This is a genomic window from Micromonospora sp. GCM10011542, assembly GCF_042650685.1.
Taxonomy (GTDB): Bacteria; Actinomycetota; Actinomycetes; order Mycobacteriales; family Micromonosporaceae; genus Micromonospora.
In genome coordinates, this window is the sequence record NZ_JBHSBO010000047.1 from 1 (window position 1) to 105,186 (window position 105,186).

The following is a 105,186-nucleotide window of genomic DNA, read 5'->3' on the forward strand; positions in this document are numbered from 1 at the left end:
GAACCTCGAACACAACAACCCCTGATCAAGTCAGGCATTGCAACGATCCCTAGAACCGAAGGCGTTAACAAGGGGCCCTTCCTTCGTTCTCAGGAGGACGAGGTCTGCCCGGTGATCAGGTAGACCACGTGTTCGCCGGCGTTGACCGCGTGGTCGGCGAAGCGCTCGTAGAAGCGGCCCAGCAGGGTGGCGTCGATGGCGGTCTCCACCCCGTACGGCCAGTCGTCGCCGAGCAGCACGCCGAACAGGTTCTTGTGCAGCTCGTCCATGGCGTCGTCGTCGCTGTCCAACTCCGCGGCGAGGTCGGCGTCGGGCTTGGCGAGCACCGAGCCGATCTTCTCGGCCATCCGGTCGGCGATCGCGGCCATGTCGGTGAAGATCGTCCGCAGCTCGGCGGGCACCGCCGGGGAGGGGTGCCGGCGCAGCGCCGTCTTGGCTACGTGGTCGGCCAGGTCACCCATCCGCTCCAGGTCCGCGGCGACGTGCAGCGCGGTGATCATGGCACGCAGGTCGGAGGCGACCGGCGCCTGCCGGGCGAGCAGGTCGCAGACCCGCTCCTCGACGTGCCGGTAGAGGTCGTCGATCTCGGCGTCCCGCTCGATGACCGTCTCGGCGGCCTGCCGGTCGGCGGTGAGCAGGGCCCGGGTGGCCTGGCGCATGGCGGCGCGGATCCCCTCCGCCATGTCCACCAGCAGTTGGCTGACGATCTGGAGGTCGGCCCGGAACTCGTCGCGCATCATCACGTCCTGTGGTCGGCCGCTGCCGACGGGACCGCCGGCGCAGGGGGTTGAGCAGGTGCGACGCCAACGGTAGGGCGCACCGGCGGCACCTGGATGAACCCCGGTGAACGACGCCGGACGTGGGAGTGAACATTCGCGGAAGTGAGAGTGGTTCGTCCCGGTCTGGGCGGTAGCCAGGTTAACAATGACCCTACGATCGCCGGGTGGAGTGGGCGGTGACGGTCGCGGTGGCCGTGGCACTGGTGGTCGGGCTGACCGCCGGCCTCCTGCTACCCCGGTTCCGGCCGGTGCGGGACGGTCGCTCCACGTCGACGGGGGGCAGCGGCTCCCGCTGGAGCAGGGGGAGGCTCGCGATCGCCGACGAGCAGCAGGTCGGGCTCGGCCGCCGGACGATCGACTCGCTCCGGGCCGGCGTCGTGGTGCTGGACGCCGACGACGTACCCGTGCTCATCAACCCGGCCGCCCGCGCGATGGGCCTGCTGCGGACGGGCAGCACGCCGGGGTCGATCGCCGCACACCCGTTGATCCGTACCCTCGCCGGGCAGGTCCGGCGCACCGGGGTGCGGCGCGAGATCGAGCTGGACCTGCCCCGGGGGCGTGACAGCGCGGGGGAGAATCCGCTCGGCGTGCACCTGCGGGCGATGGGCATCGGCGGCGGCTTCATCGCCGTGGAGGCGGTCGACGTCACCGAGTCGCACCGGCTGGCCCGGGTGCGGCGCGACTTCGTGGCCAACGTGAGTCACGAGCTCAAGACCCCGATCGGGGCGCTCCAACTGCTCGCCGAGGCCCTGCTGGACGCCACCGAACCGGCCGACGCCGAGACGCCGGACCTCTCCGAGGACCTGGTCGCGGCCCGCCGGTTCGCCGAGCGGATCCAGCACGAGTCGACCCGGCTGGGACGGCTGGTGCAGGAGTTGCTGGAGCTGACCCGGCTGCAGGGCGCCGAGCCGCAGCCGCCGCCGGAGCCCGTGGCGGTGGACTGGGTGATCGCCGAGGTGGTCGACCGCACCCGCACCACGGCCTCGGCCCGGCGGGTGGAGGTGAGCGTCGAGGGCGAGCGCGGCCTCACCGTGCACGGCAGCGACACCCAGCTCGCCACCGCTGTGGCGAACCTGGTCGAGAACGCCATCAACTACTCGGCGGAGGACACCACGGTACGCATCACCACCCGCAGCGACGACGAGCACGTCCAGATCGCCGTCGCCGACCAGGGCATCGGCATCGCCCCGACGGACGTGGACCGGATCTTCGAGCGGTTCTACCGGGCCGACCAGGCCCGCTCGCGTTCGACCGGCGGCACCGGCCTCGGCCTGGCCATCGTCAAACACATAGCGAGCAACCATGGCGGACGGGTCGAAGTGTCGAGCACTCTTGGTGGTGGGTCGACGTTCACCCTCCGGCTGCCCGCCGGCCCACCGGACGACCTCCTGGCGACACTGCCGCCGGCTGGGATCGAGGCCGGTCCGGCCGGGCTACGGCAGGTCTGACAGCAATGGAAAGGAAGTCCCCGTTGAGCCGCGTTCTGGTGGTCGAGGACGAGGAGTCGTTCTCCGACGCCTTGTCGTACATGCTCCGTAAGGAGGGTTTCGAGGTCTCGGTCGCCGCGACCGGCACCTCCGCTCTCACCGAGTTCGACCGGACCGGCGCCGACATCGTGCTGCTCGACCTGATGCTGCCCGAGATGTCGGGGACCGAGGTGTGCCGGCAGCTCCGGCAGCGCTCGCACGTGCCGATCATCATGGTCACCGCACGGGACAGCGAGATCGACAAGGTGGTCGGCCTGGAGATCGGCGCCGACGACTACGTCACGAAGCCGTACTCGCCGCGTGAGCTGGTCGCCCGGATCCGGGCGGTGCTGCGCCGGCAGAGCCCGGAGGCGGCCGACTCGGGTGCGCCGACGCTGGCCGCCGGCCCGGTCCGGATGGACATCGAGCGGCACGTGGTGACCGTCGACGGCGGCGCGGTGCAGTTGCCGCTCAAGGAGTTCGAGCTGCTGGAGCTGCTGCTGCGCAACGCCGGCCGGGTGCTGACCCGCGGTCAGCTCATCGACCGGGTCTGGGGTGCCGACTACGTCGGCGACACCAAGACGCTGGACGTGCACGTCAAGCGGCTGCGTTCCAAGATCGAGCCGGAGCCGTCGGCGCCGCGGTTCATCGTCACCGTGCGGGGCCTGGGCTACAAGTTCGAGCCGTGACCGGCGTACCGAAGGGGCTCGCGCGCGGCGCGGGCCCCTTCGGTGTCAGCTCGACAGGCGCCGGAGGGACAAGCCACCGCGACTCCATCCGCGTGCCCCGCTGACTCGTCCCAAGCCGTGCCGGGTCACCGGCTCGCCCCGCCGGTCATCCGAAGCGGGTGCGCACCGGGCGGCGGCTCAGGTCGGGTCGGCGGGGTGCGGCGCGACCATGCCCTGCTTCGTGCGGGCGGCGCAGAGCTCGGCCAGCCGCTGGTACGCGGGCGCGCCGATCAGCGCGATCAGCTCCGGCCCGTAGGAGAGGTACATCGGCTCCGCGCCCACGTGCGCGTCCGTCGACGAGGTGCACCACCAGTCCAGGTCGTGCCCGCCGGCGCCCCAGCCCCGCCGGTCGAACTCCGACAGCGTGGAGACCAGCACCTTGGTGTTGTCCGGCCGCTTGGTCCACTCCTGGTCACGCCGGATCGGCAACTGCCAGCAGACGTCGGGCTTGTACTCCAGCGGGTGCACGCCGTCGCGCAGCGCCTGGGCGTGCAACGCGCAGCCGCCCCCGCCAGCGAAGTCGGCGTCGTTGAGGAACACGCAGGGACCGTCGGCGCCCTGGGTGGCGGTCCGTCGCGCCGGGTTCTTGCCGTCGATGGTGTCGTCGTCGGTCCAGTTCTTGAACCCGCGCCGGAAGTGCTGCCAGGTCGACGGGCCGAGCCGTTTGACGGCCGCCCGGACCCGCTTCTCGTCGTCCGAGTCCGTGAAGAACGCACCGTGCGAGCAGCAGCCGTCGCTGGCCCGGCCGGCGATGATGCCGTGGCAGCCCTTGCCGAAGATGCAGGTCCAGCGGGAGAGCAGCCAGGTCAGGTCGGCCCGGATCAGGTGGCTCTCGTCGGCCGGATCGGCGAACTCGATCCACTCCCGCGGGAAGTCCAGCGGCACCTCGCGACTGCGCGGGTCGCCGGGATCGTCCACCAGTGCGCGGAGCTCCATCGTCACCCGGCCCAGCGTACGCCCGGTCACCTTCGCTGGCCGGCGAGCCGCGCAAACGTGTTGGCCCTAGGGTCTTCACCATGCGACTGGGTGTCCTCGACGTCGGTTCCAACACCGTGCACCTGTTGGTGGTGGACGCGCACCACGGCGCCCATCCGTGGCCGGCGCACTCGGAGAAGGTCGTGCTCCGCCTGGCCGAGCAGATCGGCCCGGACGGCGCGCTCACCGACGCGGGAGCGGACAGCCTGGTCAAGGCGGTCGGCATGGCCAAGGCGGCGGCCGCCGGGCTGGACGCCGACGACCTGATCGCGTTCGCCACGTCGGCCGTACGCGACGCCACCAACGCGGCCGAGGTGCTGACCCGGGTCCGCGACGAGACCGGCGTGCGGCTGGAGGTGCTCTCCGGCGCGGACGAGGCGCGGATGACGTTCCTCGCCGTACGCCGCTGGTTCGGCTGGTCGGCGGGTCGGCTGCTGGTGCTGGACATCGGCGGCGGCTCGTTGGAGATCGCCGCCGGGATCGACGAGGACCCGGACGTCGCCGTCTCGCTGCCGCTGGGCGCCGGCCGGCTGTCTCGGGAGCGGCTGCGGGTCGACCCGGCCACCTCGGCGCCGCCGTCCGCCGAGGCGGTCGAGAAATTGCGCGAGTACGTCGACGGCCGGCTCGACCGGGTCGTCGACCAGATGACACAGGTGGGCTGGGAGCGGCCGGTGGCCACCTCGAAGACGTTCCGCATGCTGGCCCGGCTGGCCGGGGCCGCGCCCTCCGGAGCCGGGCTGTGGGCCCGGCGCAGTCTCTCCCGGGCCGGGCTGCGGCAGGTCATCGGCTTCATCCGGCACATCCCGCCGGCCCAGTTGATGGAGCTGGAGGGGGTCAGCCCGGGCCGGGCGCACCAGTTGCTGGCCGGCGCGGTGGTGGCCGAGGCGGTGATGCGCCGGCTCGACGTCGAGTCGTTGGACATCTGCCCGTGGGCGCTGCGGGAGGGCGTCATCCTCCGTCGCCTCGATCAACTCGAACCGATGTGACCCGTGCCGGGCGGTTAGGGCCGATTTGCCGGCGCTCGTCACGATGGTCGTGCCCGACCGGGCTACCCTGGCTGATGTGACTTCCCGCGTTCCGGTGCTCCTGTCCAGCTCCTCGGTCTTCCCCGAGCCGACCGCGGCGGCCTTCCAACTGGCCGCGGCGCTCGGCTACGACGGCGTCGAGGTGATGGTCTGGACGGACGTGGTCAGCCAGGACGCCGGTGCCCTGCGTGGTCTCTCCGAGCACTACGGCGTTCCGGTGCTCTCGGTGCACGCGCCCTGCCTGCTGGTCACCCAGCGGGTGTGGAGCCCGGACCCGTGGCAGCGGCTGCGCAAGTCCGCCGAGCTGGCCGAGACCCTGGGTGCGCCGACCGTGGTGGTGCACCCGCCGTTCACCTGGCAGCGCGACTACGCGCGCAACTTCGCCGAAGGGCTGGCGACGGTCGCCGACCAGTTCAGCGGCATCAGCTTCCCCGTGGAGAACATGTACCCGGTGCGGATGGCCGGCCGGCAGTTCGTCCCGTACGTGCCGGGTTGGGACCCGACCGACACCGGGTACCCCTCGTACACCCTGGATCTGTCGCACTGCGCGGCGTCGCACAGCGACCCGCTGGAGATGGCCGACCGGATGGGCGCCGGGTTGGCGCACGTGCACCTCGGTGACGGCACCGGCGAGGGCCGCGACGAGCACCTGGTGCCCGGTCGCGGCACCCAGCCCTGCGGTGAGCTGCTCTCCTCGCTGGCCGGGCGGGGCTTCACCGGAGCGGTCGCCGTCGAGGTGGCGACCCGGGGCGCGAAGAGCCGCGCGGTGCGCGAGGCGGACCTGCGGGAGGCGCTGGACTTCGCCCGCCAGCACCTGACCGCACCGTCCCCGGTGGACGCCCGACCCTGACCCGCCCTTGGGCGTGGCACCGGTCGGGCGTCGACCGGTGCGGCGTCAGCTGACCGGGGTCAGTGTCTCGGCGCCGACGGTCGCCTGCGCGGCCACCGTCACCTGCTCGCCGATCGCGGCCCGCTTGCGCGCCCGGTGCGCCGCCACGTGCGAGCGGGTGGCGCAGCGCTCCGAGCAGAACCGCCGGCAACAGTTGGACGAGGTGTCCAGGTAGACGTTGCCGCACCGCTCGTCAGCGCAGACGCCGAAGCGGGCGCTGCCATATTCGCAGAGCCAGACCGACAGCCCCCAGACCGCTCCGGCCAGGTACTCCGCGCTGACGGAGGCGCCCCGGCTGGTCACGTGCATGTGCCAGTCGCTGGAGTCGTGCCCGGAGATGCGCGGCTGCACCGGAAACGCCTCGAGCAGCGCGTTCAGCTCGGTCACCGCGTGGCCGTCGCGGCCGGAGGTGCCGTACTCGAAGACGTCGCGCAGGCGCTTCTGCGCCCGCCGGAAGATTACGAGATCGCGTTCAGCGACCTCGTCGCGCATCCAGGCGTTCTCGTCGGGGAAGAGGGCTCGCAGGTCGTCGAGGTCGTCCAGGCGGGCGTTGACCAGGTCAACGCCGGTCCGGGCGTACGCGTCGAAGTTCACGCCCCCAACGGTAGACGACTCACGGGTTGCGCGGCGCGTCGATGTAGTGCGGCAGGAACCGCGCGTAGCCGTCGGTGATCAGACTTTCGCTCTCCCGTACCCCGACGCCGGCCGACTCTCCGTCCACGATCCAGCTGCCCAGCACCATCCGGTTGCCCGCGAACTGCGGCAACGCCCGGAACTCCTGGTAGCACCAGCCCTCGTCGCCGTAGATCCCCGGGTTGGTGATTTCCTGGCCGGCGGTGACGATGCGCACCGAGCCGCCCTCCCGGCCGAGCAGCGGCTTGGCCACGTATTCCGACATTCCGCGCGGCGAGTCGAGGTACGCCGGGAGCAGGTACTCGTGGCCGGGGTAGAGCTCCCAGAGGACGGCGAGCAGCGCCTTGTTGGACAGCAGCAGCTTCCAGGCCGGCTCGATCCAGGTGGTCGGGGTGCCCGGGGCCAGCGCCGGCGGCCCGTACGGCTCGGCCAGCATCCACTCCCACGGGTAGAGCTTGAAGCAGGTGGTCACCGGGCGGTCGGCGGCGTCGACGAAGCGCCGCCCGTCCCAACCGATCTGCTGGATCGGCAGCAGCTCGACGGTCAGGCCGGCCTGCCGGGCGGTCTCGGCCAGGTAGCCGGCCGTCATGTGGTCCTCGCCGGACTCCTCCTCGTCGGAGAAGACCACGTGCACCCGGGGATCGTGCAGGCCGGCGCCGATCTTCGCCCAGGCCCCGACCAGCCGCTCGTGCAGGCTGTTCCACTGGTCCAGGTGCGGGCGGGTCTGCTCCAGCCAGTACCACTGGATGATGCTCGCCTCGACCAGCGCGGTCGGGGTGTCGGCGTTGTACTCCAGCATCTTCGGCGGCCAACTGCCGTCGTAGGCCAGGTCGAAGCGCCCGTAGAGCGTCGGCGGCCCCTCGCGCAGCGACCGGGCGACGGCCTCGGCCGCCCACGCCGGGATGCCGAACTCGGCGTACCGGCCGGTGGCCACCACGTGCTCGGCGGCGGCCACCGACATCCGGTGCAGCTCCTCGGTGGCCTCCTCCAGCCGCAGCACCTCGTCCAGCTCGAAGGCGTACGCGGCGGTCTCGTCCCAGTACGACATGATCCCGCCGTCGGGCAGCTCGGTGTCGACGTAGACCAGGCCCTGGGCGCGGATGGTGGCGTCCCAGTCGGGGCGCGGGGCGACCCGCTCGCGGCGCACCTCAGCCGCCGCAGGAGGCGAGGTGGGTGCCGAACCCGCCGCGCTCGGGCAGGGCCGCGGCCACCGGCTCCGGGCCGGCGGCGCGTTCGGCGGCCGGTGCGGGCACCCGCATCGCCAGCGCGACCGTGTCGCCTCCGCCCACCGGCCCGAGGGCGCAGTCGTCGTCATCGTCGTCGTCCGAGGTCATGTTGCAGCCGGAGAGGGCGAGCGCGAGAGCGGTGAGCGCGCCGAGCTGCACGGAGGCCGACCGGAGCCGGCGGCGGGGGCGTGGGTCCACGGCATCGTTGTAGCCGATCGCCGCCACCGCCGCCGCCCCGAGGTAAGGAAGGGACCCTTGTTAACGGATTTTGTTGTACAAGGGGCCCCTCCCAACGCGCGGGAAGTTGTGCGCCTCGCACCCCCCCGCCGCCCCCGGGCAGAGGCCCACGCAGGGGCGTTACGCTCGGCTCATGCTCCGTTCCGTCATCCTCGCCGCCTCCCGGTCATCCCAGGTTGAGCGGCTCGTCGCGACCGCCCCCTTCACCCGGGACGTCGTCCGCCGGTTCGTCGCCGGCGCCGCCACCGACGACGCGTTGCGCGCGACCCGCGAACTCGTCGACGACGGTCTGGCGGTCACCCTCGACAACCTCGGTGAGGACACCGTCACCCCCGAGCAGGCGAACGCCACCCGGGACGAATACCTCAAGCTGCTGAAGATGCTCTCCGGTGCCGGGTTGACCCCACCGGCCGAGGTGAGCGTGAAGCTGTCCGCCCTGGGCCAGATGTTCGACGAGCAGCTGGCGTACGACAACGCGCGGGCGATCTGCGCGGCGGCCGACACGGCGGGCACCACGGTCACCCTGGACATGGAGGACCACACCACCACCGACTCCACGCTGGAGGTGCTGGCCAAGCTCCGCAAGGACTTCCCGTCGACCGGCGCGGTGCTCCAGGCGTACCTGCGCCGGACCGAGTCGGACTGCCGCGAGCTGGCCTCGGCCGGGTCCCGGGTGCGGCTGTGCAAGGGCGCGTACAAGGAGCCGGAGTCGGTGGCGTACCAGTCCGCCCGTGAGGTGGACAAGTCCTACGTCCGGTGCATGAACATCCTGATGTCCGGCGACGGTTACCCGATGCTGGCCACCCACGACCCGCGGCTGATCGCCATCGGCGAGGACCGGGCCCGCTGGTTCGACCGGGGGCCGGAGCGCTTCGAGTTCCAGATGCTCTACGGCATCCGCCCCGAGGAGCAGAAGCGCCTGGTCGGCGAGGGCTACACCGTGCGCACCTACGTCCCCTACGGCGACGAGTGGTACGGCTACCTGATGCGCCGGCTCGCCGAGCGCCCGGCCAACCTGGTCTTCTTCGGCCGGGCCCTGATTTCCAAGAAGTAGACGCGACGGGTACGGCCGAACGGGCCGGCGGTGGCCTCGGTGGTCCCGCCGGCCCGTTCGCGTATCCGGGTTGACGACACTGGCTAATGGCGTTAGCTTTATGGCTATGACAACTAGCCAGGTGCGGCGGGGCGACGGGCAGATCGCGTACGAGGTGCGGGGGGAGGGGCCGCTGGTCGTCCTCTCCCACGGCATGGGGGAGAACCGGGGCAGCTTCCGGCACCTGGTGCCGCTGCTGGTCGCCGCCGGTCACCGGGTGGCCTCGGTCGACGTGCGGGGGCACGGGGAGTCCAGCGTCGGCTGGTCGACGTACGCCCCGGCCGAGGTCGGCGCCGACCTGCTGGCCGTGGTCCGTGACATCGACGCCGGCCCGGCCGTGCTCGTCGGCAGCTCCTCCAGCGCGGCAGCGGTGGTCTTCGCCGCCGCCGATGCCCCCGAGCTGGTCGCCGGCATCGTGCAGATCGGCGCGTTCGTCGGCCAGCAGCGGCTCAACGTGGTGATGCGACTGGTGCTGGCCGCCGTGCTGCGCAGCCCCCGACTGTTCGGGATGTTCCACCGGACCCTCTTTCCGGTGCACCGGCCGGCCGACGACGCCGCGTACCGCCGGTCGATGGTGGCCAACCTGCGCGAACCCGGCCGGATGGCCGCGGTCCGTGGCGTGATCGTTCCGGTCCAGCCGCACTGGACCGACCGGGCCCGCGAGGTCCGGCAGCCGGTGCTGGTGCTGATGGGCGCCAAGGACCCCGACTTCCCGGACCCGGGCGCCGAGGCGCGAGCCGCCCGCCGCCTGTTCGCCACCGCCGAGGCCCGCATGATCGAGGAGTCCGGGCACTACCCGCACGCCGACCGGCCGCAGCGGACCGCCGACGAGCTGGCCGGCTTCCTGGCGGTGTGCGCCGGTGCCTAGGGCCGGGCTCAACCAGCAGACCGTGGTACGCGAGGCGGCCCGGCTCGCCGACGAGGTCGGCTACCGGGAGTTCACCCTGGCGGCGCTCGCCAGCCGGCTGGGTGTGGCGCTGCCCAGCCTCTACAAGCACGTCCGGGGTGCCGACGCGCTGACCCAGAAGCTCGCCGCGCTGGCCACCGGCGAACTGGCCACCGAGCTGACCACCGCCGCAGCCGGCCGCTCGGGTGGGGACGCGCTGCGCGCGATCGCCGACGCGTACCGCGACTACGCCCGCCGGCACCCCGGCCGCTACCCGGCCACACAGCAGGTGCCCGACCCGACCGACCCGGAGCACGTGGCGGCCGGCGAGCGGGCCGTCGCCGCGATCTACGCGGTGCTGCGCGGCTACGGGCTCACCGGCGACGACGCGGTGGACGCCACCCGCGCGCTGCGCAGCGCCCTGCACGGGTTCATCTCGCTGGAGGCGGCCGGCGGGTTCGGCCTGCCCCGTGAGCTCGACCGCTCGTACGATCAGCTGGTGGCCGGCATGGACGTAGCCTTCCGCTCCTGGCCGACGGCCCGTCGCGCCGCCGACCAGCCGGATCGGCAGTCATGATCCGGGGGCTCGGCCTGCTGGTGATCTTCCTGCTGGAGCTCGCCGTGCTGGCCACCGGGGCCCGCTGGGGCTGGTCCCTGGACGTGCCCACCGCCGGCCGCCTGCTCGCCGCTCTCGCGGTGCCACTGCTGCTCGCCGGGCTGTGGGGTGCGCTCGGCTCGCCCCGGGCCCGGGTGCCACTGCGCCCGCCGGTCAGGTACGGCTTCCAGGCGAGCTGGTTCGTGGTGGGCGGGGCGATGCTCGCCCTGCTCGACCACCCGTGGATCGGCCTCGCCCTGGTCGTCGTCTGGGCGATCCTCATCATCCTGATCAATCGCACCAAGAACCCGAACCGATCCGCGTGAGGCGGTCCGCAGCGTGGGTCGGGTTCGTCCGATCGGCCGATTGGTCGTACCCTTCGCCGGGTGACTGACGGGTTGCATCAGCCATCGCTGCGGCGGCTCTGGCCACTGTGGACCGTGCTCGTGGTGGTCGTCCTGCTCCTGGGCTGTGGCCTGCCGACGCTGCTGCTGTTCGGGGTGGTCCGCGAGGCCGACGGTCGACCCACGATCGACCGGATCGAGGCGTCGGCGACCGACGACCCGGCCACCGCGGTCGCCCGGAGGCTGGGCGACCGGATGGCCGCCCAACTCCAGCGTCAGTCCGCCGCGCTGCTCGGCGGAGACCGGGCCGGCTTCCTCACCGTCGCCGACCCGGCCGCGCACGCCGACCTGCGCCGCCGCTTCGGCGCGCTGCGTGCGCTGCAGGTCACCGTCTGGCGGGCCGAGCCCAGCGGGCTGCCCACACCGGTCCTCGGCAAGCCGGGCGAGTGGCGACTGCCGGTCCGCTTCCAGTACTGCTTCGCGGTACGGGACTGCCGGCCCAGCCCCGTGCTGATCGGCACCCGTTGGCGGGAGAACGGCGACCAACCCCGGTTGCTCGCCCTGGAGGAATCGAAGTCGGCGGAGACCGGCACCCGGCCGTGGGAGATCAGTGAGCTGGTCGTGGCGACCGGCCGCCGCACCATCGTCGCCACCACCCCGGCGCTGCGTGGCAAGCTGCCCGGCCTGCTCGCACAGGCCGAGGCTGCGGCCAAGGTCGCCGACGGGTACGTGGCGGCCGGCTCACCCCCGGACCGCTACCGGATCTTCTACGCCGGGCGGGCCGAGTGGCGGAGCTGGTACGGCGGCGGACGACCGCAGTGGACCGGCGGCTACGCGGTCACCGTGGGCGGCGGCCACCACGAGGTGGTGCTCAACGCCGACGGCCTGGCCAGCGGTGCCGCCGACGACCTGCTCCGGCACGAGCTGACCCACGCGGCCTCGCTGCCCGAGCGCGGCTATCCGGGCAAGAGCACCTGGTGGCTGGTGGAAGGGCTGGCCGAGTACGCGGGCGCCGACGGCCAGCCGGTCGACCGGTACGAGGGGATGGCCGAGGTGCGGCGGCTGGTACGGGGCGGCTGGGACGGTCGACTGGACGGGGTGACCCCCGCCGACAACGCCCCCGCCGAGCGGGTCGGCGCCAGCTACGGCGTCGGCTACCTCGCCGTCCGGCACCTCGTCGACCGGTACGGGCCGCAGCGGGTGCTCACCTTCTTCAAGGGCGTGGTGCACGAGCGCAGGACGCTGGACGTGGCCGCCGAGCAGGCTTTCGGCGAGCAGTGGTCCACGTTGCACGACGAGTGCGTGGCGTACGTCCGGGCCGCCGCCGGCTGACGGGAGACCGGACCGAGCCTGTCGACGTACACCGACGACGAGGTGAACGAGCACGGTGACTGGCCCTCCGTCACCGTCTTCTACACCACGAGTAGCCGCTCCACGACGCACGGCAGTTCCGGACCGGGTGTGGAGCACTCGTACGATCGATGGGTGCGCCGCACCCACTCGCCGCGTCCTCCCAGGGCTACGCGGCCCCGCCTGCTCACCGCCCTGACCGCCGTCGTCGTCCTCACCGGCACCACCGCCGCCTCCTGCGGTGACAACCAGCCCCCGGTCTCGCTCGCTGCGGCCGCCCGGAACGCGGTCACCGAGGTGATCGACGCCCCGGCGACGGTGACCGCCCGGGCCGCGGCCACCCTGACCGCCCCCGCCGACGGCACCCTGGCCAGCCTCCGCGTCCAGCCTGGACAACGGGTGAAGCGCGGCCAGGTGCTCGCCGTGGTCGACTCGCCGACCGCGCAGCAGCGGCTCCGCCAGGCGAAGGACGCCCTCACCGCCGCTAAGCGCGCCGGTCGGGGCGTCTCCACCGGCAGCCTCACCAGCAACCGGCGCGACACCGACAAGGCCGCCGACGAGGCGTTCGACGCCGCGCGGAAGGCCGCGGGGAAGATCGCCGACCCGCAGCTGCGGGACGCGCTGCTCGCCCAGGTGACGTCCGCGCAGCAGCAGTACGCGGCCGCCGCCCGCAGCGCCGACCAGGCCGTCCGCGCCGTGCAGCGGGGGATCAGCGGGTTGAACTCCGCAGTCGGCGCGCTCTCCGCCGCGCAGCGGCTCCAGGCCCAGCAGGCGTACGACCTGGCGAAGGCGACCGTCGACGCGCTGACCCTGCGCGCCCCGATCGCCGGGGTGGTGCAGCCCGGCGGCACCCGGTCGTCCGGCGGGTCGACCGGTGACCTCGCCGGGCTGCTGGAGCAGGCCGGTGGCGCGCAGGCGGCCGGGATCGACCCGTCGGTGCTGGCTCCCGCGCAGGGCGGGCCACCGCCGGGGGTGGACGACGCGGTGGCGGTCGGCGGCCGGGTCACCGCCGGAACGCCGGTGCTCACGGTGGTCGACACCGGTCAGCTCGGCCTGCTCGCCGAGGTGGACGAGACGGACGTGCTGCTGGTGAAGGCCGGCGTGACCGCGACCGTCGAGTTGGACGCCGTCACCGGCGCCACCTACGACGCGACCGTCCGCTCGGTCGACGTGCTCCCCACCAGCTCCAACCAGGGAGGGGTCACCTACCGGGTACGCCTGGCGCTCGGCGCCGGGAAGCTGGGCGAGGGCGAGGGCGAGGCGGCGCCGGCGCCCCGGCCCGGCATGAACGCCATCGTCCACCTGCGGGTACGCGAGGCCGCCGACGCGGTGACCGTACCCGCTTCGGCGGTCTTCTCGGCCGACGGCCGGGACGCCGTGTGGGTGGTCCGGGACGGCAGGGCGGACCAGGCGCCGGTGACCGTGGGCGTGCAGGGATCGGACCTGGTGCAGATCCTCACCGGGCTCCAGGCCGGCGACCGGGTGGTGGTGCGCGGCACCGACCAGGTCCGCGATGGCCAGGAAGTCCGGTGACCGCGACCCGTGGCACGCCTGTCGACCAGCCGGCGATCGAGGCGGTGGACGTGTCCCGGACGTACCAGCTCGACGGGGTGTCGGTCGAGGCGCTGCGCGGGGTGTCGCTGACCGTGGCGCCCGGCGACTACGTGGCGCTGGTCGGCCCGTCCGGCTCGGGCAAGTCCACGCTCATGCACCTGCTCGGCGGTCTGGACCGGCCGACCGGGGGCCGGCTGGTGATCGGTGGGCGGGACGTCGGCACCCTGGCCCCGCCCGAGATGGCCACCCTGCGCAACGAGACGATCGGCTTCGTCTTCCAGGCGTTCCACCTGCTGCCGCGTACCTCGGCGGTGGAGAACGTGGCCCTGCCGCTGGTCTACCGCGGGGTGCCCGCCCGGCAGCGGCGGGAGCGGGCCGCGGCGATGCTGGGCCGGGTCGGTCTCGGGCACCGGCTGGACCACCGGCCCAACCAGATGTCCGGCGGTGAGCAGCAGCGGGTGGCCATCGCCCGGGCCCTGGTCACCGAGCCGACGGTCCTGCTCGCCGACGAGCCGACCGGCAACCTGGACAGCGTCACCGGCGCGGCCGTGCTGGAGCTGCTGGAACGGTTGAACGCCGAGGAAGGGGTGGCGCTGGTGATGGTCACCCACGATCAGGAGGTGGCCGCCCGGGCCCGGCGTCGGATCACCATGCGCGACGGCGTGATGGTGGCCGACAGCGCAGCTCATGATCGACCGCTGTCTGATGATCACGGTCGACCTGCGACACTGGTCTCCGCTCCCAGCGCGGAGCCCCGGTCCGCGTCCGGAAGCGGCCCGGGGCAACCGCCCGGTGGCTCCGGTGGCGCCACCGGAGCCACCGGGCGCCTTCCGCGCCCGACCACGAGCGAGGCCACCACCGACGCGCCGGGCCGTGACGCCGCCGGGGGTGTGTCGTGAGGCTCGCGGAGGCGTGGCGGGTGGCACTGGACGCGCTGCGGGCGAACCGCCTGCGCAGCGCGCTCACCATGCTCGGCGTGATCATCGGGGTGGCCTCGGTGGTGCTGCTGGTGGCCATCGGCACCGGTACCAAGCAGAAGGTGGAACAGCAGGTCGAGGGGCTTGGCTCCAATCTGCTGCTGGTGGTCCCGGGCAAGATCGAGGTGGGCACCGCGCCGGTGGTCTCTCCGTTGACGCTCAAGGACGTGGACGCGGTGTCGCGAGTGGTCGGCGACCCGGACCGGGTGGCGGTCACCGTCGCCTCCGGCGCGACCGCCCGGGCCGGCGCCCGCTCCGACTTCACCACCGTGCAGGGCGTGCTGGAGACCACCCCGACCGTGTTCACCCGGTCGTTGGCCCGGGGTCGCTACCTCACCGGTACGGACGTGGACACCAGCCGACGCGTGGCGGTGCTGGGCGCCTCGGTGGCCCGCGCGCTCTTCCCGGACCGGGATCCGCTCGGCCAGCAGGTCGCCCTGGCCGGCGTGCGGTTCCGGGTGATCGGTGTCTTCGCGCCACTCGGGCAGAGCCTCGGCGTGGACCGGGACGACGAGGTGCACGTACCGGTGACCGCCGCGCAGCGGCTCTGGGGTACCCAGCGGGTGGACGGCATCGCGGTGAAGGCGCCGGACCGGGAGCGGATCGACGAGTTGGGCGAACGGATCGTCGCCGAGTTGAGCCGCCGGCACCCGGACACCGAGTTCAGCGCGGTCACCCAGCAGCAGATCCTGGGTGTGCTCGGCGACATCCTCGGCGTACTCACCGGGGTGCTGGCCGCCATCGCCGGCATCTCGCTGCTGGTCGGCGGGGTCGGCGTCTCCAACATCATGCTGGTCAGCGTCCGGGAGCGGACCCGCGAGATCGGGCTGCGCAAGGCGGTCGGCGCCCGTCCCCGGGACATCGGGGTGCAGTTCCTGCTGGAGGCGGTGCTGCTCACCACGATCGGCGGCCTGACCGGCATGGCGCTCGGCGTGGGTACCGCCCTGCTGGTGGACGCGCTGTCGCCGATCCCGGCCGCGATCACCTGGTGGTCGCTGGCCCTCGCGTTCGGCGTCTCGGCGGCGGTGGGGATCGTCTTCGGGGTCGTGCCCGCGCAGCGGGCGGGCCGGCTCGACCCGGTGGTGGCGCTGCGCGCCGAGTGAGTCGCCGCCGGCAACCGGACGGGCGGCGCAGCCAGGGAGATAACGGCAGCTCACGGCGGGTGAACCGGGCCGGAAACATGATCAGTTGTACGAAGGGATCGCGCCGGTCACAGCCGCCCCGCTACCGTACTGGTAACACGCGCGTCGCCGGCCCGGCCGGGACCATCCTCGGGTTGGCGCGCGCCGGGCATGGGATGGGTCGGTGAGCCATGGCCGGGTCGCAGTCCGACGCACGGCTGTCGGATGTCAAGTTCCTCACCGTCGCCGAGGTGGCGACGGTGATGCGGGTGTCGAAGATGACCGTCTATCGCCTGGTGCACAGCGGTGAGCTCACCGCGGTGCGGGTCGGCCGGTCGTTCCGGGTGCCCGAGCACGCGGTCCACGAGTACCTGCGGGGCGCGTTTCAGGAAACCGCCTGAGCCACCGGCTGACCCGCCGAGCACGACGTGACGGTCATCGTGAGCGCCAGGACGCGGCTTGTGAGCCCCGGCGGTCGCCGACGGAGAGCGGGTTGGATGGGGCCGCGTTGGTCCTGCTGACGCTCTCCGGCTACCCTGGACCCCGACCGAGGCCCCACCGGTGCGCCCCGCCGCCCAGACTGGTCCGGTCCGTTGTCCGCAAGCGGTCGCCGTCGCCACTCGTGGTGTCATCCGGTCCGCCCCGCACGTTGCATCGAAAGGCTGTCGTCGTATGGGCTCGGTGGTCAAGAAGCGCCGCAAGCGCATGGCTAAGAAGAAGCACCGCAAGCTGCTGCGCAAGACCCGCGTCCAGCGTCGCCGTCTCGGCAAGTGACCGATGCCGGGCCCCTGGCCCGGCGTCCGGCGTCACTTGCCAAACTGTCGACCCCCGGAGGCTCAGGTGATCAGGCCGTGGTCGTCCCGGCTCGATCCCGCCTGCCAGGGTAGGTGCGTCAGATGACCCCCGGTGGCACCTCAGGTGCTCCGGGGGTCGTCGTCGTCACCGGAGTGAGCCGTTACCTCGGCGCGCACGTGGCGGCCCGGCTCGCCGCCGACCCGCGGATCGAGCGGGTCATCGGGGTGGACTCCCCGGACCCCGACGCCGAGTTCACCGACTTGCTCGACCGGGTGGAGCGCATCCGGGTCGACCCCGGCTCGCTCGGCGGTCTCCTCGCCGACCTGGACGTCGACGCGGTGGTGCACCTGGCGCTGGTCAGTGCCCCCGACCCGCAGCACGGCGGCCGGTCGGCGATGAAGGACCAGAACGTCATCGGCACCATGCAGCTACTCGCCGCCTGCCAGCGGGCACCCCGGCTGCGCAAGCTCGTGGTCCGCTCGTCGACGGCCGCGTACGGTGCGTCGTTCCGCGACCCGGCCGTCTTCACCGAGGAGACCGAGCCGCGCGAGGTGCCACGCGGCGGGTTCGCCCGGGACATCCTCGACATCGAGGGGTACGTCCGCGGCTTCCGCCGCCGCCGTGCCGACGTGACCGCGACCGTGCTGCGCTTCGCTCCGTTCATCGGCTCGACGGCGGACACCACGCTCACCCGCTACTTCTCCCAGCCGCTGGTGCCGACCGTCTTCGGCCGTGATCCCCGGTTGCAGTTCCTGCACTTCGACGACGCGCTCGAGGTGCTGTACCGGTCGATCGTCGAGGACCACCCCGGCACCTACAACGTCGCCGGCCCGGGAGTGCTGTCGCTGTCCCAGGCCATCCGGCGGGCCGGCCGGGTGGCCGTGCCGGTGCTGGAGCCGGGCCTCTCCGGTGCCGCCGCGCTGGCCCGCAGCATGGGCTTCGGCCGCTACGGCCTCGACCAGGTCGACCTCTTCGTGCACGGCCGGGTGGTCGACACGATCCGGCTGGAGCAGGAGTACGGCTTCACGCCGCGCTCCACCGCCGCCGCCTTCGACGACTTCATCCGTGCCCACCACGGCGGAGTGGTGGTCACCCGCAGTCAGTTGGCCCTCGCGGAACAGTTGGTCCTGGACGGCATCCGACAGGTCCGGTCCGCAATGCGGGAGCCATCGTGAGCGCTGAGGTGGTGTCGTGAGCGCGAGGAGTGAGCCGGTCTTGCGAGCCCCGCAGTCGCGAGCTGAGGTGGTGTCATGACCGGGCCGGGGGAGGGGCGCGAGGGCGTCGGGCGCTTCGGCGTACCGCCGGGGCCGACCGTGCCGGACGCCGAGCCGGCGCGGCGCAACGGACACCGCCCGGCGGCGGGCGTCGCGCCGACCGCCGCACCGGCGGACGAGGTCGACACCGCCGCCACCGACGAGCCGGTCCCGCCGAGGGCCCGGGCCCGGGCGGACGAGGTCGACACCGCCACCGACGAGCCGGTCGCGTCGGCCAACGGCGGCGGCCCGGTCCCGGCCGACGGCCCGGCGAACGCCGCGCCCGCGGAACGCGGTTCCGCCACGGCCGGCGACGAGCCCGCGCCAAAGCTGCCGACGCCGACCGCCCGGTCCGCCGGCCGTCCGGCGGTACCGGACCGGCCGGGGGACCACTGGGACCGCAAGGTCGCGGGCGGTCTGGCGTTCCTGCGTCGGCGGCTCTCGGGCGACTACGAGGTCGACGAGTTCGGCTTCGATCCGGACCTGACCGACGCGGTCTTCCATCCGCTGGTGCGGCTGCTCTACCGGGACTGGTTCCGCACCGAGGTCAGCGGCGTGCAGCACGTGCCCGCCGACGGGCCGGCCCTCGTGGTCGGCAACCACTCCGGCACCGTGGCGTTGGACGCGCTGATCCTCTCCACCGCGCTGCACGACCGGCACCCGGCGCACCGCTACCTGCGGCTGCTCGGCGCCGACCTGGTCTTCCGGATGCCGGTGGTCTCGGAGATCGCCCGCAAGACGGGCGGCACGGTGGCCTGCAATCCGGACGCCGAGCGCCTGCTCGGCAACGGCGAGCTGGTCGGCGTCTTCCCCGAGGGTTTCAAGGGGATCGGCAAGCTCTACTCCGACCGGTACAAGCTGCAGCGTTTCGGCCGGGGTGGGTTCGTCTCGGCGGCGCTGCGTACCGGCACCCCGATCGTGCCGGTCGCGATCGTGGGCGGCGAGGAGATCTACCCGATGCTCGCCGACATCAAGCCGCTGGCCCGGCTGCTGAAGTTGCCGTACTTCCCGGTCACGCCGACCTTCCCCTGGCTGGGGCCGCTGGGCATGGTGCCCCTGCCGAGCAAGTGGCTGATCGAGTTCTGCCCGCCGATCCCCACCGCGCACCTGACCGACTCGGCGGACGACCCGCTGGTGGTGTTCAACCTCGCCGACCAGGTGCGGGAGACCATCCAGCAGACGGTGCACAAGCTGCTGGAGCGGCGTCCGGACCCGTTCGGCCCCTGAGCCGGCCGGCCCCCGATCTCTGCTGCCTCCGGCGCGGCGCGCGCGGGCGGTCAGGCCGAGCGGCGGCGGCGGTGCAGCGCCAGGCCGGCGGTGACCGCGCCGGCGACCAGCCCGGCCGCCGCGGTCGACGGTACGGCGATCTTGACCGCTCGCCGGCCGGTGCGGAAGTCCCGCACCTCCCAGCCGCGCTCCCGCGCCTGCCGGAGCAGGGTGCCGTCGGGGTTGATCGCCACCGCCCGCCCGACGGCGGAGAGCAGCGGCAGGTCGTTGGCGGAGTCGCTGTAGGCGGCGCACCGGGTGAGGTCCAGCCCCTCGACCGTGGCGAGCTGGCCGACCGCCTCCGCCTTGGCCGGCCCGTGCATCAGGTCACCGACCAACCGCCCGGTGTACGCGCCGTCGCGTATCTCGGCGACGGTGCCGATCGCGCCGGTCAGGCCGAGGCGGGCGGCGATCACCCGGCCGATCTCCACCGGGGCGGCGCTGACCAGCCAGACCCGCTGACCCGCGTCGAGGTGGCGCTGGGCGAGCTGGCGGGTGCCGGCCCAGATCCGCGGCGCCATCAGCTCGTCGAAGATCTCCTCCGCGAGGCGCTCCACGTCGTCCACGCGCCAACCCTCGACGAAGGCGAGCGCGGCTTCCTTGGCCTGGGACATGTCGCCGGCGTGCTCCTTGGCGAGCAGCCGGAACCGCAGCTGCTGCCAGGCGAACCGGGCCAGGTCGGCGGTGGTGAAGTAGTTGCGGGCGGCGAGCCCGCGGGCGAACCAGTAGATCGAGGCGCCCTGCATCATCGTGTTGTCCACGTCGAAGAAGGCCGCCGCGGTCGGGTCCGGCGTGGGCGGGGTCGCCGCTGCCAGCTCGGTCTCCGCCCAACCGGCGGTGTGACCGTGTGCGTCGGTGCTGACCGTCACCTTGCGGCTGCGCGCCACGCGATCGTCCCTCCTCGCCGGGTGCGACGGATGCCTCCAGCGAGGGTAGCCGGCGCGGTTGGTCGCCCGGCTGTCCGCGGGGTGAACTGTGGCACGGTCGGCGGGATCGGACTCTCCCGGCGGAGTTGGGTCAGCGGTCGCCGGGGCAGGCGGTCGGTGTAGGCCCGAGGCTGTCACTGCCGGTCGGCGCCGGCAGGCGGCAGCCGATGGCGGCGCGCAGCGCGTCCGAGCGCTCCCGGATGGTGTCCAGCAGCGCGAGTGACCGCCGCGTCCGGTCCCGGTCGGCGCGGGAGGCCCCGTCGAGCAGGTCGCCCACCGTACGCCGCTGGCCGGTGACGAAGGCGTTGACCGTGTCCAGACTGGCGGGGTCGGCGCGCTGCACGGCTGCGGTGGTGAGCAGCCGTACGCCCTGCCGGGTGTCGGAGTCCATGTCGTCGAGGACGGCGTTGAACCCGATCCGGTCGCCGCGCAGCTCGTCGGCTTCGCCCAGTCGGGTGCGGGCGAAGTCCAGGAAGAGCTGGCCGCGGCTGATGTCCGAGCTGGCCAGGGCGAGCTGCGCCCGCTCGGTCGAGCGTTTCATGCCGTAGAGCGCGTCTCCGGGAACCGCGTTCTCGCTGGCGGCCGAGATGCCGGAGACGGCTATGGCCCCGGCGGCCACGCCGATCAGGATCGCGCCTCGGGCGCGGGCCCGGCGGGCGGTGACCGCCGGCAGCAGCGGAGCACGGGCGCCGGTGGCGGCGCGCGTGGTGGCCGGGCCGGCCGCCGCCGGGGCGGTGCCCAGTCCCTCCCGCTCGACCGTGGCGAGCAGCATCGCGCGCAGGCCGGTACGGAAGTCGGCGTCCACCTCGACGGCCGGCGGATCTTCGCTGATCCGCTGGCTCACCGCGACGAGCGGCGCGAGCTGAGCGTCGACCCGGGACCGGACATGATGCCGCCGGCCGCCGTTGGCCTCGTCGAGAAGCTGCGCGAAGCGCTCGGCGCGCCGGCGGGAGAAGAGGATGTTGTCCACCGCTGGCACCTCCCCTCGCTGGTCACGGCCGGTCGGCCGCCGTCGTTGCCAGCGACCGGGCGGCAGTGTGACACCACGGAGGTGAGATCCACGCCGGCGTGCCGGCCGGACCTCGGTGACCCGGAGGAAGCCGGGGCAACTACCGGTCGCACCCGGAGAAACGCGGCGGACCGGGCACGGGTTACGGGCCCGGCGGGGCGGAAATCACGGATAGTGATCGGCATCACCGAACGCAACGGACCAGCGACTACCGGACGTCGATCGACGCCCGCCTGTCCGATCCGGGTGGACTACGGCTGGAAACCGTCGGGCAGCAGCCGGGCCAGCGCGCGGACCGCCCGGTACTGGAGGGCCTTGATGGCACCCTCGTTCTTGCCCATGGCACGGGCCGTCTCGGCCACCGAGAAGCCCTGCAGGAACCGGAGCACGATGCACTCCTGCTGCTCCGGGTTGAGCTGCTTGACGGCGGTCAGCAGCGCGACGTTGGTGATGTGCTCCACCACCGCCGCCTCCGGGCTGCCCTCGGGGCCCCGGTCCTCCCGGTCGGCGTCGAGCACGTCGCCGGTGGTGACCTCCAGCCGGTAGCGGCCGGACTTGAAGTGGTCCGCCACCAGGTTGCGGGCGATGGTCACCAGCCAGGCGCCGAGGTCGCGGCCCTGCCAGGTGAAGCTGCCGATCCGCTTCAGGGCACGCAGGAAGGTGTCCGAGGTCAGGTCCTCGGCGAGTTGCCGGTTGCCGACGCGGAAGTAGACGAACCGGAAGACGGTGTCCACGTACCGGTCGTAGATCAGGCCGAACGCCTCGGCCTCGCCGGCCTGGGCCCGCTCGACCAGCGTCCAGACCTCGGTGGCCGGGTCGGACGGGTCCGGGCGGCTCGGAAAGCCGGTCGGCGTCGCAGCGGCGGGCACCGCGGGGATCACCGCCGTCTCGCCCGCCGACGGGTCGGTCGCCGCCGGCGTGTCGCCGACCCGCCGGCCCTGGGCCGGCATGGTCGGCCGGGCCGGTACGGCGACCCGGCCGCCGGCCGACTTCGCGTTGCCTCCGGGTACGGCCGGCCGTGGTGGCGGCTCGTTGTGGTGCGGCCGGTTGCGGATGCGCTTCGCCGCGCCCTCACCCCGGACAACGGTGCCACGCGGCTCATCGAGCGGAGCGCGGGCGGCGGGCCGCTCGTTGACCTGGGCACGGACGGTCGGACCGGTCAGGCCGACCGGGCGTTCCGCGTAACCGAAGGTGGTCACCGTGTCGCCCCCGTTCCGTCGGTCTCCGGACGGGCCGGTCGGCGGGTCGCCGGGGTGGACCGACCGGGTACCCGGTCGGGCGGAACGGTTCCGGGGTGTGCCGACGGGCGGCAATTCCCCTTGAGGTGCTGGTCCAATGCGCTCACAGGCACGGGGGCCTCCTCGGGCTGAGGGGTGTCGACTCACGGCAAATGGGGTGAGCCGACCCGAGTGATGATAGGGCCAACGTCACCCGCGCGTGGCAAGTCCGTTACACAGGGCGGAAGTATTTCCTCCACCGCCGCACCGGTGGCGGACCGGTTGTCCGTCGTGTGCGGTTGACTTTCGACCGTGCCGATGGTCTTGAGTGGAAGTGCAGGTCGGCGCCGTCTTGGCCGTTCGGTCGAGCCGTTTCGACGGGCGGTCGGCCGGCACTGTCCGAACCGGCGGACGCGCGCCTCGTCCATCCCATCGACGGGACCCGATCGGTTCATCGGCGACACACCGCGAGTCCCGTCGCCGGGACGTCCGTCGGCTCGACGGGCACCGTCCGGGGCGTCGCGAGGCGTGCCCCGTCGCCTCGGCAGGCGTAGCCCATCGCGTCGTGCTGTGCCAGACTCAGCGACCGTGCAGGACGCAGCTGGCAGCTCCGCGCCGAACATCGCCGACCAGGTCCGCCGATCGGCCGCCGAGCACGGCGGTCGGGCCGCGCTGCACTGGCGGGACCGGACGCTCACCTGGTCCGAACTGGACGCGGCGGTCGACGCCGCCGCCCGGGGGCTGACCGCCGCGGTGCCGGCCGACGACCCGGGTGGATCGCCGCCGCGCGTCGCCGTCGCGCTGCCCAACACCGTCGACTTCGTGGTCAGTTGGCTCGGCGCCCTGCGCGCCGGCCTGGTCGCGGTGCCGGTCAACCCCGGCTTCACCGCACCGGAGCTGCGGCACGTGCTGTCGGATTCCGGCGCGTCGGTGCTGATCGGCACCGAGCGCGTGTGCGACCTGGTCGCCGGGGCGGAGCTGCCCGCACTGACCGCCGTGCACACCGCGCCGCCGACCGCCGGGCTGACCAGCGCGCCACCCCGCCCCGCCCGCGGTGGCGACGACCTGGCGATACTGCTCTACACGTCGGGCACCGCGGGCACGCCCAAGGGCGCGATGCTGTCGCACCGCGCACTGCTGGCCAACCACCACCAGGTCGACCGGATCGAGCCGCCGGTGGTCGGGCCGGAGGACACCGTGCTGCTGGCCCTGCCGCTGTTCCACGCGTACGGACTCAACTCGGGGCTCGGTGCCGTCGTCCACCATGGCGCGACCGGCGTGCTCATCGACGACCCCGGTCCGGCGGCACTGGCCGAGATCGCCCGGCACCGGGTCAGCGTGCTGGTCGGCGTACCGTCGATGTTCCTGGCCTGGGTCGGCGCGGACCGCGACGCCCTCGCCGCGGCGACGGCGTCGGTGCGGGTCGCGGTCTGCGGCGCGGCGCCGCTGGAGCCGGCGGTCGCGGCGCGCTTCGCGGAGATCACCGGTCACCCGGTGCACGTCGGGTACGGGCTCACCGAGACCGCGCCGGTGCTCACCTCGACCCTGGTCGCCGGGCGGGCCAGGACCGGGTCGATCGGCCGGCCGCTGCCCGGCGTCGAGCTGCGCCTGGTCGACCCGGACGGGGTGGACCTGTGGCGCGACGGCACGGCCACGCCCGACGAGGACCCCGACGAGCTGGACCTCTCCGACGTGGCGCCGGGCACCGACCCGGGCCAGATCGTGGTGCGCGGCCCGAACCTCTTCGCCGGCTACTGGCCCGACGGCCGGGACGGCCCGGACACCGACGGCTGGTGGGCCACGGGGGACATCGCCTACGCCGACGACGACGGCGACCTCTTCCTGGTCGACCGGCTCGGCGAGCTGATCCTGGTCAACGGGTTCAACGTCTATCCGCACGAGGTCGAGCTGGTGCTCGGCGCGCACCCGGGGGTGGTCGAGTCGGCGGTACTCGGTGTGCCGCACCCGAGGACCGGCGAGACTGTCCGGGCGTACGTGGTGCCGGCGCCGGGGCGACCGGTGACCGGCGAGGAACTGCTCGCCCACTGCGCGCGGAACCTGGCCCGGTTCAAGTGCCCGACCGCCGTCGAGTTCGTCGACACCCTGCCGCACTCGGCGATCGGCAAGGTACGCAAGACCCAGCTCCGGCCGGCGCCGACCCAGGCGGCCCCGGCCGACCCGCAGGCGTTCGCCGACACCCGCACGGAGGTAACCGATGTCCACTGACGCCCGGCTCGCCCTGATCACCCGGCCCGGCTGTCACCTCTGCGACGACGCCAAAGCGGCGCTCGACCGGGTGGTGGCGGTCACCGGGGACAAGTGGATCGAGCGGGACGTCACCGGCGACGTGGAGCTGGAGCGGGAGTACGGCGACCGTCTGCCGGTGGTGCTGCTCGACGGCAAGGAGCACGGCTACTGGCGGGTGGAGGAGGAGCGGCTGCTGCGGGACCTGACCACACCGCAGCTCTGAGCGCTGCCTAAGGTGCTCGGATGACCGCTGCGCGCCCCCACCTCGTCTGGGACTGGAACGGCACCCTGCTCAACGACCTCAGCCTCGTGGTGGCCGCCACCAACGTCGCGTTCGCCAGCGTCGGCGGCCCGGTGGTGACCGCCGACGAGCACCGGATGCGTTTTCGCCGACCGGTCGCCGAGTACTACGCCGACGTGCTGGGCCAGGCCGTCGACGCCGACGAGTTCGGCCGGCTGGACAAGATCTTCCACGACGCGTACCGCAACGGGCTGACCACCTGTGAGCTGGCCGCCGACGCGCGGGACGCGATGGCCGCCTGGCCGCACAGCCAGAGCCTGCTCTCCATGTGGTTCCACCACGAGCTGGTGCCCACCGTGCACACCTTCGGGCTGACCGGGCACTTCACGCGGGTGGACGGGTTGCGGGTCGAGGTCGGCGGCGACCGCAAGGCCGAGTCGCTGGGCCGGCACCTCGCCGAGCTGGGCGTGGACGGCGACACGGTGGTGCTGATCGGCGACTCCGTCGACGACGCGGACGCGGCCATCGCGGTGGGAGGCCGGGCGGTGCTCTACACCGGCGGCTTCACCGACCCGGCCCGGCTGCGCGCCTCCGGTCACCCGGTGGCCGACACCCTCACCGACGCGGTGGCCCTGGCCCGGGAGGTCAGTTCCGCAGGTAGGTGAGGACGGCCAGCACCCGGCGGTGCTGCTCGGTGTCGGGCGGCAGGGTGAGCTTGGTGAAGATGTTGCGCACGTGCTTCTCCACCGCGCCGTCGCTGACCACGAGCGCCCGGGCGATGGCGGTGTTCGAGCGACCCTCGGCCATCAGGGCGAGCACCTCCCGTTCGCGCGGGGTCAGCTCGCGCAGCGGGTCGTCGCGGCGGCGCCGGGCGAAGAGCTGACCGACCACCTCCGGGTCGAGCACGGTGCCGCCGGCGGCCACCCGGCGCAGCGCGTCCAGGAACTCGTCGATCGCCGCGACCCGGTCCTTGAGCAGGTAGCCGATCCCGCCGCCGGCGCCGCCGGTGGTCGCCAGCAGGTCGTCGGCGTACGAGACCTCGACGTACTGGGAGAGCACCAGGATCGGGGTACGCGGCACCAGCCGGCGCGCCTCCACCGCCGCCCGCAGCCCCTCGTCGGTGTGCGACGGCGGCATCCGGACGTCGACGATCGACACGTCCGGCCGGTGCTCCACCACCGCCTCGACCAGCGCGTCGCCGTCCCCGACGGCGGCCACCACCTCGTGCCCGCTCTCGGTCAGCAGCCGGACCAGCCCCTCCCGGAGCAGGACGGCGTCATCGGCGATCACGATCCGCATGGCTGTGTTGTCTACCACGTCCGGCTCACAGCGGAAGCTCGGCGCGGATCTCGGTGGGGCCGCCGGGCGGGCTGAGCACGGCGAGGTCGCCGCCGACCGCCCGGACCCGGTCGGCGATGCCGACCAGCCCGTGCCCCTTGGCCAGGTGCGCGCCGCCCTGACCGTCGTCGTCCACCCGCACGGTCAGCCGGCGGTCGTGCCGGGCCACGCAGACCTGGCACTCGGTGGCCCGGCTGTGCTTGGCCACGTTGGTGAGGGCCTCGGCCACCACGAAGTACGCGGTGCTCTCCACCGCCGGGTCGAGCCGGCCGCCGGGCGTGCCCAGCTCGGGGTCCACCTGGATCTCGATTGGGATCAGCCCCCGCCCGGCGAGCGCGGCCAGGGCGCTGGGCAGGCCACGGTCGACCAGGATCGGCGGGGCGATGCCCCGGGACAGCGCCCGCAGCTCGGCCAGCGTGTCCCGGGTCTGGGTGACCGCCTCGTCGATGGTCCGTCCGGCGGCCTCCGGATCGGAGGCGAGCTGCAGCCGGGCCCGGCTGAGATCCATCGCGAGCCGGACCAGGCGCTGCTGGGGGCCGTCGTGGATGTCGCGTTCGAGCCGGCGCAGCGCGGACGCCTCGGCGGAGACGGCGGCGCGCTTCTGCTCCTCCAGCACGGTGATCCGGTCGCGCATCTCGGCCACCCCGGTGAGCATCGCCCGGGCGAAGCTGGCCTGCAGCAGCGCGCAGCCCCGGACCACGATCGGCAGGGTGATCAGGAAGAACACCCCGATCGCGGTGTTCAGCCCGATCCGGGCGGTGGTCGAGTCGCCCAGGCCGAGCAGCTGGGCCAGGTCGGTGTCGTCCTCACCGCGGGGCAGCGCGAAGTCGTACGCCCAGTAGAGCGAGCCGGCGATGGTGCCGGCCCACCACACCAGGGTCACCACGAAGGTGGCGACCGCCACGATCAACCGGAGTACGCCGTGTGCCAGGTCGAGCCACGACTGGGCGTCCCGCATCGGCACGAAGATCCGCCGCCAGGCGTTGGCCCCGGGCTCGGCCGCCTTGTAGTGCGGCCGTATCCGGGGCTGGCGCAGCACGGCGGGCAGTCGCAGCCGCTCGATGTCGGCCAGCCCCCGCGCGGCGTAAAGGGTGCCGCTGAGGATCGGCAGGCCGATCACGGTCACCACCAGCCCCACGCCGACGGCGGAGCCGACCACGAGGACGACGAAGCTGGCCACGGCCAGGGGCAGCCCGAGCAGCACGTACCCGGAGTCGAGGAAGAGCTGGCGCGGGATGCTCGGCGCCAGCGTCGGCTGGTCGGCGGGGACGGGAACGGCGGTCATGTCCATGAGGCTAGGCAGCGGCGCCCGTGCTCCCCATCCCGTCGTCCCGCCTCTCGCCCGTAGTGCTGCCCCTACCCCTGCAACGCCCACCCGGCGGCTGCGGCGCGGGATTGGTCAGAGAAGTCGGGATTGAGCAATAATCGCCGGGCGGCGCCGGCGGAGGCCGCCGGATCGATCTTGTGGAATGGAGGCCCTGGTGGAGCCGCGTCGCGAACCGACAAGATCGCGATTTGTGCACGTCTTCACAAGCGCCTACTCTGTAGTTCCGACGCGCCCTGCTAGCACAGCCGGCAACCTCGGTCGCCAGCGGGAGTCCCACAGCGGCCCACCAGCGGAGTTGGCCGAGGATCGCACCGCACGGAGTCTCATGAGTCAGCACCGTCACCCAGGCGTGCCCGGCCGCGCCGGTGCCGTACCGGCGCTCCCGGACCTTCCCGAGGCGACCGTCGCGCGTCTCCCGGAATACCTGCGCGCGCTGCACAACCTCGCCGACGCCGGGCACGAGACGGTCTCCAGCGAGGGCCTGTCCGCCGCCGCCGGGGTCAACTCCGCCAAGCTCCGCAAGGATCTCTCCCACCTCGGCTCGTACGGCACCCGGGGGGTCGGCTACGACGTCGCGCTGCTGATCGAGCAGATCGAGAACGTGCTCGGCCTCACCCAGCGCCGGGCGGTCGCCCTGGTCGGCGTGGGTAATCTCGGTCACGCCCTGGCCGGCTACGACGGCTTCGCCGGCCGGGGGTTCCGCATCGCCGCACTCCTCGACGCCGATGCGTCCCGGGTCGGCGAGGAGATCAACGGCCTGGTGGTCCGGCATGTCGACGAGCTGCCGGCGGTCGCCGTCGAGGAGTCGATCGCGATCGGCGTGATCGCCACCCCGGCCGCCGCCGCCCAGCAGGTGGCCGACCATCTGGTCGCGGTCGGCGTGACGAGCATCCTCAACTTCGCGCCGTGCGTACTCTCGGTTCCGGAGGGAGTCGACGTGCGCAAGGTCGACCTCGCCATCGAGTTGCAGATCCTGTCCTTCCACGAGCACCGCAAGGCGTCGCTGACCGCGCTCCCCGCCACCGGCGGGTCCGCCCTCACCGCTCTGCCCGGTGGGCTCGCGGCCACCGACACCCAGGAGGCGATCGGCACGTGAAACTGCTCGTCGTCGGCGCGTCCTACCGGACCGCCCCGGTCGCCACGCTGGAGCAGCTGGCGGTTCCCCCCGCCGACCTGACCCGCACCCTGGACCGCCTGCTCGCCCAGCCGTACGTCAGCGAGGCGGTGCTGGTCTCCACCTGCAACCGGGTGGAGGTCTACGCCGCCGTGTCCGGTTTCCACGGTGGGCTCGGCGACATCTGCGCCGTGCTGGCCGAGCACGCCGGCACCGCGCCGCCCGCGCTCGCCCCCCACCTGTACGTGCACTACGACGCGGCCGCCGTGGACCACGTCTTCCGGGTCGCCACCGGGCTGGACTCGATGGTGGTCGGCGAGGCGCAGATCCTCGGCCAGCTGCGTGACGCGTACCACTGGGCCACCGGCGCCGACTCCGCCGGCCGGCTGCTGCACGAGCTGATGCAGCAGGCGCTGCGGGTGGGCAAGCGGGCGCACGCCGAGACCGGCATCGACCGGGCCGGCCAGAGCGTGGTCACGGCCGCGCTGGAGCTGGCCGCCAGGCACCTCGACGGCGACCTCGCCGGCCGCCCGGCCCTGGTCGTCGGGGCCGGCGCGATGGGCTCGCTCGGCGTGGCCACCCTCTCCCGGCTGGGCGCCGGCCCGCTCACCGTCACCAACCGGGGCGCCGACCGGGCCGTCCGGCTCGCCGAGTCGTACGGCGCCACCGCCGCGCCGATGGCCGAGCTGACCGCGACGCTCTCCACAGTGGACATCGTAGTGGCCGCCACCGCGGCCACCGAACCGGTCCTCAGCCACGCGGTGGTCACCGGGGCGCTGGCCCGCCGCGACCCGGCCCGCGGGCCGCTGGTCCTGCTCGACCTCGCCGTGCCGCGCGACGTCGAGGAGGGCGTCGCCGAGCTGCCCGGCGTCGAGGTGATCGACATCGACCGGATGGCGGCGCTGCTGGCCGACGGTCCGGTCGCCGCGGACGCCGCCGCCGTCGAGCAGATCGTGGTCGGTGAGGTGGAGAGCTTCCTCACCTGGCTGCGCGGCGCCGACGTGGCGCCCACCGTGGCCGCACTGCGCGGTCGGGCCGACGACGTGGTCACCGCCGAGCTGCGCCGGCTGACCCAGCGCCGCCCGGATCTCAGCGACGACCAGCGCGCCGAGGTCGCCCGCACGGTGCACCGGGTGGTGCAGCGGCTGCTGCACCAGCCCACCGTGAAGGTCCGTCAACTCGCCGCGGAGCCCGGCGGCGATCAGTACGCGGCTCTGCTGCGCGAGCTGTTCGACCTCCAGGTGCCGCAGACCTCCCCGGTGGACACCGTCCCCGACGTGGTGACACCGGACACGGCCGCCCTGCTCGGCGTCGCGGACCCCACCGGGGCGCCCGACGCCGCCGACCCGACCGGGGCGTTCGGCGCCGCCGGTTTGACCCCGCCCACCGGAGGTGCGCGATGACCGCCCCGCTGCGTCTCGGTACCCGGGGCAGCGCCCTGGCGATGGCCCAGTCCGGCCAGATCGCCGAGGCGCTGACCGCGGCCACCGGCCGCCCGGTCGAGCTGGTCGAGGTGGTCACCGCCGGCGACCGCTCCAGCGCGCCGGTGCACCGGCTGGGTGTCGGCGTGTTCGTCTCGGCGCTGCGCGACGCGCTCGCCGCCCGGACCATCGACTTCGCGGTGCACTCCTACAAGGACCTGCCCACGGCGGAAGCCGGTGGGCTGCACATCGCGGCGGTGCCGACCCGGCAGGACCCGCGTGACGCGCTGGTCGCCCGGGACGGTCGCACGCTCACCGAGCTGGCCCCCGGCGCCACCGTGGGCACCGGCGCGCTGCGCCGCATCGCCCAGCTGCACGCGCTCGGCATGCAGCTGGAGGTCACGCCGATCCGCGGCAACGTGGACACCCGCCTGGCGCGGGTGCTCGGCCCGGAGGCCGACCTCGACGCGGTCGTGCTGGCCCGGGCCGGGCTGGCCCGGTTGGGCCGCGTCGACGTGATCACCGAGACGCTCGACCCGATGCTGATGCTGCCCGCGCCCGCCCAGGGCGCGCTGGCCGTGGAGTGCCGGGTCGACGATCAGGACCTGGTCGAGCTGCTCGCGGTGCTCGACCACGCGCCGTCGCGTTCCGCGGTCATCGCGGAGCGCGCGTTCCTGGCCACCCTGGAGGCCGGGTGCAGCGCACCCGTCGCCGCCTATGCGGAACTCGCCGAGGGCGACACCGGCGAGGAGATCTACCTGCGCGGGGCGGTGATCAGTCCGGACGGTACCCGTGACCTCCGGCTGTCCCGCACCGGAACGCCCGCCGACGCGGCGGAGATCGGTAAGGCACTCGCCGCCGAACTCCTCGAACTCGGCGCCGACTCGATCCTCGGCCAAGAAGGACACACCGGCCCGGGGACCCAGCAATTTGGGAGCACAGAATGACCCGCACCCGTAAGCCCGTCGGCCGTATCGCGTTCGTCGGGGCCGGCCCCGGCGACCCGGGCCTGCTGACCCGTCGGGCGCACGACGCCCTGGTTGACGCCGACCAGGTGATCTACGACCGGGGAGTCCCCGAGTCGCTGCTCAGCGTCGTGCGCGCGGAGGCCAGGGAGGACGCCGAGTTCACGCCCGCCGAGGGCGCGCCGGGGGACGTGGCGAAGGTGCTGATCTCGGCGGCCCGCTCCGGGCTGAACGCGGTGCACCTCGTCGCCGGCGACCCGTTCGGCCACGACTCGGTGGTCAAGGAGGTGCAGGCGGTGGCCCGCACCGCCGCCCACTTCGAGGTGGTGCCCGGGGTCGGTCAGGCCGAGGGCGTGGCCACCTACGCCGGGGTTCCGCTGCCCGGCGTCCGCACCGCCGCCGACGTCGAGGACGTCACCGCGCTGGACTTCGAGGCGCTGGCCGCGGCCGTCGGTCGGGGCTCGCTCGCGCTCGCCGTGGACGCCGGTGACCTCGCCGCCGTCCGCGACGGGCTGCTCGCCGCCGGGGTCGACGGCACCACCGGAGTCGGGGTGACCGGCGACGGCACCGGCGAAACCCAGTACACGACCACGTCGACCGTGGACAGCTTCGTGGCCGCGGCGCTCGGCTTCACCGGCCGCGTGGTGCTCACCATCGGTGTCGGCGTGGGCCAGCGCGACAAGCTGAGCTGGTGGGAGAACCGCCCGCTGTACGGCTGGAAGGTCCTCGTACCGCGGACCAAGGAGCAGGCCGGCGTGATGAGCGCACGGCTGCGCGCGTACGGCGCCATCCCGTGCGAGGTGCCGACCATCGCGGTCGAGCCGCCGCGCACGCCCGCGCAGATGGAGCGGGCCGTCAAGGGCCTGGTCGACGGCCGGTACGCCTGGGTCATCTTCACCTCCGTGAACGCGGTCCGCGCGGTCTGGGAGAAGTTCGCCGAGCACGGCCTGGACGCCCGGCACTTCGGCGGCGTCAAGATCGCCTGCATCGGCGAGGCGACCGCCGACGCGGTCCGCGCGTTCGGCATCCAGCCGGAGCTGATCCCCGCCGGGGAGCAGTCCTCCGAGGGGCTGCTGGCCGAGTTCTCGCCGCACGACGAGATCCTCGACCCGGTCGGCCGGGTGCTGCTGCCCCGCGCCGACATCGCCACCGAGACGCTCGCCGCCGGGCTCACCGAGCGCGGCTGGGAGGTCGACGACGTGACCGCGTACCGGACGGTGCGGGCCGCGCCGCCGCCCGCCGAGATCCGGGACGCGATCAAGTCGGGCGGCTTCGACGCGGTGCTCTTCACCTCGTCCTCCACCGTCCGGAACCTGGTTGGCATCGCCGGGAAGCCGCACGCGCGTACCGTTGTTGCCGTCATTGGGCCCAAGACGGCGGAGACCGCGACGGAGTTCGGCCTGCGCGTCGACGTCCAGCCGCCGCACGCCTCGGTGCCCGACCTGGTGGAGGCGCTGGCCGCCTACGCCGTTGAACTGCGCGAGAAGCTCGCCGCCATGCCGGCGAAGCAGCGCCGCGGTTCGAAGGTGCAGGGGCCGACCGCCCTCCGCTTCCGGTAGTCCGCACCGAGGAGGCCCCTCATGCCGTACCCCGAGATCCGGCCCCGCCGGCTGCGTCGCAACGCCGCCGTGCGGCGGCTGGTCTCCGAGACCCGCGTCGACCCGGCCGAGCTGGTCGTGCCGATGTTCGTCAAGGAGGGGCTGACCGAGCCGCGCGCCATCGGGTCACTGCCGGGGGTGCTCCAGCACTCCCGGGACTCGCTGCGCAAGGCCGCCGTCGAGGCGGTCCAGGCCGGGGTCGGCGGGATCATGCTCTTCGGGGTCCCGGAACGGCGGGACCCGACCGGCTCCGGCGGCATCGACCCGAACGGCATCCTCAACGTCGCGATCCGGGACGTGGTGGCCGAGGTCGGTGACGCCACCGTGGTGATGAGCGACCTGTGCCTGGACGAGTTCACCTCGCACGGGCACTGCGGGCTGCTCACCCCCGACGGCGGCGTCGACAACGACGCCACCCTGGCCGCGTACGCCGAGATGGCGGTGGCCCAGGCCGCCGCCGGGGTCGGCGTGGTCGGGCCGTCCGGGATGATGGACGGCCAGGTCGGGGTGGTCCGCCGGGCCCTCGACGCCGCCGGCCACCAGGACGTGGCCGTGCTGGCGTACGCCGTGAAGTACGCCTCGGCGTTCTACGGCCCCTTCCGTGACGCGGTGGAGTCGGCGCTGGAGGGCGACCGGCGCACCTACCAGCAGGATCCGGCCAACCTGCGCGAGTCGCTGCGCGAGGTCGAGCTGGACATCGCCGAGGGCGCCGACATGGTGATGGTCAAGCCGGCGCTGCCCTACCTCGACGTGGTGTCGGCGGTCCGGGCCGCGGTGGACGTACCGGTCGCCGCCTACCAGGTCTCCGGCGAGTACGCGATGGTCGAGGCGGCCGCCGCGAACGGCTGGATCGACCGGGAACGGGTGATGCTGGAGACGCTCACCTCGATCAAGCGGGCCGGCGCCCAGATCATCCTCACCTACTGGGCGGTCGAGGCCGCTCAGCTCCTGCGCGAGCGCTACTGACCCCAGGCGCGGTCAGACGAACCCGGCCAGCGGAGCCGTAACGCTCCAGCCGCCCCGACCAACCACCCTGCTCCGCCTTTGCTCTGCACCCACGACGGCGACGGTTACGGTCCGCTACCGGCGCATATCGAACTGCAGAGCAAAGGGGGGCGGACGTGGGGTAGGTGCGGCTTCGGCTCGTTATCCACAGGGGAACTGGTTGTCCACAGGCGCGGCAAGCGGGATTGCGACGTGCTGCGTCAGTCGGGACGGTAGCGGCATGAGCGATTCGTCACCCCCAGCCGAGCCCATCCTGCCCACCGAGCCCTCCGACACGCCTTGGCCGGCGGCCGGCATCGTGCGCGCGGTCCGTCGTCGCGCCGACCTGAGCCAGCGCGAGCTCGCCCGGTGGGCGGGTGTGCACCACGCCACCATCGGCCGGATCGAGGCCGGTCGGATGGTGCCGAGCATCGTCCTGCTCCGGCGCATCATCGGTGTCGTGGGCTGTCGGCTGGCTGTGGTGGACGAGTTCGGCCGGGTGCTGAAGCCGATGCGGGACTGGCAGGACACCCGCAACGGCGCGGAACGCCGTTACCCGTCGCACCTGGACACCATCCTCGACCCGGAGCCGGGGGAGTGGTGGGCGGACGTCTACGGGTTGGCCCGTCCACCCGAGACGTTCTACCGCGACCGGGCGGTTCGGGACGCGATGCGGCGGCGCAGTCAGTGGGAGGTGCGTGTGGCCCGACACCGGCACCTGCCCCCGCCGCCGTGGCCCTCCCGGGGGATTCTGACCTAGCAACGAGCGAGACCCGCCGATCCGGTACGAATCGGCGGGCCTCGTCGGCATCGCGTGACGTCAGTCGTCGTTGCCGATGGTGCCCGTCGCTAGCGGATCGGCCAGGCGCAGGCCCGGCACACCCGCCACCACCAGCGTCAGCGTCTCGTCGGCCTCTCGCCGCCGGTCACCGCGTACGGTCACCGGGAAGGTGACCGACGTCTGCCCGGCGGCCAGCGTCTTGCAGCCCACGTACGGCTCGAAGTCCGAGCCGGCCTGCGCCGTGCCGCCGTAGGTCGCGGCGCAGAGCAGCACCGGCTGGGACAGCGGCCGGGACACGGTGGCGGTGAAGGCGAGCTGCCGGGTGCCCTGGTCGCCCTCGACCACCGTGGCGTCGGCGACGGTCAGCGACGCCCGGGAGCGGAACCGGGCCACCTGCGGGTCGTGGTCGCTGGAGCCGCGCGAGCCGTCGCCGGTGAACTCCGCCGGCCAGTCGGCGTTGATGTGCGCCGCCCGCACCTGCACCAGGTCCGCGTAGAGGGCGTCGTTGACGAACAGGTGGTCCAGCGTCTGCGCCTGCCCCTCGAAGCTGTACGAGTACGCGGAGGCCGGCACGTCGGCGACCACGTTCTCCCACAGGTTGTGCAGGCCCGCCTCGTAGAGCGGGGCGAGCTGATCCGACGGGGTGGGCCGATCCGCCGTGGCGATCGGGTCGTCTGGGCGGGGGAACACGTTCAGGTCCCCGCCGTAGACCACCCGGGCGTGCGCGTCGGCCGCCTCGATCGCGCTGACGATCGCCGCGCCGTACGCCGCCTGCTCCCGACGCTGCCCGATCCGGCCGTCCGGGCCGGAGGAGTAGTGGTTGCTCAGGGCGTACAGGGTGAACCGCTCGGTCGAGCCGGGCGCTGCCGCCACGGTGAACTTGCCGAGCTGCGGAGCCCGGGTGAAGACGTTGTTCCCGTCCTTGCCGGTGGAGGTGTCCACGTCGGCCGGCAGCACCGCGTTGAGCGCCTTCGGGTTCTGCACGTCGGCGTTGCCCGGCAGCCCCGGTGCCCGGTACTGGACCGTCGGCGCCGAGCCGAGCAGCGGGTCGGACGCGGTCGCCTCCGCCAGCGACAGCCGGTCGGTGCGGTAGAGGAACGCCGCGGTGATGCCGCGGGCGTCCGCACCGGTCCGGTCGTACGCGGCGGCGTACGCCGGGCCACCGGCTGCCGCCACCGCGAGCGCCAGCTCCTGGATGGTGTCCGGCGCGCCGTCGGCGTTGTTGGTGTCGCCGCAGGCCAGCGCCGTTCCCGAGACGGCGCAGATGTCCTGGTCCTCGGCCTCCTGCACCAGGATCAGGTCCGGGGCGTGCAGGTCGGTGGCGATCTGGTCGGCGAGCGAGTTCAGGTGCTCGCGGTAGTCCGCCTCGCTGGCCGGCACGTAGTCGAACGGCGGGCTGACCCCCGTGCAGCCGGCGTTGCCGGCGAAGTCGCAGCCGTCGAACGGGTCGTCCCGGTAGTCGTAGAGGTTCTCCACGTTGTAGGTGGCCACGGCCACCTCCTGGGACCGGTCGGCCGGCTTCGGCGGGTTGTTCTTCGACGGGTCGGCCCCGGCGTCGAACTCGGCCCGCTCCACCTGCACGCCGTACTTCTCGAAGGAGTAGTAGACGCCGCCGACGGCGTCGTCGCGCAGCGTGTCGAAGGTGTGCGCCGGCGGCAGCAGCGTGGTGCTGTCCCCGCTGGTGCCCTTCACGCCCATGCTGCCCAGCAGCACCCGCTGGCCGTTGCCGTCGTCGAAGCGGCGGGTCGGGTCGTTGTCCAGCGGGTGCGCGTCCCGGAACACCCGCCGGGCGTACGGGTCGGCCCGGTTCAGCAGCGGGTCGTCCCGGTCGATCACCCACAGCTCGGCGTCGGCGGTGGAGGAGAAGACGTCCCGGCCGCTGACCGCGCCGCTGCCCGCCCGCACCCGCAGCCGGGCGCCCTCGTGCCGCTCCCACCAGCGCCGCGCCTCGGTCAGCTCGACCGGTGGCACCGCGTCGGTGACCTGGACGGCGGTGTTCACGTCGACGCCCGAGGCGACCTTGCGGACCAGCGAGGCGCCGGAGAGCTGGGTGAGGTTGAAGTACTCCGACACCCGGGCCCGGAGCAACACCTCGTCGCCGACCGTCGGCACGTAGCCGCCGATCAGCGAGGTGAACGAACCCATGAACACGAAGATGCCGTCTGAGCTGGTCGGGTCGCCGTCGGTGTCGCCGGTGCGGCTCTGCAGGAAGAACCCGCGCTGCTCCGCGCCCGCCGAGGTGCGGGCCAGGGTGAGCTGGGTGATCACGCCCCGCACGTCGTACAGCGCGCTGCTGGTGCCGTTGCCGCTCGCGGGCGCGAGCGGGGACCGGTCGGCCGGGCCGGACTCGGCGTCGGTGGTCGGGCCCTGCACCTCGCCCACGGTCAGCTCCCGGGTCACCTGCACGGCGAGCGCGCAGGTGGCGGTGCCACCGCCGGCGTCGGTCGCCGTCACCGTGACGGTGTACGCCCCGGCGGCCAGGTCGGCGCTCGCGCCGATCGTGGCGCGGGCCGTGCCCCCCACCCCGTCGGCCGGGGTGAGCGCGGTGCGGCTGATCGAGCCGGTGGCCGGGGTCGGGCTGACCGCGCTGACCGCCAGGTCGACGACCGTGTCGTCCGGGTCGGTCGCGGTGACCTCCCGGGTCGCCGCGGTGCCCGCCGCGGTGACCAGGGCCGGACCGCAGGTCAGCGTGGCCGGCTGGTCCACCGGGCCGCCCCCGTCCACGGTGTGCGCGCCCAGCCCGTCGAACGTGTCGACCGGAAGGCCGGACCACTGGGCGGCCGGGTCGAAGGCGTCGGACGGATCGGTGTCGCCGGCGGTCACGGTCGGCAGCCGGCGCAGGGTGTTGTCCGCCGTGCTTGTGGCGCCCGCGCCCCACTCCGTGCCCGGGTCGACGCCGACCTGGCCGATCGAGTCGAGCACGGTGGTGCCCCGACGCAGGACGATCGCGTCGTCGCCGTTGAACAGGCTCGCGCCGGTGGTCTGGTCCGCCTGGGCGAGGACGGCGGGAGCGGCCGAGGCGCTGGCGAACACGAACGCGTCGCCCGCGGCGACCGTGCCGGTCAGCGCGATCGTGGTGGCCGTGGTGGAGCCGTTGAAGTACAGCTGGAGCTGGTAGCCGGCGGCGGCCAGGTCGACCGTGGCGCCGGTGCCGTTGAACAGCTCGATCGCCTTGTTGTTCGACGAGCCTTCGACGTACTCCGAGATGAACAGGTCGGTGGGCGCGGCGCTGGCCGCGGTTGGTGCGACGCCGAGGGCCGTGACGGTCACGGCGGCGGTGGCGGTCGCGAGCGCGGCGATGGTGCGGCGCTGGCGCATAGGGCCTCCACGATGGGTGGACGGGGGTCAACGCACGTTAAGGTGCCCGCCTGTCCAGCGTCCATCCCCCATCGGACACTTTCGTGAATTCCTCAGCGCGGCGCGTCGAGGCGGTGCACCAGCTCGGCCACGTCGACGCTGTATTCGCACCAGTCGCGGTCGGGCCGGTAACCCAGCTCGGCGTTGACCTTGAGCATCGCCTCGTTGGCCTGCGCGTTCCAGGTCTGCACCTCGACCAGCTCCGACTCGGCCGAGCGCAGCTCCAGCAGCATCCGCGCCTTGATCGCCCGGTCGATGCCGTAGCCCCGGTGGTCCTGCGCGACGATCGTGTCGTACTGGTCGGCCCGGGTCGGGTGCTGCGCCGGCACCACCACCTCGGTCAGGCCGGCGACCTCGCCACTCTGCTCGTGCAGGGCGAGCACGATGTACGGCTTCATTCCCCGCCGGTGCAGGGTGTCCAGGCTGTCGCGCAGCCGCTGCGGGTCGTACGAGCTGGGGCGCAGCTCGCCGTCGTCGACGTCGCGCACCTCGGCCTTGGCCCGCGCGTACGCGTCGATCAGCTCGTCCGGCGGGCCGCCCGGGTAGAACTCCAGGTGGTAGCCGGCACCGATGCCGGTGGCCATCTCGGCCAGCTCGGCCCAGTCGACCGTGGTCAGGTCGAGCACGCTGCGGGTCTCCACGTACTCCCTGGTGAAGCCGAGCGACTCGTAGAACGCCACCGCCGGCGTGTCGCCGACGACCTCGACCCCGATGGACTGGAAGCCCTCCTGGTAGACCCGGCGGGCCGCGCGCAGCACCAGGTCACGGCCCAGACCGGTGCGCCGGACGGACGGGTGCACCAGCACCTCCAGCACCCCGATGTCGCCGAGGAGCAGCACGTGGACCTGCCCGAGGACCGCGCCCGACTCTCCGGGTGCGGTCGGCTCGGCCTGGGCGACCCAGGAGATCCGCCGTTCGCCGGGCATCACCTCGGCGAGGTATTCCCGCAGGGAGTTCTCCCGCCACGGCGGGTCCTGCGGCAGATCGGCCGCGAGGACCGCGTTCAGCGTGTCCAGCAGCGACGCGATCTCGGCGGACGACGCGGTCCTGGGGTCCCACTCGCGCACCATCACCCGTCTAGCTTGCCGCTAACCGTTGCCCGGGGGAAGTGTCCAGTTCTCCAATGTATGCGGACGATCACTTCACGTGCGGCTGGCCTGTCCGTACCGGTTCGCGGTGTCGTAGACGTCCTGGGCGTACCGGCGGACGTCGTTGTACGACAGGATGGCGTTCCACCAGTCGCCGGGGATGCTCAGGTTGCGGCCCCCCTTGCACAGGTAGTTCGCCGCGGCCAGGGCGGCGTCGTCCAGGTCGTGCGGGTCCTTCACCCCGTCGTTGTCGGCGTCCGCGCCGATCTCCTGCCAGGTGGTGGGGATGAACTGCATCGGCCCGATCGCGTGGTCGAAGGTGGCGTCCTTGTCCATCACCCCCCGGTCGGTGTCGATGATCCGCATCCGGCCGTCCTTGCCATCCAGCGGCAGGCCGATGATCGGCGGGAGGGCCTTGCCGTCCTGGCCCAGTCGGGCACGGTTGGCGGTGCCGTGCCCGGACTCGACCTGGCCGATCGCGGCCAGCGTGGTCCAGCTCAGCGCGCAGCTGCGGTTGGTTTGGGCGAGCACCAGCTCGGCGTAGCCGTACGCCTGCATGGCCACCGCCGGGATGCCGACCTTGGCGCTGACCTGCTGAGCCCACCCGGCGAGCGCGTCCGCGGGGCGTCCACCGAGCACCGGCCCGCCCGCCGGACCGGTGGTCATCCCGCCGGTGGGCAGCGGACCGGTCGGCAGCGGCCCGGTGGGCAGGGGTACCCCGCCGAGCGGGCCGGACGGCGCCAGCGGCCCGCCGGCCGTGGTCGGGGCGACCGAGGCGTCCACGGCGACCGGCCGGGGCGCGCGCACGGCCGCCGGGACGAGCAGGGCTCCCGCCGCGGCGGTCGCCGCCACCAGGGCGAGCAGGAAGACCCCGGGCAGGGTGAGACGGCCGCTGGGTCGGCGGGCCCAGGCCCGGGTCGCCCGGACCGCGGTCGCCGTCGCCTGGCGCGGCGGCGGCAGCCGTACCGCGTGCGCGAACGGCACCCGTCGGCGGCGACGGGCGGCGTCGGCGGCCGGCGCGACGGGCGCACCGTCCACCTTGGTCTCCGTGGTGGCCGGGGCGTCGCCGGCCACGGCCGCGGCGGCGGCTGTGGTGTCGTCGGTCGTCCCGGCGGCCACAGTGGTCGCGGTGTCGCCGGCAGCGGGGGCGTCGGCGGTGGGGTCAACCGTGGCGCTGTTGGCGGGAGTCTGCGGATTTTCGGGCCCGGGCGTTTCCGAGCTCAGCCAGGGCCGGCGGGGGCGGGGCAGGCCTCGCGGCGCCGGGTCGGGCGCCGCGCCGGACTCCGCGAGCGGCCCGTCCATCGGCGCGGCCGGTCGAAGCGGTCGCACCCGGGTCTTGTCGTCGCCGTCCACCACCCGTCGAGTATCACCCATGCCCCGCCGAGCGTCAGGCCCGCACGTACCCTGTTGCCATGCCACGGTACGAGTTCCGCTGCCGCGCCTGCGGCGACACCTTCGAGGTCAACCGTCCGATGGCGGCGGCCGGCGAGCCGGCCACCTGCCCACAGGGGCACGCCGACACGGTCAAGCTGCTCTCCGCCGTCGCGGTCACCGGCCGGGGCGCGGGCGGCTCCGGCGGCGGTGCCCCGGCGCCCGCCGGCGGCGGCTGCTGCGGTGGAGCGTGCGGCTGCTGACCGGCCGGTCGGCAGCACCGCCCGGCGGGCCGGCCTTGCCGCGAGCGGGCCTGAGTGGCACCTTGAGGCGGCACCTGCCCGACCGTTCTCACGATGCGTGATCGCTCGGATTCAGGCAGCATGGACCCGACGTCACGGGCGGAGGTTCGACGCATGTCGCCACGGATCCAGCTCCCGAGCGGGTGGGTGACCTTCGTGTTCACCGACATCGAGGGCTCGACCCGGCTGGCCCAGCTGCTCGGGCCGGACTACCGCCCGGTGCTGAGCGAGCACCGCCGGCTGCTGCGCCGCACGCTCGCCGCCACCGGCGGCGCGGAGCTGCTGACCGAGGGCGACTCGTTCTTCCTGGCCTTCGACGACGCGGCGGCGGCGCTGACCGCCTGCCTGACGGCACAACGGGCGCTGGCCGACCACGACTGGCCCACCCCGGACGCCACGCCCCGGGTCCGGATGGGCCTGCACACCGGCTACGCCGAGCCGCGCGACGGCGAGTACGCCAGCCCCGAGGTGCACCGGGCGGCCCGGGTCGCCGCCGCCGCGCACGGTGGGCAGGTGCTCTGCTCGGCGTCCACCGCGCGCCGCGCGGCGCCGCTGCCGCCCGGGGCGACCCTGCTCGACCTCGGCCTGCACCGGCTACGCGGCTTCGACGACCGGGAACGGCTCTTCCAGCTGGTCGCCCCCGGTCTGGAGCGGCAGTTCCCGCGACCGCGCACCGCCGACGCGGTCGCGCACAACCTGCCGACCCAGGCCACTTCGTTCGTCGGCCGGGAGGCCGAGCGGGCCGAGCTGCACCGCCTGGTGCAGGAACACCGGTTGGTCACGGTGCTCGGCGCGGGCGGCGCCGGCAAGACCCGACTCGCGGTGGAGCTGGCCAGCGGGGTGGTCGAGGCGTACCCGGACGGGGTGTGGTTCGTCGACATCGCCGCGGTGACCGATCCGGGGCTGGTGGCGTTCGCCATCGCCGCCGTACTCGGAATGCGGCCGGAGCCGGGCCGGCCGATGCTGGACACCCTCGTCGAGTACGCGGCCGGCCGGCAGATGCTGGTCGTACTGGACACCTGCGACTCCCAGCCGTCGGCCTGCGCGGAGGTCATCGCCCGGCTGCTCTCCGGCGGCGGTGGAGTCCGGGTGCTGGCGACCAGCAGGGAGTCGTTCGGCCTGCCCGGCGAGGTGGTGTGGCGGATCCCGCCGCTCTCGGTCGACCCGCGCCCGGACGGCGCGGAGAGCGACGCGGTGGCGCTGCTGCTGGACCGCACCGCGGCGGCCCGGGGTGGCCGGCAACCGGACCCGGCCGAGTCGACCGACCTGCGGCGGGTGGTGCAGCGGCTGGACGGGTTGCCGCTCGCCATCGAGCTGGCCGCCGCCCGGCTGCGGGTGCTCTCGGTCGGGCAGCTCGCCGAGCGGCTCGACGACGTGCTCGGCACGCTGGACGCCGGCCGCGAGGACCCGGAGCCGCCGCCGGTGGAGCGCGGCTGGTCGGGCAACCAGCAGGACACCGTGGACCTGGTCGCCGCCGCTGCCGGGGCGACGCCGCCCACCCCGGCGAGCCGGGCCGTGCAGCGCTCGGCGACCGAACGGCACCTGACCATGCAGGCCACCGTCACCTGGTCGTACCGGACGTTGGGGCCGCGCGCGAGCCGGCTGCTGCGCTGGATGGCGGTCTTCGCCGGGCCGGTCGACCTGGCGACGGTGGAGTGGCTGCTCGGTGACGACCCGCTGGATCCGCTCTCGGTGCTGGTGGACAAGTCGATGGTGCTGGCCGAGCCGCGCGCCGCGGGCAGCACCTACCGGATGCTCGACCCGATCCGGGCGTACGCCGCCCGGCGGCTGGCCGAGGCGGGCGAGGAACAGGCCGCCCGCAACCGGCACGTGGCCTGGTCGGCGCACGCCCTGGAACGGGCCCACCTGGGCCCGGACGGCCGCCCGGTGACCCTGTCGCTCTACGCCCTCGACCCGCTGGCCGGGGAGCTGCGCGCCGCGCTGCGCTGGTGCGCCACCGGGGGTAGCGCCCGGGCGGGCCTGGGGCTCGCCGGCGGGCTGGACCAGTGGTGGCGCGAGCGGGGGCTGGCCCGGGAGGGGCGGCTCTGGCTGTTCCGGCTGTACGGGCGGATCGCCGAGACCGGCGAGCGGATCCCGGAGGGGGAGCTGGCGGCGGCGTACCACATGCACTCGCTGCACGCCGGCGCGGACGGTGAGTTCGCCGAGGAGCTGCGCTTCTCCCAGCGGGCCGAGGCGGCGGCCCGGCAGGCCGGGGATGCCGGGCTGCTGGCCCGGGTGCTCGCCGGTCGGGCGGCGCCGCTGATCGACATGGGGCAGTTCACCGAGGCCGAGCGGGTGTGCCGCGAGGTGATCGACTGGGCGCACGAGCAGGACGTGGTCGGCGAGGCGCTGTTCGCCGTGTTCAGCCTGGCCGAGCTGCTGTGGCGGCGGGGCGCGCTGGAGGAGGCGGCCGACCTGCTCGGCGCGGCCCGACCGGTGGAGGCGGTCCGGCCGGTGGAGCGGGGTCGGCGCTCGGTGGACATGCTGCTCGGCATGGTCGCACTGGCCCGCGGCGACGTGATCGCCGCGCACGAGCACCTGCTGGTGGCGCTGCGCTCCCGGATGAGCCACGGCTACCACGGCCGGGCCTGCGACACGCTCAACGCGATCGCGGTGCGCTGCGCGATCGGCGGGGATCCGCTGACCGCCGCGCGGCTGTTCGGCGCGGCACAGGCGACCCGGGCCAGCATGCGGTCCACCCCGGGCATCTACGGCGGCTACTGGGCGGATCGGCAGGCGGAGCTGCGCGGCGTACTCGGCGATGCGGCCTTCGACGAGGCGTACGGCGAGGGTGCGGAGCTGGGGTTGGAGGAGGCCGCCGGGCTCGCGCTCGACGTGGAGCACCCGGACCTGGCGGCGGATTCGACCCGCTTCAGCACCGGCCTGTCCCCCCGGCCGGCCCCACGCCGTCCGGCCGACCCCGACCCCGACCGCCACCCCGCCACCCGCACCGAACGAGCCTGACCCCAGCCCACCCCCGTTGATCATGAGGTTGACGGCAGTGGTGGAGACCGAAATCGCCGCCAACCTCATGATCAATGCCGAGGTGGGGTGGGGTCAGGAGCGGGCGGCGCGGCGTTCCGCGTCGGCCTTCATGCGGGCGGCCCGGTCGATGTCGGCCTGCTGCACGGCTGCGACGGTCCCGAAGATGTCGACCGCCTGGTAGTAGGTCCAGGCCAGGCTGTAGCAGGCCGGCCGGACGACCACGTTGTAGGTGGCGCACACCCGCTTCAGGTCGGCGTAGAAGGCACTGTCCACCCGGGACTTGTTGGCCGGAAACTGGCCGACCGCCTTGTAGTTGCGGTAGCCGAAGTCGTGCCGGTAGCAGGAGAGGTTGAAGGTGAAGCCGAGCGGGTTGTCCGGGCTGGACGAGCAGTAGTCGGTGGACCAGTTGAAGGCGTAGTCGGCCCAGGCGGCCCGGTTGAGTCGGGCGGAACTCCAGGAGTTGTAGCTGGTCGCGCTGGTCTGGGTCCAGCTGGACAGCACCGAGAGCCGCTGTTCGGGGGTGACGGCGGCGGCGGGGGAGGCGATGGCGAGCGTGGCGAGCAGCGCGAGCGCGCCCGAGGCGAGCAGGGTGGCGAGACGTCGGGGCACGGGTTACCTCCGCGGGGGTGAGCGGGACGGAAGTTACCGGCGGGTTACCGGGATTCGACAAGTCTCGATCAACTGATCAACTTGTCGGTATGTGTCTCGCCAACTATTGGTGACATGCGTCGAAACAGACGAATGCCCCGGGTGCGGGGTGCACCCGGGGCATTCGGAGAGGGTCGTACGGTCAGCGCAGAACGAAGGCCGGCGGGCTGGCCGGGCTCTCGTTGGACAGCCGGTCCAGCGTGGTCACCAGGTAGGTGTACCGCTGGCCGTGCTCGGCCGTGCGGTCCACCCAGGACTGCACCGCGCCGGGCGTGGCCCGGACGGTGTCGACCAGGTGCGCCGCGTCAGCGGTGGCGCACCGACCGGGCAGCGTCGTGCCGTCGAAGCGGTAGATCGCGTACGACGTGGCGGTGCCCAGCGGGCCGGCGCCGTCGGCGGGCTGCCGCCAGGTCACCCGTACGCCGTCGGCCTGCCGCTCGGTACCGGTCACCACGGGGAAGAGCAGCGGCTTGGCCGGCAGGTGCGGCATGGCCGGTACGAGTGCCGGGCGGGAGTAGTGCTCGGCGGCGTAGATGTCGGTGGCGCCGAGCCGGTTGGCCCGCACCTGCACCGCGGAGAAGTGCACGTTGCCCTGCACCTCGGGGTACGACCGGTTGAGCGTCAGGTGGTCGGACAGCTCGCGCGGGTTCTGCCAGAACGGTCCGTACGCCGGATCGCCGCTCTTGTAGTCGGCCTGGCCGATGTAGAGCTGCACCCGGGTGCCGCGCACGGTCTCCGCCCACCACGGCACCAGCCGCGCGTAGTCCGCCGCCGGGTACTGGCCGATGTACCAGTAGAGCTGCGGCACCACGTAGTCGATCCACTCCTGCTTGACCCACGTGCGGGTGTCGGCGGAGATGATGTCGTACGACTGGCTGCCGGTGGTGTCCGAGCCGAGCGGGTCGGCGGCCTTGTTACGCCAGATGCCGAACGGGCTGACCCCGAACTTCACCCAGGGCTTGGCCGCCTTGATCCGCGCGTTCATCTCCTGGATCAGCAGGTTGATGTTGTCCCGCCGCCAGTCGGCCTTGTCGGTGAAGCCCCGGTGGTACGCGGCGAAGGTGGCGTCGTCCGGCACCTGGTGGGTGCCGCTGGGGTACGGGTAGAAGTAGTCGTCGAAGTGCACACCGTCGATGTCGTACCGGCTGACGGCGTCCATCATCGCGGTCTGCACGAACTCGCGGACCTCCGGGATGCCGGGGTTGTAGTAGAGCCGGCTGCCGGCCACCCCGGCCGGCGGGTAGGCGAAGGTCCAGTCGGGGTGCTGCCGGGCCGGGTGGCCGGGGGCGAGCAGGTTGAGGTCGGCGCCGGCGCCGCCGGGGGCCGGCATGGAGACGCGGTACGGGTTGAACCAGGCGTGGAACTCCAGGTTGCGCTTGTGCGACTCCTCGACCAGGAAGGCCAGCGGGTCCCAGCCCGGGTCCTGGCCGCGTACTCCGGTCAGGTACTCCGACCAGGGCTCGTACGGCGACGGCCAGAGGGCGTCGGCGGTCGGCCGGACCTGCACGACGACGGCGTTGTGGTTCAGCCGCTCGGCGAGGTCGAGCAGGCCGCGGTACTCGGCCTGCTGGGCGGCGATCCGGTCCGGGCTGCTCTGCGACGCCTTGCTGGGCCAGTCGATGTTCACGACCGAGGAGATCCACATCGCCCGGAACTGCCGCTTCGGCACGGCCGGGTCGGTGGTGCAGCTGGCGGTCGGGGTGGTGTCGGCCGCGTCGGGCGCGGCGCTCGCGGGGGTGGCGGCGACGAGCGCGCCGAGCAGGGCTGCGACCAGCCCGGCGGCTCCGAGCCGAGGTGCCTTCATGCGGTGTGTCCCTCCGTTGGGGCTCCCGTGGCAGGTTCTCGCGGCGCTCCCGGCAAGATTCGCCGTAGGCTATCTGCCGCTGGTAGGAAATTTTCACACTCGGCACCGTCCCGCAAGGGTCTGCACCCGATCGATTCCCCCACTGCGGGTTCGGACGGTCCGCACCCGATCGTCCCAATGCAGCCAGTGACCGCGATCGCACTTTCCGTCGTGACCAGATCGGCATGAAGCGTGACGGTTGGCGGCGATCCGTGATGGGTAGCAACGCCGGTCACCGGCCGCCGCGATGGTGGTCGCACGGTGGGAAGGGGTGAACGGGTGTCCGTGCTGCGTACCAAACCGATCAAGGACGTGATAGCCCAGAGCGAGGCGGACGGCACCGACGGTGGGCCGGGGCTGAGGAAGCGACTCGGTGCCGTCGACCTCACCGGCTTCGGCATCGGCATCGTGATCGGTACCGGCATCTTCACGCTGACCGGGATCGAGGCCCGGGACAGCGCCGGCCCGGGCGTGGTGATCTCCTTCGCCATCGCCGGCGTGGTCGCGCTGCTCGCGGCGCTCTGCTACGCCGAGCTGGCCTCCAGCGTGCCGACCGCCGGCAGCGCCTACACCTACGCGTACGCCACGATGGGCGAGATCGTCGCCTGGATCATCGGCTGGGACCTGCTGCTGGAGTTCGCGCTCGGCGCGGCCGTGGTGGCCCGCGGCTGGTCCGGCTACCTGGCCGAGCTGCTCGACCTGCCGACCCGGTGGTTCGGCGAGGAGGGCAGCACGGTCAACATCGGCGCGATCGCCATCGTGCTGATCCTCGGCGTCGTGGCGATCATCGGCGTCCGCGAGTCCGCCCGGATCACCAACCTGCTGGTCCTGGTCAAGGTGGCCATCTGCGTCTTCGTGGTGGTCGCCGGGCTGTTCTTCATCAAGGCCGCCAACCTCAGCCCGTTCGTCCCGCCGGCCGAGCCCGCCGGTGCAGGCGACGACGGCATCAAGCAGCCGGTCACGCAGGCGCTGTTCGGGCTGGAACCGTCCGTCTTCGGGTTCGTCGGTGTGCTCAGCGCCGCCGCCGTGGTCTTCTTCGCGTACACCGGCTTCGAGGCCGTGGCCAACATGGGTGAGGAGACCCGCAAGCCGCGCCGCGACCTGACCCTGGGTCTGCTCGGCACGCTGCTGATCTCGACCGTGCTCTACATCGGCGTCTCGCTGGTGGTGGTGGGCATGCTGCCGTACACCGAGATCGACCGGGGCGCCCCGATCGCCTCGGCCTTCGAGTCGGTCGGCGCCGGCTGGGCGGCCGTGCTCGTCTCCATCGCCGCGGTCGCCGGCCTGACCAGCGTCATCCTGGTCGACCTGGTGGCGATGGGCCGGATCGGCTTCGCCATCGCCCGGGACGGGCTGATCCCGCCGTCGATCGCCGCGGTGCACCCGCGCTGGGGCACCCCGTACCGGATCTCCGCGGTCATGACCGCCGCGGTGGCGCTGCTGGCCGGCTTCCTCCCGCTGTCCGCCCTGGCCGACCTGGTCAGCATCGGCGCACTCTGCGCGTTCGTGCTGGTCTCCGTGGCGGTGCCGATCCTGCGTCGCAAGCGGCCCGACCTGGACCGGCCGTTCCGGGTGCCGTTCTCCCCGGTGCTGCCGATCGTCTCGGCGCTGGCCTGCCTCTACCTGATGCTCAACCTGTCGGTGGAGACCTGGATCCGGTTCCTGATCTGGATGCTGCTCGGCGGCCTGATCTACTTCGGCTACGGCCACCGCCGCAACCGGCTGGCCCGGCGGGCCTCCTCGCCGGAACCTGAGTCTGCCGCCGTGTGATCGCTGAGTGGGGTTTCGGTGGTCGCGGGCCGTGGGTCGGTCGCGCTTCCTCTTCGTGTACGCGACAGCGCGGCACCCGATCGTGTCGGGTGCCGCGCTGTCGGTGTCTCCCCCGGCTGTTCGGCCTTCGGAGAGTCCTTGGTCAGGGCTTCTTCTGTGGCTCTGCCGTCGGGCCCTTGACGACCGGCTTGCCGTTCTCCCAGATGACCTCGTCGAGCCAGAGCTGGCGGCCCGGGTCGGTCGTGCCCTCCTGGCCGGGCGGCCAGGCGTGGTAGAGCAGCCAGGTCCTGTCGTCCTTGACCACCATCGAGGCGTGGCCGGGGCCGGAGGCGGCCTCGTTGCTCTTCAGGATCGGGTTCTCGGCCGCCTTCACGCAGGGCCCGGTCGGGCTCTCGCAGACCGCGTAGCCCTCGGCGTACTCGGCCCGGTCGTAGGCGTTCGCCGCGAAGAACAGGTACAGCCGGCCGTCCTGGCGGTGGAAGAACGGCCCCTCGATCAGGGTGCCCTCCCACGGCTCGGTCTGCTTGAGCAGCTTGGTCGGCTCGCCGACCAGGGTCAGGCCGTCGTCGGAGAGGCGCTGCGACCAGAGCCAGGTGTCCACGCCGATGGCGTTGCCGTCGTTCTTCCACAGCAGCCAGAGGGTGCCGTCGGTGTCCCGGAACGGGCTGGCGTCGATCGCCCCGCCCAGTTCGGCCTGGCAGATCAGCGGGCCGTCCGAGTCGTCCCGGTACGGCCCCTGCGGCGCGCTGGCGACCGCCCGCCCGACGCACTGTCGCCGGGCTTCCCGCCCGGCGACGGTGTAGTAGAGCAGGAACCGGTCCGGGGCCAGCTGGATCGCCTCCGGCGCCCAGGTCTTGCCGGCGTCGGCCCAGTCCGGCAGCACCGGCAGGGCGTCCCCGGCCTCGGTCCAGTCGACCAGGTCCGATGAGGTGAGCACCGGGACGTTGCGGCCGCCGGCGTTGGTGTGGAACAGGTACCAGGTGTCGCCCACCCGGATCGCCTGCGGGTCGGGGGCGTCGGTCTTGACGACCGGGTTGGTGAACATGCTCGGGTCGCTCCCGCTGCTCGTGGGGGTGGGCTCGTCGCCGTCGGCGCAGCCGCCGACGAGAAGTGCGGCAGCGATCACCATCGCTGCCGCACCAGCTCGCCGGAGTTTTCCGGCCGTCATCCCTTCAGGCCGCTGCGCGAGACGCCCTGGATGATGTGCCGCTGCGCGAAGACGAACAGGATCAGCACCGGCACACTGGCCAGCACCGCGCCCGCCATGATCACGGGGTAGTCCGTGACGTACGAGCCCTGGAGCAGGCCCAGGCCTGGCGGCAGGGTCAGCTGGTCCGGGCTGAACAGCACGAAGATCGGCCAGAGGAAGTCGTTCCAGTTGGTCAGGAACGACAGCACCGCCAGGGTGGCCAGCGCCGGCTTGGACAGCGGCAGCACCACCTTGTAGAAGATCTGCCACTGGTTGGCGCCGTCCAGGATGGCGGCCTCCTCCAGCTCGTTCGGCAGCGAGATGAAGAACTGCCGCAGGAAGAACACCCCGAACGCGCTGGCCGCACCGGGCACGATCACCACGGTGAGGGTGTCGATCCAGTTGAGCTGGTCGACGATCAGGAAGTTCGGGATGATCAGCGAGGTCGGCGGGATGAACAGCGTCCCGACGATCAGCGCGAAGGTCACCCCGCGCCCGCGGAACTTCATCCGGGCCAGCGCGTACGCGGCCATCGAGGCGGTCACCAGGACCAGCAGCGAGTGCAGCGTGGCGGCCAGCATGCTGTTGAGGAACCAGCGCAGCACCGGGTTCGCCGTGTTGTTCAGGATCTGCTCGTAGCCGTAGCCCGCAATCGGGTTCGGCAACCAGCTCGGCGGGATCTGCTGGGCGGCGGTGTAGGTCTTCAGCGAGGTGATGACCATCCACACCAGCGGGGTCAGGAAGATCAGGGCCAGCGCCACCAGGGTGGCGTAGAGCACGACCCGGCTCGCGGTCGCGGAACCGCGGGCGTCCCGCGTAGGCGTCGTCGTCATGGCGGTCCCCTCAGTCTTCCTTGTAGCGGAAGAGGCGGAAGTTGGCGAGGCTCACGACGGTCAGCATCAGGGCGAACACGATGCTCATGGCGGCGGCCTTACCGGCGTTGTTGTTCCGCAGCCCCGTCTCGACGATGAACCACACCACCGTGCGGGTCTCCGTGCCGGGCGCTCCCTGGGTGATCAGGAACGACTGGCCGAACATGTTCGCCGAGGCGAGCACGGTCGTGGTGATCACGAAGAGCAGCACCGGGCGCAACCCGGGCAGCGTGACGTTGCGGAACCGCTGCCAGGCGCTCGCGCCGTCCATCCGGGCCGCCTCGTACAGCTCCGGAGAGATGTCCTGCAGGCCCGCCAGGTAGATCACCGCGTTGAAGCCGGAGGTCCACCAGACGGTCACCCCGACCAGCGAGATCCAGGCCCACGGCATGTTGGTCACCCAGGGGGTGTCCGCGGGCAGCCCGACCACCCCGAGCAGCCGGTTGACCAGGCCCAGGTTGGCGTCGAGCAGGAACCGCCAGAGCAGGCCGATCACCGCGACGCCCAGCACGTACGGCGCGAAGTAGATCGCCCGGAAGAAGGTCCGACCCGGGAAGGAACGGTTCAGCAGTAGCGCCAGCCCGAGCGGGACGACCACCAGCAGCGGAACCGACAGCACCGTGAAGATCGCGGTGGCGCGGACGCTCTCCCACCAGTCGCCGTAGACGGCGGAGTCGCTGGAGAACAGCTCCTTGTAGTTGTCCAACCCGACGAACGGCCGGTTGGGCAGCTGGAAGTCCCACTGGTGCACGCTGAGCCACAGGCCCAGGATGATCGGCAGCAGGCCGAACACCCCGAACAGGACCAGGTACGGGGCGAGGAAAAGGTACGGCGTCGCCCGTCCGGTCCGGCCCGCCGAAGCGCCCTTGCGGGCACCCTTGGCCGCCGAGGGCGGCGCGTCACCGCGCGCCGCCCCGACCTCGATCACGTCCGCCACGGAGAATCAGCTCCCGTACTTCTTGCGGTTGTCCTCGAGCTGCTTGTTGGCCTTCGCAACACCGTCGTCGAGCGCCTGCTTGGGCGACTTCTTGCCCAGCGCGGCCTCGTTGAAGGAGTTGTAGAAGGTCGTCATGACCTCGCCCAGACCCGGAGCCGCCGGCGGGAAGGCCGCGTACTCCAGCTCGGGGGCGAGCGACGAGATCTCCGGCAGCGCCTTGAACTCGGCGCCCTCACGGACCTCCTTGCGGGCCGGGATCTGGCCGCCCTTGGCCCAGTCCAGCGAGTGCTCGCTGAGCCAGTTGATGAAGACCTTCGCCCCGGAGACCTTGTTGGCGTCGTTGGCCCGCTGCTTCACGATGGTGAAGTTGTGCGAGTTGGCCCACGCGGCCGGCTTGCTGCCGATCTGCGGGAGCGGCGCGACGCCCCACTGGACCTCGGGGCTCTTCTTGAGGTCGTTGATCTGCCAGATGCCGTTCCAGTTGAACGCGTTCTTGCCGCTCTTGAACGCCAGGTAGTCGGCGTCCTGGCCGACGTTGGCCGGCGAGAAGCCCTGCTTGATCATGTCGACCAGCCAGGTGCAGGCCTCGACGGCCGGGTCCGAGTTGAACGTGGCCTTGGCCACCTCGGCGTCGAACAGCGTGCCGCCCCACTGGTTCAGCAGCGAGTAGAAGGTCATGCCGCCGGTGAACTGGAACGGGCTGACCCAGAAGCCCTGCACGCCGGCCTTTTTCAGCTCGGTCAGCGCGGCGGTGTACTCGTCCTTGGTCGTCGGCGGCTTGTTCGGGTCCAGGCCGGCCTTCTGCATGACGGCCTTGTTGTAGTAGAAGCCCATCGGGTGCATGTCCAGCGGGATGCCGTACCGCTTGTTGTTGTAGATCCCGCCCTTCCACACCGTGGGGGCGAAGTCGCCCTCGGAGAGCTCCAGGGTCTTGGCCACGTCGTCCAGCTCGGTGATCACGCCGCGGGCGGCGAAGGTGGCGAGCTGGTCCATGTGCATGACCGCGATGTCCGGGCCGTTGCCGCTGGAGGCCGCACCGGGGAGCTTGTTGTAGTAGTCCTCCCACTGGTACGTGGCGATCGTCACCGCGATGTTCTTGTGCTCGGTGTTGAACTGGTTGACCAGCGCCTTGAAGATGTCGCCGTCACCACCGGTGAACCCGTTCCACAGCTTCAGGTCCACCTTGGGGCCCGTGTACTCCTTGCCACCGTTTCCGGCGGCCGGCCCCGAGCTCTCGTCGCCACCGCCGCAGCCGGCGAGGGTCAGCGAGGCCGCGGCACCGAGACCGAGACCGAGACCGAGCAGGCGCCGCCGGCTCATTTCGTTCTGGATCATGCTGGTATCTCTCCTTGGGGGGACGGAATTGAATTGTGCCTGGTCAAACCCGGTACGACATCAGGCGCCGGCCGGGCCGAAGCGCAGCACGTTCCAGGAGACGGCGGGCAGGCGCACGGAGCACCGGCCACCGTCCGGGGTGGGGGTGGGCAGTTCCCGAGGCGTCACCCGGTCGGGGTCGGCCTCGGTGTTGATCGCCGTCGGGTCGGACCCGGCGGCGAGGCTGAGGAAGGACAGACCCGACATGCCCGGCAGGCCGCGCAGGTCCAGGTCGAGGGGGAGATCCTCGGTGCCACGGTTGACCGCGAAGACGGTCAGCTCGCCGGTCTCCTCGTCGTGCACGGCGACGGTGTCGAGCACCGGCACGTCCCCGTACTTCTTGGTCTCGTAGTTCGGCGACACCGGCTCGGTGCGCAGGACCGTGCCCCGGGCGTACCGGGCGGTCAGCGCGAACGGGTGGAAGATGCTCTGCCGCCAGGCCGGGCCGCCGTTGCGGGTGCGGATCGGCGCGATCACGTTGGCCAGCTGGGCCTGGGCGGCCACACCGACCCGGTCCGCGTGCCGGAGCAGGGTGATCAGCAGGTCACCGACCACCACGGCGTCCACCGCGGTGAAGTTGTCCTCGATCAGGGCCGGAGCCTCGACCCAGCCGCGGCGGTCCAGGTCGGCCTGGAGGCGGGACTCGTACCAGACGTTCCACTCGTCGAACGAGATCTTCAGCTTGCGCTTGTGGCGCTGCTTGGCCGCGACGTGGTCGGCGGTCGCCACCACCTCGGTGATGAAGTTGTCCATGTCGACGGCCGACGCCAGGATGCTGGCCTGGTCGCCGTCGGACGGGTCGTAGTAGGTGTGCGCCGAGATGTAGTCGACGTGCTCGTAGGTGTGCTCCAGGACGGTGGCCTCCCACGCGGCGAAGGTGGGCATCCGCCGGTTGGAGCTGCCGCAGGCGATCAGGCTGATCGACGGGTCGATCATCTTCATCGCCCGGGCGGCCTCGGCGGCCAGCCGGCCGTACTCGTCGGCGGTCTTGTGGCCGACCTGCCACGGGCCGTCCATCTCGTTGCCCAGGCACCACAGTCGCACCCCGTACGGGTCCTCCGCGCCGTGCTTGCGCCGCAGGTCGGACAGTGCGGTGCCGCCCGGGTGGTTCGAGTACTCGAGCAGGTCCAGCGCCTCCTGGACGCCGCGGGTGCCAAGGTTCACCGCCATCATCGGCTCGACGCCGGCCTCGGCGGCCCAGGTCATGAACTCGTCCAGCCCGAACGCGTTGGTTTCGATCGTCTTCCAGGCCAGGTCGAGCCGGCGCGGCCGGTCGCCGACCGGGCCCACCCCGTCCTCCCAGCGGTAGCCGGAGACGAAGTTGCCGCCGGGGTAGCGGACCACCGAGACGCCCAGCTCCCGGGTCAGCTCCAGGACGTCGCCACGCAGCCCACGGGAGTCGGCGGTGGGGTGGCCGGGCTCGTAGATCCCACCGTAGACGCACCGCCCCATGTGCTCGACGAAGGAGCCGAAGAGACGTCGGTCGGCCGGTCCGATCGCGAAGGCCGGGTCGATCGTCAACTGCGCGGTCCGCAAGGGGTGCCACCTTTCCTCATTGCCAGGTGCCGGGCGCGGTGACCGCAGTCACCGGTCCCCCGGTATACATGGTTTCTACAACGTTGTAGGCAACGTTGTAAAGGGCTGGTGACGCGGTAGGGTGCGGAGTGTTACATCGGGGAGGTTGCGGAGTGCGACACAGGCTCAAGGACGTGGCCGAACGGGCCGGAGTGTCGGTAAAGACCGTCTCCAACGTCGTCAACGGGTACGTGCACGTCCGGCCGGACACCCGGGCCCGCGTGGAGGAGGCGATCGCCGAGCTCAACTACCGGCCCAACCTCTCCGCGCGCAACCTGCGCAAGGGCCGCACGGGCGTGATCGCGCTGGCCGTACCGGAACTGGACATCCCGTACTTCGCCGAGCTGGCCCGCTACGTGGTCACCGCCGCCGCCGAGTTCGGCTGGACGGTGCTGATCGACCAGACCGGCGGTGGCCGGGAGCAGGAGCGGGTGGTGGCCTCCGGCATCACCGACCACCTGATCGACGGTCTGATCTTCAGTCCACTGGCGCTCACCGCGGAGGACCTGGCCGGCCTGGACGGCACCCCGATGGTGCTGCTCGGCGAACGGGTCGACCACGGCCCCGCCGACCACGTGGTCATCGACAACGTGGCCGCGGCCCGGGAGATCACCACCCACCTGATCCGGCTCGGCCGTCGCCGCATCGCCGCCATCGGCTCGCAACGCACCCCGGAGGGGGCCAGCGCCCGGCTCCGGCTCACCGGCTACGCCGACGCGCTGATCGGGGCCGGCCTGGGCTACGACGAGGCGCTGGTGGCGCCCGCGCCGGCCTGGCACCGCGCCGACGGCGCGGCCGCGATGCGCGGCCTGCTCGACTCCGGGGTACGCCCCGACGCTGTCTTCTGCTTCAACGACACCCTCGCCCTGGGCGCCCTGCGCGCCCTGCACGAGGCCGGTTTGCGGGTGCCCGAGGACGTCGCGGTGGTCGGGTTCGACGACATCGAGGATGGGCGCTTCTCGATCCCCACCCTCACGACGGTGGCCCCGGACAAGGCCCAGATCGCGAGGCTGGCCGTCGAGCTGCTCGCCGAGCGTCTGGAGGGTGACCGCAGCGCCCCCGCCCGCGAACTCTCGGCCCCCTACCGCCTGGAACTACGCGAGAGCACGCAACCCACCCCCTGATCCGCCCCTCCACCGTGCGCCCTCCTCGTCGATCATGAGGTTTCCGGCATTTCGGGGCCGGGGTGGTCGATCAGTCGAAGAAGCGGGCGAGGTGGGACGGGGGTGGGGGGTCGGCGTCGGCTGGCAGGGGGGTGAGGTCGGCGAAGATGGAGGCGCCGTCGCAGCCGGCGTGCAGCGGATACCAGCGCGGGGTGCCGGGCGGGCGTTGCAGGCAGACCCCCTTGACCGTCTGTACGTCCAGCAGCCGCACGTGCGTTGGGTCGGCCACCGCGTTGACGTGCCCCCACCACGGGCTCATCACGTGCAGCACACCACCCGGGCGCAGCACCCGGTGGCACTCGTCGACCAGCGGCAGGAAATCGATCAGGTGCTCCAGGATGTGCACGGCGAACAGCACGTCCACCGAATCGTCGGCCAGCGGGAGCGACCCGGAGAGGTCCGCGACCGCGTCCACGCCCGGCGCCGGGAAGATGTCCAGGCCCAGGTTGCCCGGCCACTGCTTGGTGGCCCCGCAACCCAGGTCCACCACCACCGGCTCCCGGCCGCCGACCCCCACCCGGCACCAGACACCCAGCACGCCGGCCAGCCGACCCACCAGGTCCCGGACCAGCCGCAGCTGAGCCGGCTTCGTGACCTCCCCACTCAGGTGGGCCACCCCCCGGTCGAACCGCACCTCGACCGCCAGGGGGCGTAGCCGGTCGTCGTGCCGGACCTGGTCCGCCCACGCCTCGGCGAGGAAATCATCGATCGCCCGCAGCCGGTCGGCCGAGGGCGGCGTCTGTGCCAACGCGACCATGCGGGCCACCTCCCGCCGCGCGTTACCCGCAACCGCGCCCGATATGCCCGCTCGCGACGGGTCAGCCGGAGATGGTGCGGCGACCGGGGCGGCCGCCGCCGCGCATCCGCTGCCGGGGCGGCGGAGCGGCGGGCTTGGGGCGTTTGAGGTGGTAGCGGTGCAGCTCGTTGTTGCCGGGCAGGGACGGGTCCTCGCTCATCGCGACCAGTTCCCAGCCCTGGTCGCCGGCCCGGTTCAGGTGGGCGAGCGCGGTGTCGCCGTACGGCGTCACTTCGACCATCGAGCCGTCCGGGCCGTACCAGACGAAGACGACCTCCCAGCCGAGGTCGTTGGTCGCCGCCTGGCGGCGGCGGACCAGCAGCGCGTACTCCCACTTGAGCATGGGGTCATTCTCACCCCGCCGCGGCCCGCCGGCACGGATCAGTCCTCGGCGATCCGTCCGGCGTCGACCCGCAGTCGGCGGTTGGTCTCGATGGCAGCCAGCATCCGCCGGTCGTGGGTGACCAGCAGCAGCGTGCCCGGGTAGCTGGCCAGCGCCGACTCCAGCTGCTCGATCGCGGCCAGGTCCAGGTGGTTGGTCGGCTCGTCGAGCACCAGCAGGTTGACCCCGCGCCCCTGGAGCAGTGCCAGTGCCGCCCGGGCCCGCTCGCCGGGGGAGAGGGTGATCGCCGGCCGCGGCACGTGCGCCGCGCGCAGGCCGAACTTGGCCAGCAGGGTCCGCGCGTCCGCCGGCGACATCTCCGGTACGGCGGCCTGGAACGCGTCGATCAGCGGCGCGTCGCCCAGGAAGAGCCCACGGGCCTGGTCCACCTCGCCGACCACCACGCCGGGGCCGAGCGAGGCGGTGCCCTCGTCCAGCGGCAGCCGGCCGAGCAGGGCCGCGAGCAGGGTGGTCTTGCCCGACCCGTTGGCGCCGGTCACCGCCACCCGGTCCGCCCAGTCGATCTGGAGGTCCACCGGCCCGAGGGTGAAGCCGCCCCGGCGTACCACCGCGTTTCGGAGGGTGGCCACCACGGCCCCGGCGCGGGGCGCGGCAGCGATCTCCATCCGCAGCTCCCACTCCTTGCGCGGCTCCTCGACCACCTCCAGCCGCTCGATCAGCCGCTCGGTCTGCTTGGCCTTGGACGCCTGCTTCTCGGTCGCCTCGCTGCGGAACTTCCGGCCGATCTTGTCGTTGTCGGTGGCCTTCCGCCGGGCGTTCTTGACGCCCTTCTCCATCCAGGAGCGCTGGGTCCGGGCCCGCGCCTCCAGGCCGGCCCGGGTGTCGGCGTACTCCTCGAAGTCGGCGCGGGCGTGCCGGCGGGCCACCTCGCGCTCCTCCAGGTAGGCCGCGTAGCCACCGCCGTAGTGGTTCACCTGCTGCTGCGCCAGGTCCAGCTCCAGCACCCGGGTCACCGTGCGGGTGAGGAACTCCCGGTCGTGGCTGACCAGCACCGTCCCGGCCCGCAGGCCGGTGACGAACTCCTCCAGCCGCTCCAGCCCGGCCAGGTCCAGGTCGTTGGTCGGCTCGTCGAGCAGGAACACGTCGTAGCGGCTGAGCAGCAGCGACGCCAGCCCGGCGCGGGCCGCCTGGCCGCCGGAGAGCCCGGTCATCGGGTGATCCAGGTCGACCGCGAGCCCCAGGTCGGCACTCACCTGCTCGGCCCGCTCGTCCAGGTCCGCCCCGCCCAGGGTGAGCCAGCGCTCCAGGGCATCGGCGTACGCGTCGTCGGAGCCGGCCGCGCCGACGGTGAGCGCCTCGGTGGCCGCGTCCAGCGCCGCCTGCGCGCCGGTCACGCCGGTCCGCCGGGCCAGGAAGTCGCGCACCGTCTCGCCCGGGCGCCGCTCCGGTTCCTGCGGCAGGTGCCCGACGCTCGCGGTGGGCGGGCTCAGCGTGACCGTGCCGGCCTCCACCGGCAACAGCCCGGCGAGGGTACGCAACAGCGTCGACTTGCCGGCGCCGTTCGGCCCGACCAGGCCGACCACGTCGCCGGGGGCGACGACGAGGTCCAGCCCGGCGAAGAGGGGTCGGTCGCCGTGCCCGGCGGCAAGATCCTTGACGATCATCGTGGCGCTCATCAGGACGGGAGCCTATCCGGCCGCCGGCATGCAGCCGACGTGCACGGGGCAGACTCAGGGTCGTGGTGACCACACTGGCGATCGACTGTGGCGGCGGCGGCATCAAGGCGTCGGTGCTCGACGAGGCCGGCACGATGCGGGCCCGGCCGATGCGCGTGCCGACCCCGTACCCGCTGCCGCCCGCGCTGTTCGTCAAGACCCTGCTCGACCTGGGTGGGCGGCTGCCGGCGGCGGACCGGCTGACGGTCGGAATGCCGGGAATGATCCGGCACGGTGTGGTGGTGGCCACCCCGCACTACGTCACCCGGGCCGGGCCACGTACCCGGGTCGATCCGGACCTGCTCGCCGAGTGGTCCGGCTGGGACGCGCGGGGCGCGCTGGCCGAGGCGTTCGGGGTGCCGGCGCTGGTGCTCAACGACGCCGAGGTGCACGGGGCCGGGGTGGTCGCCGGGACCGGCTGCGAGCTGGTGCTGACCCTGGGCACCGGGCTGGGCAGCGCACTCTTCGACGGCGGGGTGCTCGCGCCGCACCTGGAGCTGTCCCACGCGCCGGTGCGTTGGGGCACCACCTACGACACGTACGTGGGTGAGCCGGAGCGGCGGCGGCTCGGCGACGCCTTCTGGTCCCGCCGGATTCGGCAGGTGGTGGACGGTTTGCGCCCGGTGTTCCGGTGGGACCGGCTCTACCTGGGCGGGGGCAACTCGCGGCTGATCCGCCCCGAACAGCTGGCCCGGATGGGCGACGATGTGGTGGTGGTGCCGAACACCGCCGGGATCGTCGGCGGCGTCCGCGCCTGGGAGTTGGCCGCCAGCCACCGCGACGCCCGGACCTGACCGATCGGGCCGGCCCTGGCCCTGCACGACTCGGGGAACAGTCGCCATCCGGCCGGTGTTGTGCCAGCGTCGGAGTGGAGACGGCGCGAACCCGAGGAGGTGGGCAGATGGATCTTCTGGCGGACTACCGGCGGGCGACCATGTTCTTCGAGACCGGCGACCCGACCGGAGCGGCCCGACTGCTGGAGCCGATCGTGGACGCCGAGCCCGGCAACGCTGCGGTACGGCAACTGCTGGCCCGCGCGTACTTCCAGTCGGCCCAGCTCAACCGGGCCGAGGAGCAGCTCCGCGAGCTGGTCGACCGGGACCCGAGCGACCACTACGCGCACCACGTGCTGGGCCGGACGCTGGAGCGGATGAACCGCCCCACGGACGCGCTGCGGCACCTGCGCATCGCCGCCGCCATGTACGCGGCCAACGACGACTACCGGATCGCGCTGGAGCGGGTGGAGTCCCGCCTCGGCGGCGCTCGTTGAGCGTGTCGGTGAGCGGGCGGCCCTTCGGGGCCGCCCTTCGTCGTCTGTCGGGCACCGCGCGGCGGGTGCCTAGGATGGCGGGCATGGGACCTGACCGGCCGGCGGGTGCGGCATGAAGCTCAAGCTGGACCTGCACGAGATCTTCAACAAGGGCCAGGACATCGACCGCGCGCTGCGCGGGATCATGGACGAGGCGGTGGCGAAGAAGGCCACCCTCGTGGAGATCATTCCGGGAAAGGGATCGGGTCAGCTCAAGAAGCGGGTCCTGCGGTTCCTGGACCAGAAGGACGTCAAGCAGCTCTACCACCGGGTGGAGAAGGACTCCAAGAACTTCGGCCGGCTCTTTGTGCACTTCCGCTGGAAGTAGAAGCTGCGGCTTCCCGACCTCCCGCACTATCCCTGGCCTGGCCTCTGAACTGCGGAAACGCCTTCCGTCGGTTTCTCCTCAGGGCTGGCACGGGCACGTCGCGTAGCAAAGGCCTCGGCACGCAGGAGAGCCGGCGCTGCCCATGCGCTGCATCTCGTGCGCGCCGACGTCACCGCTCTGGACTGTGTACCGCTGTGGGAGCAGTGGGATGGCGGGTTCCCGCCGTCGGCCCGCCACCCCGGATGGTGGGCCGACGGCGGGTCAGTTCGAGCCCGCCGGAGACTTTTCGAACGCCTCGGCCAACGGGCCATCGGCTCGGCGAAGGGTGTTCATCGCCCGGCTGGCTCGGCTCTTCACCGTGCCGGTCGAGCAGTTCAGCATGTCGGCGATCTCCTGCTCGCTGAGCCCGGCCCAGTACCGCAGCACCAGTACCACTCGCTGCTGGGCGGGCAGTCCCCGCAGCGCGTTGAGCACAAGCCGAGCGGTGTCGAAGGGCTCGTAGGGGTCGGCCGCCCGCCGATCCGGCAGCTCCGCGGTGGGGATCTCCCGGCGCCACAGCCGCCGTCCGGCCCGCCAAGCCGCCCGCACCATCACCTGTCGGGTGTACGCGTCGGGGTCGCCGTCCGGGTGCAGCCGGTGCCAGGCACGGTACGTCTTGACCAGGGCCTCCTGCGCGAGGTCTTCACCGTGTCCGTGGTCTCCGGTCAGCAGGGTGCCGTGTCGGACCAGGCTGGCGTATCGCGCGTTGACAAACCCAGCGAAACCCACCGGACCGGCCGCAGGAGCGCTCACGTCCCCGATCCGGGGGCGAGTAGGGCCCGGACCTCGGCGAGGAACCCGGCTGGCAACCAAACCCGTCCGCCCATGGAGGAGGTGGCGAACGCACAGGCGTCGGTACTGCTGATGGCGATCACCGCCTCAGGCATGCCGGACGGGTAGGTGAGGGTCAGAGTGGCCATGTCCCTGCCGGCGGCCTTCCAGACCGGGGAGAGTTGTTGCGCCGAGGCGCACGGCAGCTCACCATCGTTCACGACCCGGTCCACTCCGCGCAGCCGCTTGAGCACCTTTGCCACCGCGACGGCGTCGGTGGAGTCGAGCCGGTCCTGCTTCGCTCCGGCGAGGATTGCCGTCTGGGCGGAATCGGGCAGGACCAGCCGGCCCGGCGACACCGCCTCGCTGCTGACCGAGCCGAGCAAGGTGTCCAGTTCCCCCGTCGGGGTTTCGACGGTGAGCGCTGCCCCGGCCCAGGGCATGTTGACGTTGAAGGCCGCCCAGCTGGACCGCTTGAACGCGCGGAAGTTGCGGACGTCGTTGTCGGTCAGCCAGGCCGGCTGCCCGCCTGGCAGGATGACCTCGCTGACACCCTCACTGAACCTCGTCGGGGCGCCGAGCGGGTAGGACTGCGGCTGCCAGGGACGGACCTGAATTTGGGCACGGGCATCGCAGTCGCCGCCGGGAGCCCAGTTGGCATTGACCAGAATCGAGCCGGGGGCGATCTCGCAGTCAGTCACCGGCTTACCGCCGTCTCCCTGAACTACCTGCCAGCCGCTCCGGACCTTCAGGATCAGTCCGTTGATCCGCACGTCCGAGTCGGTCACCCTCACGGACACCTTCGGCCGGTCAGGTGGCGTTGCAGCGCCTTTGATCGGCCGTTCACTCGGTAGCGGCGGTGACGTCCGAGCAGTGTCGGTGCTCGGCGACGGGTTCGCGGCAAGCATGCCAGCGCCCGTCCGGTTGGCTGCCACCAAGCCGCCGGTGCCGAGCAGAGCGACCGCGACGGCACTGGCCACGCCAGCCGTGGCCAGGTGTCGGCGACGGCTCGCCCGCCCGCGCCGCAGCACCTCTGACACCGGATCAACAACCCTTGGCCGTGTCTCGGCGGCCGCCGCGTCGAGCAGCGATCGAATCCGCTCAGTCACTTGTGCATACCTCCCGTGGTCGATCTTCCACCTGCCTAAAAGACCCTGGGAAGCAATTGGGTTCCACTGATCCTCTACGTTCCAGCTGGGCCACTACGGCAGCAGCTGTTGACAGTGAAAGTCCCCTGTGAAGGCATCCTGACGTGCCGGTCGATGATCTCTGGTACTTGGGCAAGCGCGGTTCGGACGGCAAGCGGCTACCGTCCAAGCGGCACGGCCGGGGAAAGCGCTGGCGGGTCCGATACGTCGACGACGCCGGCTAGGCCGAGCGAAAGCTGTACCGGGGCAACGCGAAGCTCGGGCACAAAATCACCGCACGGCACGTCACACCGCACCGGGTCACCTCGTCCTCAGGGCAAACGACCACCCTGGAGCGTCCATGTTCGCGGCTTACGTCACGGTCACCATCCTTGCCTCGATCTTCAACGGCATCGCCGCCGTCACCTACCTGATCGGCCACGACTATCCGAAAGCCCAGGCGGACATGAAGCGCGTGCCACGGTCGTGGGTACCGGTGCTGGGCATGTTGCTGGCGGCAGGCTCCCTGGGACTGCTGGCCGGGTTCGCCGTTCCGCTGCTGGGGACACTCGCCGCCGCCGGTCTCGTGCTGTACTTCGTCGGTGCGCTCCTCGCCCACCTGCGGGTTGGTTCCCGCCAGCTGGTGGGTTGGGCCGTGTTCTTCTCCACGGCGGTGGCCGCACTGGCCGTGAACCTGAAATACCACTGGTGATCCGGGGGCGGTGTCCCCAGCGCGTGCCATCATGGCCCGATGACGTGGACCGCCCCCGAGGTGAGCCGTCCCGACGACGTTCTCGTCGCGCCGGAGGCCGACCAGCTTCGTCGTCTCCTCGACTGGCAGCGCGCCACGTTGCTCCACAAGTGCGCGGGCCTCGATGCCGAACAACTGGCACGGACGCCGTTGGCCTTCTCGAACCTCTCGCTGCTCGGTCTCATTCGACACATGGCCAAGGTCGAGCGCACCTGGTTCCGGGTGCTCTTCCGCGGCGAACCGTTGGGCACGCTCTACTCCACGACGGAGTGGCGCGACGCCGACTTCGAGGACATCGACCCGGCGAGCGCCCGATCCGACTACGACCGGCTGGTCGAGGAGACCGACCTGGCACGTCAGGCCGTGGCTGAGGCCGCCATGGGCGACACATTCACCTTCCCCGACGAGGACGTGGCGTCGCTGCGCTACGTCCACCTGCAGATGATCGCCGAGTACGCCCGCCACAACGGGCACGCGGACCTGCTGCGACAGGCCATTGACGGGGCCAGGGGCGTCTGAGGAGCGCGTCGGGGAAGCCCCGACGGGCCGGTGCAGTAGCGTCCGGGCATGGCGACGTTCCTGGTGATCCTGCATCGCAGTGGTCCACGGTGGGACCCGACGCGGCCGATGGAGGAGCAGCCCGACTGGGTCGCGCACGCGTCGTTCATGGATGAGCTCGTCGAGGCGGGCTTCGTCGTCCTGGGTGGGCCACTGGCCGACGAGCACCGCGTGGTGCTCGCCGTCGTCGCCGAGTCGGAGGAGTTCGTCCGCGCCACGCTGGGTCGCGATCCGTGGAGCGGGACGCATCTGCGGGTCGACAGCATCGAGCCGTGGACGATCCGGCTCGGTGGGCGACTGACTCACCGGCCATAGCGAAGGGTGCGTTTCCGATGGTGGACAGAAGCGACGTCGAGGCCGCTGCCGCGCTAGTGGAAGGCCGGGTACGGGAAACTCCCGTGATCGCCGTCGACGGCGGGGACCTGGGCGTGCCGGGGCGGCTCAGCCTGAAGCTCGAACTGCACCAGCACACCGGTTCGTTCAAGCCGCGCGGCGCGTTCAACCGGATGCTCCAGGGGCCGCTGCCCCCGGCGGGGGTGCTGGCCGCGTCCGGCGGCAACCACGGCCTCGCCGTCGCGTACGCGGCCCGCTCGCTGGGCGTGCCCGCGGAGGTTTTCGTCCCGGTCACCTCCTCGCCGGTGAAGGTGCAGCGGCTGGCGGGTCTCGGCGCCCAGGTGCGGCAGGTGGGCCAGCACTACGCCGAGGCGCTGGCGGCGAGCACGCGCCGTGCCGAGGAGACCGGCGCGCTGGTCGTGCACGCGTACGACCAACCGGAGGTGGTGGCCGGCCAGGGCACCGTCGGCCGGGAGCTGGAACGGCAACTGGACGGAGTCGACACCGTCCTGGTGGCGGTCGGGGGCGGCGGCCTGGTGTCCGGGATCGCCAGTTGGTTCGACGGCCGGGTACGCGTCGTCGCCGTCGAGCCCGAGCGGATTCCCACCCTGCACTCCGCCCTGAAGGCGGGGCGTCCGGTCGACATCGAGGTGGGCGGCATCGCGACGGACTCGTTGGGCGCCCGCCGGATCGGCGACATCGCCTTCGAGACGGCGCGCCGGACCGGCGTGCTGTCCGTCCTGGTGCCCGACGAGGCCCTGGTGCGGGCACGTCGCCTGCTCTGGTCGGAGCTGCGCGTCGCCGCCGAGCTGGGTGGGGCGGCGGCCCTGGCCGCGCTGGTCGCCGGCGCGTACGTGCCGCAGGCGGGGGAGCGGGTGGCGCTGATCGTCTGCGGCGGCAACACCGACCCGAGCGACCTGGGCCCCGCCGCGCCGCACTGACCCCGGAGAGCGGCGGCCCGGCGGAGGAAGAACTCCGCCGGGCCGCTCGCCGTCAGATGGGATACGTGCGGGCGACCGCCAGCATCTCGGAGCTGTGCGAGCCGACGACCCCGACGTCCGACGGGCGGGGGCGGAAGCCCGGCAACCCGTCCAGCCCGTCGCTGGCGTCCATCACCCGCAACGCGACCTGACCCGCGCGCGGACGCAGGACCAGCGTGAACTCGATCCCCTCCTGGGGCGGGGCGTGGAACACCACCCCGAAGCCCCACCGGCCGTCGCGCGGCTCGACCGGCACCGGTCGGCCGGCCACCTCGGCCCGCAGCACGGTGGCGGTCGACGTGTCGACGTGCAGGGTGGCCAGCCGGACCGCCCGCTGCGGGGTGAGCCGCAGTCGCAGGGTGCGCTCGCCGCCGGTGGTGGAGTCGGCGAGCGACTCCAGCTTCGGCGCCGGCAGGTTCGCCGCCTGCGCCGGGCCGGCCCGCAGCTCACCGTCGCCCAGCCCCGGGAATTCGTCGCCGACGTCGGTCACCGCGTCCACGTAGCCGGCCGTCCACGGCTGCGGGTCGGTCTCGTGGCTCAGCCAGCGGGCCTGGCCGGTGCCCGCGTCCAGGGCGTACATCAGGTGGGTGGGCGCGGGGTGCGCGGCGTCGAACCGATCCACGGCCAGCCCGGCCCCGGCGAACACCACCGCCGCCAGCGCGGCGGCGCCAGCCGGCAGCACCGCGAGCCGCCGGGCCCGCAGCGCGACCATCCCGCGCTGGCCGCCCGCCTGCGGGTGCAGCAGGTCGACCACCGGCAGCGCGGCCAGCCCGAGCAGCACCGCGACCAGCGCAGCCACCCCGCCCATCGCCATCCCCAGCGCGGGGAAGAGCAGCACGACGGTGGGCAGCAGGATGAGTACGCCGACCGCGCCGGCGGCGGTCAACGCCACCACCGGCCACGGCCCGTCCAGCCGGGTGTTGAGCGCGACCAGCCCGGCGAGCGCGCCGGCCAGCGCCGGCAGGGTGGTGAGGTACGCCCCGCCCGGCACCGCCACGGCCAGCAGCACCCCGAACAGGGCCAGCCAGGCCAGGCCGCCGACGGCCAGCGCGGCCGGGCCGACCCGGCGGCGGGTGAGCGCGTACCAGACGAACACGATGGCGGCGGCGAGCGCCACCACGGCCAGCCGGTACCAGACCGGCCGGTACGGGTCGAGCAGCTCGGCGTAGCCCGGCCGGATCGCGGTGATCGCCGCCCAGAGCAGTTGGGCGGCCAGCGGCGCCGCCACGATCGGCACCAGGGTGAGCCCGAAACCGGCGGCGAGCCGACCGGTGCTGGTCCGGCCCCGCCGGCGGGTCAGCCAGCCCAGCGCGGCCACCGCAACGAGCGCGAGCAGGGCCAGTGGCAGGGTGAGCCAGCCGGGGTAGCGGACCAGGCCGCCGGGCACCGGGAAATAGGTGGCGTCGTGCCCGGAGCGCAGGTCGGTCAAGTCGGTACGGCCGAACTCCCGGGCCAGGCCCAGCGCGTTGTCGCCGTGCTGCTGGAGGCTGCCCCGGTCCAGGGCCGCCGGGGTGTCCAGCGGCGTGTGGTAGATCGCCCCGCCGTCGATGTACGCCGAGTTCAGCCCGACGAAGCGCCGGTCCAGGAAGGCGGTGAAGTCGGTGTCGTTGGGCAGCGCGCGGTAGATCTCCACCGCGAACGAGGTGCCGACCGCGTGCGGGGCGGCCCGGCCGAACACGTCCACCAGCTTCGCGTTGTTCCGGGACGTCTCGAACATGATCACCGGACCGGTGGAGCCGCGCGCCTCCAGATTGAGCACCACCCCGCCGTCGGCGGCCAGCGGATGGCTGGCGGCGAACGCCGACGCGCCGCAGAGGCACGCCTCCTCGGCGTCGGTGAGCACGAAGACGATGTCGTTGCGCGGCCGGGGACCGGTGGTCAGCGCCCGGGCCACCTCCAGGATCGCCGAGGTGCCGGCCGCGTCGTCGTTGCCGCCCGGCCCGGTCTGCACCGAGTCGTAGTGCGCGACCAGGAAGACCCGGCCGGTCGGGTCGGTGCCGGGCAGCCGGGCCACCACGTTGCGTACCCGGGCCAGGGTGGCCCCGCCGGCGGCCCCGCTGAGCTGCCCGGCCTCCGGGGCGACGGTGTCCTGCACCTCGGTGGCCAGGCCGAGCCCGCGCAGCTTCTGCTCCAGGTGCGCGCGGACCTGGTCGTTGGCCGGGCTGCCGGCGACGTGCGACCGGGCGGCGATCACCCGCACGTCCTCGAACGCCCGGCCGGCGCTGAACTCGCCCGGTGGCGCGTCCACCGGCAGCGGCGCCGGGGTGCGCAGGTCCAGCAGGCTGCCGGCGCCGACGGCGACCAGCGCGGCCAGGGCGGCCGCGGCAGCCGCGAGCCGCCGGCGCGGCCGGGCCAGTGCGCGATCGGCGGCGGGTACGCGCGGGCCGGGGCGGACCGGCGTGCCCGCCGGGGCGGGGGTGGGGGGTGCGCCCACGGGAACTCCTCGGGGGTGGGACCAGGGGTGGCATCATCCTGCCCTCCCGCGGCCCCCGGTGGTGCGCCTGGGACACGGGCCGACCAAAGGCCGCCCGGTTTGTCCTCTGGCGGTAGTGATCCGCCCCATCCCCGGCCGCGCCGCGCCCGCCGTGTTGTGTGCGGCCGTTGTGTAATACAGGATCAGCAGGGCACTCGGAAGGAGCCCGACATCACCAGCGACCTCCCGCGACTCGCGGCGGTGACCCGGCCGCACCGGAGGACCGGCCTGGCCGGTTCCTCAGTCGTGCCGTATCCGCACGGTGGTCTGGGGCGACACGCCAACCTGCCGCCGGGCGAGCGACTTCGGGTGCTGCTGGTGGAGGACGACGAGGGCGACGCCTTCCTGGTCAGCGAGCTGCTCGCCGAAACCAACTCGATGATCGAGCTGCTGGTGGCCACCAGCCTCAGCGAGGCACGGCAGCGGGTGACGGGCATCGACTGCGTCCTGCTCGACCTGGGGCTGCCCGACGCGCAGGGCCTGGACGGGCTGCGCCAGGTGCTGGAGATGGCCAGCGGCGCCGCGGTCTGCGTGCTGACCGGCCGCTCCGACGAGCACCTGGGCATCGTCGCGGTGGCCGAGGGCGCGCAGGACTACCTGGTCAAGGGCCAGGTCGACGGCGTGCTGCTGACCCGGGCGCTGCGCTACGCAGTGGAACGCAAGCGCGCCGACGAGAACGCCCGCCGGCTGCGCGAGGTCGAGCTGCGCCAGGCCGAGTCCGCCCGCCTCGAACGCGGCCTGCTGCCCCAGCCGCTGATGACCACTGACGAGGTGGCGGTGCACACCTTCTACCGGCCGGGCCGGCACGCCGCGCTGATCGGCGGGGACTTCTTCGACGTGGTGCAGACCCGCCCCGACCGCCTGGACCTGATCGTCGGCGACGTCTGCGGGCACGGCGTCGACGAGGCCGCGCTCGGCGTCGAGCTGCGGGTGGCCTGGCGGGCGTTGGTGCTCGCCGGGGTGCCCGACGACGAGGTGCTGCCCGCGCTGGAGCAGGTGCTGATGAGCGAGCGCCGGCTCCAGGAGATCTTCGCGACGGTGGCCACCACCCGGCTGGACCTGGACGCCAACCGCGCCACCGTCCGACTGGCCGGGCATCCGCCGCCACTGCTGCTCTCCGGAGGGCGGGTCGTGCCGGTGCCGGCGCCCGGCGGCCTGCTGCTCGGCGTACGACCCCGCCGGCCGATCGCTCACGACCTGGAGTTCGACACCGATGACTGGTCCCTGCTGATGTACACCGACGGCCTGATCGAGGGGCGGGTGGGCGAGGGCGACGAGCGGCTCGACGTGCCGGGGCTCAGCGGGCTGCTCGACGAGCCGGCCAACCGCGAGGTGGCGCTGCCTGAGCTGCCGGCGTGGCTGGTCGGCCGGGCCGAGCAGATCAACGGTGGCCCGCTCGCCGACGACGTGGCCATGCTGCTGGTCAGCCGGGGTGGTGGCCGGTGACGCCGGTGGTCGGCGGCTGGAGTCTGCGCCGCCGGGTCATCACCCTGCTCGTCGTCGTCGGTGTGCTGCTGCTCGGCCTCGCCGCCGCGGAGGGGACGGTGGCCGCGCGCAACCGCACCCAGGTCGACGCCATCCTCAACAAGACCGGCCCGCTGCGGGTGCAGGCGCAGGAGCTGCTCAACGCGCTGCTCGACCAGGAGACGGCGGTCCGCGGCTACGCGGTCAGTGGTGACCCGGCCGACCTGAGCCCGTACCAGGCGGGTGTGAAGCAGGAGCAGGACCGGGTCGCCTCGATGCGGAAGCTGCTCGACGACTATCCCCAGATCGACCAGGAGCTGCGGATCCTCGAGCAGCGCGCCGAGCAGTGGCGGCAGACGGTGGCCGTGCCGGTGGTGAGCACCACCCAGCGCAGCGGCACGGCGGCCGGCCAGGCGCTGATCACCGACCAGGCCCGGCAGCAGTTCGACCAGGTCCGGGCCGCGGTGGAAGGCCTCCAGCAGGAGATCCTCGCCGCCCGGCAGCAGGCCGCCGACGACGTACGCAGCAGCAGCAACCTGCTGGTCGTCCTGCTGATCGTCGCCGCGCTGGTGGTGGTCGTCGCCGGCGGGGTGCTGCTGCTCTCGCTGGACCGGATGGTGATCCGGCCGCTGACCGGGCTGGCCGACCAGGTCCGCGAGGTCGCCGAGGGCGACTACCAGCACGGCATCGCCGTCGTCGGCCCGCCGGAGTTCCTCCAGCTCGGCGAGGACGTGGACGCCATGCGCCGCAAGATCGCCAAGGACCTGGCCGAGGTACGCGAGGCCCGCGAGCGGATCGAGTGGGTCAACGGCCAGCTCCAGAAGCAGGCCGAGGAGCTGACCCGCTCCAACCGCGACCTGGAGCAGTTCGCGTACGTGGCCTCGCACGACCTCCAGGAGCCGCTGCGCAAGGTGGCGAGCTTCTGCCAGCTGCTCCAACGCCGCTACGCGGGGCAGCTCGACGAGCGCGCCGACCAGTACATCGCCTTCGCGGTGGACGGCGCGCAGCGGATGCAGCGGCTGATCAACGACCTGCTGGCGTTCTCCCGGATCGGCCGGCTCACCACGGGCTTCGTCGAGGTCGACCTGAACAAGGTGATGGGCGACGTGGCCGGGCAGACCGAGGCGGCCCGGCAGTACGCCGACGCCGAGCTGACCTGGACCGAGCTGCCGGTGATCCGGGGTGAGGAGCCGCTGCTCACCAACCTGCTGGCGAACCTGGTCAGCAACTCGATCAAGTTCCGCCGTCCGGATGTGCCGCCGAAGGTGCACATCTCGGCCCGGTTGGTGGGCGACGAGTGGGAGATCAGCTGCCAGGACAACGGCATCGGGATCGAGCCCGAGTTCGCCGACAAGATCTTCGTGATCTTCCAGCGGTTGCACTCGAAGGACGCGTACCCCGGCACCGGCATCGGGCTGGCGATCGTCAAGAAGATCGTGGAGTACCACGGCGGCCAGGTCTGGGTGGACACCGACGTGCCGGAGGGCACCGCGATCCGGTTCACCCTGCCGGCGCTCCCCAAGGACGTCGAGGCCGCCGCTGCCGCCGCCGCCCTGGAGTCGCCGGAGGCGGCGACCCCCGCGACGGACGACGCGACCGGCGAGGCCCTGCCGGCGGGCGAGGTTTCCGCCGCACTGCCGGAGCAGTCCACGGGGCCGGACCGGCCGGACCGGGCCGACAACCCGCCGGAAGGCGGTAGAACGGGTGACATGAGGGAGACGGTGGGATGACCGCGCCGGCGGACGGCAAGAGCCCGATCGAGGTCCTGCTGGTCGAGGATGACCCGGGTGACGTGTTGATGACCCAGGAGGCGTTCGAGGAGCACAAGCTCCGCAACCGCCTCACCGTCGTCTCCGACGGCGCCGAGGCACTCGCCTACCTGCGCCGTGAGGATCCGTACGCGGACGCGGTGGCGCCCGACCTGATCCTGCTCGACCTCAACCTGCCCCGCCGGGACGGCCGGGAGGTGCTGGAGGAGATCAAGAAGGACGAGGACCTGCGTCGGATCCCGGTGGTGGTGCTGACCACCTCGCAGGCCGACGAGGACATCCTGCGCAGCTACCAGCTGCACGCCAACGCCTACGTGACCAAGCCTGTCGACTTCGAGCGCTTCATCTCGGTGGTCCGGCAGATCGACGAGTTCTTCGTCAGCGTGGTCAAGCTGCCGCCGCGTGGCTGACACCATGCTCGACGACGTGGGCGACCTGCTGTGGGAGGCCGCCGACCAGGTCGTGCTGCCGCTGTTCCGCAAGCTCGACGAGGCCGACGTGTCGGAGAAGGCACCCGGTGAGGTGGTTACCGTCGCCGACCGCCGGGCCGAGGCGCTGATCTCCGCCCGGCTGCGCCAGCTGCGGCCGGGGTCGATGGTCGTGGGTGAGGAGGGGGTCGCCGACGACCCGGGGTTGCTGCGGCACCTGCGTGGCGGCGGGGACGTCTGGTTGGTCGACCCGGTCGACGGCACCGCCAACTTCGCCGCCGGCCGACGGCCGTTCGCCCTGATGGTGGCTCTGCTGACCGATGGTCGGCCGACCGCCGGGTGGATCCTCGACCCGCTGGCCGGGACGTTGGCAGCCGGCCGGGTCGACGACGGCACCCTGCTCAACGGCCGGCCGGCCGGCGGCGCCGGGCAGGCGCCACCGCTGGGGGAGCTGCGCGGCGCGGCGATGACCCGGTTCCTGCCGCCGGAGTCCCGCGACCGGGTCCGCGCCGGCGGCGAGCGGCTCGGCGAGCTGCTGCCCGGCCAGCACTGCGCCGGTCGGGAGTACCTGGACATCCTCACCGGGGAGCAGCAGTTCGCCCTCTTCTGGCGGACCCTGCCGTGGGACCACGCACCGGGTACGGTGCTGGTCCGCGCGGCCGGTGGCGTCGCCCGTCGCTTCGACGGCACCGACTACCACCCGGCGGACGACGGGCGGGGGCTGCTCGTCGCGGCCAACGAGGAGATCTGGGCCGAGGTCCGGGACGCCCTCCTCGGCGCCTGATCCGCGCGCTCGGCGACCACGGCGACACCCTGCGTCGAACCTCGGCCGCTCGGCCGGTCACCGGGCTGGTCACCGACTTCCGGTCCGGTATCGTGACCGGCGGTCTCCGCCAGCAGGCCGCCGACCGGCGCCGGCGGGGGCCGCCGCCGCGCAGGGATTTCACCGGGGGCCGGCGGTCGACGGAAGGACGCTTTCGTGCCCAGGACCAGTCCCAGCCGGCAGCTCGGTCGCCGCGCTCTGCTCGCTCTGCTCGCCGCCGTCGCGCTGCTGCTCGCCGGCGGCGCGGTGCCCGCGTACGCGGAGCCCGGCGAGGGCGGCACCAAGAAGCTGCGCGACGCGCTGGAGCTGACCGCCAAGGGACACATCGAGGCGAAGGCCAAGCTGGACAACTCCAAGCGCCGGCAGGCGGCGCTGACCGGCGAGCTGCGCACCGTCGAGGCCCGGCTGGTCGAGCTGACCGCCCAGGCGGGCGAGGTGGCCGCGCACTCGTACCGCCTCGGCCGGCTGACCCCGACGTCGATGCTGCTCAACACCGCCACCCCGCAGGAGTTCCTGCAACGCGCCGCCGACCTCGAATTGATGGCGCAGCGGGACGGCAGGCGGCTGCGCGACCTGACCGACGCCCGGCAGCAGGCGCAGCAGGCCAAGGTCGCGATCGACGCCGAGGTCCGTGAGCAGCAGAAGCAGCTCGCCGTGATGGCGAAGAAGAAGAAGGAGGCCGAGGCGGCACTCGCCGCGGTCAGCTCGGGCGGCAGCAACGGCTTCAGCGGCGGCAGTTCCGCGTCGGCGAAGCCGGCACCCCGCAACCCGGACGGGTCCTGGCCGTCGGAGTCCTGCTCGGTGGACGACCCGACCACCTCCGGCTGCATCACCCCGCGCACGCTCAACGCCCTCAAGCAGACCCAGGCGGCCGGCTACAAGCGGTACGTCTCCTGCCACCGCAGCGGCGGCGACGGCGAACACCCGAAGGGGCGGGCCTGCGACTTCGCCGCCGCGACCAACGGCTTCGAGGACAAGACGGCGACCGGTGGCGACAAGGCGTACGGCGACAGCCTGGCCGCCTGGCACGTACGCAACGCCAGCCGGCTCGGCGTGCTCTACGTGATCTGGTACCGGCAGATCTGGCACCCCGGCACCGGGTGGCGCTCGTACAGTGGCAGCGGCAGTCCGGCCGCGGACCACACGAACCATGTTCATCTGTCGATGTACTGACCCGGAGCACCAGCTTCGCTGCGTACCATCGCGACGATGAGTTTCAAACCGTCCGATGTCGCGGCCCCGCCGGCCCCGCCCGTGTCGACCACCGGCCGGGCGCTGCCCAACGGGCTCGCCGCCTTCCTGGTCTTCTTCGCCAGCGGCGCCGTGCTGGTCCTGGAGACGGTCGCGTTGCGCCTGGTCGGCCCGTACGTCGGGGTGACCCTCCAGGTGACCAGCTCGGTGATCGGCATCGCGCTGGCCGCCATCGCGTACGGGGCGTGGTCCGGCGGTTGGCTGGCCGACCGGCGTGACCCGCGTGGCCTGCTGGCGCCCGCACTGGTGCTGGCCGGCATCGCCACCGCGGTCACCCTGCCGGTGGTCCGCTACGCCGGCGAGGTGCTGCGGGGCGGCGCGGCCAGCGCCATCCTGCTGCTCGTCGCGTTGGCCGTCTTCGTGCCGGCGGCGCTGCTCGCCGCAGTCACCCCGCTGGTCGTCAAGCTCCAGCTCGCCGACCTGCGCCGCACCGGTCAGGTGGTCGGCCGGCTCTCCGGGATCGGCACCCTGGGCGGCATCACCGCCACCCTGCTCACCGGCTTCGTGCTGGTCGCCGCAGTGCCCAGCACGGTGATCCTGCTGGCGTTGGCGGTGGCCCTCGGGGTCACCGGCATCGGCCTCGGCGTCCACCTACGCCGGCAGACGCGCACCGAGCTGCCCGGTCCGGCCCGGACCCGGGCCGCGCTCGCGGTGCTCGGCCTGCTCGGGGCGGGGCTGACCACGATCGCCCCCAACCCGTGCGACGTCGAGACGGCGTACCACTGCGCCCGGGTGCAGGCCGACCCGGGCCGGCCGAGCGGGCGGACGCTGCTGCTCAACTCGGCCCAGCACTCGTACGTGGACCTGGCCGATCCGAAGCACCTGGAGTACGCGTACACGAAGTGGATCGGCGCGGTGGCCGACGTGGCCGCCCCGGCCGGCCAGCGGCTGGACGCGCTGCACCTCGGCGGCGGCGGCTTCACCGTGCCGCGCTACCTGACCGCCACCCGGCCGGGCACCGACAACGTGGTCTTCGAGATCGACGGCGGGCTGGTCGAGCTGGGCGAGCGCGAGCTGGGCGTACGCCCGGGGCCGGGGCTGCGGGCGGTGGTGGGTGACGCCCGGATGCTGCTCGCCGGCGAGCCGTCGGACAGCCGTGACCTGGTCGTGGGCGACGCGTTCGGCCACCTGGTGGTGCCGTGGCACCTGGCCACCCGGGAGATGGCCGCCGACATCCGGCGGGTGGTCCGTCCGGGCGGGATCTACACGCAGAACGTCATCGACTATCCGCCGCTGCGGTTCATCCGCGCCGAGGTGGCCACCGTGGCCGCGGAGTTCGCGCACGTCGCGCTGATCGCCCCGCCGCAGGCGCTGGCCGAGCAGCAGGGTGCCAACTTCGTCATCGTCGCCTCCGACGCGCCGCTGCCGCTGGACGCCCTGCGCAAGCGGCTGGGCGTGGTCGACCCGCAGGTCAGCATGCTCTCCGGGGCGGAGCTGACCGAGTTCGTCGGGGACGCGCTGGTGCTGACCGACGACTTCGCCCCGGTGGACCAGCTGCTGGCGACCGCCTGAACGGGTGACAATTCTGACCGATTCCGACCCTTGAGGTGTAGCGGGCCTGGTCGCGGGCAACAACGACCACCATGGGTGGTGGGGACCGGAACGACGCGCAACTCCTCGGTGAGCGGTACCGGCTGATCGAGCAGCTCGGCGCGGGTGGCATGTCCGTGGTCTGGCGCGGCTACGACGAGGTGCTCGGCCGTCAGGTCGCGGTGAAGGTGCTCGCGTCCCGGCTGGCCAGCGACCGTGCCTTCCGGCACCGGATCCGGATCGAGGCGCAGGCCGCGGCTCGGCTCTGCCACCCCAACATCACCAACGTGTACGACTACGGCGAGTCCGTGCAGGGCGGGCTGACCGTGCCGTACGTGGTGATGGAGCTGGTCGACGGCGCTTCGCTGACCGCCCGACTGGGCGGCGGCAGGCAGCTTCCCTGGCGGGAGGCGGTGACGATCGGCGCGGAGGTCTCCTCGGCTCTCGCCACCGCGCACGTCCGCGGTGTGGTGCACCGTGACGTCACCCCGGGCAATGTGATGCTCACCTCGACCGGGGTCAAGGTGGTCGACTTCGGCATCTCCGCGCTGGTGGGGGAGAGCGAGAAGGGACCGGACGGGACGCTGCTCGGCACGCCCGCGTACCTGGCCCCCGAGCGGCTGGACAACGGTCAGGTCTCGCCGGCCACCGACGTGTACGCCGTCGGGCTGCTGCTGTACCGGATGCTCACCGGCCGGCTGCCCTGGCAGGCCAGCACGACCACCCAGATGCTGCGTGCCCACATGTACAACGACCCCGAGCCGATGCCGGAGGTGCCGGGGCTGCCCGACGAGGTCGCCGACCTGGTGCGGCGCTGCCTGGCCAAGCGGCCCGCGGACCGGCCGGCCACCGCCGAGCTGGCCCGGACCCTTGCCGACGCGGCCGGGATGCTGGCGGCGGTGCCGGTCTCACCGGCGGCCGGGCCGCTGGACCCGGTCGAGCTGGCAAACGCCGGCACCACGATCCTGCCCTGGTCAGCGGCGACCGACGCGCTGCCGCTCTCGCGGACCCGCGACCGTAAACGGCGGGCGACGAGCCGGCGCCGGCGGGTGGAGGCGGGAGTGGCCGCCGCCGGGCTCATGGCGGTCACCGCGACGATGTGGGGGCTCACCTCCCGCACCCCGGCCAGCGGCGGTGCGGACCAGCCGACGGAGGCCCGGATGGGTCTGCCGCAGGCGGCGCCCTGCGAGGTGGCGTACGCGTTGCGCGCCGATTCGGGCAAGGACTTCGCCGCCGAGCTGAGCCTCACCAACACCGGGGACCGCGAACTGCGCGACTGGACGATGAGCTTCACCTTCCCCGGGCAGCAGACGGTGACCCGGGCGGAGCCCGCCCCGGTCCGGCAGGAGGGGCGCACGGTGCTGGTCCGGCCGGCGGCCGACCGCGCCACGTTGGCGCCCGGCGCGACCCAGAAGCTCACCCTGAGCGGGAAGTACACCGGGGCGAACCAGTTGCCGGTGGAGTTCCGGCTCGGCGACGCCACCTGCGGGGTACGCGTCTCCGGGGTGGCCGGCTCGGTGCCGTCGACCGCCGCGCCGAGTACGGCGGCGACGTCGAAGGCCCCCACGAGGACGACCACGGCTCGCAGCGGCTCCCGCTCGGGCAGTTCCAGCTCGGGCGGTGGGGCGACGAAGGCCAAGCCGGAGAAGCCGAGCAAGGGCAAGGGGTCCGGTGGTGGTTCGGGAAAAGCGGGAAAGTAGCGAAGGGTAAGGGGAAGGGGCACGGCGGCGGGAAGAAGTGAGGCGGCTCAGCGCAGCCCCGCGAACTGTTGGATTTGGTCGAAGCCACCCTCCACGACCAGCACCCCACCCCGGGGGAGCACCGTCTCGTCCGAGGCGTACCGGAACCGATCGCCGGGCACCTTCGCGCCGATCACCCGGACCCCGTAGCGCGCGTCCGGGCGTAGGTCGAGCAGCGTCCGCCCGGCCAGGCTCTCCGGTACCCGGACGGTGGCGATCGCGAAGTCGTCACCGAAATCAATGAAGTCCAGCAACCGGCTGACGATCAGGTGCGCCACCCGCTCCCCGGTCTCCGCCTCGGGAAAGATCACGTGGTGGGCGCCGACGGACGACAGGATCCTGGCGTGCTTCTGCGAGGTCGCGCGGGCCCAGATCTGGGGTACGCCCAGCTCGGCCAGCGCCAGCACGGTCAGCACGCTCGCCTCCAGCGACGCCCCGATGGCGACCACCGCCCGCTGGAACTCGGCGACGCCGAGCTGCCGCAGCGCCCCCTCCTCGGTCGAGTCGGCCTGCACCACCCGGTCGAGCTGGCCCGACCAACGCTGCACCTGTTCGGGGCTGCGGTCGACGGCCAGCACCTCGTGGTCCATCCGCGCCAGTGCACCGGCCAGGTGGCAGCCGAACCGGCCCAGCCCGACCACCACGACGCCGCCGTCGTCCGTACGCCTGGCAGACATCCCGACGCTCCTCCTCCTAGCCCACAACGGGTTGCTCCTGCGGATAGCGGTAGAGCGCGCGCCGGGTGTTCAGGGCGATCGCCGATCCGAGCGTGAGCGGCCCGATCCGGCCGATGAACATGAGCACGGTCAGGACCAGTTGCCCGCTGGCCGGCAACGACCCGGCCAGGCCGACGCTCAGACCGGTGGTGCTGAACGCGGAGGTGACCTCGAACAGGGCCATGACGAAGACGGTGCCCTCGGTGAGCAGGAGCACCGTCATCGTCCCGATGGCGACCAGCGCGACGCTGATCAGCGCCACGGTGATCGCCTGCCGCTGGCTGGCGGTGGCCACCCGGCGGTTCCCGACCGTCACGTCGGACGCGCCGCGCAGCTCCGCCCAGATCGTGAAGGCGAGCAGGAAGAACGTGGACACCTTGATCCCGCCGGCCGTGCTGGCGCTGCCGCCGCCGATGAACATCAGCACGATGAGCAGCGGATAGCTCTCCTCCGTGAGGGCGGTGACGTCCATGACGCTGAAGCCGCCGGTCCGGCTCAACGCGATCTGGGTGAACGACGACAGCATCTTGCCCGGTACGTCGTACTGCCCGATGGTGGCGGGGTTGGTCCACTCGGCGGCGAGCAGCCCGGCGAAGCCGAGCAGCACCAGCACGACGCTGCCCCAGATGGTCAGCTTGGTGGCGACCGCCCAGCGGGCCGGCGCCCGCCACCCCCGGACCGCCTCGAACAGGGCGGGGAACCCGAGCCCACCCACGATCGCGCCGAACGCCAACGGCAGCGCCACCCACGGGTCCTGGTCGAAGGCCAGCAGACCTTCGGAGTAGAGCGCGAAGCCGCCGTTGTTGAACGCCTGGACGGCGTGGAACACCCCTGACCAGAGGGCCGAGCCGGGTCCGTACTCGTAGGCCAACCAGAGCCGGCCGGCGACCAGCGCGGTCATCACCGCCTCGCAGGCGAAGACCGTCACCGCGATCCGGCGCAGCAACCGACCCAGGTCGCCGATGCCGAACTCCGCCGTCTCGGCCTGCACCAGCAGCCGGTTGCGCAGCCCGAGCTGGCGGGAGACCACGAGGACGACAAGCGCCGCGACGGTGAGGATGCCGAGGCCGCCGAGCTGGGTGAGCAGGGTGATCAGCAGCAGGCCCCAGCCGGACCAGTAGTTGGGGGTGTCGGTGACCGCCATCCCGGTGACCGACACCGCCGAGGTGGAAGTGAAGAGGGCGGTGATCAGGGGCGGCCGCTGGTGCTCCGCGGTCGCCCAGCGCTGCGACAGCAGCCCGGTGCCGAGCAGGATCGGCAGCAGGAACCCGAGCGGCACCAGCCGCACGGGATTGCGGAGAAGCCAGCGCACCACACAATCTTCCGTTTCCGCCGGTGGCGGGGAGCGGGAACGCACATTCCGGAGATTCACCTGCCGGCCAGTCGTCGACCAACTCCCGGTCGATCCGAGCCGGTCTGCTGGGGTGGTTCCCTCGATCAAGCCTCGAGGCTCGTGGGGCATCCCGGGTGAAGCGCGGCGGGTGGCGCGGGGCGACACAGCGGCCCGGTGCTCGGTGGGGTGGCGGGCCACGCGTCAGCCGTGCCGTTTCGTCGGCGCCGAGGCCGTTGTAACGGTCGGCCACCCCATTCCTGTTACTTGTGTGTTTCCGCCACATAGCCCGTGGGTGACGTCACTTCTAGCGTGAGCCGACACATGCATCCTGTCCTCACCTGGAGTCGCGATGACGGTCCGGCACACGCGGCGGGCGTTCCTGTCCGCCGCCACGATGATGGCCGCGGCGTTGGCCGCCACGGCCTGTGGCAGCCCGCAGGACACCGCCACCGGCGGCGGCGACAGCGCCGCGCCGGTCAAGGTCGGCCTGGTGTACTCCCAGTCGGGAGCCCTGGCCAGCTACGGAAAGCAGTACATCGAGGGGTTCAAGGCCGGCCTGGACTACGCCACCAAGGGCACCGGCAAGGTCGGCGACCGGAAGATCGAGCTGACCGAGGTCGACGACGCCGGTGACCCGGCGAAGGCGGTCTCCGCGGCCAAGGACCTGGTCGGCAAGGGCACGAAGATCATTGCCGGGTCCACCGCCTCCGGCGTGGCGCTCCAGGTGGCGCCGATCGCCGCCCAGAACAAGGTGCTGTTCATCTCCGGGCCGGCCGCCACCGACGCGGTGACCGGGGCGAACAAGTACACCTTCCGCTCCGGCCGGCAGTCGTACCAGGACGTGGTGACCGCCAAGTCGTTCATCGGCGACCCGAGCGGCAGGAAGGTCGTGGTCTTCGCCCAGGACGGCGCGTTCGGCGACGCCAACGAGGCCGCCGTCAAGAACGTCATCGGCGGGGCCGGCGCCACCGTGAGCAGCGTCCGGGCTCCGGCCAGCGCGACCGAGTTCACCCCGTTCGCGAGCCAGATCAAGGCCGCCAAGCCGGACCTGCTCTTCGTCGCCTGGGCCGGCACCACCGCCCCGGCGATGTGGCAGAGCCTGGACCAGCAGGGCGTGCTCTCCTCCACCACGGTCGTCACCGGCCTGGACATCCGCGCCTCCTGGCCGACCTTCGGCGCGGCCGGGGCGAAGATCTCGTTCCTGTCGCACTACTTCGACGGGGCCAGCGACACCGAGGCCAGCAAGGCGCTGAAGGCGAAGGTGAACACCATCGACCTGTTCCACCCGGACGGTTTCGCCGCCGCCCAGATGGTGGTCCGTGCCGTGCAGGAGGGCGGCGATGACGTCGACAAGATGGTCACCGCGCTGGAGGGCTGGAGCTTCGACGGGGTCAAGGGCAAGATGACCATCCGGGCCGCGGACCACGCACTGCTCCAGCCGATGTTCCAGGCCAAGCTGACCGGCAGCGGCACCGCCTTCACGGCCACCGCGCAGAAGAGCCTCACCGGTGACGAAACCGCGCCGCCGGCCGTGGCCATGAAGGGCTGACCCATGCTCGCCACCCGCGGTCTGACCTGGCGGATCGGTGAGGTCGCCATCGTCGACAGCGTCTACCTCGACCTGGCGCCCGGGGAGTTCCTCGGCGTGATCGGGCCGAACGGCGCCGGCAAGACCTCCCTGTTCAACCTGATCACCGGCCTGCGCCGGGCCACGGAGGGCCGGATCACCCTGGACGGGCAGGACATCGGTGCGCTTCCGCCGCACCGGCGGGCCCGCCTCGGGCTGGGCCGTACCTTCCAGGCGTCGTCGGTCTTCGGCTCGCTCAGCGTGCGGGAGAACGTCCGGCTCGCCGTGCAGGCGTACCGCGGGGGTTCGATGAAGCTGTGGCGGCGGGCGGCGGCCGACCGGGAGGTGGCCGCCGCCGCCGACGCGGCGCTGGACCGGGTCGGCCTCGCCCACCGGGGTACGGCGCTGGCCGGCACCCTGGCCCACGGCGAGAAGCGCAAGCTGGAGATCGCTCTGCTGCTCGCCGGCGAGCCGCGGGTGATGCTGCTCGACGAGCCGATGGCCGGGGTCAGCGCCGAGGACGTGCCCGAACTCGTCGCGGTGATCAAGTCGTTGACCGGGGACAGCGGACGGGCGGTCCTGATGGTGGAGCACCACATGGACGTCATCCTGGAGTTGGCCGACCGGATCGCCGTCATGCACCACGGCGCGCTGCTGGCCTGCGACACCCCGGCGACGGTGATGGCCAATCCCACAGTGCAAGAGGCCTACCTGGGGGAGTCGCTCTGATGGAACCGATCCTCACCGTGGAGGATCTGTCGGTCCGGATCGCCGGGCTGCACATCCTCCAGGGGGTGTCCTTCCCGGTCGCCCCGACCGGCGTGACCGTCCTGCTCGGACGCAACGGCGTCGGCAAGACCACCACGCTGCGCGCCATCGTCGGGCTCACCCCGCGCGGTGGGGAGGTGCGCGGCACCATCCGGATGGGCGCGCAGAGCCTGCTCGACCGGCCCACCCACCGGCTGGTCCGCGGCGGGCTCGGCTACGTGCCCGAGGACCGGTGCGTGTTCGCCGGCCTCACCGTCGCCGAGAACCTGCGGCTGGCCGAACGGCGAGGCACCACCCCGGCGTACGACAAGGTGTTCGCGCTCTTTCCGGAGCTGGACCGGCGCGGACGGCAACGGGCCGGCTCGCTGTCCGGCGGGCAGCAGCAGATGCTCGCGATCGGTCGGGTGCTGCTCAACGACAACCGGCTGCTGCTGGTCGACGAGCCGACCAAGGGGTTGGCGCCGAAGGTGGTGACCGAGGTGGCCGAGGTGCTGGAACGGGTCGCGGAGTCGGTGCCGGTGCTGCTGGTCGAGCAGAACCTGGCGGTGGTCCGGCGACTGGCCTCCGACGCGGTGGTGCTGGCCGCCGGCAGGGTGGCCTGGACCGGAGACGCCCGCGAGCTGCTGCTGGAGACGGCGCTGACCCGGTCGCTGCTCGGTGTCGGGTCCGGCGACGGACGGCACACCGGCACGCCGGCCGCCGCGCGGAAGGACGGGCACTGATGGGCACCGTGATCCTGTTGACGCTGACCGGGCTCGGCCTGGCGGCGCTCTACTTCCTCGTCGCGTCGGGGTTGTCGCTGGTCTTCGGCCTGGCCGACGTGCTCAACTTCGCGCACGGGCTGTTCCTCGGCGTCGGCGCGTACGCCACCTGGTGGGCGGCGGGCAACCTGCCCGGCGCGGGCGGCGACGGGTTCGGCTTCGTGCTCGCGGTCGCCTTCGGGGTGGCTGCCGGCACGCTGGTGGCGGTGCTGGTCGAGCTGGTGCTGATCCGTCCGCTGTACACCCGCACCATCGAGCAGGTGCTGGTGACCGTCGGCCTGTCGCTGGCCGGGGTGGCGCTGTTGCAGGCCACCTGGGGTGCGGACGCCCGCACCTTCCCCCGCCCCGACTGGACCCGGCAGGTGACCGGGATCCTTGGCGCGCAGGTGCCCAACGGCGGCCTGCTGCTGATCATCGCGGCGGTGCTGGTGCTCGGCGCGCTGCTGGCCTTCCTGCGCTGGACCCGCTACGGCCTGGTGATCCGAGCCGGCGTGGAGAACCGGGAGATGGTGACGGCGCTCGGCATCGACGTACGCAAGGCGTTCACCCTGGTCTTCGCGATCGGCGGGGCCGCCGCCGCGCTCGCCGGGGCGCTCGGTGGGGTCTACTTCGGCACCGTCTCGCCCGGGCAGGGCGGCTCGCTGCTGATCTTCGCGTTCATCGTGGTGGTGATCGGCGGGATGGGCTCGGTGGTCGGCTCCGCGTACGCGGCGGTCGTCGTCGGGTTGCTGCAACAGTTCGTCAACTACTACGGCACGTCCGGGCTGGGCGACATCTGCGTGGTCGGGCTGCTGGCCGTGGTGCTGCTGCTGCGCCCGCAGGGCATCGCCGGAAAGGTGGCAACGGCATGACGCTGATCGACGCGCCTCCCGCGCAGGTGCCCGACGAGTTGACTCCGCAGCGGGGCCGGTGGCATCGGGTGCGCCCGTTCCTGCCGCTGGTGGCGCTGGCGGTCTTCGCGATCCTGCCGTACTCGACGATCTCCCTGCCCGGCGTCTTCGAGGGGCCGGTCAACTCGCCCGGCACCCTGCAACTGCTCGCCATCTGCCTGATCTTCGGTGGGCTGGCCGCCGGGTACGACCTGCTGTTCGGCCGGACCGGGATGCTCTCCTTCGGACACGCGCTCTACTTCGCCGCCGGCGTGTACGGCACCGACATCCTCATCACCCGGGCCGGCCTGCCGCTGTGGCAGGCGGCGTTGCTCACCATCACCGGCGGGACGATCCTCGCCGCGCTGCTCGGCGCGGTCGCGCTGCGTACCGTGGGCATCGCCTTCGCCATGGTCACGCTGGCCTTCGCCCAGGTCGGCGCGATCCTGGTGGCCCGCGACTTCGGCGGGCTGACCGGCGGCGAGGAGGGCCTGCCGCTGGACGTCTCCGGGCTGCCCGCCGCGCTGGTCGGGGTGACCAACACCGTCAACCTGTACTGGCTGGCGCTGGCTTACCTGGCCGTGGTGGTCTTCGTGGTGCACCGGGTGAGCGGTTCGCCGACCGGGCGGGTGCTCGCCGGGCTGCGCGACGACGAGCGGCGGATCGGGGTGCTCGGGCTCGACCCGTACCGCTACAAGCTGGTGGCGTTCACCCTGGCCGGCGGGCTCGCGGCGGCCGGCGGGGTGGTCTACTGCCTGATCGTCGGCGGCGCGTCACCGCACATCACCTCGTCCGAGCTGACCCTGTCGTTGCTGGTCATGGTGGTGCTGGGCGGCCCGGGCACCCGCTGGGGTCCGGTGCTCGGCGGCGTCCTCTACATGTACCTGGACCACCGCCTGACCGCCTTCGGCACGAGCGACGCGGTGGACGCGCTGCCCGCGGTCCTCAGCCGACCGCTGAGCCAGCCGCTGTTCGTCCTGGGCACGGTGTTCATCCTGGCCGTCTACTTCTTCCCCGGCGGCCTGGCCAGCCTGACCCCCCGCCTGACCCACCTCCGCCGGAGCCTCCGCACCCCCCGCTGACCCCGGCCCGCCGCCGCCCTGCCTGTCACGACCAAGAGCGGGGCGGCGGCCCCCCGTGTGGCCGCCGCCCGCTGCGTCGTGGGTCAGCCGTTCAACATCTCGTACGCCATCGGCGGCGCCTTCGTCACGGCGCTGCCGGTCGGCACGGTGATCTTCTGTGTGCTGCCGTAGTCGGCGTACGTGACCACGTAGTCGTACGCCTTCGCCTTGCCGGCGGCCGGGATCTTCAACGTGAGCGAGGCCAGGTGCTTGTCCGCCCCGACCATGGCGGTGAAGGGCACCTTCTTCGCGGCCGCACCGAGCGCCGCCGCCTCGCCCTCCTCCAGCGCCTTCGCCGCGTTTCCGGCGCTCACGTCGATGACTCCGACGTACCGTCCGGGGCTCTGCTCCTCGACGGAGGTGGCCGCCTCGATGAGTGGACCGGCGTTGCCCTGGTCCGCGCCGTCGTAGGAGGGGATGCCCGCGCCGTCGGTCAGCTTCGTGCGGTCCAGCGTCATCCACTTGTCCGGGAACTTCGGCAGGCCCGGTTGGCCGCTGAACTTCGCCTTCATCCAGACCCTGTCGCCGACGAGCAGGAACGACATCTTCGCGGTGATGCCGTCGGAGTCCGGCGCGATGACGGTGTTGATCTCGAACGCCTTCGCCTCCGGGTCGATCCGGCCGGTGTGCGTGCTGGACGCGTCCTTGCCGCTGAACCGGAACGTCCCCTCGGTGCCGTCCGGAACGGCGTCGAGTAGAGCCTCCTTCGGGCTGGTGGTCGGGCTGGTGGCCGGGCGACCCTGCGGCGCAGCGGCCGGCTCGCTCTTCGGCCCGCACCCTCCGAGCAGGATGGTCGTGCCCAGCACGGCGGCGACCGTGCCGACCGTCCGTCGAATGGTGCCGGCGCTGCCCGTTGCCTGTGTCATCGCATATCTCTTTCTCGCTGCGTGGCGGTTGCCGACGACGATGCTGCCGTCCGGCACGGCGGTCCGGCTGCCGATATGCTGCCGTCCGGCTGCCGGGCACTGCCGTCCGGCCTCCCGGGGGTGTCAGGAGCGGAAACTCGCATGTCAGGAACGCTGCGTTTCGAGATCCTCGGGCCTCAGCGGGCCTGGTACGCCGACCAGGAGATCGACCTCGGTCCCGGTAAACAGCGCGCGGTGCTGGCCGTGCTGCTGCTCTCCGCCGGTCGCCCGGTGTCCACCGGGCAGATCATCGAGGCGGTCTGGCCGGAGGATCCGCCCGCGAACGGCCCCAACGTGGTGCAGAAGTACGTCGCCGGGCTGCGCCGCGTGCTGGAGCCCGACCGCTCGCCGCGTACGCCGGGTCAGGTGCTCAGCCTGACCGACGCCGGTTACCTGCTCCGGGTCGGCCCGGAGGCGCTCGACGCGGTCCGCTTCGAGCGGGGGATCCACCGGGCTCGGCAGCAGCGCGCCGAGGGCCGTGCCGGCGAGGCGCTGACCGAGCTGGCCACTGCCCTGGATCTCTGGCACGGGGATCCGTTCGCCGGGTTCACCGGGTCGGTCTTCGAGGCCACCCGGCATCGCCTGGTGGAGCTGCGGGCCGTCGCGCTGGAGACCCGGGCCGAGCTGACGCTGGACCTCGGGCGGCACCGCGAGATGATCGGCGAGCTGGTGGAGCTGGTGGCCGAGTTCCCGGTCCGGGAGCGGCTGCGGCACCAGCTCATGCTCGCCCTCTACCGCAGCGGCCGGCAGGCGGAGGCGCTCGCCGCGTACCGGGAGTTCGGCGACCTGCTCCGGGAGGAGTACGGCATCGAGCCGGGCGAGGCGCTCCGGGAGCTGCACCGACGCATCCTGCGCTCGGACCCGACGCTGGCGGCGACGCCGCCGAACGCGCCCGAGCCGCCCCGGACGGTGACGGCCGGGGCACCCGCAATGCCGGCCACCGGCTCCGCCGACCAGGCCGCCGCGGCGATCCGCGCCGGCCGCACCGCGGCGCCCGCCGTACCGGCCCAGCCGATCGGTGCACCGGACCCGGTGCCCGGCCCAGCGGCCATCCCGCCGGCCGTCGGCGCCGCGCCCACCCCGTTCGGGCCGGCGTGGCCGGCCGGGCATTCGCCCCACCCGGGCGGGCCGTCGGTGATGCCGCGCTGGCTCAGCGTCAGCGCGACCATTGTTGCGACGCTGCTCGCGATGTTCTCCTTCGGCCTGCTCACCTGGGTGGTGGTGATGGCCTACGCCGGCTGGCGGCGCAGCTGGCGCAACGGGCTCGCCGCCCTCGGCTACCTGGCGCTCGCCGTCACGTTCATCGGCGTGGTCGGTTCGGGGGACCCGGACGAGGTGAGCGACGTCGAAGGCGCCGTGATCATCGTCTGGCTGCTCGGGTGGGTGCTCGGCGTCGTCCACACGATCCTGCTCAACGGGGTGGTCTGGTCCACGATCAAGCAGCGGGGCAGGCCGTCACCCGGGTCGGCGGTCGACGATCGCCGGGTCCGCCGGGAACAGGCCCGGTACCTGCTCTACCACTACCCGGCGGCGCGGCAGGAGCTGCGCATCGGCCGCCCCGATCTGCCCCGCACCTTCGACGACGGCGGTCTGGTGGACATCAACGCGGTGGCGGAGGGGACGATCGCCGGACTGCCCGGGATCACCGCCGGCCAGGCGCGACAGGTGGTGATGGACCGCTGGCTGCGCGGTCCGTACGGCTCGATGGAGGACCTGGCCGCCCGCTGCCTCCTCCCGCCGCTGCTCACCGACTCCCTGCGCGACCTCCTCATCTTCCTTCCCCTGGTAGAAATGCCGGATGAGCCAGGATCGAGCGGTGGTACGGGAGCGGGCCGAGGCGGTGCTGCGCCGGCTGGCCGGTGAGCATGCCCGGCTGCGCGAGGACCAGTGGCGGGCGATCGAGGCGTTGGTCGTCGACCGGCGGCGGGTGCTCTGCGTGCAGCGCACCGGCTGGGGCAAGTCGGCGGTCTACTTCGTGGCCACCGCCCTGCTCCGCGAGCGCACCGACACCGCCGGGGTGGAGACCACCGGGCCGACCGTCATCGTGTCGCCGCTACTGGCGCTGATGCGCAACCAGGTCGAGGCGGCCGCCCGGGCCGGTATCCGGGCCCGCACCATCAACTCCGCGAACCTGGACGAGTGGGACGAGATCACCGCCGAGATCCAGGCCGGAGCGGTCGACGTGCTGCTGATCAGCCCGGAGCGGCTCAACAACCCGGACTTCCGGGACGGCGTCCTGCCACAGCTCGCGGCGACCACCGGGCTGCTGGTGGTCGACGAGGCGCACTGCGTCTCCGACTGGGGGCACGACTTCCGGCCGGACTACCGGCGGCTGCGCACCTTCCTCGCCAACCTGCCCGAGCGGACTCCGGTGCTGGCCACCACCGCCACCGCCAACGCCCGGGTCACCCAGGACGTGGCCGAGCAGTTGGGGGACGCCCTCGTCCTGCGCGGCACACTCGACCGCGAGTCGCTGCGCCTGGGCGTCCTCGACCTGCCCAGCCCGGCGCACCGGCTGGCCTGGCTCGCCGATCACCTGGACCAGCTCCCTGGCTCGGGCATCGTCTACACGCTGACCGTCGCGGCGGCGGGGGAGACCACCGAGTTCCTGCGCTCCCGGGGTTACCCGGTCGCCTCGTACACGGGGCAGGCCGACGACGCCGACCGCCGGGCCGCCGAGCAGGACCTGCTCGACAACAAGATCAAGGCGCTGGTCGCCACCAGCGCGCTCGGCATGGGCTTCGACAAGCCCGACCTGGGCTTCGTGGTGCACCTCGGCGCGCCGCCCTCGCCGATCGCCTACTACCAGCAGGTCGGCCGCGCCGGCCGCGCCGTCGAGCACGCCGAGGTGCTGCTGCTGCCCGGCGCCGAGGACGCCGCCATCTGGCGCTACTTCGCCTCGCTGGCCTTCCCCCCGGAGCAGCAGGTCCGGGCCGTGCTGGCCGCCCTGCACACCGACCGCCCGCTCTCCACCCAGGCCCTGGAACCGCTCGTCGACCTACGCCGGGCCCGCCTGGAGCTGATGCTCAAGGTGCTCGACGTGGACGCCGCGGTCCGCCGGGTCCGCGGTGGCTGGCTCGCCACGGGCGAGCCCTGGGTCTACGACGAGGCCCGGTTGCGCCGCGTCGCCGAGGCGCGCACCGCTGAGCAACAGGCCATGCGGGAGTACGCGGACACGCCCGACTGCCGGATGCGGTACCTGCGGGAATGCCTGGACGACACCGGGGCGGCCAACTGCGGCCGCTGCGACCGGTGCGCGGATCCGCTCTTCTCCGCGGACGTGTCGACAGCCGCGCTCGCCGCCGCGCAGACCTTCCTGGGCCGCCCCGGGGTGGAGATCGCCCCCAAGAAGCTCTGGCCGACCGGGCTGGACGCGGTCGGCGTACCGCTGAAGGGCCGGATCGCCCCCGCGGAGCAGGCACTGCCCGGGCGGGCCGTCGGCCGGCTCTCCGACCTGGGCTGGGGTGGACGGCTGCGGGACCTTCTCGGCCCGGAGGCGCCCGACGCGCCGGTGCCAGACGACGTGGCCGCCGCGGTGGTCGAGGTGCTCAAGGCATGGGCGCACGGCGACGACCCGTGGCCCCGCCGCCCGGTGGCGGTGGTCGCGGTCGGCTCCCGCCGGCGGCCCCGGTTAGTCGGCTCGCTCGCGGAGCGGATCGCCGCCGTCGGCCGGCTGCCGCTGCTCGGCCAGGTCACCCCGACCGGACCGGGCGGTCCCGGCGGTCCGCGCGGCAACAGCGCCCAACGGGTACGCGCGCTGCACGACGCCTTCACCGTGCCGGCCGACCTGGTGCGCGCCCTGGACGGGTTGACCGGCCCGGTCCTGCTCGTCGACGACCTGGTCGACTCGGGGTGGACGTTGACGATGGTGGCTCGCGAGCTGCGCCGGGCCGGCGCGCCGGACGTGCTCCCGCTCGCCCTCGGCGTCGCGGGCTGACCCGCCGCGGAAAAGTTCCCGGGTCGGGCCGATTGCGACCGTCGCCACGCCGTTCGGGGACCGGCCGGCCCCAGGCCGGAGCGGCGGTACCGTGGGCGCCATGACCGTCGACGAGGCCGGATACGCGCTGGACGCCGGCAGTGCCTGAGCAGGTCTCCGCCGCGCCGGACCGGAGCACCCTCCGGCTCGCGCTGGTGGTCGGCGGGCTGGTGCTGGCGGTGCTGCTCGGCTTCGGCCTGGGTCGGCTCAACGCCGGCGCCGCGCCCGGGGGCACTGCCCTGCCGGCGACCGACCACCCCCACTCGCCGGGCACCGCCCCGCACGACCACGGCACCGCCACCGACCAGGGCGCCGGCAGCGAGGCGGGCGGTCTCGCGGTCAGCTCCGCGGGCTACACCCTGGTCCCCCTGGCCACCGACTTCCCGGCGGGCCGCCCGGGCCAGTTGCGGTTCCAGGTACGTGACGCCCAGCGCCGGCCGGTCGCCCGGTTCGCCGTCGTGCACGACAAGCCGATGCACCTCGTCGTGGTCCGTCGCGACCTGACCGGCTACCAGCACCTGCACCCGACGATGGCGGCGGACGGCACCTGGACCGTGCCACTCACCCTGCCCCAGCCCGGCGTCTGGCGCGCGTACGCCGACTTCACGGCGGTCTCCGACGATGGCGGGCAGACCGCGGTGACCCTCGGCACGGACCTGGTTTCGCCCGGGGGCTACCAGCCCCGCCCCCTGCCGGCGCCGGCCACCTCGACCACCGTCGACGGGTTCACCGTGGCCTACGAGGGCACCCCGCAGGCCGGCGCGACGGTGCCGCTGACCTTCCGGATCGGAGCCGACGGTGGCGGCGCCACGCTGGAGCGCTACCTGGGGTCGTACGGGCACCTGGTGGCGCTACGCGAGGGCGACCTGGGCTACCTGCACGTGCATCCCGAGGCTGAGCTGGTGGGCGGAGCGGTCAAGTTCTGGCTGACCACACCCGGCCCGGGCCGCTACCGCCTCTACCTGGACTTCCAGGTCGCCGGCCAGGTGCACACCGCCGAATTCACTCTCACCGTCCCCTGACGGGGGTGGGTCAGCCGGCGCGGCGGACCGGACGGCGAGCCAGGTAGCGGAGCAGGTCGCGGATGTGGTGCTTCTCCTCCGCCGGGACGGTGGGGTCGGCGAGCCGGTCCAGGATGACCCGTACGTCGGCCTCCACCGGGCCCTCGTCGCTGCGCCGCCGGGGTGTGGGGCCGGCGTCGGGCAGCCCGAGCGCCCGGAACGCCGCCGCGACCGGCAGGTCCAGTGCGGCGCAGAAGCCGCGGACCTTGGCCAGCTCGGGGTAGTCCTGCCAGTCACCGGCGAGCCAGCGGAACACGGTGGAGCGGCCGACACCGGTGTGCGAGGCGAGGTCGGTGACGGTCCAACCGCGTTCGTCGCGGGCATCGTCGATGGCTCGCCGGACGAAGCGGGCGAAGGCCATCTGCGGCGAAACCTCTGCGGAACCCATCCCTGCGGGTCTTCCCCTCCCGGCCGTAGCACTGGGACGATGCGACTTCTGAGGGTAGTACTCCTCGGGCCGGAAACAATTGACTGACCGCACAAACTGTCCCGTCGACGGGACTTTTTCCGGGCAGCATCATGTCGTCGGACCGCAGGAAGCGATAGGAGCACCATGGCCGAGCCGAGCCGTCCCCAGCCGTACCAGCCCGGTGCGGTGAGCCTCTTCTTCGTCGCCAAGGCCGGCGTCTTCGCCGCCGGGTTCTGGATCTGGCTGCTGGTCCTGGTGGTCAGTACGGAGGCGGCGACCGGAGCGCACGTGCTGGCCGCGACGGGCGCGATCACGACCACGCTGGTGGGGGTGATCCTGGGTTCCCGGATGGCGTTGCAGCACAACGCCGCCGTCCGGCACGCCGAGGTCAAGAAGCTGCTGGTGGACATCTCCTGGAACGCCTTCGCCGCCGCCGGCAACGCGGAGAGCCCGGGCACGGTGGTGCCCTTCCCGGCCGGGTCCGGCGAGACGGAGCGGGCCGCGCACCGCGGCGGCGGTGAGCGGGTGCCGTCGCTGGACCGGGGCGAGCGCGGGTTCGGTCGGGGTACCGGCGGCGAACGGCGCCGCTAGCCCCGTCCGGCTGTCAGCTGCGGTCGCTCGCCGGGGCGGGTGCGGTGCCCGGGTCGGCGTCGAGCCGCGCGCCGTCGGCGGACAGCAGGGTCTCCAGCCTCGGAGCGACCTGCCACTGGTCGACGAGCTGCCGGTACTCGGCCTGCTGGGGGCCGGTCGCGGCGGTGCCGGTGCGGCGGGCCCGGATCAGCAGGTTCCGCGGGGTGTGCTGGGAGTCGACGAACTCCACCACCTCGGCCCGGTAGCCGTGCAGCCGGAGCAGCCCGGCGCGCAGCGAGTCGGTCAGCACGTCGGCGAAGCGCTCACGCAGGATGCCCTGCCGGGTCAGCAGCTCGTACGGGGCCGGCGCGGGGTGGGCACGCAGCTGCGCCGCGACGTCGTGGTGGCAGCAGGGGGCGGCGAGCACCCAGCGGGCCTGCCAGCGCACCGCGCGGGCCAGCGCCTCGTCGGTGGCGGTGTCGCAGGCGTGCAGCGCCAGCACCAGGTCCGGCGCGGGCTCGACCACGGCGTCGGCGATCGTGCCGGCCACGAAGCTGACCCGCTCGCCCCAGCCCAACCGCTGCGCCAGCTCGGTGTTGCGTCGCCGCTGGTCCTCGCGCACGTCCACCCCGACCAGCTCGACGTCGAGCCCCCGGCCGGCCAGGTAGCGGTACGCGGCGAAGGTCAGGTACGCGTTGCCGCAGCCCAGGTCCACCACGCGCAGCGGGCCGGTCAGGTCGTCCGGCAGGGTCGCGGCCAGCGCCCGTAGGAAGGCGTCCACCTGCCGGCGCTTCGCCGCCGAGCCGCCGATCTCGGCGAAGATCGGGTCACCCGGGTCCAGCAGGTACTCCTTCTCCCGGTCGTGTCCGCCCGGCGTCGGCGCCGGCCGGGACGTCGCGGCACGGTGCACCTGCGCCTCACCCGACTTGGTCACCCGCAGCTGCAGCGTGGCCTCGGCCGTCTCCACGTGCCAGTTGCCGAACGGCTCGGCCAGCAGCGCGTCGACCGCCTCGGCCGTCTCCAGCCCGGGCGCGACATTGCGCGTGTACGGGCGGGAGCCGTCGGAGGTGGCAATCTGGAGCCGGGGGCCGGCCTTGAGGGTCACCGGCCGCAGCTCGGCCCGCACCACCGAGGGGCGTTGCCCACGGCGACGCCCGGCGGCGACCGCCCGGGTCAGCGCGGGGTCGAGCAGCAGTTCCCGGACCTCGGTCAGGGCGGCGTCCAGCGGTTCCGGCATGGCTCCATCATCCTTCCCTCGCTCACGGTGGGCATGGGCAGTCCACCGCGTGGTGGCCTGCGTCGCCGCCCGCCGCTCGCTCCGGCGGCTCGCTCCGGCTGCTCACTTCGGCGTCCCGCTTCGCTCGTCTGCACCAGGTGCCTACGTCGCCTTTGCTCTGCTTCAACGGACGCAACAGTGGAGGCCTCGGGGTGTTGCGTGGAGTGAAGCAGAGCAAAGGCGACGCACCCCTGGGGGACCGACGGGTCCGGGCCGAGCAGCGCCACCAGCAGCGCAGGCGCGGGTGATCGGCGTACCCGTGCCAAACGAGACGTCCCCCGTACCGGCGACCGGTACGGGGGACGTCGGGTGTCACTGTGGTCAGTCGGCGGTCGCCTCGGCCGGCGTACCCGCACCGGAACCGCCACCACGACGGCGCCGGCGGCGGCGCGGCTTCGACGGCTCACCGTCGGCGGTGGCCGTGGTCGGCTCGGCCGGGGTCGTGTCGGCGGAGATCACCGCGGTCGGCTCGCCCGCGACCGCCTCGCCGACGCGGCGGCGACGCCGGCGGCGCGGGGTGCGGGTGCCTTCCTCGGCGGCGCCGTCGGCGGGCGCCTCGGCGACGGCCGGCGTGCCGGCGTCGGAGCGGACCCGCGGGCTGTCGCCCCGTCCGCGCCGTTCGCCCCGGCCTTCGCTGCGGCCCTCGCCGCGCCGGGAGCCCCGGCCACCGCTGTCGCCCCGGCGGGGGCGGGTGCCGCCCAGGTCCTCCTCGACCTCGGCCGACAGGCCGGCCCGGGTCCGCTCGGCGGTGGGCAGCGTGCCGCTCACGTCGGTCGGGATGCGCAGGTCCGTGTAGAGGTGCGGGGACGTGTGGTACGTCTCCGGCGGCTCCGGCATCTCCAGACCGAGGGTCTTGTCGATGATGCGCCAGCGCGGCATGTCGTCCCAGTCGACGAAGGTCACCGCGACACCGGTCGCCCCGGCGCGGCCCGTGCGGCCGATCCGGTGGGTGTAGGTGTCCTGGTCTTCCGGGCAGTCGTAGTTGATGACGTGGGTGACGCCGGTGACGTCCAGACCACGGGCCGCCACGTCGGTGGCGACCAGAATGTCGATCTTGCCGGCCCGGAACGCCCGCAGCGCCCGCTCCCGCGCGCCCTGCCCGAGGTCACCGTGCACCGCGGCTACCGCGAACCCGCGGAAGTCGAGGTCCTCGGCGACCCGGTCGGCGGCCCGCTTGGTCCGCGTGAAGATCATGGTCAGCCCACGCCCCTCCGCCTGGAGGATGCGCGCCACCACCTCGACCTTGTTCATCGAGTGGGTGCGGTAGACCAACTGCTCGGTCTGCGGCGACGGCCCGGTCTCGGCGGTGTGCCCGGCGTGGATCGTCATCGGCTGGCGCAGGAAGCGCCGGGACAGGGTGACGATCGGGTCCGGCATGGTGGCCGAGAAGAGCATCGTCTGCCGGTCTTCCGGCAGCATCGCCAGGATCTTCTCGACGTCGTCGAGGAAGCCCAGGTCAAGCATGCGGTCGGCCTCGTCCAGCACCAGCGCGTGGACGCGGTCCAGTCGCAGGTGCTTCTGCTTCTGCAGGTCCATCAGCCGGCCGGGCGTGCCGACCAGGATCTCGACGCCCTTGCGCAGCGCCTCGATCTGCGGTTCGTACGCCACGCCACCGTAGATCGGCAGCACCCGGACGCCCCGGGTGCGGCCGGCGGCGGCCAGGTCCTTGGCGACCTGGATGCCCAGCTCGCGGGTCGGTACGACGACCAGCGCCTGGGGCACGCCGTCGCTGCCCTCGCCCGGCGCGAAGACCCGCTCCAACAGCGGTACGCCGAAGCCGAGGGTCTTGCCGGTGCCAGTGGGTGCCTGGCCGATCAGGTCGATGCCACGCAGCGCGATCGGGATCGCGTACTCCTGGATGGCGAACGCGCGGGTGATGCCCGCAGCGGCCAGTGCCTCGACGGTCTCCTCGCGCGCGCCGAGCGCGGCGAAGGTGGGGGCCTCCGGGCGGACCGGGGCGGTGGGGGCCAGTTCCTGGCCGTCCAACAGGTCTTGAGTCAACTCGCTCATATGGTTTTGGGGGTGCCCTCTCGTGGGTGCGCCCCTTCATGTCCTCAGGGCGCGTTCGGTTTGGCGCGGGCCACACGGTCGGCGGCGGAATGCCGAGCCGGACCGGGCCGCACGCGCGCCGGGGGCTGGACTTCGATCAGATCGGCGCCCACGGCAACTGCTCCATACTACCTGAACCGGCAGGCCCCCGTCCCGATTCCCGGCCGGCAGAGGGCCACGCGGGGGCGCGCAATGTGACCTGGGCCACACTGCCGGCTGACGCCGGGGCGGGTGGTCGTCGGGCCGCGCCGACACGGGCCGCACGGTAGCCTGCGCTCGTGTCCGCGCCGACCACCCCCGACCCCGCTGTCGCCGACCTGCTGGGCCTGGTCGCCTTCGGCGAACCGCTCGCCTTCGAACGGATGGCCGGCGACGCCCGGCTCGCCCCCGACCTGCACCGGCGGGCCGCACTCAGCGAGATGGCGGCGGCCGAAATCACCAACTACCGCCGGCTCGCCGACCGGCTCACCGCCTTGGGCGTGCCGCCCGAGGACGCGATGGGGCCCTACGTGGGGCCGTTGCAGGCGTACCACGACTCGACCGAGCCGCGCGACTGGGCGGAGGTGGTGACCAAGGCGTACGTCGGGGACGCCATCACCGACGACTTCATCCGGGAGATCGCCGACGCGTTGGACGAGCCCGACCGGCAGTTGGTGCTGGACGTGCTGCACGAGTCGCGGTACGCCGAGTTCGCCGCCGCCGAGATCCGGCTGGCGGTCGCGGCCGACCCCCGGGTCGCCGACCGGCTCTCCATGTGGGCCCGGCGGCTGGTCGGCGAGGCGCTGTCCCAGGCCGGCCGGGTCGCCGCCGAGCGGGCCGCCCTCACCACGCTCATCGCGCGGGGGGACCGGGTCGACGTACCGGGGCTGTTCCGTCGGCTGACGGTGGCGCACACCGCGCGGATGGCCGCGGTGGGTCTCAACAACTGACGCTGAGAGGCTGCGCCGGGCGCGGTGCCGGCCCGCGGCAGGTGGGGCTGGGCCGACCTGCCGCGATGGCCGGACCGGTCAGCGGACGGTGAAACCGACCGCCCGGGGCGACGCCTCGGCGATCTCGACGTAGGCGACCTTCTCGACCGGCACGATGACCCGCCGGCCCTTCTCGTCGGTCAGGGAGAGCGTGCCGCCGTTGCCGGCGAAGGCGTCGGTCACGATCTGCTCGATCTCGGCCGGCGACTGCGCGCTGTCCAGAACCAGCTCGCGCGGCGCGTACTGCACGCCGATCTTGACCTCCACTGTGCCTCCTCAACTGGGCGATAACCGCCCTGCGAAGGCTATCCGATCACCGGGCCGGCGGTCAGGCTGACTCACCTTGCAGCGGGAAGCTCGCGATGCCCCGCCAGGACAGCGCCGCGACCAGCGCCTCGGCCTCGGCCTTCGGCACCTGCCGACCACCGGCCAGCCAGAACTGCGCGGCGGTCTCGGCCGCCCCGACCAGCCCGGAGGCGAGCAGTTCGGCGTGGGCCCGGCTCACCCCGGTGTCGGAGATGATGGTGTCCGTTATCGCCGCGATACAGCCCTGCTCGACCCGTTCGACCCGTTGCCGGACCGCCGGGTCGTTGCGCAGGTCGGACTCGAAGACGAGGCGGAACGCCTCGCTCTCGTGGTCGACGAAGTCGAAGTACGCGCGCACCGACGCGCTCACCCGCTCCTTGTTGTCGCTGGTGCCGCGCATCGCGTCGTGCACCTTGGCGACGATGGCGTCACAGTGCGTGTCCAGCAACGCCAGGTAGAGGTCCATCTTTCCCGGGAAGTGCTGGTACAGCACCGGCTTGGAGACCCCGGCCCGCTCGGCGATGTCGTCCATCGCCGCGGCGTGGTAGCCCTGGGCGACGAACACCTCCTGCGCCGCCGCGAGCAGCTGCTTACGCCGCGCGGAACGGGGCAGGCGGGTAGGCCGGCCAGCGGTCTGTGCACCGTTCCCCACAGCGGTCATGGGACCCTCCGAGTTCTCCGTACGAGCCGGCATTTTCCCCCCGAACCGGTCGAGGCCCGAGAGCCCGTGGTGGAAATGGCCCGCCGCTGTAACTTATCGCCACTGTCACCACACGGTAGCCTCAGCGGGGGCGACCAAGGAGCGCGCGGTGAGTGAAACAGGGCAACCCGGAGCCGCCACCCCGGGAGAGCACGGCGACGGAACGGGTCAGCACGACGACCCGGGCCGCCCCGGCGGTGGGTGGGCGCCCCCGACGGCCGGCTGGTCCGGCGCGGGTGAGCGCGACGGGTCCCGCGACGATGCGCCGCGCTGGCAACCCGACTCCGCGTCGGGTTGGAGCACCTCGTCCTCCCGGCACATGGACCTGCCACCACCCCTGCCCGGGTTGCCCGGTGAGTCGCCGCCGGCCCGGGTCAACGGGCACCACGCCAACGGGGTCCGCTCCGTCGGCGCCGAGACGCCGACCGACCGGCCCTCCCCGGTGAGCGCGCCGCCCGGTCTGACCGGCGACGACGACCGGCACGACTCGACCGGCGACCGGTTGGTGGTGCCCGCGCAACGGCCCGCACCGCCGCTGGAACAGCCACTCGGCCCCCAGCACGGGCTCGTCGAGCCGGACACCGGTGCCGTCCGACACTCCGGCGCCGACCCGACGGGTGGTCGCGGCAGTCGGTGGGCCGATCCCGGCCGACCCACCTCGGCGCCGCCGGCCGTGCAGGTGCCGCCGGTCGGCACCGCCGCCTCGGGGTTCGAGGTCCCACCCGGCTTCCGGGCACCCACCGCCGACCGGTTGGCGGCCGACGGCCCGTCGGCGGACCCGCGCGGCTGGCAGGACCCGTTCCCGCCCGAGCCGCCGGCCGACGCTGCGGACCGGGCGGTCAGGGGCCACGCCGCGGAGACCTCTTCACCCTCGACGGTCGAGCCGTCCGGCGCCGAATCCTCCCGCGCCGAATCGTTCCGCGCACAGTCCTTCGGGGCCGACGAGTCCGACGACGTCTCCCGGGCCAGCGAGGCGCCCGGGGAGCCGCCGGCCGCCGAGCCGGACTGGTCCGGGCCGAGCTGGAACCGGCCGAGCTGGAGCAGCGGATGGGCGCCGCCCTGGTCGCGGCAGGGTGGCGAGCCGGTCGGGCGCCGCAGCCGGGACGAGTCCGCCCCGGCCTGGGCCGCCGAGCCCAATCAGCCGTACGAGCCGGTACGCGCGGAGCCGAGCCGCCCGTACGAGCCGGTCCGGGCCGAGCCGCCGCACGGGTTCGGCACCGGCCGGTCCGAGCCCGATCCGCAGACGACGGCCGGATCCGATCGCGAGATCGGCCGCCCGTCCTGGGCCGACGATCCCGCACCGACCAGTGCCCCGCCAGCGCAGGAGCGCCCGTCGTGGGCCGGTGGAGCTTCCGCCCCGTCCAGTGCGCCGTCGACGCCCGAGCGTCCCTCCTGGGCCGGTGGACCGGCGGCGAAGCCGACCAGCGTTCCGCCGGCACCATCCGAGCGGCCGTCCTGGTCCGGTGCGGCGAGCGCCACGCCGACCAGTGGCCCGCCGCTGTCGTCCGGCACGCCGCCGCTGTCGTCGGCCGGCACGCCGCCGGCACCCGAGCGGCCCTCCTGGGCCGGGCCGGGGCCGACCAGCGCCCCACCGGCACCGCCCGAGCGGCCGTCCTGGGCGAGCGATCCGACCCCGACCAGCACGCCCCCGGCGCCGGCGGGTCCGTCGCCGTCGATGGCGGAACGTCCCGGGTGGGCTGGTGGCCCACCGTCGATTCCGACCAGCGCGGGAGCGTCGTCGGCCGAGCGCCCGGACTGGTCCGAGGGACGCATCCGGCCGGCCATGAACAGTGCGGCCGCGGCCGACCGTCCGTCCTGGGCAGGTGGGCGGCCGGCGAGCGCCGGACGGACGTCGCCCCGGGGCGCCGACGCCGGCGATCCACCCCGGCCCGAGTCCAGGGCCGGCCAACCGTTCCGGCTCCGCCCGGAGAGCCCCGAGTCGCCCGGCCCCGCTCCGGTCGAGCCTCCCACCACGTCCGACCCCTCGCCGACCTCGACCGGCGAGCCGCCAACCGCGGCCGGTCCCGTCCCGACCTCCGCCACGAGCGGGTCCGGGCGTCGTGACCGCACCCTCCCCGCGCCCGCCCCGACGAGCGCACCTCCCTACGCGGCCCGCCGATCCGCCCCCGACCCGGCGTCCCCGGCCGATCCGGCCGACGACGACCGGCAGCCGGACCGCACGTCGGCGGTGCTGCCGCAGCGCGTCCCCGCTGAACCGGACGTGCCCATCGTGCCGGAGCCGCCAGCCGTGGAGCCACCCGCCGAAACCCCGCAACTCGCTCGCATCGCCACCCACCTGCGGCGGGAGGACGAACCCGCGCCCCCGCAGGAGCGCCCCGAGGGGTTCGACGTCAACGCGATCCTGGACGCGGTCCGTGGGGTACCCGGAGTGCGGGACGCGGCGCTGCGACGGACCCCGGCCGGTGCCCACAGCCTCCGTCTGGACCTGGCCGACGGCGCCGATCCGGCCGAGGTGAGCCGCCAGGTGGCCCGGCTGTTGCAGGACCGGATGGGTCTGGCCGCCGCACCGCAGAACCTGCCCGGCCCACCCACCACGCCGGTTCCGGCGGCCCGGCGCCGAGCCGCCGAGCCGCGGGGCAACGAACGCCGGAGCACCGAACCCCGCGACGCGGTCACCGGCTCTCGCGGCGCCTCCTCGGAGGGGCCGACCGGCGAGCTGACGACCAGCGACGGGTCCTCCGTCGCCGGCCGGGGCGGTCGGGCCGGCGCGAAGCCGGTCGACCCCGACCAGTGGGGCGGAGCGGACACCCAGCGCCGCCGCCGGCCGGGCAGCCTGCACCGGGGCCGGGCCACGGTGGAGGAGCCGGGTTCGGTCTCCGCCGCGCCGTCCGGCCCGGCCACCGGTAGTCCGGCCACGGTCGGCACCTCGTACTCCGGTGGTCAGGTGACCACCACGGAGTCGGCGCCGTCCCGGCCGCTCGACACCGGCGGCAACCCGGGGCCGCGGGTGGTCATCGACCACGTGCAGGTCAGCACCTTCGGCCTGGACGCCAACGTGGAGGTCCGGCTGCTCGCCGCCGGCGAGAGCGCTGCCGGTCACGCCACCGGGCCGGCGGTGGACGGCTACGTGCTGCGGCTGTGCGCCGTGGCCGCGGCCGCCGCGGTGGACGAGCTGCTGCGCGGCGGCGGCGGGAACGCCGAGCGGGGCCGGTGCTTCGTCGAGCACGCGGCGGTGGTGCCGTTCGGCAACTGCGAGGTGGCCACCGTGGTGGTGCTGCTGGTCTGTGACGGCTGGGTCGAACAGCTCGCCGGTTCCGCCCTGGTCGCCGGCGATCCGCGGCAGGCGGTGGTCCGGGCGACGCTGGCCGCGGTCAACCGTCGGCTCGAGGCGCTGCTGTCCTGAGTGGTCCGGGGCAGACTGGAGCGATGAAGCGCGCCACCCTCTGGCCCGACCATCTCCTGCCCGAAGACCGGATCCCGCCACCGTGGCCGGGCCGGGCGGTCGACCTCGACGGCACGGTGACGTACGTGCGGGAAACCCCGGCCACCGCCGCCGACGCGGAGCCGGCGCTCTACGTGCACGGGCTGGGCGGCTCGTCGCAGAACTGGACCGACCTGGCCGGGCTGCTCGCCGACCGGCTCGAGGGGCAGGCCATCGACCTGCCCGGGTTCGGCCGCAGTGAACCGGGCCGCCGGTACACCATCCCGTCCTTCGCCGAGCGGGTCGTCCGCTGGATCGAGCACTCCGGTCGGGGGCCGGTGCACCTGTTCGGCAACTCTCTCGGCGGGGCGATCTGCGTGCAGGTCGCGGGGCTACGGCCGGACCTGGTGCGTACCCTCACGCTGATCTCGCCGGCGTTGCCGTTCCTGGACTTCCGCCGCTCGTTGCAGGGCCGGATGCTGCCGCTGCTGGCCATCCCCCGGGGCGAACGGCTGGCCGCCTGGCGGCTGGCCCAGCTCGCGCCGGAGGTGATGGCCCAGCAGGTGATGGAGGCCTGCGTCGCCGACCTCAGCCGGATCAGCGAGCAGCGCCGGGCCGAGGCGCTGGAGGAGATCCGGGTGCGCTACGAGGCCGAGCACTACGCCGCCGCGTACGTCCGCACGTTCCGCGGGCTGGTCTCCAGCTTCCTGCGGGCGTACCTGCCCGGCTCGGGTTCGCTGTGGCGGCTCGCCGCGGCGGTGCGCGCGCCCACGCTGGTGGTGGGCGGCCGGCAGGACCGGCTGGTCGACGTGCGGGTCGCACCGCAGACGGCCCGGGTGATCCCGGACAGCCGGCTGCTGATGCTCGACGGTGTCGGCCACGTGGCGCAGCTGGAGGTGCCACGGTTGGTCGCCCGGGCGGTGGTGGGCCTGCTCGCCGAGGCGGAGGGCACCGGAACGGAGGAGGCGGTCCGGCGGCGCGATCTGGCAGGCTGAGCCGGATGTCCACGTCCGCCCGCCGCTCCGGTCGCCGTCGGTTCACGCTGATCGCCCAGTTGGTGGCGGTGGTGCTGGCCGTCGCCGCGGCGGTGACCGTGATCGCCGAGGGGCCGGGTGGTCACCCGGCCGCCGAGCGGTTGGCCGCCGACGAGATGGATGTGCCGGCGCTGTCGGCCACGCCGCTGCCGCCGTCGGTCGTCCCGGCCCCGTCCGCGTCGGCTCCGGTGTCGTCGAGCCCGGCGCAGAGCCCGTCGCCGGTACTGCGGATGCCCGGGGCGGTGCCGAGCGCCGGCGCCGGTCGGTTCTCCTACGACGACCGTGGCGGTCCGGTGCTGGGTCGCGCCGGTGAGGTGCGCCGCTACCGGGTGGCGGTCGAGGTGGGCAGCGGCGAGGACGCCGCCGCATTCGGGGAGGCGGTGCGGGTGGCGCTCGCCGGCCCGGGGAGCTGGGTCGACAGCGGCCGGCTGCGACTGCAGCAGGTGCCCGCCGGCGCGTCCCGCGACTTCACGGTCTACCTGGCCACCGCCGGTACGGCCCGTCGGATGTGCGCCGACGGCGGGGTGGACATCCGGGTCGGTGGCCGGGCGTACACCTCGTGTCGGGCACCCGGCCAGGTGATCATCAATCTGGACCGGTGGCGGCTCTCGGTGCCGCACTTCGTGCGGGCCAGGGTGCCTCTGCAGACCTACCGGACGTACGTGGTCAACCACGAGGTCGGCCACCAGCTCGGGCACCGGCACGAGCGCTGCCCGGGCAGCGGCCGGCCCGCGCCGGTGATGATGCAGCAGACCCTCTTCCTCAACGGGTGTACGCCCAACCCGTGGCCGTACGTCGGCGGTCGGCGCTACGCCGGCCCACCGCTCTGAGGCGGCGCGGCGCGGGTGCCGCTGCCACGACGGGGCACTTGCGGCAATAGCGGAGGTATGCCCGAATAATCTGGCAGGCTGGTCTTCATGACGCCGCCGTCCCCTTACGGCCCAACCGGCCCGCCCACGGAGCGACCGCCGCACCGGGCTGCGGGCGCGCGTCCCACGCTGGTCCGCATGCGTCGGCGACGTCGGCGCAGCCTGCTGGTCGCGCTGCTGCTGGTCGCCGTCGCCATCGGGGTGACCCTGTCCCGCGCCGGTGGCCCGCCGGCCGAGGTGCCCGCCACCACCCAGGGCCGCGTGGGCCACGGTGGCGGGGCCGGCGCGCACGCGGCCCCCACCGCCTACCCGTCCGCCGGTGCCGGCCGTTTCACGGCGGCCGACGGCGGTACGCCGGTCCAGGGCACGGACGGGCCGCTGCACCGCTACCGGGTCGCCGTCGAGCGTGGCGCCGGGCAGGACGTCGCGGCCTTCGCCGCCACGGTCGACGAGGTGCTGGCCGACCCGCGCAGCTGGATCGGCTCGGAAGAGCTGCGGGTGCAGCGGGTGGCCGAGGCCGCCGCCGCCGACTTCACCATCTACCTGGCCACCCCGGTCACCTCAGAGCGGATGTGCGCCGAGGGCGGGTTGAGCACCGAGGGCTACACCTCCTGCCGCCTCCCCGGCCGGGTGGTCATCAACCTGGCCCGCTGGCTGGAAGCGGTCCCGGACTACGGCGCCCCGCTGGAGACCTACCGGAGGTACGTGGTCAACCACGAGGTGGGCCACGAGTTCGGCGAGCAGCACGAGGCCTGTCCCGGCCCCGGAGAGCCGGCCCCGGTGATGCAGCAGCAGACGTACGGCCTGGAGGGCTGCGTCGCCAACGCCTGGCCCTACCTCGACGGCCACCGGTACGCGGGCGACCTCGTCCCCTGATCGGCACGGTTGGGCGGTTATTCCCGCTCCCGCATCGCGGGCCACGTGTCCTCCCTCATGGCCGGCGGGGGCCCCGTCGCGCGACAATGGCGCGGTTCACACCGCCGATCCCGGGGAGTCCACCGTGTCGTTGCCCCCGCTCGTCGAACCCGCCGCCGAGCTGACCGTTGACGAGATCCGCCGCTACTCCCGCCACCTGATCATTCCGGACGTCGGGGTGGCCGGGCAGAAGCGGTTGAAGAACGCCCGGGTGCTCTGTGTCGGCGCCGGTGGCCTCGGCTCGCCGGCCCTGATGTACCTCGCCGCGGCCGGGGTCGGCACGCTCGGCATCATCGACTTCGACACCGTCGACGAGTCCAACCTCCAGCGCCAGATCATCCACGGCGTCTCCGACATCGGCCGGTCCAAGGCCGAGTCCGCCGCCGCGTCGATCCGCGAGATCAACCCGCTGGTAAAGGTGGAGATCCACAACACCGCGCTGGACCGGGAGAACGTCCGCGAGATCTTCGCGCAGTACGACCTGATCGTCGACGGCACCGACAACTTCGCCACCCGGTACATGGTCAACGACGCCGCGGTGCTGCTCGGCAAGCCGTACGTCTGGGGCTCGATCTACCGCTTCGACGGCCAGGCGTCGGTGTTCTGGGCCGAGCACGGCCCCTGCTACCGGTGCCTCTACCCGGAGCCGCCGCCGCCCGGCATGGTGCCGTCCTGCGCCGAGGGTGGCGTGCTCGGCGTCCTCTGCGCGTCGATCGGCTCGATCCAGGTGAACGAGGCGATCAAGCTGCTGACCGGCATCGGCGAGCCGCTGGTCGGTCGGCTGATGGTCTACGACGCCCTGGAGATGGAGTACCGCAAGATCAAGGTCCGCAAGGACCCGAACTGCGTGCTCTGCGGCGAGAACCCGACGGTGACCGACCTGCTGGAGGACTACGAGGACTTCTGCGGCGCGGTCTCCGAGGAGGCCCAGGAGGCAACGCTCGACGCGACCATCACCGCGCTGGAGCTCAAGGAGTGGCAGGACGCCGGCAAGGACGTCTTCCTGGTCGACGTCCGCGAGCCGGCCGAGTACGAGATCGTCCGGATCCCCGGAGCCACCCTGATCCCCAAGGGCGACATCATCTCCGGCGAGGCGCTGGCGAAGCTGCCGCAGGACAAGCAGATCGTGCTGCACTGCAAGTCCGGGGTCCGCTCGGCCGAGGCGCTCGCCGCGCTGAAGGCGGCCGGGTTCCGCGACGCCGTGCACGTGCAGGGCGGCGTGCTCTCCTGGATCAAGCAGATCGATCCGTCGCTGCCGGCGTACTGACCGATCGCGCCGGGGCGGTCGACACCGCCGCCCCGGCACGGCCCGTTCGGACGCTCGCCCGCCGGGACGCGCGCACGAATCGACGCACGCGACTCCCGTCGGACTCCCGGCCGAAGCGACGCAGCCATTCCCGGCTGGCCGATTCCCCGAGGCGAGAAGACGTCTGCGCAGGTAGCGTGTCCGCCGTGGTCGACTTGGACGCCGCGGTCGGATTCGTCGTGGCTCACGGGGACGCGGTGGAGCGTGCCCGCCTCTCCTGGCTGCGCAACGGCACGCCGCCCCCGGAGGAGTTGCTGGAGACGGCCGAGGTCGGTCAGGCACCCGACGGCGGGTGGCCGGCGGCGTGGGGCGCCGACGTCGCCTCGGTCGACGCCACCTGCTTCCGGCTCGCCGAACTCGACGATCTGGGCGCGCTGGGCCGCCCGGCGGCTCGGCGGTCGCTGGACTGGCTGGCGTCCCGGCAGCAGCCCGACGGTGGCTGGGACGAGGACCCGGCACTGACCGGTTCGGCCCCGGAGTGGGCCCGGCCCGGCGATCCGGAGGCCATGCTCTACCTCACCGCCAACGCCGGCTTCTGGCTCACCGTCGCCGGTCTGGACGCCCGCGCCGCGGGACCGCTGGACCACCGGGTCGGCGGCGCGTACGCCGGGGTGGTGCACGCCGCCGCCCAGGCGCTGGCCGCGCGGCTGCGCCCGGACGGCAGTTGGCCGTCCTTCCTCGCCGCCGGCTGGCTGAGCGCCGCGGTGCTGCACCGGCAGGAGATGTTCTCCGAGTCGGCGCGGATCCAGGTGGTGCTCGCCGAGCGGATACCTCGGATGTCGCCGGGGGACGCGGCCTGGCTCGCGGTCACCCTGCGCCGGGTCGGCATCGACCCGCAAGACTGGATCATGGTGCGGGCCTGTCGGCGGCTGGCCGAGACCCAGCGCAGCGACGGTGGCTGGGAGAGCGACGACGGGCACCAGTTCGACGTGCACACCACGCTCTCCGCCATCCGCGCCTGCCGGCCGGCGGTCGGCTGAGCGTCCGACCCGGGCGGGTCAGTCGGAGAGCCCCGCGGTGATCAGCAGCCGCCGCCAGGAGTCGGCGTACCGGCCGGCGTGGCGCCCCCGGCGCAGCCGCTCGTCGCGAGCGACGTCCCCGAGAACGATCGCCACCAGCTCCGGGTAGCCCGGTCCGAGCACGTACCGGTCGAAGAAGGTGGCGAGGTCCGGCGCGATGACCGTGAAGGGCACGTCATCGTCGGGATGCTTGTACTGCCAGACGTAGTCGTCGGGTTCCATCCAGTAGACGTCGAGATCTTCGAGGTCGAGGTAGATCGGGTCGCCGCCCGCGATCGCGTCGCGCAGCCCCGCAGGGACGCTGCGTATCTCCTTGCCTACGACCAGTGGGCTGCCCATCGGGTCGTCTGGGTTCACGAGGTGCGCCGCCCAAGCGGCGGGAGTGCGGGTCTGCGGCGGTGGAAGGAACCGGAAGTTGTTCCCCTCCAGCCGATCGAACAGGCTGTACACCTCGGCGACGCCCGGCAGGTCGGGCAACGGCTCCAGGGGCTCCGGCGGGCCGATCACCACACCGGACCCGTCCTCGTCCGCCAGCCGGCGCAACACGGTCAGCTTCTCCGCGATCCGGGTCAGCGCGGCGGGGTCGTACCGGGCGTTCACCGGGCGAGGCTAGCGCACGTGCCCGTCCCCGGTGACCACGTACTTGGTGCTGGTCAGCTCGGGCAGGCCCATCGGGCCGCGGGCGTGCAGCTTCTGGGTGGAGATGCCGATCTCCGCGCCGAAACCGAACTCGCCGCCGTCGGTGAACCGGGTCGAGGCGTTCACCATCACCGCCGCCGCGTCCACCCGGGCGACGAACTCCCGCGCCGCGCTCGCCGAGTCGGTGAGGATCGCCTCGGTGTGCCCGGTGCCGTAGTGGCGGATGTGCGCGACCGCCGCGTCCAGCGAGTCGACCACGGCCACCGAGATGTCGGCCGACAGGTACTCGGTCGCGTAGTCCTCCTCGGTGGCCGGGACCACCGTGGCGGAGAACCCGGCCACCCGGGCGTCGCCGTGCACGGTCACCCCGGCCTCGGCGAAGGCGGCCAGCATCGGCGGCAGGAACGCGTCGGCGACCGCCGTGTGCACCAGCAGTGACTCGGCGGTGTTGCAGGTGGAGAGCCGCTGGGTCTTGGCGTTCAGGGTGACCGCGAGCGCCTTGGCCACGTCGGCGGCGGCGTCCACGTAGACGTGGCAGTTGCCCACCCCGGTCTCGATCACCGGAACGGTCGACTCCTCGACCACGGTGCGGATCAGCGACGCGCCGCCGCGCGGGATCAGGACGTCGACCAGCCCCCGGGCGCGCATCAACTCCTTGACCGACTCGCGCGAGCCGGCGTCGAGCAACTGCACCGCGTCGGCCGGCAGCCCGGTCGTGGCCACCGCGTCGCGCAGCACCGCGACCAGCGCCGCGTTGGAGTGCGCGGCCGACGAGGAGCCGCGCAGCAGCGCCGCGTTGCCGGACTTCAGGCAGATGCCGGCGGCGTCCACCGTGACGTTGGGGCGTGCCTCGTAGATGATGCCGACGACGCCGAACGGCACCCGGATCTGGCGCAGTTCCAGACCGTTGGGCAGGGTGGAGCCGCGTACCACCTCGCCGACCGGGTCGGGCAGCGCGGCCATCTGACGCAGCGCGTCGGCGATGCCGGCCACCCGGCCCGCGTCGAGGGCGAGCCGGTCCAGCACGGCCGCGCTCAGCCCGGCCTCCCGGCCGGCCGCCAGGTCCGTCGCGTTCGCGGCCAGGATCTCCGGGGTACGCGCCACCAGCGCGTCGGCCATCGCGGCCAGCGCGGCGTCCTTGGTGGTACGCGTGGCCACGGCCAGCGCCTCCGCCGCCACCCGGGCCCGTCGCGCCTGCTCGACGACGCTCATCCTGCACTCCTCACGCGTTAGGAAGGGCCCCCTGTACAACGCCAGGCGGCGGATTCGAGGGGTCGTTGCAACGCGGTGGCTTAGCTGGTGACGG

At 73.1% G+C, this 105,186-nt stretch carries 94 protein-coding genes and 1 pseudogene; 59 read left to right on the plus strand and 36 right to left on the minus strand.

Annotated features, from left to right (window positions below):
- Nucleotides 1-89: 89 nt before the first annotated feature.
- On the minus strand, nt 90-737 hold the full coding sequence (gene phoU, locus ACFOW4_RS16885) for a phosphate signaling complex protein PhoU (RefSeq protein ID WP_377528725.1): 648 nt from the start codon (nt 735-737) through the stop codon (nt 90-92).
- A gap of 206 nt (nt 738-943) precedes the next feature.
- Here phoU and ACFOW4_RS16890 point away from each other — a divergent pair, with 206 nt between their 5' ends.
- Entirely contained in the window at nt 944-2,227 is a 1,284-nt protein-coding gene (locus ACFOW4_RS16890) for a sensor histidine kinase (protein WP_377528727.1), read from the plus strand.
- A 23-nt stretch (nt 2,228-2,250) separates the two neighbouring features.
- On the plus strand, nt 2,251-2,934 hold the full coding sequence (locus ACFOW4_RS16895) for a response regulator (protein ID WP_377528729.1): 684 nt from the start codon (nt 2,251-2,253) through the stop codon (nt 2,932-2,934).
- A 177-nt stretch (nt 2,935-3,111) separates the two neighbouring features.
- Here ACFOW4_RS16895 and ACFOW4_RS16900 read toward each other — a convergent pair whose 3' ends face one another.
- Complete coding sequence (locus tag ACFOW4_RS16900; RefSeq protein ID WP_377528893.1) at nt 3,112-3,909, minus strand: hypothetical protein; 798 nt, start codon at nt 3,907-3,909, stop codon at nt 3,112-3,114.
- A gap of 80 nt (nt 3,910-3,989) precedes the next feature.
- Here ACFOW4_RS16900 and ACFOW4_RS16905 point away from each other — a divergent pair, with 80 nt between their 5' ends.
- The gene (locus ACFOW4_RS16905) at nt 3,990-4,934 is read left to right on the plus strand and encodes a Ppx/GppA phosphatase family protein (RefSeq protein ID WP_377528731.1); all 945 of its coding nucleotides are present in this window, start codon (nt 3,990-3,992) and stop codon (nt 4,932-4,934) included.
- Nucleotides 4,935-5,010: 76 nt separating this feature from the next.
- Entirely contained in the window at nt 5,011-5,823 is an 813-nt protein-coding gene (locus ACFOW4_RS16910; RefSeq protein WP_377528733.1) for a sugar phosphate isomerase/epimerase family protein, read from the plus strand.
- A 45-nt stretch (nt 5,824-5,868) separates the two neighbouring features.
- Here ACFOW4_RS16910 and ACFOW4_RS16915 read toward each other — a convergent pair whose 3' ends face one another.
- Genes ACFOW4_RS16915 through ACFOW4_RS16925 form a run of 3 tightly spaced genes read right to left on the minus strand, consistent with a single transcriptional unit; the run spans nt 5,869 to nt 7,919 of the window.
- Entirely contained in the window at nt 5,869-6,456 is a 588-nt protein-coding gene (locus ACFOW4_RS16915) for a CGNR zinc finger domain-containing protein (protein ID WP_377528735.1), read from the minus strand.
- A 19-nt stretch (nt 6,457-6,475) separates the two neighbouring features.
- A complete protein-coding gene (locus ACFOW4_RS16920; protein WP_377528737.1) occupies nt 6,476-7,642 on the minus strand; it encodes a glutathionylspermidine synthase family protein in 1,167 nt (388 codons plus the stop codon).
- 1 nt (nt 7,643) lies between these two features.
- Complete coding sequence (locus tag ACFOW4_RS16925; protein WP_377528739.1) at nt 7,644-7,919, minus strand: hypothetical protein; 276 nt, start codon at nt 7,917-7,919, stop codon at nt 7,644-7,646.
- Nucleotides 7,920-8,091: 172 nt separating this feature from the next.
- Here ACFOW4_RS16925 and ACFOW4_RS16930 point away from each other — a divergent pair, with 172 nt between their 5' ends.
- The 12 genes from ACFOW4_RS16930 to ACFOW4_RS16985 all read left to right on the plus strand — a co-directional run bounded on the left by ACFOW4_RS16930 (nt 8,092) and on the right by ACFOW4_RS16985 (nt 19,153).
- The gene (locus ACFOW4_RS16930; RefSeq protein WP_377528741.1) at nt 8,092-9,012 is read left to right on the plus strand and encodes a proline dehydrogenase family protein; all 921 of its coding nucleotides are present in this window, start codon (nt 8,092-8,094) and stop codon (nt 9,010-9,012) included.
- A 106-nt stretch (nt 9,013-9,118) separates the two neighbouring features.
- Nucleotides 9,119-9,919, plus strand: a complete 801-nt coding sequence (locus ACFOW4_RS16935; RefSeq protein WP_377528743.1) for an alpha/beta fold hydrolase — start codon at nt 9,119-9,121, stop codon at nt 9,917-9,919.
- Nucleotides 9,912-10,514 (plus strand): TetR/AcrR family transcriptional regulator, encoded by a 603-nt coding sequence (locus tag ACFOW4_RS16940; protein WP_377528745.1) that lies wholly within the window; start codon nt 9,912-9,914, stop codon nt 10,512-10,514. Before ACFOW4_RS16935 ends, ACFOW4_RS16940 begins: the two co-directional genes overlap by 8 nt.
- Complete coding sequence (locus ACFOW4_RS16945; RefSeq protein ID WP_377528747.1) at nt 10,511-10,858, plus strand: YrdB family protein; 348 nt, start codon at nt 10,511-10,513, stop codon at nt 10,856-10,858. The genes ACFOW4_RS16940 and ACFOW4_RS16945 overlap by 4 nt, the downstream gene beginning before the upstream one ends.
- A 60-nt stretch (nt 10,859-10,918) precedes the next feature.
- Complete coding sequence (locus tag ACFOW4_RS16950) at nt 10,919-12,208, plus strand: hypothetical protein (protein WP_377528749.1); 1,290 nt, start codon at nt 10,919-10,921, stop codon at nt 12,206-12,208.
- Nucleotides 12,209-12,361: 153 nt separating this feature from the next.
- On the plus strand, nt 12,362-13,759 hold the full coding sequence (locus ACFOW4_RS16955) for an efflux RND transporter periplasmic adaptor subunit (RefSeq protein WP_377528751.1): 1,398 nt from the start codon (nt 12,362-12,364) through the stop codon (nt 13,757-13,759).
- Complete coding sequence (locus tag ACFOW4_RS16960) at nt 13,756-14,679, plus strand: ABC transporter ATP-binding protein (RefSeq protein WP_377528753.1); 924 nt, start codon at nt 13,756-13,758, stop codon at nt 14,677-14,679. The genes ACFOW4_RS16955 and ACFOW4_RS16960 overlap by 4 nt, the downstream gene beginning before the upstream one ends.
- A complete protein-coding gene (locus ACFOW4_RS16965; protein WP_377528755.1) occupies nt 14,676-15,860 on the plus strand; it encodes an ABC transporter permease in 1,185 nt (394 codons plus the stop codon). Before ACFOW4_RS16960 ends, ACFOW4_RS16965 begins: the two co-directional genes overlap by 4 nt.
- Before the next feature lie 209 nt (nt 15,861-16,069).
- Nucleotides 16,070-16,279, plus strand: coding sequence for a helix-turn-helix domain-containing protein (locus tag ACFOW4_RS16970; protein ID WP_377528757.1), 210 nt, complete (start codon nt 16,070-16,072; stop codon nt 16,277-16,279).
- A 271-nt stretch (nt 16,280-16,550) separates the two neighbouring features.
- Entirely contained in the window at nt 16,551-16,652 is a 102-nt protein-coding gene (locus ACFOW4_RS16975) for a 30S ribosomal protein bS22 (RefSeq protein WP_007465623.1), read from the plus strand.
- Between the two features lie 122 nt (nt 16,653-16,774).
- Nucleotides 16,775-17,848, plus strand: coding sequence for an NAD-dependent epimerase/dehydratase family protein (locus ACFOW4_RS16980; protein ID WP_377528759.1), 1,074 nt, complete (start codon nt 16,775-16,777; stop codon nt 17,846-17,848).
- Between the two features lie 408 nt (nt 17,849-18,256).
- A complete protein-coding gene (locus tag ACFOW4_RS16985) occupies nt 18,257-19,153 on the plus strand; it encodes a lysophospholipid acyltransferase family protein (RefSeq protein WP_377528895.1) in 897 nt (298 codons plus the stop codon).
- A gap of 50 nt (nt 19,154-19,203) precedes the next feature.
- Here the strand turns inward: ACFOW4_RS16985 and ACFOW4_RS16990 are convergent, their stop codons facing one another.
- The 3 genes from ACFOW4_RS16990 to ACFOW4_RS17000 all read right to left on the minus strand — a co-directional run bounded on the left by ACFOW4_RS16990 (nt 19,204) and on the right by ACFOW4_RS17000 (nt 22,326).
- A complete protein-coding gene (locus tag ACFOW4_RS16990) occupies nt 19,204-20,079 on the minus strand; it encodes an HAD family hydrolase (protein ID WP_377528761.1) in 876 nt (291 codons plus the stop codon).
- Nucleotides 20,080-20,209: 130 nt separating this feature from the next.
- On the minus strand, nt 20,210-21,088 hold the full coding sequence (locus ACFOW4_RS16995) for a DUF5667 domain-containing protein (protein ID WP_377528763.1): 879 nt from the start codon (nt 21,086-21,088) through the stop codon (nt 20,210-20,212).
- A gap of 290 nt (nt 21,089-21,378) precedes the next feature.
- Complete coding sequence (locus ACFOW4_RS17000) at nt 21,379-22,326, minus strand: ECF subfamily RNA polymerase sigma factor, BldN family (RefSeq protein WP_377528765.1); 948 nt, start codon at nt 22,324-22,326, stop codon at nt 21,379-21,381.
- Between the two features lie 606 nt (nt 22,327-22,932).
- Here ACFOW4_RS17000 and ACFOW4_RS17005 point away from each other — a divergent pair.
- Genes ACFOW4_RS17005 through ACFOW4_RS17015 form a run of 3 tightly spaced genes read left to right on the plus strand, consistent with a single transcriptional unit; the run spans nt 22,933 to nt 25,497 of the window.
- Nucleotides 22,933-24,570 carry an AMP-binding protein gene (locus ACFOW4_RS17005; protein WP_377528767.1) on the plus strand — a complete coding sequence of 546 codons (1,638 nt, stop codon included), beginning with the start codon at nt 22,933-22,935 and terminating at the stop codon, nt 24,568-24,570.
- Nucleotides 24,560-24,814: a glutaredoxin family protein gene (locus tag ACFOW4_RS17010; RefSeq protein ID WP_377528769.1), complete on the plus strand. Its 255-nt coding sequence runs from the start codon at nt 24,560-24,562 to the stop codon at nt 24,812-24,814. Before ACFOW4_RS17005 ends, ACFOW4_RS17010 begins: the two co-directional genes overlap by 11 nt.
- Before the next feature lie 20 nt (nt 24,815-24,834).
- A complete protein-coding gene (locus ACFOW4_RS17015; RefSeq protein WP_377528771.1) occupies nt 24,835-25,497 on the plus strand; it encodes an HAD family hydrolase in 663 nt (220 codons plus the stop codon).
- Here ACFOW4_RS17015 and ACFOW4_RS17020 read toward each other — a convergent pair.
- Together ACFOW4_RS17020 and ACFOW4_RS17025 are read right to left on the minus strand one after the other, a co-directional pair.
- Nucleotides 25,478-26,131 carry a response regulator transcription factor gene (locus ACFOW4_RS17020; RefSeq protein WP_377528772.1) on the minus strand — a complete coding sequence of 218 codons (654 nt, stop codon included), beginning with the start codon at nt 26,129-26,131 and terminating at the stop codon, nt 25,478-25,480. The genes ACFOW4_RS17015 and ACFOW4_RS17020 overlap by 20 nt on opposite strands.
- Nucleotides 26,132-26,156: 25 nt before the next feature.
- Entirely contained in the window at nt 26,157-27,455 is a 1,299-nt protein-coding gene (locus ACFOW4_RS17025; RefSeq protein WP_377528774.1) for a sensor histidine kinase, read from the minus strand.
- 367 nt (nt 27,456-27,822) lie between these two features.
- Between ACFOW4_RS17025 and ACFOW4_RS17030 the strand changes: the two genes are divergently transcribed.
- From ACFOW4_RS17030 to ACFOW4_RS17055, 6 genes are all read left to right on the plus strand, one after another.
- Nucleotides 27,823-28,593, plus strand: a complete 771-nt coding sequence (locus ACFOW4_RS17030) for a redox-sensing transcriptional repressor Rex (protein WP_377528776.1) — start codon at nt 27,823-27,825, stop codon at nt 28,591-28,593.
- The gene (locus tag ACFOW4_RS17035; protein ID WP_377528778.1) at nt 28,590-30,014 is read left to right on the plus strand and encodes a glutamyl-tRNA reductase; all 1,425 of its coding nucleotides are present in this window, start codon (nt 28,590-28,592) and stop codon (nt 30,012-30,014) included. Before ACFOW4_RS17030 ends, ACFOW4_RS17035 begins: the two co-directional genes overlap by 4 nt.
- Nucleotides 30,011-30,979, plus strand: a complete 969-nt coding sequence (gene hemC / locus ACFOW4_RS17040; RefSeq protein WP_377528780.1) for a hydroxymethylbilane synthase — start codon at nt 30,011-30,013, stop codon at nt 30,977-30,979. Before ACFOW4_RS17035 ends, hemC begins: the two co-directional genes overlap by 4 nt.
- Entirely contained in the window at nt 30,976-32,556 is a 1,581-nt protein-coding gene (locus ACFOW4_RS17045) for a uroporphyrinogen-III synthase (RefSeq protein WP_377528781.1), read from the plus strand. The genes hemC and ACFOW4_RS17045 overlap by 4 nt, the downstream gene beginning before the upstream one ends.
- Nucleotides 32,557-32,577: 21 nt before the next feature.
- Nucleotides 32,578-33,561, plus strand: a complete 984-nt coding sequence (gene hemB, locus ACFOW4_RS17050; RefSeq protein WP_377528783.1) for a porphobilinogen synthase — start codon at nt 32,578-32,580, stop codon at nt 33,559-33,561.
- Nucleotides 33,562-33,820: 259 nt separating this feature from the next.
- Nucleotides 33,821-34,339, plus strand: a complete 519-nt coding sequence (locus tag ACFOW4_RS17055) for a helix-turn-helix transcriptional regulator (protein WP_377528785.1) — start codon at nt 33,821-33,823, stop codon at nt 34,337-34,339.
- Nucleotides 34,340-34,399: 60 nt separating this feature from the next.
- Here the strand turns inward: ACFOW4_RS17055 and ACFOW4_RS17060 are convergent, their stop codons facing one another.
- The 3 genes from ACFOW4_RS17060 to ACFOW4_RS17070 all read right to left on the minus strand — a co-directional run bounded on the left by ACFOW4_RS17060 (nt 34,400) and on the right by ACFOW4_RS17070 (nt 40,161).
- Nucleotides 34,400-37,678: a lamin tail domain-containing protein gene (locus ACFOW4_RS17060; protein WP_377528787.1), complete on the minus strand. Its 3,279-nt coding sequence runs from the start codon at nt 37,676-37,678 to the stop codon at nt 34,400-34,402.
- A gap of 92 nt (nt 37,679-37,770) precedes the next feature.
- Nucleotides 37,771-38,787 carry a GNAT family N-acetyltransferase gene (locus tag ACFOW4_RS17065; protein ID WP_377528897.1) on the minus strand — a complete coding sequence of 339 codons (1,017 nt, stop codon included), beginning with the start codon at nt 38,785-38,787 and terminating at the stop codon, nt 37,771-37,773.
- Between the two features lie 72 nt (nt 38,788-38,859).
- The gene (locus ACFOW4_RS17070) at nt 38,860-40,161 is read right to left on the minus strand and encodes a lytic murein transglycosylase (protein ID WP_377528899.1); all 1,302 of its coding nucleotides are present in this window, start codon (nt 40,159-40,161) and stop codon (nt 38,860-38,862) included.
- A 56-nt stretch (nt 40,162-40,217) separates the two neighbouring features.
- Between ACFOW4_RS17070 and ACFOW4_RS17075 the strand changes: the two genes are divergently transcribed.
- The gene (locus ACFOW4_RS17075; protein WP_377528788.1) at nt 40,218-40,439 is read left to right on the plus strand and encodes a zinc ribbon domain-containing protein; all 222 of its coding nucleotides are present in this window, start codon (nt 40,218-40,220) and stop codon (nt 40,437-40,439) included.
- A 153-nt stretch (nt 40,440-40,592) separates the two neighbouring features.
- A complete protein-coding gene (locus ACFOW4_RS17080) occupies nt 40,593-43,442 on the plus strand; it encodes an ATP-binding protein (protein WP_377528790.1) in 2,850 nt (949 codons plus the stop codon).
- A gap of 93 nt (nt 43,443-43,535) precedes the next feature.
- Here the strand turns inward: ACFOW4_RS17080 and ACFOW4_RS17085 are convergent, their stop codons facing one another.
- Both ACFOW4_RS17085 and ACFOW4_RS17090 read right to left on the minus strand, forming a co-directional pair.
- Entirely contained in the window at nt 43,536-44,072 is a 537-nt protein-coding gene (locus tag ACFOW4_RS17085) for a phospholipase (protein ID WP_377528791.1), read from the minus strand.
- 181 nt (nt 44,073-44,253) lie between these two features.
- On the minus strand, nt 44,254-45,915 hold the full coding sequence (locus tag ACFOW4_RS17090) for a family 10 glycosylhydrolase (protein ID WP_377528793.1): 1,662 nt from the start codon (nt 45,913-45,915) through the stop codon (nt 44,254-44,256).
- Between the two features lie 318 nt (nt 45,916-46,233).
- Here ACFOW4_RS17090 and ACFOW4_RS17095 point away from each other — a divergent pair, with 318 nt between their 5' ends.
- On the plus strand, nt 46,234-47,724 hold the full coding sequence (locus ACFOW4_RS17095; RefSeq protein WP_377528795.1) for an amino acid permease: 1,491 nt from the start codon (nt 46,234-46,236) through the stop codon (nt 47,722-47,724).
- 142 nt (nt 47,725-47,866) lie between these two features.
- Here the strand turns inward: ACFOW4_RS17095 and ACFOW4_RS17100 are convergent, their stop codons facing one another.
- The 5 genes from ACFOW4_RS17100 to ACFOW4_RS17120 are packed head-to-tail and all read right to left on the minus strand — an operon-like array spanning nt 47,867 to nt 53,632.
- On the minus strand, nt 47,867-48,853 hold the full coding sequence (locus tag ACFOW4_RS17100; RefSeq protein WP_377528797.1) for a glycoside hydrolase family 43 protein: 987 nt from the start codon (nt 48,851-48,853) through the stop codon (nt 47,867-47,869).
- A gap of 35 nt (nt 48,854-48,888) precedes the next feature.
- The gene (locus ACFOW4_RS17105) at nt 48,889-49,746 is read right to left on the minus strand and encodes a carbohydrate ABC transporter permease (protein ID WP_377528798.1); all 858 of its coding nucleotides are present in this window, start codon (nt 49,744-49,746) and stop codon (nt 48,889-48,891) included.
- A 10-nt stretch (nt 49,747-49,756) separates the two neighbouring features.
- Entirely contained in the window at nt 49,757-50,722 is a 966-nt protein-coding gene (locus ACFOW4_RS17110) for a carbohydrate ABC transporter permease (protein ID WP_377528800.1), read from the minus strand.
- 6 nt (nt 50,723-50,728) lie between these two features.
- Entirely contained in the window at nt 50,729-52,057 is a 1,329-nt protein-coding gene (locus ACFOW4_RS17115; protein ID WP_377528802.1) for an ABC transporter substrate-binding protein, read from the minus strand.
- 60 nt (nt 52,058-52,117) lie between these two features.
- The gene (locus tag ACFOW4_RS17120; RefSeq protein WP_377528804.1) at nt 52,118-53,632 is read right to left on the minus strand and encodes an alpha-N-arabinofuranosidase; all 1,515 of its coding nucleotides are present in this window, start codon (nt 53,630-53,632) and stop codon (nt 52,118-52,120) included.
- A gap of 152 nt (nt 53,633-53,784) precedes the next feature.
- Here ACFOW4_RS17120 and ACFOW4_RS17125 point away from each other — a divergent pair, with 152 nt between their 5' ends.
- Nucleotides 53,785-54,795 carry a LacI family DNA-binding transcriptional regulator gene (locus ACFOW4_RS17125; protein WP_377528806.1) on the plus strand — a complete coding sequence of 337 codons (1,011 nt, stop codon included), beginning with the start codon at nt 53,785-53,787 and terminating at the stop codon, nt 54,793-54,795.
- 70 nt (nt 54,796-54,865) lie between these two features.
- Here the strand turns inward: ACFOW4_RS17125 and ACFOW4_RS17130 are convergent, their stop codons facing one another.
- From ACFOW4_RS17130 to ACFOW4_RS17140, 3 genes and pseudogenes are all read right to left on the minus strand, one after another.
- Entirely contained in the window at nt 54,866-55,591 is a 726-nt protein-coding gene (locus tag ACFOW4_RS17130; RefSeq protein WP_377528808.1) for a methyltransferase domain-containing protein, read from the minus strand.
- Nucleotides 55,592-55,727: 136 nt separating this feature from the next.
- Nucleotides 55,728-55,973: pseudogene (locus ACFOW4_RS17135) on the minus strand (hypothetical protein); the annotation flags it as partial.
- Between the two features lie 38 nt (nt 55,974-56,011).
- Nucleotides 56,012-57,649 (minus strand): ABC-F family ATP-binding cassette domain-containing protein, encoded by a 1,638-nt coding sequence (locus ACFOW4_RS17140; RefSeq protein WP_377528809.1) that lies wholly within the window; start codon nt 57,647-57,649, stop codon nt 56,012-56,014.
- A gap of 62 nt (nt 57,650-57,711) precedes the next feature.
- Between ACFOW4_RS17140 and ACFOW4_RS17145 the strand changes: the two genes are divergently transcribed.
- The 3 genes from ACFOW4_RS17145 (at nt 57,712) to ACFOW4_RS17155 (ending at nt 59,325) form a co-directional block, all read left to right on the plus strand.
- Nucleotides 57,712-58,482 (plus strand): ROK family protein, encoded by a 771-nt coding sequence (locus tag ACFOW4_RS17145; RefSeq protein ID WP_377528811.1) that lies wholly within the window; start codon nt 57,712-57,714, stop codon nt 58,480-58,482.
- A gap of 107 nt (nt 58,483-58,589) precedes the next feature.
- Nucleotides 58,590-58,958 carry a tetratricopeptide repeat protein gene (locus ACFOW4_RS17150; RefSeq protein WP_377528813.1) on the plus strand — a complete coding sequence of 123 codons (369 nt, stop codon included), beginning with the start codon at nt 58,590-58,592 and terminating at the stop codon, nt 58,956-58,958.
- Between the two features lie 112 nt (nt 58,959-59,070).
- Nucleotides 59,071-59,325 (plus strand): Smr/MutS family protein, encoded by a 255-nt coding sequence (locus tag ACFOW4_RS17155; RefSeq protein ID WP_007465523.1) that lies wholly within the window; start codon nt 59,071-59,073, stop codon nt 59,323-59,325.
- Between the two features lie 261 nt (nt 59,326-59,586).
- On the opposite strand, the gene ACFOW4_RS17160 is transcribed toward ACFOW4_RS17155, so the two are convergent.
- Together ACFOW4_RS17160 and ACFOW4_RS17165 are read right to left on the minus strand one after the other, a co-directional pair.
- Nucleotides 59,587-60,117 (minus strand): SigE family RNA polymerase sigma factor, encoded by a 531-nt coding sequence (locus ACFOW4_RS17160; protein ID WP_377528815.1) that lies wholly within the window; start codon nt 60,115-60,117, stop codon nt 59,587-59,589.
- A complete protein-coding gene (locus ACFOW4_RS17165) occupies nt 60,114-61,244 on the minus strand; it encodes a hypothetical protein (RefSeq protein ID WP_377528817.1) in 1,131 nt (376 codons plus the stop codon). The genes ACFOW4_RS17160 and ACFOW4_RS17165 overlap by 4 nt, the downstream gene beginning before the upstream one ends.
- A 379-nt stretch (nt 61,245-61,623) precedes the next feature.
- Here ACFOW4_RS17165 and ACFOW4_RS17170 point away from each other — a divergent pair, with 379 nt between their 5' ends.
- From ACFOW4_RS17170 to ACFOW4_RS17185, 4 genes are read left to right on the plus strand one after another with little or no spacing between them, the layout of a single operon-like run.
- Complete coding sequence (locus ACFOW4_RS17170) at nt 61,624-61,974, plus strand: DoxX family protein (RefSeq protein ID WP_377528818.1); 351 nt, start codon at nt 61,624-61,626, stop codon at nt 61,972-61,974.
- A 39-nt stretch (nt 61,975-62,013) separates the two neighbouring features.
- Nucleotides 62,014-62,532 carry a DinB family protein gene (locus tag ACFOW4_RS17175; RefSeq protein WP_377528821.1) on the plus strand — a complete coding sequence of 173 codons (519 nt, stop codon included), beginning with the start codon at nt 62,014-62,016 and terminating at the stop codon, nt 62,530-62,532.
- A 48-nt stretch (nt 62,533-62,580) separates the two neighbouring features.
- Nucleotides 62,581-62,886 (plus strand): hypothetical protein, encoded by a 306-nt coding sequence (locus ACFOW4_RS17180; RefSeq protein WP_377528823.1) that lies wholly within the window; start codon nt 62,581-62,583, stop codon nt 62,884-62,886.
- Between the two features lie 17 nt (nt 62,887-62,903).
- The gene (locus tag ACFOW4_RS17185) at nt 62,904-63,845 is read left to right on the plus strand and encodes a threonine/serine dehydratase (protein WP_377528824.1); all 942 of its coding nucleotides are present in this window, start codon (nt 62,904-62,906) and stop codon (nt 63,843-63,845) included.
- Nucleotides 63,846-63,897: 52 nt separating this feature from the next.
- On the opposite strand, the gene ACFOW4_RS17190 is transcribed toward ACFOW4_RS17185, so the two are convergent.
- Nucleotides 63,898-66,318 carry a M28 family peptidase gene (locus ACFOW4_RS17190; protein ID WP_377528826.1) on the minus strand — a complete coding sequence of 807 codons (2,421 nt, stop codon included), beginning with the start codon at nt 66,316-66,318 and terminating at the stop codon, nt 63,898-63,900.
- Nucleotides 66,319-66,603: 285 nt separating this feature from the next.
- Between ACFOW4_RS17190 and ACFOW4_RS17195 the strand changes: the two genes are divergently transcribed.
- The 7 genes from ACFOW4_RS17195 (at nt 66,604) to ACFOW4_RS17225 (ending at nt 75,322) form a co-directional block, all read left to right on the plus strand.
- Nucleotides 66,604-67,803 carry a PP2C family protein-serine/threonine phosphatase gene (locus tag ACFOW4_RS17195; protein WP_377528828.1) on the plus strand — a complete coding sequence of 400 codons (1,200 nt, stop codon included), beginning with the start codon at nt 66,604-66,606 and terminating at the stop codon, nt 67,801-67,803.
- Nucleotides 67,800-69,551 (plus strand): ATP-binding protein, encoded by a 1,752-nt coding sequence (locus ACFOW4_RS17200; RefSeq protein WP_377528830.1) that lies wholly within the window; start codon nt 67,800-67,802, stop codon nt 69,549-69,551. Before ACFOW4_RS17195 ends, ACFOW4_RS17200 begins: the two co-directional genes overlap by 4 nt.
- Nucleotides 69,548-70,000, plus strand: a complete 453-nt coding sequence (locus tag ACFOW4_RS17205; RefSeq protein ID WP_377528832.1) for a response regulator — start codon at nt 69,548-69,550, stop codon at nt 69,998-70,000. Before ACFOW4_RS17200 ends, ACFOW4_RS17205 begins: the two co-directional genes overlap by 4 nt.
- Nucleotides 69,993-70,802: an inositol monophosphatase family protein gene (locus ACFOW4_RS17210; RefSeq protein WP_377528834.1), complete on the plus strand. Its 810-nt coding sequence runs from the start codon at nt 69,993-69,995 to the stop codon at nt 70,800-70,802. The genes ACFOW4_RS17205 and ACFOW4_RS17210 overlap by 8 nt, the downstream gene beginning before the upstream one ends.
- A 195-nt stretch (nt 70,803-70,997) precedes the next feature.
- Complete coding sequence (locus tag ACFOW4_RS17215) at nt 70,998-72,014, plus strand: coiled-coil domain-containing protein (protein WP_377528837.1); 1,017 nt, start codon at nt 70,998-71,000, stop codon at nt 72,012-72,014.
- Nucleotides 72,015-72,050: 36 nt separating this feature from the next.
- The gene (locus ACFOW4_RS17220; RefSeq protein WP_377528839.1) at nt 72,051-73,604 is read left to right on the plus strand and encodes a fused MFS/spermidine synthase; all 1,554 of its coding nucleotides are present in this window, start codon (nt 72,051-72,053) and stop codon (nt 73,602-73,604) included.
- 71 nt (nt 73,605-73,675) lie between these two features.
- Entirely contained in the window at nt 73,676-75,322 is a 1,647-nt protein-coding gene (locus tag ACFOW4_RS17225) for a protein kinase (protein ID WP_377528842.1), read from the plus strand.
- Nucleotides 75,323-75,369: 47 nt separating this feature from the next.
- On the opposite strand, the gene ACFOW4_RS17230 is transcribed toward ACFOW4_RS17225, so the two are convergent.
- Together ACFOW4_RS17230 and ACFOW4_RS17235 are read right to left on the minus strand one after the other, a co-directional pair.
- Nucleotides 75,370-76,038: a potassium channel family protein gene (locus ACFOW4_RS17230; RefSeq protein WP_377528844.1), complete on the minus strand. Its 669-nt coding sequence runs from the start codon at nt 76,036-76,038 to the stop codon at nt 75,370-75,372.
- A gap of 16 nt (nt 76,039-76,054) precedes the next feature.
- Complete coding sequence (locus ACFOW4_RS17235; protein ID WP_377528846.1) at nt 76,055-77,389, minus strand: TrkH family potassium uptake protein; 1,335 nt, start codon at nt 77,387-77,389, stop codon at nt 76,055-76,057.
- A gap of 370 nt (nt 77,390-77,759) precedes the next feature.
- Here ACFOW4_RS17235 and ACFOW4_RS17240 point away from each other — a divergent pair, with 370 nt between their 5' ends.
- Genes ACFOW4_RS17240 through ACFOW4_RS17260 form a run of 5 tightly spaced genes read left to right on the plus strand, consistent with a single transcriptional unit; the run spans nt 77,760 to nt 82,457 of the window.
- Nucleotides 77,760-78,959: a substrate-binding domain-containing protein gene (locus tag ACFOW4_RS17240; protein WP_377528848.1), complete on the plus strand. Its 1,200-nt coding sequence runs from the start codon at nt 77,760-77,762 to the stop codon at nt 78,957-78,959.
- Between the two features lie 3 nt (nt 78,960-78,962).
- The gene (locus ACFOW4_RS17245; RefSeq protein WP_377528849.1) at nt 78,963-79,706 is read left to right on the plus strand and encodes an ABC transporter ATP-binding protein; all 744 of its coding nucleotides are present in this window, start codon (nt 78,963-78,965) and stop codon (nt 79,704-79,706) included.
- On the plus strand, nt 79,706-80,467 hold the full coding sequence (locus ACFOW4_RS17250) for an ABC transporter ATP-binding protein (RefSeq protein WP_377528852.1): 762 nt from the start codon (nt 79,706-79,708) through the stop codon (nt 80,465-80,467). Before ACFOW4_RS17245 ends, ACFOW4_RS17250 begins: the two co-directional genes overlap by 1 nt.
- A complete protein-coding gene (locus ACFOW4_RS17255) occupies nt 80,467-81,357 on the plus strand; it encodes a branched-chain amino acid ABC transporter permease (protein WP_377528854.1) in 891 nt (296 codons plus the stop codon). Before ACFOW4_RS17250 ends, ACFOW4_RS17255 begins: the two co-directional genes overlap by 1 nt.
- A complete protein-coding gene (locus tag ACFOW4_RS17260; protein ID WP_377528856.1) occupies nt 81,354-82,457 on the plus strand; it encodes a branched-chain amino acid ABC transporter permease in 1,104 nt (367 codons plus the stop codon). Before ACFOW4_RS17255 ends, ACFOW4_RS17260 begins: the two co-directional genes overlap by 4 nt.
- Before the next feature lie 83 nt (nt 82,458-82,540).
- Here ACFOW4_RS17260 and ACFOW4_RS17265 read toward each other — a convergent pair whose 3' ends face one another.
- On the minus strand, nt 82,541-83,362 hold the full coding sequence (locus ACFOW4_RS17265; RefSeq protein ID WP_377528857.1) for a hypothetical protein: 822 nt from the start codon (nt 83,360-83,362) through the stop codon (nt 82,541-82,543).
- Between the two features lie 141 nt (nt 83,363-83,503).
- Here ACFOW4_RS17265 and ACFOW4_RS17270 point away from each other — a divergent pair, with 141 nt between their 5' ends.
- From ACFOW4_RS17270 to ACFOW4_RS17280, 3 genes are all read left to right on the plus strand, one after another.
- The gene (locus ACFOW4_RS17270) at nt 83,504-85,264 is read left to right on the plus strand and encodes a BTAD domain-containing putative transcriptional regulator (protein ID WP_377528859.1); all 1,761 of its coding nucleotides are present in this window, start codon (nt 83,504-83,506) and stop codon (nt 85,262-85,264) included.
- On the plus strand, nt 85,200-87,338 hold the full coding sequence (locus tag ACFOW4_RS17275; protein ID WP_377528861.1) for a DEAD/DEAH box helicase: 2,139 nt from the start codon (nt 85,200-85,202) through the stop codon (nt 87,336-87,338). The genes ACFOW4_RS17270 and ACFOW4_RS17275 overlap by 65 nt, the downstream gene beginning before the upstream one ends.
- Before the next feature lie 140 nt (nt 87,339-87,478).
- On the plus strand, nt 87,479-88,399 hold the full coding sequence (locus ACFOW4_RS17280; protein ID WP_377528862.1) for a hypothetical protein: 921 nt from the start codon (nt 87,479-87,481) through the stop codon (nt 88,397-88,399).
- A 10-nt stretch (nt 88,400-88,409) separates the two neighbouring features.
- Here ACFOW4_RS17280 and ACFOW4_RS17285 read toward each other — a convergent pair whose 3' ends face one another.
- Complete coding sequence (locus ACFOW4_RS17285) at nt 88,410-88,826, minus strand: helix-turn-helix domain-containing protein (RefSeq protein WP_377528865.1); 417 nt, start codon at nt 88,824-88,826, stop codon at nt 88,410-88,412.
- Nucleotides 88,827-88,991: 165 nt separating this feature from the next.
- Between ACFOW4_RS17285 and ACFOW4_RS17290 the strand changes: the two genes are divergently transcribed.
- Nucleotides 88,992-89,438 (plus strand): hypothetical protein, encoded by a 447-nt coding sequence (locus ACFOW4_RS17290; protein ID WP_377528867.1) that lies wholly within the window; start codon nt 88,992-88,994, stop codon nt 89,436-89,438.
- A 13-nt stretch (nt 89,439-89,451) separates the two neighbouring features.
- Here ACFOW4_RS17290 and ACFOW4_RS17295 read toward each other — a convergent pair whose 3' ends face one another.
- On the minus strand, nt 89,452-90,654 hold the full coding sequence (locus ACFOW4_RS17295; RefSeq protein WP_377528869.1) for a class I SAM-dependent methyltransferase: 1,203 nt from the start codon (nt 90,652-90,654) through the stop codon (nt 89,452-89,454).
- 360 nt (nt 90,655-91,014) lie between these two features.
- On the minus strand, nt 91,015-92,703 hold the full coding sequence (locus ACFOW4_RS17300) for a DEAD/DEAH box helicase (RefSeq protein ID WP_377528871.1): 1,689 nt from the start codon (nt 92,701-92,703) through the stop codon (nt 91,015-91,017).
- 317 nt (nt 92,704-93,020) lie between these two features.
- Between ACFOW4_RS17300 and ACFOW4_RS17305 the strand changes: the two genes are divergently transcribed.
- A complete protein-coding gene (locus ACFOW4_RS17305; protein WP_377528873.1) occupies nt 93,021-93,671 on the plus strand; it encodes a ferritin-like fold-containing protein in 651 nt (216 codons plus the stop codon).
- Between the two features lie 78 nt (nt 93,672-93,749).
- Here ACFOW4_RS17305 and ACFOW4_RS17310 read toward each other — a convergent pair whose 3' ends face one another.
- Nucleotides 93,750-93,977, minus strand: coding sequence for a DUF3107 domain-containing protein (locus ACFOW4_RS17310; protein ID WP_030329796.1), 228 nt, complete (start codon nt 93,975-93,977; stop codon nt 93,750-93,752).
- 61 nt (nt 93,978-94,038) lie between these two features.
- The gene (locus ACFOW4_RS17315) at nt 94,039-94,677 is read right to left on the minus strand and encodes a TetR/AcrR family transcriptional regulator (protein ID WP_074314694.1); all 639 of its coding nucleotides are present in this window, start codon (nt 94,675-94,677) and stop codon (nt 94,039-94,041) included.
- Nucleotides 94,678-95,983: 1,306 nt separating this feature from the next.
- Here ACFOW4_RS17315 and ACFOW4_RS17320 point away from each other — a divergent pair.
- The 6 genes from ACFOW4_RS17320 (at nt 95,984) to ACFOW4_RS17345 (ending at nt 103,202) form a co-directional block, all read left to right on the plus strand.
- Nucleotides 95,984-98,080 carry a hypothetical protein gene (locus tag ACFOW4_RS17320; RefSeq protein WP_377528902.1) on the plus strand — a complete coding sequence of 699 codons (2,097 nt, stop codon included), beginning with the start codon at nt 95,984-95,986 and terminating at the stop codon, nt 98,078-98,080.
- Between the two features lie 23 nt (nt 98,081-98,103).
- Nucleotides 98,104-99,093, plus strand: a complete 990-nt coding sequence (locus tag ACFOW4_RS17325) for an alpha/beta fold hydrolase (RefSeq protein ID WP_377528876.1) — start codon at nt 98,104-98,106, stop codon at nt 99,091-99,093.
- 5 nt (nt 99,094-99,098) lie between these two features.
- The gene (locus ACFOW4_RS17330; protein ID WP_377528878.1) at nt 99,099-99,962 is read left to right on the plus strand and encodes a DUF3152 domain-containing protein; all 864 of its coding nucleotides are present in this window, start codon (nt 99,099-99,101) and stop codon (nt 99,960-99,962) included.
- A 177-nt stretch (nt 99,963-100,139) separates the two neighbouring features.
- Nucleotides 100,140-100,877 (plus strand): DUF3152 domain-containing protein, encoded by a 738-nt coding sequence (locus ACFOW4_RS17335; RefSeq protein ID WP_377528881.1) that lies wholly within the window; start codon nt 100,140-100,142, stop codon nt 100,875-100,877.
- A gap of 124 nt (nt 100,878-101,001) precedes the next feature.
- Nucleotides 101,002-102,183: an adenylyltransferase/sulfurtransferase MoeZ gene (gene moeZ, locus ACFOW4_RS17340; protein WP_377528884.1), complete on the plus strand. Its 1,182-nt coding sequence runs from the start codon at nt 101,002-101,004 to the stop codon at nt 102,181-102,183.
- Between the two features lie 185 nt (nt 102,184-102,368).
- Nucleotides 102,369-103,202: a prenyltransferase/squalene oxidase repeat-containing protein gene (locus ACFOW4_RS17345; RefSeq protein WP_377528885.1), complete on the plus strand. Its 834-nt coding sequence runs from the start codon at nt 102,369-102,371 to the stop codon at nt 103,200-103,202.
- Nucleotides 103,203-103,220: 18 nt separating this feature from the next.
- Here ACFOW4_RS17345 and ACFOW4_RS17350 read toward each other — a convergent pair whose 3' ends face one another.
- The gene (locus ACFOW4_RS17350; RefSeq protein ID WP_377528888.1) at nt 103,221-103,841 is read right to left on the minus strand and encodes a hypothetical protein; all 621 of its coding nucleotides are present in this window, start codon (nt 103,839-103,841) and stop codon (nt 103,221-103,223) included.
- A gap of 9 nt (nt 103,842-103,850) precedes the next feature.
- Nucleotides 103,851-105,092, minus strand: coding sequence for a glutamate-5-semialdehyde dehydrogenase (locus ACFOW4_RS17355; protein ID WP_377528890.1), 1,242 nt, complete (start codon nt 105,090-105,092; stop codon nt 103,851-103,853).
- Nucleotides 105,093-105,186 lie beyond the last annotated feature (94 nt).

Coding starts and splice junctions, on each gene's coding strand:
- phoU (WP_377528725.1), bottom strand. CDS start 737: ATGCGCGACGAGTTCCGGGCCGACCTCCAGATCGTCAGCCAACTGCTG.
- ACFOW4_RS16900 (WP_377528893.1), bottom strand. CDS start 3,909: ATGGAGCTCCGCGCACTGGTGGACGATCCCGGCGACCCGCGCAGTCGC.
- ACFOW4_RS16905 (WP_377528731.1), top strand. CDS start 3,990: ATGCGACTGGGTGTCCTCGACGTCGGTTCCAACACCGTGCACCTGTTG.
- ACFOW4_RS16930 (WP_377528741.1), top strand. CDS start 8,092: ATGCTCCGTTCCGTCATCCTCGCCGCCTCCCGGTCATCCCAGGTTGAG.
- ACFOW4_RS16935 (WP_377528743.1), top strand. CDS start 9,119: ATGACAACTAGCCAGGTGCGGCGGGGCGACGGGCAGATCGCGTACGAG.
- ACFOW4_RS16945 (WP_377528747.1), top strand. CDS start 10,511: ATGATCCGGGGGCTCGGCCTGCTGGTGATCTTCCTGCTGGAGCTCGCC.
- ACFOW4_RS16970 (WP_377528757.1), top strand. CDS start 16,070: ATGGCCGGGTCGCAGTCCGACGCACGGCTGTCGGATGTCAAGTTCCTC.
- ACFOW4_RS16975 (WP_007465623.1), top strand. CDS start 16,551: ATGGGCTCGGTGGTCAAGAAGCGCCGCAAGCGCATGGCTAAGAAGAAG.
- ACFOW4_RS16980 (WP_377528759.1), top strand. CDS start 16,775: ATGACCCCCGGTGGCACCTCAGGTGCTCCGGGGGTCGTCGTCGTCACC.
- ACFOW4_RS17010 (WP_377528769.1), top strand. CDS start 24,560: ATGTCCACTGACGCCCGGCTCGCCCTGATCACCCGGCCCGGCTGTCAC.
- ACFOW4_RS17015 (WP_377528771.1), top strand. CDS start 24,835: ATGACCGCTGCGCGCCCCCACCTCGTCTGGGACTGGAACGGCACCCTG.
- ACFOW4_RS17020 (WP_377528772.1), bottom strand. CDS start 26,131: ATGCGGATCGTGATCGCCGATGACGCCGTCCTGCTCCGGGAGGGGCTG.
- ACFOW4_RS17025 (WP_377528774.1), bottom strand. CDS start 27,455: ATGACCGCCGTTCCCGTCCCCGCCGACCAGCCGACGCTGGCGCCGAGC.
- ACFOW4_RS17030 (WP_377528776.1), top strand. CDS start 27,823: ATGAGTCAGCACCGTCACCCAGGCGTGCCCGGCCGCGCCGGTGCCGTA.
- hemC (WP_377528780.1), top strand. CDS start 30,011: ATGACCGCCCCGCTGCGTCTCGGTACCCGGGGCAGCGCCCTGGCGATG.
- ACFOW4_RS17045 (WP_377528781.1), top strand. CDS start 30,976: ATGACCCGCACCCGTAAGCCCGTCGGCCGTATCGCGTTCGTCGGGGCC.
- hemB (WP_377528783.1), top strand. CDS start 32,578: ATGCCGTACCCCGAGATCCGGCCCCGCCGGCTGCGTCGCAACGCCGCC.
- ACFOW4_RS17055 (WP_377528785.1), top strand. CDS start 33,821: ATGAGCGATTCGTCACCCCCAGCCGAGCCCATCCTGCCCACCGAGCCC.
- ACFOW4_RS17060 (WP_377528787.1), bottom strand. CDS start 37,678: ATGCGCCAGCGCCGCACCATCGCCGCGCTCGCGACCGCCACCGCCGCC.
- ACFOW4_RS17065 (WP_377528897.1), bottom strand. CDS start 38,787: ATGGTGCGCGAGTGGGACCCCAGGACCGCGTCGTCCGCCGAGATCGCG.
- ACFOW4_RS17075 (WP_377528788.1), top strand. CDS start 40,218: ATGCCACGGTACGAGTTCCGCTGCCGCGCCTGCGGCGACACCTTCGAG.
- ACFOW4_RS17080 (WP_377528790.1), top strand. CDS start 40,593: ATGTCGCCACGGATCCAGCTCCCGAGCGGGTGGGTGACCTTCGTGTTC.
- ACFOW4_RS17090 (WP_377528793.1), bottom strand. CDS start 45,915: ATGAAGGCACCTCGGCTCGGAGCCGCCGGGCTGGTCGCAGCCCTGCTC.
- ACFOW4_RS17100 (WP_377528797.1), bottom strand. CDS start 48,853: ATGGTGATCGCTGCCGCACTTCTCGTCGGCGGCTGCGCCGACGGCGAC.
- ACFOW4_RS17105 (WP_377528798.1), bottom strand. CDS start 49,746: ATGACGACGACGCCTACGCGGGACGCCCGCGGTTCCGCGACCGCGAGC.
- ACFOW4_RS17115 (WP_377528802.1), bottom strand. CDS start 52,057: ATGATCCAGAACGAAATGAGCCGGCGGCGCCTGCTCGGTCTCGGTCTC.
- ACFOW4_RS17130 (WP_377528808.1), bottom strand. CDS start 55,591: ATGGTCGCGTTGGCACAGACGCCGCCCTCGGCCGACCGGCTGCGGGCG.
- ACFOW4_RS17140 (WP_377528809.1), bottom strand. CDS start 57,649: ATGAGCGCCACGATGATCGTCAAGGATCTTGCCGCCGGGCACGGCGAC.
- ACFOW4_RS17150 (WP_377528813.1), top strand. CDS start 58,590: ATGGATCTTCTGGCGGACTACCGGCGGGCGACCATGTTCTTCGAGACC.
- ACFOW4_RS17155 (WP_007465523.1), top strand. CDS start 59,071: ATGAAGCTCAAGCTGGACCTGCACGAGATCTTCAACAAGGGCCAGGAC.
- ACFOW4_RS17170 (WP_377528818.1), top strand. CDS start 61,624: ATGTTCGCGGCTTACGTCACGGTCACCATCCTTGCCTCGATCTTCAAC.
- ACFOW4_RS17175 (WP_377528821.1), top strand. CDS start 62,014: ATGACGTGGACCGCCCCCGAGGTGAGCCGTCCCGACGACGTTCTCGTC.
- ACFOW4_RS17180 (WP_377528823.1), top strand. CDS start 62,581: ATGGCGACGTTCCTGGTGATCCTGCATCGCAGTGGTCCACGGTGGGAC.
- ACFOW4_RS17185 (WP_377528824.1), top strand. CDS start 62,904: ATGGTGGACAGAAGCGACGTCGAGGCCGCTGCCGCGCTAGTGGAAGGC.
- ACFOW4_RS17205 (WP_377528832.1), top strand. CDS start 69,548: ATGACCGCGCCGGCGGACGGCAAGAGCCCGATCGAGGTCCTGCTGGTC.
- ACFOW4_RS17220 (WP_377528839.1), top strand. CDS start 72,051: ATGAGTTTCAAACCGTCCGATGTCGCGGCCCCGCCGGCCCCGCCCGTG.
- ACFOW4_RS17225 (WP_377528842.1), top strand. CDS start 73,676: ATGGGTGGTGGGGACCGGAACGACGCGCAACTCCTCGGTGAGCGGTAC.
- ACFOW4_RS17230 (WP_377528844.1), bottom strand. CDS start 76,038: ATGTCTGCCAGGCGTACGGACGACGGCGGCGTCGTGGTGGTCGGGCTG.
- ACFOW4_RS17240 (WP_377528848.1), top strand. CDS start 77,760: ATGACGGTCCGGCACACGCGGCGGGCGTTCCTGTCCGCCGCCACGATG.
- ACFOW4_RS17245 (WP_377528849.1), top strand. CDS start 78,963: ATGCTCGCCACCCGCGGTCTGACCTGGCGGATCGGTGAGGTCGCCATC.
- ACFOW4_RS17250 (WP_377528852.1), top strand. CDS start 79,706: ATGGAACCGATCCTCACCGTGGAGGATCTGTCGGTCCGGATCGCCGGG.
- ACFOW4_RS17255 (WP_377528854.1), top strand. CDS start 80,467: ATGGGCACCGTGATCCTGTTGACGCTGACCGGGCTCGGCCTGGCGGCG.
- ACFOW4_RS17260 (WP_377528856.1), top strand. CDS start 81,354: ATGACGCTGATCGACGCGCCTCCCGCGCAGGTGCCCGACGAGTTGACT.
- ACFOW4_RS17265 (WP_377528857.1), bottom strand. CDS start 83,362: ATGACACAGGCAACGGGCAGCGCCGGCACCATTCGACGGACGGTCGGC.
- ACFOW4_RS17270 (WP_377528859.1), top strand. CDS start 83,504: ATGTCAGGAACGCTGCGTTTCGAGATCCTCGGGCCTCAGCGGGCCTGG.
- ACFOW4_RS17275 (WP_377528861.1), top strand. CDS start 85,200: ATGAGCCAGGATCGAGCGGTGGTACGGGAGCGGGCCGAGGCGGTGCTG.
- ACFOW4_RS17285 (WP_377528865.1), bottom strand. CDS start 88,826: ATGGGTTCCGCAGAGGTTTCGCCGCAGATGGCCTTCGCCCGCTTCGTC.
- ACFOW4_RS17290 (WP_377528867.1), top strand. CDS start 88,992: ATGGCCGAGCCGAGCCGTCCCCAGCCGTACCAGCCCGGTGCGGTGAGC.
- ACFOW4_RS17295 (WP_377528869.1), bottom strand. CDS start 90,654: ATGCCGGAACCGCTGGACGCCGCCCTGACCGAGGTCCGGGAACTGCTG.
- ACFOW4_RS17300 (WP_377528871.1), bottom strand. CDS start 92,703: ATGAGCGAGTTGACTCAAGACCTGTTGGACGGCCAGGAACTGGCCCCC.
- ACFOW4_RS17315 (WP_074314694.1), bottom strand. CDS start 94,677: ATGACCGCTGTGGGGAACGGTGCACAGACCGCTGGCCGGCCTACCCGC.
- ACFOW4_RS17325 (WP_377528876.1), top strand. CDS start 98,104: ATGAAGCGCGCCACCCTCTGGCCCGACCATCTCCTGCCCGAAGACCGG.
- ACFOW4_RS17330 (WP_377528878.1), top strand. CDS start 99,099: ATGTCCACGTCCGCCCGCCGCTCCGGTCGCCGTCGGTTCACGCTGATC.
- ACFOW4_RS17335 (WP_377528881.1), top strand. CDS start 100,140: ATGCGTCGGCGACGTCGGCGCAGCCTGCTGGTCGCGCTGCTGCTGGTC.
- ACFOW4_RS17355 (WP_377528890.1), bottom strand. CDS start 105,092: ATGAGCGTCGTCGAGCAGGCGCGACGGGCCCGGGTGGCGGCGGAGGCG.